Origin of the sequence: Pseudomonas sp. Irchel 3E20 (assembly GCF_900187645.1) — a bacterium.
GTDB lineage: Bacteria > Pseudomonadota > Gammaproteobacteria > Pseudomonadales > Pseudomonadaceae > Aquipseudomonas.
In genome coordinates this window covers 168,463-281,204 of sequence record NZ_FYEE01000006.1, presented here as the reverse complement: position 1 = coordinate 281,204, position 112,742 = coordinate 168,463, and the positions used below count along the sequence as shown (strand labels likewise).

100 protein-coding genes and 3 pseudogenes (2 of these 103 only partly in view) are annotated in these 112,742 nt (G+C 63.3%); 52 read left to right on the top strand and 51 right to left on the bottom strand.

Translation table 11 applies throughout. The annotated features are described in order from the left end of the window. The 3 genes from CKW13_RS14175 to CKW13_RS14165 form a co-directional block, all read left to right on the top strand. Window positions 1-253: the 3' portion of a cupin domain-containing protein gene (locus CKW13_RS14175; RefSeq protein ID WP_095109248.1), read on the top strand. The gene continues 296 nt to the left of window position 1, outside the view; the window shows 253 of its 549 coding nt (coding positions 297-549); the start codon falls outside the window, past its left edge; it ends in the stop codon at window positions 251-253. A gap of 183 nt (window positions 254-436) precedes the next feature. Beyond that, the gene (locus CKW13_RS14170) at window positions 437-847 is read left to right on the top strand and encodes a cytochrome c5 family protein (RefSeq protein ID WP_095109247.1); all 411 of its coding nucleotides are present in this window, start codon (window positions 437-439) and stop codon (window positions 845-847) included. Between the two features lie 138 nt (window positions 848-985). After that, window positions 986-2,923 (top strand): acetyl-CoA hydrolase/transferase C-terminal domain-containing protein, encoded by a 1,938-nt coding sequence (locus CKW13_RS14165; RefSeq protein ID WP_095109246.1) that lies wholly within the window; start codon window positions 986-988, stop codon window positions 2,921-2,923. Between the two features lie 133 nt (window positions 2,924-3,056). Here the strand turns inward: CKW13_RS14165 and CKW13_RS14160 are convergent, their stop codons facing one another. Further along, window positions 3,057-3,626, bottom strand: a complete 570-nt coding sequence (locus tag CKW13_RS14160; RefSeq protein ID WP_095109245.1) for a xanthine phosphoribosyltransferase — start codon at window positions 3,624-3,626, stop codon at window positions 3,057-3,059. Between the two features lie 57 nt (window positions 3,627-3,683). Further along, on the bottom strand, window positions 3,684-5,693 hold the full coding sequence (rep, locus tag CKW13_RS14155; protein ID WP_095109244.1) for a DNA helicase Rep: 2,010 nt from the start codon (window positions 5,691-5,693) through the stop codon (window positions 3,684-3,686). 268 nt (window positions 5,694-5,961) lie between these two features. Here rep and CKW13_RS14150 point away from each other — a divergent pair, with 268 nt between their 5' ends. After that, window positions 5,962-7,629 (top strand): bifunctional diguanylate cyclase/phosphodiesterase, encoded by a 1,668-nt coding sequence (locus tag CKW13_RS14150; protein ID WP_095109243.1) that lies wholly within the window; start codon window positions 5,962-5,964, stop codon window positions 7,627-7,629. Window positions 7,630-7,869: 240 nt separating this feature from the next. Here the strand turns inward: CKW13_RS14150 and CKW13_RS14145 are convergent, their stop codons facing one another. Next, on the bottom strand, window positions 7,870-9,258 hold the full coding sequence (locus CKW13_RS14145; RefSeq protein WP_176465103.1) for a NorM family multidrug efflux MATE transporter: 1,389 nt from the start codon (window positions 9,256-9,258) through the stop codon (window positions 7,870-7,872). A 157-nt stretch (window positions 9,259-9,415) separates the two neighbouring features. Here CKW13_RS14145 and CKW13_RS14140 point away from each other — a divergent pair, with 157 nt between their 5' ends. Then, window positions 9,416-10,336, top strand: coding sequence for a LysR substrate-binding domain-containing protein (locus tag CKW13_RS14140; protein ID WP_095109241.1), 921 nt, complete (start codon window positions 9,416-9,418; stop codon window positions 10,334-10,336). A gap of 5 nt (window positions 10,337-10,341) precedes the next feature. Here the strand turns inward: CKW13_RS14140 and CKW13_RS14135 are convergent, their stop codons facing one another. Beyond that, a complete protein-coding gene (locus CKW13_RS14135) occupies window positions 10,342-11,835 on the bottom strand; it encodes a YifB family Mg chelatase-like AAA ATPase (protein WP_095109240.1) in 1,494 nt (497 codons plus the stop codon). A 144-nt stretch (window positions 11,836-11,979) separates the two neighbouring features. After that, window positions 11,980-12,240 carry an accessory factor UbiK family protein gene (locus tag CKW13_RS14130; protein WP_095109239.1) on the bottom strand — a complete coding sequence of 87 codons (261 nt, stop codon included), beginning with the start codon at window positions 12,238-12,240 and terminating at the stop codon, window positions 11,980-11,982. 372 nt (window positions 12,241-12,612) lie between these two features. On the opposite strand from CKW13_RS14130, the gene glnK reads away from it, so the two are divergent. The 3 genes from glnK (at window position 12,613) to sutA (ending at window position 15,095) form a co-directional block, all read left to right on the top strand. After that, on the top strand, window positions 12,613-12,951 hold the full coding sequence (glnK, locus tag CKW13_RS14125; RefSeq protein ID WP_002555808.1) for a P-II family nitrogen regulator: 339 nt from the start codon (window positions 12,613-12,615) through the stop codon (window positions 12,949-12,951). Window positions 12,952-12,983: 32 nt separating this feature from the next. Continuing rightward, on the top strand, window positions 12,984-14,321 hold the full coding sequence (locus CKW13_RS14120; RefSeq protein ID WP_095109238.1) for an ammonium transporter: 1,338 nt from the start codon (window positions 12,984-12,986) through the stop codon (window positions 14,319-14,321). A gap of 450 nt (window positions 14,322-14,771) precedes the next feature. Further along, window positions 14,772-15,095 (top strand): transcriptional regulator SutA, encoded by a 324-nt coding sequence (gene sutA / locus CKW13_RS14115; protein WP_095109237.1) that lies wholly within the window; start codon window positions 14,772-14,774, stop codon window positions 15,093-15,095. A gap of 77 nt (window positions 15,096-15,172) precedes the next feature. Here the strand turns inward: sutA and CKW13_RS14110 are convergent, their stop codons facing one another. The 6 genes from CKW13_RS14110 to CKW13_RS14085 are packed head-to-tail and all read right to left on the bottom strand — an operon-like array spanning window position 15,173 to window position 19,765. After that, complete coding sequence (locus CKW13_RS14110) at window positions 15,173-15,877, bottom strand: HAD family hydrolase (protein WP_095109236.1); 705 nt, start codon at window positions 15,875-15,877, stop codon at window positions 15,173-15,175. Beyond that, window positions 15,874-16,773 carry a tyrosine recombinase XerC gene (gene xerC, locus CKW13_RS14105; RefSeq protein WP_095109235.1) on the bottom strand — a complete coding sequence of 300 codons (900 nt, stop codon included), beginning with the start codon at window positions 16,771-16,773 and terminating at the stop codon, window positions 15,874-15,876. Before xerC ends, CKW13_RS14110 begins: the two co-directional genes overlap by 4 nt. A gap of 2 nt (window positions 16,774-16,775) precedes the next feature. After that, window positions 16,776-17,501, bottom strand: a complete 726-nt coding sequence (locus tag CKW13_RS14100) for a DUF484 family protein (RefSeq protein WP_095109234.1) — start codon at window positions 17,499-17,501, stop codon at window positions 16,776-16,778. 13 nt (window positions 17,502-17,514) lie between these two features. Next, window positions 17,515-18,345, bottom strand: coding sequence for a diaminopimelate epimerase (dapF, locus tag CKW13_RS14095; RefSeq protein WP_095109233.1), 831 nt, complete (start codon window positions 18,343-18,345; stop codon window positions 17,515-17,517). A 4-nt stretch (window positions 18,346-18,349) separates the two neighbouring features. Next, complete coding sequence (gene lysA / locus CKW13_RS14090; protein ID WP_095109232.1) at window positions 18,350-19,597, bottom strand: diaminopimelate decarboxylase; 1,248 nt, start codon at window positions 19,595-19,597, stop codon at window positions 18,350-18,352. 9 nt (window positions 19,598-19,606) lie between these two features. Continuing rightward, on the bottom strand, window positions 19,607-19,765 hold the full coding sequence (locus CKW13_RS14085) for a lipoprotein (RefSeq protein ID WP_095109231.1): 159 nt from the start codon (window positions 19,763-19,765) through the stop codon (window positions 19,607-19,609). Window positions 19,766-20,004: 239 nt separating this feature from the next. Between CKW13_RS14085 and cyaY the strand changes: the two genes are divergently transcribed. From cyaY to rnk, 3 genes are all read left to right on the top strand, one after another. Continuing rightward, a complete protein-coding gene (gene cyaY, locus CKW13_RS14080) occupies window positions 20,005-20,337 on the top strand; it encodes an iron donor protein CyaY (protein ID WP_095109230.1) in 333 nt (110 codons plus the stop codon). 4 nt (window positions 20,338-20,341) lie between these two features. Further along, a complete protein-coding gene (locus tag CKW13_RS14075; protein ID WP_095109229.1) occupies window positions 20,342-20,572 on the top strand; it encodes a DUF1289 domain-containing protein in 231 nt (76 codons plus the stop codon). Between the two features lie 135 nt (window positions 20,573-20,707). Then, window positions 20,708-21,121 carry a nucleoside diphosphate kinase regulator gene (gene rnk, locus CKW13_RS14070; protein WP_095109228.1) on the top strand — a complete coding sequence of 138 codons (414 nt, stop codon included), beginning with the start codon at window positions 20,708-20,710 and terminating at the stop codon, window positions 21,119-21,121. A 6-nt stretch (window positions 21,122-21,127) separates the two neighbouring features. Here rnk and CKW13_RS14065 read toward each other — a convergent pair whose 3' ends face one another. From CKW13_RS14065 to CKW13_RS14055, 3 genes are all read right to left on the bottom strand, one after another. Next, the gene (locus CKW13_RS14065) at window positions 21,128-23,977 is read right to left on the bottom strand and encodes a class I adenylate cyclase (protein WP_095109227.1); all 2,850 of its coding nucleotides are present in this window, start codon (window positions 23,975-23,977) and stop codon (window positions 21,128-21,130) included. A 169-nt stretch (window positions 23,978-24,146) separates the two neighbouring features. Next, the gene (locus CKW13_RS14060) at window positions 24,147-24,395 is read right to left on the bottom strand and encodes a TIGR02647 family protein (RefSeq protein ID WP_095109226.1); all 249 of its coding nucleotides are present in this window, start codon (window positions 24,393-24,395) and stop codon (window positions 24,147-24,149) included. Window positions 24,396-24,575: 180 nt separating this feature from the next. After that, complete coding sequence (locus CKW13_RS14055) at window positions 24,576-24,863, bottom strand: hypothetical protein (protein WP_095109225.1); 288 nt, start codon at window positions 24,861-24,863, stop codon at window positions 24,576-24,578. Between the two features lie 125 nt (window positions 24,864-24,988). Here CKW13_RS14055 and CKW13_RS14050 point away from each other — a divergent pair, with 125 nt between their 5' ends. Further along, on the top strand, window positions 24,989-25,648 hold the full coding sequence (locus CKW13_RS14050) for a glutathione S-transferase family protein (protein ID WP_095109224.1): 660 nt from the start codon (window positions 24,989-24,991) through the stop codon (window positions 25,646-25,648). 55 nt (window positions 25,649-25,703) lie between these two features. Here CKW13_RS14050 and argH read toward each other — a convergent pair whose 3' ends face one another. Further along, on the bottom strand, window positions 25,704-27,098 hold the full coding sequence (gene argH, locus CKW13_RS14045; RefSeq protein ID WP_095109289.1) for an argininosuccinate lyase: 1,395 nt from the start codon (window positions 27,096-27,098) through the stop codon (window positions 25,704-25,706). A 607-nt stretch (window positions 27,099-27,705) separates the two neighbouring features. On the opposite strand from argH, the gene CKW13_RS14040 reads away from it, so the two are divergent. The 7 genes from CKW13_RS14040 (at window position 27,706) to rsd (ending at window position 34,087) form a co-directional block, all read left to right on the top strand. Further along, the gene (locus CKW13_RS14040; RefSeq protein ID WP_095109223.1) at window positions 27,706-28,452 is read left to right on the top strand and encodes a LytTR family DNA-binding domain-containing protein; all 747 of its coding nucleotides are present in this window, start codon (window positions 27,706-27,708) and stop codon (window positions 28,450-28,452) included. A gap of 137 nt (window positions 28,453-28,589) precedes the next feature. Continuing rightward, window positions 28,590-29,531, top strand: a complete 942-nt coding sequence (gene hemC / locus CKW13_RS14035) for a hydroxymethylbilane synthase (protein ID WP_095109222.1) — start codon at window positions 28,590-28,592, stop codon at window positions 29,529-29,531. After that, on the top strand, window positions 29,528-30,295 hold the full coding sequence (locus CKW13_RS14030; protein WP_095109221.1) for a uroporphyrinogen-III synthase: 768 nt from the start codon (window positions 29,528-29,530) through the stop codon (window positions 30,293-30,295). The genes hemC and CKW13_RS14030 overlap by 4 nt, the downstream gene beginning before the upstream one ends. A gap of 16 nt (window positions 30,296-30,311) precedes the next feature. Then, the gene (locus tag CKW13_RS14025) at window positions 30,312-31,436 is read left to right on the top strand and encodes a uroporphyrinogen-III C-methyltransferase (protein WP_095109220.1); all 1,125 of its coding nucleotides are present in this window, start codon (window positions 30,312-30,314) and stop codon (window positions 31,434-31,436) included. Continuing rightward, window positions 31,433-32,665: a heme biosynthesis protein HemY gene (locus CKW13_RS14020; protein WP_095109219.1), complete on the top strand. Its 1,233-nt coding sequence runs from the start codon at window positions 31,433-31,435 to the stop codon at window positions 32,663-32,665. The genes CKW13_RS14025 and CKW13_RS14020 overlap by 4 nt, the downstream gene beginning before the upstream one ends. Window positions 32,666-32,898: 233 nt before the next feature. Further along, window positions 32,899-33,417 (top strand): disulfide bond formation protein B, encoded by a 519-nt coding sequence (locus tag CKW13_RS14015; RefSeq protein WP_095109218.1) that lies wholly within the window; start codon window positions 32,899-32,901, stop codon window positions 33,415-33,417. A 211-nt stretch (window positions 33,418-33,628) separates the two neighbouring features. After that, entirely contained in the window at window positions 33,629-34,087 is a 459-nt protein-coding gene (gene rsd / locus CKW13_RS14010; RefSeq protein ID WP_095109288.1) for a sigma D regulator, read from the top strand. 67 nt (window positions 34,088-34,154) lie between these two features. Here rsd and CKW13_RS14005 read toward each other — a convergent pair whose 3' ends face one another. Then, entirely contained in the window at window positions 34,155-34,817 is a 663-nt protein-coding gene (locus tag CKW13_RS14005) for an FKBP-type peptidyl-prolyl cis-trans isomerase (protein ID WP_095109217.1), read from the bottom strand. A gap of 192 nt (window positions 34,818-35,009) precedes the next feature. Between CKW13_RS14005 and CKW13_RS14000 the strand changes: the two genes are divergently transcribed. Continuing rightward, complete coding sequence (locus CKW13_RS14000; RefSeq protein ID WP_095109216.1) at window positions 35,010-35,936, top strand: AlgP family protein; 927 nt, start codon at window positions 35,010-35,012, stop codon at window positions 35,934-35,936. Here CKW13_RS14000 and CKW13_RS13995 read toward each other — a convergent pair. After that, a complete protein-coding gene (locus tag CKW13_RS13995; protein ID WP_095109215.1) occupies window positions 35,933-36,397 on the bottom strand; it encodes a TIGR02444 family protein in 465 nt (154 codons plus the stop codon). The two genes, CKW13_RS14000 and CKW13_RS13995, sit on opposite strands and share 4 nt — an antisense overlap. 50 nt (window positions 36,398-36,447) lie before the next feature. On the opposite strand from CKW13_RS13995, the gene CKW13_RS13990 reads away from it, so the two are divergent. The 3 genes from CKW13_RS13990 to CKW13_RS13980 all read left to right on the top strand — a co-directional run bounded on the left by CKW13_RS13990 (window position 36,448) and on the right by CKW13_RS13980 (window position 39,664). Continuing rightward, complete coding sequence (locus tag CKW13_RS13990; protein ID WP_095109214.1) at window positions 36,448-38,358, top strand: ATP-binding cassette domain-containing protein; 1,911 nt, start codon at window positions 36,448-36,450, stop codon at window positions 38,356-38,358. Next, window positions 38,358-38,939 (top strand): mechanosensitive ion channel family protein, encoded by a 582-nt coding sequence (locus CKW13_RS13985; protein WP_095109213.1) that lies wholly within the window; start codon window positions 38,358-38,360, stop codon window positions 38,937-38,939. Before CKW13_RS13990 ends, CKW13_RS13985 begins: the two co-directional genes overlap by 1 nt. A 92-nt stretch (window positions 38,940-39,031) precedes the next feature. Continuing rightward, window positions 39,032-39,664, top strand: a complete 633-nt coding sequence (locus tag CKW13_RS13980; RefSeq protein WP_095109212.1) for a LysE family transporter — start codon at window positions 39,032-39,034, stop codon at window positions 39,662-39,664. Window positions 39,665-39,706: 42 nt separating this feature from the next. Here CKW13_RS13980 and CKW13_RS13975 read toward each other — a convergent pair whose 3' ends face one another. From CKW13_RS13975 to CKW13_RS13960, 4 genes are read right to left on the bottom strand one after another with little or no spacing between them, the layout of a single operon-like run. After that, entirely contained in the window at window positions 39,707-40,447 is a 741-nt protein-coding gene (locus tag CKW13_RS13975) for a penicillin-binding protein activator LpoB (RefSeq protein ID WP_095109211.1), read from the bottom strand. A gap of 3 nt (window positions 40,448-40,450) precedes the next feature. Further along, the gene (lpoB, locus tag CKW13_RS13970) at window positions 40,451-41,038 is read right to left on the bottom strand and encodes a penicillin-binding protein activator LpoB (RefSeq protein WP_095109210.1); all 588 of its coding nucleotides are present in this window, start codon (window positions 41,036-41,038) and stop codon (window positions 40,451-40,453) included. 34 nt (window positions 41,039-41,072) lie between these two features. Continuing rightward, the gene (locus CKW13_RS13965) at window positions 41,073-41,441 is read right to left on the bottom strand and encodes a YcfL family protein (protein ID WP_095109209.1); all 369 of its coding nucleotides are present in this window, start codon (window positions 41,439-41,441) and stop codon (window positions 41,073-41,075) included. Between the two features lie 13 nt (window positions 41,442-41,454). After that, complete coding sequence (locus CKW13_RS13960; RefSeq protein WP_095109208.1) at window positions 41,455-42,852, bottom strand: COG3014 family protein; 1,398 nt, start codon at window positions 42,850-42,852, stop codon at window positions 41,455-41,457. Between the two features lie 485 nt (window positions 42,853-43,337). Between CKW13_RS13960 and CKW13_RS13955 the strand changes: the two genes are divergently transcribed. From CKW13_RS13955 to CKW13_RS13930, 6 genes are all read left to right on the top strand, one after another. Beyond that, window positions 43,338-45,233 carry an FTR1 family protein gene (locus tag CKW13_RS13955; protein WP_095109207.1) on the top strand — a complete coding sequence of 632 codons (1,896 nt, stop codon included), beginning with the start codon at window positions 43,338-43,340 and terminating at the stop codon, window positions 45,231-45,233. Between the two features lie 282 nt (window positions 45,234-45,515). Beyond that, window positions 45,516-45,698, top strand: coding sequence for a sulfur starvation response protein OscA (gene oscA, locus CKW13_RS13950; protein ID WP_020293745.1), 183 nt, complete (start codon window positions 45,516-45,518; stop codon window positions 45,696-45,698). Window positions 45,699-45,833: 135 nt separating this feature from the next. Beyond that, window positions 45,834-46,844 (top strand): sulfate ABC transporter substrate-binding protein, encoded by a 1,011-nt coding sequence (locus CKW13_RS13945; RefSeq protein ID WP_095109206.1) that lies wholly within the window; start codon window positions 45,834-45,836, stop codon window positions 46,842-46,844. 101 nt (window positions 46,845-46,945) lie between these two features. After that, complete coding sequence (cysT, locus tag CKW13_RS13940) at window positions 46,946-47,764, top strand: sulfate ABC transporter permease subunit CysT (RefSeq protein ID WP_095109205.1); 819 nt, start codon at window positions 46,946-46,948, stop codon at window positions 47,762-47,764. Window positions 47,765-47,776: 12 nt separating this feature from the next. Next, window positions 47,777-48,643 (top strand): sulfate ABC transporter permease subunit CysW, encoded by an 867-nt coding sequence (gene cysW / locus CKW13_RS13935; RefSeq protein WP_095109204.1) that lies wholly within the window; start codon window positions 47,777-47,779, stop codon window positions 48,641-48,643. A gap of 3 nt (window positions 48,644-48,646) precedes the next feature. Beyond that, window positions 48,647-49,627, top strand: a complete 981-nt coding sequence (locus tag CKW13_RS13930) for a sulfate/molybdate ABC transporter ATP-binding protein (RefSeq protein WP_095109203.1) — start codon at window positions 48,647-48,649, stop codon at window positions 49,625-49,627. A gap of 210 nt (window positions 49,628-49,837) precedes the next feature. Here the strand turns inward: CKW13_RS13930 and CKW13_RS13925 are convergent, their stop codons facing one another. Beyond that, entirely contained in the window at window positions 49,838-50,338 is a 501-nt protein-coding gene (locus tag CKW13_RS13925) for a DUF962 domain-containing protein (protein ID WP_095109202.1), read from the bottom strand. An 86-nt stretch (window positions 50,339-50,424) separates the two neighbouring features. On the opposite strand from CKW13_RS13925, the gene CKW13_RS13920 reads away from it, so the two are divergent. Then, entirely contained in the window at window positions 50,425-51,117 is a 693-nt protein-coding gene (locus CKW13_RS13920; RefSeq protein ID WP_095109201.1) for a Crp/Fnr family transcriptional regulator, read from the top strand. 132 nt (window positions 51,118-51,249) lie between these two features. Here CKW13_RS13920 and CKW13_RS13915 read toward each other — a convergent pair whose 3' ends face one another. Then, complete coding sequence (locus CKW13_RS13915; protein ID WP_095109200.1) at window positions 51,250-52,254, bottom strand: AraC family transcriptional regulator; 1,005 nt, start codon at window positions 52,252-52,254, stop codon at window positions 51,250-51,252. Window positions 52,255-52,354: 100 nt separating this feature from the next. Between CKW13_RS13915 and CKW13_RS13910 the strand changes: the two genes are divergently transcribed. Then, the gene (locus CKW13_RS13910; RefSeq protein ID WP_095109199.1) at window positions 52,355-53,434 is read left to right on the top strand and encodes a fatty acid desaturase; all 1,080 of its coding nucleotides are present in this window, start codon (window positions 52,355-52,357) and stop codon (window positions 53,432-53,434) included. 303 nt (window positions 53,435-53,737) lie between these two features. On the opposite strand, the gene CKW13_RS13905 is transcribed toward CKW13_RS13910, so the two are convergent. Then, a complete protein-coding gene (locus CKW13_RS13905; RefSeq protein ID WP_095109198.1) occupies window positions 53,738-54,898 on the bottom strand; it encodes an AAA family ATPase in 1,161 nt (386 codons plus the stop codon). A 250-nt stretch (window positions 54,899-55,148) separates the two neighbouring features. On the opposite strand from CKW13_RS13905, the gene CKW13_RS13900 reads away from it, so the two are divergent. From CKW13_RS13900 to CKW13_RS13885, 4 genes are all read left to right on the top strand, one after another. Next, window positions 55,149-56,243 (top strand): efflux RND transporter periplasmic adaptor subunit, encoded by a 1,095-nt coding sequence (locus tag CKW13_RS13900; RefSeq protein ID WP_095109197.1) that lies wholly within the window; start codon window positions 55,149-55,151, stop codon window positions 56,241-56,243. After that, window positions 56,240-57,310, top strand: a complete 1,071-nt coding sequence (locus CKW13_RS13895) for an efflux RND transporter periplasmic adaptor subunit (protein WP_095109196.1) — start codon at window positions 56,240-56,242, stop codon at window positions 57,308-57,310. The genes CKW13_RS13900 and CKW13_RS13895 overlap by 4 nt, the downstream gene beginning before the upstream one ends. Then, on the top strand, window positions 57,307-60,360 hold the full coding sequence (locus tag CKW13_RS13890) for an efflux RND transporter permease subunit (protein WP_095109195.1): 3,054 nt from the start codon (window positions 57,307-57,309) through the stop codon (window positions 60,358-60,360). Before CKW13_RS13895 ends, CKW13_RS13890 begins: the two co-directional genes overlap by 4 nt. Before the next feature lie 122 nt (window positions 60,361-60,482). Beyond that, window positions 60,483-62,717, top strand: coding sequence for a glycoside hydrolase (locus tag CKW13_RS13885; RefSeq protein ID WP_095109194.1), 2,235 nt, complete (start codon window positions 60,483-60,485; stop codon window positions 62,715-62,717). A gap of 95 nt (window positions 62,718-62,812) precedes the next feature. Here the strand turns inward: CKW13_RS13885 and CKW13_RS13880 are convergent, their stop codons facing one another. Beyond that, window positions 62,813-63,439: a bifunctional 2-polyprenyl-6-hydroxyphenol methylase/3-demethylubiquinol 3-O-methyltransferase UbiG gene (locus CKW13_RS13880; RefSeq protein ID WP_095109193.1), complete on the bottom strand. Its 627-nt coding sequence runs from the start codon at window positions 63,437-63,439 to the stop codon at window positions 62,813-62,815. Between the two features lie 416 nt (window positions 63,440-63,855). Between CKW13_RS13880 and CKW13_RS13875 the strand changes: the two genes are divergently transcribed. Continuing rightward, entirely contained in the window at window positions 63,856-66,321 is a 2,466-nt protein-coding gene (locus CKW13_RS13875) for an RHS repeat domain-containing protein (protein ID WP_176465102.1), read from the top strand. A 48-nt stretch (window positions 66,322-66,369) separates the two neighbouring features. On the opposite strand, the gene CKW13_RS13870 is transcribed toward CKW13_RS13875, so the two are convergent. The 7 genes from CKW13_RS13870 to CKW13_RS13840 form a co-directional block, all read right to left on the bottom strand. Next, window positions 66,370-67,014: a methionine ABC transporter permease gene (locus tag CKW13_RS13870; protein ID WP_095109191.1), complete on the bottom strand. Its 645-nt coding sequence runs from the start codon at window positions 67,012-67,014 to the stop codon at window positions 66,370-66,372. Further along, on the bottom strand, window positions 67,004-68,125 hold the full coding sequence (locus tag CKW13_RS13865) for a methionine ABC transporter ATP-binding protein (protein ID WP_095109190.1): 1,122 nt from the start codon (window positions 68,123-68,125) through the stop codon (window positions 67,004-67,006). Before CKW13_RS13865 ends, CKW13_RS13870 begins: the two co-directional genes overlap by 11 nt. 2 nt (window positions 68,126-68,127) lie before the next feature. Then, window positions 68,128-68,937 (bottom strand): MetQ/NlpA family ABC transporter substrate-binding protein, encoded by an 810-nt coding sequence (locus CKW13_RS13860; RefSeq protein WP_095109189.1) that lies wholly within the window; start codon window positions 68,935-68,937, stop codon window positions 68,128-68,130. Window positions 68,938-69,017: 80 nt separating this feature from the next. Then, window positions 69,018-70,379: an LLM class flavin-dependent oxidoreductase gene (locus CKW13_RS13855; protein WP_095109188.1), complete on the bottom strand. Its 1,362-nt coding sequence runs from the start codon at window positions 70,377-70,379 to the stop codon at window positions 69,018-69,020. Next, window positions 70,379-71,572, bottom strand: coding sequence for an SfnB family sulfur acquisition oxidoreductase (locus CKW13_RS13850; RefSeq protein ID WP_095109187.1), 1,194 nt, complete (start codon window positions 71,570-71,572; stop codon window positions 70,379-70,381). Before CKW13_RS13850 ends, CKW13_RS13855 begins: the two co-directional genes overlap by 1 nt. Before the next feature lie 38 nt (window positions 71,573-71,610). Next, complete coding sequence (locus tag CKW13_RS13845) at window positions 71,611-72,852, bottom strand: SfnB family sulfur acquisition oxidoreductase (protein WP_095109186.1); 1,242 nt, start codon at window positions 72,850-72,852, stop codon at window positions 71,611-71,613. A gap of 268 nt (window positions 72,853-73,120) precedes the next feature. Then, complete coding sequence (locus CKW13_RS13840) at window positions 73,121-73,882, bottom strand: hypothetical protein (RefSeq protein WP_095109185.1); 762 nt, start codon at window positions 73,880-73,882, stop codon at window positions 73,121-73,123. Window positions 73,883-74,701: 819 nt separating this feature from the next. On the opposite strand from CKW13_RS13840, the gene epsC reads away from it, so the two are divergent. Together epsC and betT are read left to right on the top strand one after the other, a co-directional pair. Continuing rightward, window positions 74,702-75,628 (top strand): serine O-acetyltransferase EpsC, encoded by a 927-nt coding sequence (gene epsC, locus CKW13_RS13835; protein ID WP_095109184.1) that lies wholly within the window; start codon window positions 74,702-74,704, stop codon window positions 75,626-75,628. A 496-nt stretch (window positions 75,629-76,124) separates the two neighbouring features. Continuing rightward, window positions 76,125-78,086, top strand: coding sequence for a choline transporter BetT (gene betT, locus CKW13_RS13830; RefSeq protein ID WP_176465107.1), 1,962 nt, complete (start codon window positions 76,125-76,127; stop codon window positions 78,084-78,086). A gap of 121 nt (window positions 78,087-78,207) precedes the next feature. On the opposite strand, the pseudogene CKW13_RS13825 reads toward betT, so the two are convergent. The 9 genes and pseudogenes from CKW13_RS13825 to CKW13_RS13785 all read right to left on the bottom strand — a co-directional run. Then, a pseudogene (locus CKW13_RS13825) lies at window positions 78,208-78,433 on the bottom strand (PIN domain-containing protein); the annotation flags it as partial. Continuing rightward, window positions 78,430-78,675, bottom strand: coding sequence for a plasmid stabilization protein (locus CKW13_RS13820; RefSeq protein WP_095109181.1), 246 nt, complete (start codon window positions 78,673-78,675; stop codon window positions 78,430-78,432). The pseudogene CKW13_RS13825 and the gene CKW13_RS13820, both read right to left, overlap by 4 nt. Window positions 78,676-78,749: 74 nt before the next feature. Then, window positions 78,750-79,586 (bottom strand): taurine dioxygenase, encoded by an 837-nt coding sequence (gene tauD / locus CKW13_RS13815; protein ID WP_095109180.1) that lies wholly within the window; start codon window positions 79,584-79,586, stop codon window positions 78,750-78,752. A 42-nt stretch (window positions 79,587-79,628) separates the two neighbouring features. After that, complete coding sequence (gene tauC, locus CKW13_RS13810; protein ID WP_095109179.1) at window positions 79,629-80,471, bottom strand: taurine ABC transporter permease TauC; 843 nt, start codon at window positions 80,469-80,471, stop codon at window positions 79,629-79,631. After that, window positions 80,468-81,247, bottom strand: coding sequence for a taurine ABC transporter ATP-binding subunit (tauB, locus tag CKW13_RS13805; protein WP_095109178.1), 780 nt, complete (start codon window positions 81,245-81,247; stop codon window positions 80,468-80,470). Before tauB ends, tauC begins: the two co-directional genes overlap by 4 nt. A gap of 91 nt (window positions 81,248-81,338) precedes the next feature. Continuing rightward, a pseudogene (tauA, locus tag CKW13_RS13800) lies at window positions 81,339-81,503 on the bottom strand (taurine ABC transporter substrate-binding protein); the annotation flags it as partial. 244 nt (window positions 81,504-81,747) lie between these two features. After that, the gene (gene gshA, locus CKW13_RS13795) at window positions 81,748-83,331 is read right to left on the bottom strand and encodes a glutamate--cysteine ligase (protein WP_095109177.1); all 1,584 of its coding nucleotides are present in this window, start codon (window positions 83,329-83,331) and stop codon (window positions 81,748-81,750) included. A 215-nt stretch (window positions 83,332-83,546) separates the two neighbouring features. Beyond that, a complete protein-coding gene (locus CKW13_RS13790; RefSeq protein ID WP_095109176.1) occupies window positions 83,547-83,930 on the bottom strand; it encodes a PaaI family thioesterase in 384 nt (127 codons plus the stop codon). Continuing rightward, window positions 83,930-86,254, bottom strand: coding sequence for a Tex family protein (locus CKW13_RS13785; protein WP_095109175.1), 2,325 nt, complete (start codon window positions 86,252-86,254; stop codon window positions 83,930-83,932). Before CKW13_RS13785 ends, CKW13_RS13790 begins: the two co-directional genes overlap by 1 nt. 360 nt (window positions 86,255-86,614) lie before the next feature. Here CKW13_RS13785 and ompR point away from each other — a divergent pair, with 360 nt between their 5' ends. Then, window positions 86,615-87,355, top strand: coding sequence for a two-component system response regulator OmpR (gene ompR / locus CKW13_RS13780; protein WP_095109174.1), 741 nt, complete (start codon window positions 86,615-86,617; stop codon window positions 87,353-87,355). Between the two features lie 116 nt (window positions 87,356-87,471). Continuing rightward, on the top strand, window positions 87,472-88,785 hold the full coding sequence (locus tag CKW13_RS13775) for an ATP-binding protein (protein WP_095109173.1): 1,314 nt from the start codon (window positions 87,472-87,474) through the stop codon (window positions 88,783-88,785). An 86-nt stretch (window positions 88,786-88,871) separates the two neighbouring features. Here CKW13_RS13775 and rimK read toward each other — a convergent pair whose 3' ends face one another. Further along, window positions 88,872-89,777, bottom strand: a complete 906-nt coding sequence (rimK, locus tag CKW13_RS13770; RefSeq protein WP_095109172.1) for a 30S ribosomal protein S6--L-glutamate ligase — start codon at window positions 89,775-89,777, stop codon at window positions 88,872-88,874. After that, entirely contained in the window at window positions 89,774-90,238 is a 465-nt protein-coding gene (locus CKW13_RS13765) for an ATP-dependent zinc protease (RefSeq protein WP_176465106.1), read from the bottom strand. The genes rimK and CKW13_RS13765 overlap by 4 nt, the downstream gene beginning before the upstream one ends. A gap of 234 nt (window positions 90,239-90,472) precedes the next feature. On the opposite strand from CKW13_RS13765, the gene CKW13_RS13760 reads away from it, so the two are divergent. Further along, complete coding sequence (locus tag CKW13_RS13760) at window positions 90,473-90,880, top strand: RNA-binding S4 domain-containing protein (protein ID WP_095109170.1); 408 nt, start codon at window positions 90,473-90,475, stop codon at window positions 90,878-90,880. A 24-nt stretch (window positions 90,881-90,904) separates the two neighbouring features. Here the strand turns inward: CKW13_RS13760 and CKW13_RS13755 are convergent, their stop codons facing one another. Next, window positions 90,905-91,705 carry a phosphatase PAP2 family protein gene (locus tag CKW13_RS13755; protein ID WP_095109169.1) on the bottom strand — a complete coding sequence of 267 codons (801 nt, stop codon included), beginning with the start codon at window positions 91,703-91,705 and terminating at the stop codon, window positions 90,905-90,907. 101 nt (window positions 91,706-91,806) lie between these two features. On the opposite strand from CKW13_RS13755, the gene hslO reads away from it, so the two are divergent. Together hslO and CKW13_RS13745 are read left to right on the top strand one after the other, a co-directional pair. Further along, window positions 91,807-92,709 carry an Hsp33 family molecular chaperone HslO gene (gene hslO / locus CKW13_RS13750; RefSeq protein ID WP_095109168.1) on the top strand — a complete coding sequence of 301 codons (903 nt, stop codon included), beginning with the start codon at window positions 91,807-91,809 and terminating at the stop codon, window positions 92,707-92,709. Between the two features lie 179 nt (window positions 92,710-92,888). Beyond that, window positions 92,889-94,436 carry a phosphoenolpyruvate carboxykinase gene (locus tag CKW13_RS13745; protein WP_095109167.1) on the top strand — a complete coding sequence of 516 codons (1,548 nt, stop codon included), beginning with the start codon at window positions 92,889-92,891 and terminating at the stop codon, window positions 94,434-94,436. Between the two features lie 63 nt (window positions 94,437-94,499). Here CKW13_RS13745 and CKW13_RS13740 read toward each other — a convergent pair whose 3' ends face one another. Beyond that, complete coding sequence (locus CKW13_RS13740) at window positions 94,500-95,585, bottom strand: S8 family peptidase (RefSeq protein ID WP_095109166.1); 1,086 nt, start codon at window positions 95,583-95,585, stop codon at window positions 94,500-94,502. 161 nt (window positions 95,586-95,746) lie between these two features. Here CKW13_RS13740 and CKW13_RS13735 point away from each other — a divergent pair. Beyond that, window positions 95,747-97,678 (top strand): annotated as a pseudogene (locus CKW13_RS13735) (ATP-dependent DNA helicase RecQ). A gap of 40 nt (window positions 97,679-97,718) precedes the next feature. Here CKW13_RS13735 and CKW13_RS13730 read toward each other — a convergent pair. Beyond that, complete coding sequence (locus CKW13_RS13730) at window positions 97,719-100,109, bottom strand: penicillin acylase family protein (protein ID WP_095109165.1); 2,391 nt, start codon at window positions 100,107-100,109, stop codon at window positions 97,719-97,721. 104 nt (window positions 100,110-100,213) lie between these two features. Further along, window positions 100,214-100,795, bottom strand: coding sequence for a DUF6436 domain-containing protein (locus CKW13_RS13725; protein ID WP_095109164.1), 582 nt, complete (start codon window positions 100,793-100,795; stop codon window positions 100,214-100,216). 110 nt (window positions 100,796-100,905) lie between these two features. On the opposite strand from CKW13_RS13725, the gene CKW13_RS13720 reads away from it, so the two are divergent. Next, window positions 100,906-101,847, top strand: a complete 942-nt coding sequence (locus CKW13_RS13720; RefSeq protein WP_095109163.1) for an alpha/beta hydrolase — start codon at window positions 100,906-100,908, stop codon at window positions 101,845-101,847. Between the two features lie 16 nt (window positions 101,848-101,863). Here CKW13_RS13720 and CKW13_RS13715 read toward each other — a convergent pair whose 3' ends face one another. Beyond that, window positions 101,864-102,616, bottom strand: coding sequence for a DUF2059 domain-containing protein (locus CKW13_RS13715; RefSeq protein ID WP_095109162.1), 753 nt, complete (start codon window positions 102,614-102,616; stop codon window positions 101,864-101,866). A gap of 108 nt (window positions 102,617-102,724) precedes the next feature. Between CKW13_RS13715 and CKW13_RS13710 the strand changes: the two genes are divergently transcribed. Next, window positions 102,725-103,357 carry a 2OG-Fe(II) oxygenase gene (locus CKW13_RS13710; RefSeq protein WP_095109161.1) on the top strand — a complete coding sequence of 211 codons (633 nt, stop codon included), beginning with the start codon at window positions 102,725-102,727 and terminating at the stop codon, window positions 103,355-103,357. 2 nt (window positions 103,358-103,359) lie between these two features. After that, window positions 103,360-103,848, top strand: a complete 489-nt coding sequence (locus CKW13_RS13705) for a DUF523 domain-containing protein (protein WP_095109287.1) — start codon at window positions 103,360-103,362, stop codon at window positions 103,846-103,848. Window positions 103,849-103,857: 9 nt separating this feature from the next. Here the strand turns inward: CKW13_RS13705 and CKW13_RS13700 are convergent, their stop codons facing one another. Then, entirely contained in the window at window positions 103,858-104,631 is a 774-nt protein-coding gene (locus tag CKW13_RS13700; RefSeq protein ID WP_095109160.1) for a transporter substrate-binding domain-containing protein, read from the bottom strand. Window positions 104,632-104,764: 133 nt separating this feature from the next. Here CKW13_RS13700 and CKW13_RS13695 point away from each other — a divergent pair, with 133 nt between their 5' ends. Then, window positions 104,765-105,202, top strand: a complete 438-nt coding sequence (locus CKW13_RS13695) for a DUF4399 domain-containing protein (protein WP_095109159.1) — start codon at window positions 104,765-104,767, stop codon at window positions 105,200-105,202. A 105-nt stretch (window positions 105,203-105,307) separates the two neighbouring features. Here CKW13_RS13695 and serA read toward each other — a convergent pair whose 3' ends face one another. After that, window positions 105,308-106,537, bottom strand: a complete 1,230-nt coding sequence (gene serA / locus CKW13_RS13690; protein ID WP_095109158.1) for a phosphoglycerate dehydrogenase — start codon at window positions 106,535-106,537, stop codon at window positions 105,308-105,310. Between the two features lie 204 nt (window positions 106,538-106,741). Here serA and CKW13_RS13680 point away from each other — a divergent pair, with 204 nt between their 5' ends. The 4 genes from CKW13_RS13680 to CKW13_RS13665 all read left to right on the top strand — a co-directional run bounded on the left by CKW13_RS13680 (window position 106,742) and on the right by CKW13_RS13665 (window position 111,042). Next, window positions 106,742-108,136, top strand: coding sequence for an FAD-binding oxidoreductase (locus tag CKW13_RS13680; protein WP_095109157.1), 1,395 nt, complete (start codon window positions 106,742-106,744; stop codon window positions 108,134-108,136). Window positions 108,137-108,158: 22 nt separating this feature from the next. Next, window positions 108,159-108,824, top strand: a complete 666-nt coding sequence (locus tag CKW13_RS13675; protein ID WP_095109156.1) for a fumarylacetoacetate hydrolase family protein — start codon at window positions 108,159-108,161, stop codon at window positions 108,822-108,824. Window positions 108,825-109,081: 257 nt separating this feature from the next. Further along, a complete protein-coding gene (locus CKW13_RS13670) occupies window positions 109,082-110,008 on the top strand; it encodes an SdiA-regulated domain-containing protein (RefSeq protein ID WP_095109155.1) in 927 nt (308 codons plus the stop codon). Window positions 110,009-110,127: 119 nt separating this feature from the next. Beyond that, window positions 110,128-111,042, top strand: coding sequence for an SdiA-regulated domain-containing protein (locus tag CKW13_RS13665; RefSeq protein WP_095109154.1), 915 nt, complete (start codon window positions 110,128-110,130; stop codon window positions 111,040-111,042). Window positions 111,043-111,048: 6 nt separating this feature from the next. On the opposite strand, the gene CKW13_RS13660 is transcribed toward CKW13_RS13665, so the two are convergent. Beyond that, window positions 111,049-112,742, bottom strand: the 3' portion of a protein-coding gene (locus tag CKW13_RS13660) for an autotransporter domain-containing protein (protein ID WP_095109153.1). 259 nt of this gene lie beyond the right edge of the window; 1,694 of the gene's 1,953 nt are visible here — the last part of the coding sequence; the start codon falls outside the window, past its right edge; it ends in the stop codon at window positions 111,049-111,051.

Here is a 112,742-nt window from a genome sequence, read left to right as displayed (position 1 = left end):
GAGCCGTGCCATCGCGTTTCTCAGTGAGATTTACCCGCCGGGTGCCGATACGGGTGAAGAAATGCTCGTCCACGAAGGCGAGGAAACCGGGATTCTGCTCGAAGGACGGCTTGAACTGGTGGTGGGGCTTGAGACTTTTATCCTCGAAGCCGGCGACAGCTACTACTTTGAAAGCACCAAGCCCCATCGTTTTCGCAACCCGTTCGATGCGCCGGCGCGACTAATCAGCGCAGCCACGCCCGCGAACTTCTAAGAAAAGAGGCGTCCTGCAAGGCTTGCAGAGGTGCCCGAAGCTGTACATCGCTGCGCTTAATCTCCCCTTCGACTTTAGGGTTGTTTCAGTGTGGCGGGACAACCGTTATACTTTCGCCCGCCCGCGAAACCGTGGCCGTGGGCGTGACTAGCCACCATTGAGGGTGTACGTGTGAACCTAATTATGAAAATGCTGGCTGTACCAGCAACCGTATTGGCCCTTTGGGCAGTCAGCGCTCAAGCTGCGACCAATGACGATATTGCCAAGCGCCTTGAGCCGGTTGGCCAGGTCTGCGTCCAGGGCAAAGAGTGCAAAGGGATGGAAGTCGCAGCCTCGGCTGGCGGCGGTGGTGCAAGAACAGCCGATGACATCGTTGCCAAGCACTGCAACGCGTGCCACGGCACGGGCCTGCTGGGCGCACCGAAAGTGGGTGACACCGCAGCCTGGAAAGAACGTGCCGATCACCAGGGCGGCCTCGACGGCATCCTGGCCAAGGCCATCACCGGGATCAACGCGATGCCACCTAAAGGCACCTGCTCCGATTGCTCCGATGACGAGCTCAAGGGCGCCATCAAGAAGATGTCTGGCCTCTAACAGGCAGCCATCTACCGCGAAAAAGCCGCTTACGAGCGGCTTTTTTGTGCCTGCGATTTGGCCAGGAGGCTGGTCATCGGCGCCAAGACCCGGCAAGCTCGGGCTCACCTCAATTCATGGAATGGTCGGGAGGAGTAGATGGTGCAGTCCTGTTCAATCGAGCGCGGGGTCGACGATGTACTCGCCCGTTTGCCCGCGCATATCCACCTGGGCTTACCCCTCGGGTTGGGCAAGCCCAACGGGTTCGTCAACGCCCTGTACCGGCGCATCGCCCAGTTGCCTGAGCGCCGCTTGACGATCTACACCGCCCTGAGCCTCGGCCGCCCGGCCCTGGGCGATGGCTTGCAACGGCGGTTTCTGGAGCCGTTTGTGGAGCGGGTATTCGGCGATTACCCGGAGCTGGACTACCTTGCCGACCTGCGCCGCGACAGCCTGCCCGCCAATATCCGCGTGCAGCAATTTTTCATGCAGCCCGGCAGCCTGCTCCACAGCGCCCCGGCCCAGCGCGACTACGTCAGCAGCAACTACAGCCACGCCGCGCGGGATATCAACGCGGCCGGGCTCAACCTGGTGGCCCAAATGGTGGCCCGCGACCCGGGGCAGCCGGAGCGCTTGAGTTTGAGCTGCAACCCGGACATCACCCTCGACTTGCTGCCGATGATCGCCAAGCGCCGTGCCGCGGGGGAAACCATCCTCATGCTCGGCCAGGTTCACGCTGACCTGCCGTTCATGCCAGGGGACTCGGAAATCGACGCCCAGGCGTTCGATTTCCTGATCGACAGCGATGACCGCACCACGCTGTTTTCCACGCCGAATATGCCAGTGGTTTTGCAGGATCACTTCATTGGCCTGCACGCCAGCACCCTGGTGCGCGACGGCGGCACCTTGCAGATCGGCATTGGCTCCATGGGCGATGCGCTGACCGCCGCGTTGTTGGCGCGCCAGGCCGATAGCGAAGGCTATCGCGCCTTGTTGGCAGAGATGGACCTGGCGCCGTGGCAGGCGCTGATCGACCGCGAAGGCGGCGTCGAACCCTTCGCCAAGGGCCTTTACGGTTGCAGCGAAATGTTCGTCAACGGCTTGCTGGTGCTGGTGGACGCCGGCATCGTGCGGCGCAAGGTCTACCCGGACGAGGCCCGCCAAGCCCAGGCCAACGCCGGCACCCTGGACGAAGCGGCGCAGGCCGATGGCGTCTCGGTGCACGGCGGGTTCTTTCTCGGCCCGCGCACTTTCTACGAGCGCGTGCGCGAGTTGCCCCAGGCCAAGCGCGGCGAATTCAACATGACCGCCATCAGCTACATCAACGAGTTGTATGGCCAGGAGCCACTTAAGCGCTTGCAGCGCCTGGATGCGCGGTTTATCAACAGCGCGTTCACCGTGACCCTGCTGGGCGCCGGGGTGGCCGATCAGTTGGAGGACGGCCGGGTGCTCAGCGGCGTAGGCGGGCAATACAACTTCGTGGCCCAGGGCCATGCGCTGGAAGGCGCGCGCTCGATCTTGATCCTGCGCAGTTGGCGCGAGGCGGGCGGCGAGGTCAGTTCCAACATCCTCTGGGAGTACGGCCATTGCACCATTCCACGGCACTTGCGCGACGTGGTGGTGACCGAGTACGGCATCGCCGACCTGCGCGGCAAAACCGACGCCCAGGTGATCGAAGCGCTGCTCAACATCACCGATTCGCGGTTCCAGCAGGATTTGATCGAGCAGGCGCAACAGGCTGGCAAGCTGCAGAAGGGTTTTCGCCTCAACCCCAGGTTCACCGACAACAGCCCGCAACGCCTGGAAGCGATCGGCGCACGCCACGCACGGCTGTTTCCCGAGTACCCCTTGGGGACGGATTTCACTGGCGAGGAGCAGGATTTGCTGCGGGCGCTGAACTGGCTCAAGAGCAAGTTCAAGCTCAGCGAGATGCTGGAGTTGGGCAAGGCTGCCCTGGATGCACCGGAGCCGGAGCGTTTCCCGCGCCACTTGGAACGCATGGAACTGCTCAAGCCCCAGGGCTTCAAGGAAGAGCTGTACCAGCGCTTGCTGCTGGCGGGGTTGCAGGCGACGGCGCGGGGCACCGCGCAGCCCTGACCTCAAGCCTGTGGGAGCAAGCTTGCCCGCGAAGCGGTTTGTCAGCCGGCACATCGGGTGGCTGATACACCGCAATCGCGGGCGAGCCCCACAGGCGTCTTGTACACCGCAGCGACGTTGTTGCTACCGCTGCTTAGAGAAAGGTCACCACACCACCGGCCAGGGATTTGACCCGGGCCAGGGATTCCACGCGGTAGCCTTGGGCGTCCAGTTCGGCGCGGCCGCCCTGGAACGATTTTTCGATCACGATGCCCAGGCCGGCCACGGTGGCGCCGGCCTGTTTGATGATGGAAATCAGCGCCTGGGACGCCTTGCCGTTGGCCAGGAAGTCATCGATGACCAGCACGCGGTCGCTGCTGGTCAGGTGGCGCGGGGAGATCGCCACGGTGCTTTCCACTTGCTTGGTGAACGAGTACACGGTCGCCGACAGCAGGTTTTCGGTCAGGGTCAGGGACTGGTGCTTGCGGGCGAAAATCACCGGCACGCCCAGGTTCAGGCCGGTCATGATCGCCGGTGCGATGCCCGAGGCTTCGATGGTGACGATCTTGGTGATGCCTGAATCCTTGAACAACGCGGCGAATTCGTCGCCGATCATCTTCATCAGCGCCGGGTCGATCTGGTGGTTCAAAAAGGCATCCACCTTCAGGACCTGATCGGAAAGCACGATGCCTTCTTCGCGGATTTTCTTGTGCAGTGCTTCCATGAAGCTTTCCTCTAATGACGCCGTGTGCGTCCAGGGCTGGTGAAAAAGTGGGCGATTCTAGCGCTTTAACATCGCGCGTATATCCGCCAATGCGGTATTGCCGCGAACGGCTTTGACTTCGGTGGGGGTGTCGTCGTTGCCTTCCCAGGCCAGGTCGTCCGGCGGCAGTTCATCGAGGAAGCGGCTGGGCGCGCAATCGATGATCTCGCCGTACTGCTTACGCTTGGCGGCGAAGGTGAATGCCAGGGTCTGGCGCGCGCGGGTAATGCCCACGTAGGCCAGGCGGCGTTCCTCTTCGATGGTGTCGGCTTCGATGCTGGAGCGGTGGGGGAGGATTTCCTCCTCCATGCCCATGATGAAGACGTAGGGAAACTCCAGGCCTTTGGAGGCATGCAAGGTCATCATCTGCACGCCTTCGGCGTTTTCTTCTTCTTCCTGCTGACGTTCGAGCATATCGCGCAACACCAGTTTGCCGATGGCTTCTTCGATGGTCATTTCGCCATCTTCGTCTTTTTCCAGGGTGTTCTTCAGGGCTTCGATCAGGAACCAGACGTTGCTCATGCGGTAGTCCGCGGCTTTGTCGCTGGAGCTGTTGGTGCGTAGCCAGTTCTCGTAGTCGATGTCCATGACCATGCTGCGCAGGGCCGAGATGGGGTCTTCGCCGGCGCACTGCTCGCGCACCTTGTCCATAAAACGCTTGAAGCGTCCCAGGCGATCGGTGAAGCGCGAGTCCAGGTGCTCGCCCAGGCCGATTTCGTCGGTGGCGGCGTACATCGAGATTTTGCGTTCGGTGGCGTAGTTGCCGAGTTTTTCCAGGGTGGTCGAGCCGATTTCCCGGCGCGGCACGTTAATCACCCGCAAAAAGGCGTTGTCGTCGTCCGGATTGACCAATAGGCGGAAGTACGCCATCAGGTCTTTCACTTCCTGGCGTCCGAAAAAGCTGTTGCCCCCCGACAGACGATACGGGATCTGGTGGTGCTGCAACTTCAGCTCGATCAGCTTAGCCTGGTAGTTGCCGCGGTACAGGATGGCGAAATCGCTGTAGGGGCGGTCGGTGCGCAGGTGCAGGGTCAGCAGTTCGACGGCTACGCGCTCGGCTTCGGCGTCTTCGTTGCGGCAGCGGATCACGCGGATTTCGTCGCCGTGGCCCATGTCGCTCCACAGTTGTTTTTCAAACTCGTGGGGGTTGTTCGAGATCAGCACGTTGGCGCAGCGCAGGATGCGGCTGGTGGAGCGGTAGTTCTGCTCCAGCATCACCACTTTCAGGGACGGGTAGTCGTCCTTGAGCAACATCAGGTTTTCCGGGCGGGCGCCGCGCCAGGCGTAGATCGACTGGTCGTCGTCGCCGACCACGGTGAACTGGTTGCGCTTGCCGATCAGCAGTTTCACCAGCAGGTATTGGCTGGCGTTGGTGTCCTGGTACTCGTCCACCAGCAGGTAGCGCACCTTGTTCTGCCACTTTTCGAGGATGTCGGCGTGTTCCTGGAACAGCTTGACCGGCAGCAGGATCAGGTCGTCGAAGTCCACCGCGTTGAACGCCTTGAGCGTGCGCTGGTAGTGGGTGTAGACGATGGCGGCGGTCTGTTCCTTGGGGTTGCGCGCGTTTTCCAGGGCCTCGGGGGGCAGGATCAAGTCGTTTTTCCAGGAGCCGATCATGTTCTTGATCTCGTCGACGCCGTCGTCGCCCGAGTATTCCTTTTGCATGATGTCGGTCATCAGGGACTTGACGTCGGTTTCGTCGAAAATCGAGAAACCGGGTTTGTAGCCCAGCCGCGCGTGTTCCTTGCGGATGATGTTCAGGCCCAGGTTGTGGAAGGTGCACACGGTCAGGCCACGGCCCTCGCCGCCCTTGAGCAGGGTGCCGACCCGCTCTTTCATCTCCCGCGCGGCCTTGTTGGTGAAGGTCATGGCGACGATGTACTGGGCACGGATGCCGCAGTTCTGGATCAGGTGGGCGATTTTGCGCGTGATAACGCTGGTTTTGCCGGAGCCTGCGCCGGCGAGCACCAAAAGAGGGCCGCCGACGTAGTTCACGGCTTCTTGCTGCCGGGGATTGAGTCGGGACATGACGAAAAGGGGGGTCGCTTGCGAAATGGGCGGGCATTTTAACAGGCTGGAAAGATTCTGCGGCCTCTGTGCGACTTGTGACGTAGCACTCGATCTAAATTTGCCGCTTTTGCTACTTTGCCGCAGGATGCGCGCTGAATGTACGGCGACAACGTGCGAGTTAGAGCGGTACAAGATAGCGGTTGATAATCAATACCATTGGTCATTGTTTATCGGCGCGTCATAATGCCCCCCGCCACCATTTTTATGCAGAGTCTAGGGAGCCAGCTTGTCCACGCCTGTCGAACCCGTGCGTTTGCTGCTATTGGCCCCGGAGCCAACGTGGGCGGCGTTGTTGCGCGAGTGTCTGGTGCCTCTGGGGGACGCGGCGGTGCTTATCAGCGCGCCGGACTGGGAATCGGTCAGCCGCCTGTTCGAGGGTGATCGCACCGCGGTCTTACTGACCGTTCCCGCTCTGCAACCGGCGCCGGGCAGTTGCCATCTGCCCACCGTGCTGCTGCTGGAGCAAGAGCCCCTGACCATCCCCGATGGCGTCAGCGACTGGCTGACCCGCGTAGCGCTGGACGCCGAGACCCTGCGCCGCTGCCTGCGCCACGTGCGCGAGCGCGGCCTGCTGGAAAACACCCTGCAACGCCTGGCCGAACAAGACCCGTTGACCGGCATTGCCAACCGCCAGGGCTTCCACACCCTGCTGGCCGCGCGCCTGGCGGAAAACGAAGGCCGCGGCCTGGCCCTCGGGCACCTGGACCTGGACAACTTCCGCCACGCCAACGATGCCCTCGGCCACCAGGCCGGCGACCGCTTGATTCTGCAAGTGGTGGCGCGGCTCAAGAGCCAGCTGGAGGCGGGCGATCAAGTGGCGCGCCTGGGCAGCGACGAATTCGCCCTGCTGATCGACACCCGTCGCGCGCCGCAACGGGCCGAATGGATGGCCGAGCGCATTGTCGAGGCGATGTCCGAGCCCTATTGGGTCGATGGCGAAAGCCTGCTGATCGGGTGCAGCCTGGGCATGGCCCATGCCCGCGCCCAGGCTGGCGCCGACCCGCTGATGTGGCACGCCCATATCGCCATGCAGCAGGCCAAGAGCACCCAGGGTTGCACCTTTCATATCTTCAACGAGCGCATCAACCGCAACGCCCGCAGCCTCGCCGATCTGGAAAGCGAACTGCGCCGCGCCTTGCGCCGCGATGAGCTGGAGCTGCATTACCAGCCACGGATGAACCTGGCAGACGGGCAGATCGTCGGCCTCGAAGCCCTGGTGCGCTGGCGCCACAGTGAACGCGGGCTGCTGCCGCCCAGCGAGTTCGTGCCGCTGGCCGAGCAAAGCGGCTTGATCGTGCCCCTGGGTTACTGGGTGATCTCCCGCGCCCTGCGGGACATGCAGGACCTGCGCGAACGCGGCCTGGCGCCGCTGCACATGGCGATCAACCTGTCGTTCCGCCAGTTCCAGGACAGCCAGTTGCTGCCGACCCTCAGCCGCTTGATCGCCGAGCGGGGCGTGGACGCGCAATGGTTGGAGTTCGAGCTGACCGAGACGGCCGTGATGCGCCGCAGCGACCTGGTCAAGCAAACCATGGACGCCCTCGGGCGCCTGGGCGTGCGCTTTTCGCTGGATGATTTCGGTACCGGGTTTTCCTCGTTCGTACATCTCAACAGCCTGCCCATCGCCCTGCTCAAGATCGACAAGAGCTTTGTCGGCGGCATGGAAGAGCGCGAAGAAAACCGCAAACTGGTGCACGCCATGATTAACCTGGCCCACAACCTCCACCTGGAAGTGGTCGCCGAAGGCGTGGAAACCCCCCAGCAACTGGCACTGCTGCGCGGTTACGGCTGCGACCAGGTGCAGGGCTACCTGATAAGCAAACCCGTACCGCTGGCGCAATTGGTGGACTACCTCACCCTCGGCCATGACCGGCAAACGGTGTTGAGGGGTTAACCCCCCCGACAATTCACCTCTGCGGGGGCAACGGCCTTACTCCTACCAATTCGTCACCGCCACTCAGGGCCGCCCTCGCGAGCAGGCCCGCTCCCACAGCGGAGAAATGAACATCCCAACCCCACCACAGTTCCACTGTGGGAGCGGGCTTGCCCGCGATGAGGCCGGTACAGTCGTTAGATATTTATCGGCAGGAATACCGCTATCGCGGGCGAGCGGAGCGCCGCCCGGCCCGCTCCACTAGGTCGCTGGCAACCCCGCCCCTTCCTGCGACTCGCGGCGGATCATGCGTTTCATTTTCCATTCAAACGCCAGGGTCAGGCTCACCGCCGCGCACGCCAGCCCCAATGCCAGGCCCCACCAGACGCCGGTCGGGCCCCAGTCGAGGGTGAACGCCATCCACCACGCGGCCGGTGCGCCAATCAACCAATAGCAACCCAGGCCTACCAGGAAGGTGGTTTTGGCGTCCTTGAGCCCGCGAATGGCGCCCATGGCGATGGTTTGCGTGCCGTCGAACAGCTCGAACCACGCCGCCACCGCCAGCAGGCTCACGGCCAGTTGGATGACCTCGGCGAACGCCGGGTCGTTGTGGTCCAGGAACAACCCGACCAGTTGGTTAGGCAGCAGCCAGAACACCATGGCAAAGCCGAGCATCGCCGCGCCGCCGAACAAGATCCCCACGCGCCCGGCCAGCCGTGCGTCCAGCAATTGCCCGGCGCCGTAATGCTGGCCGATGCGCATGGTGATCGCGTACGACAGCCCCGCCGGCACCATGAACGCCACGGAGACGATCTGGATGGCGATCTGGTGAGCGCCCAGTTGCGTACTGCCCATGCTGCCCATGCACAGCGCGGCGAAGGCGAACAAACCGACTTCCACCGCGTAGGTGCCGCCAATCGGCAGGCCCAGGCGCCAGAGTTCGCGCAGGTACTGGCGGTTGGGTCGCGACAGGCCCCGGCGCAGCGGGTAGGCGTCATACGCTGGGTGGCGGCGAATGTGCCAGGCCAGCGCCAGGGCCATGCAGTTGGCGACGATCGCAGTCACCAGGCCGATGCCCATCAGGCCCAGTTTCGGCAGGCCGAACATGCCGGTGATGAGGGCGTAATTGAGCAGGAAGTTGGCCACGGTGCCGATCAAGCTGATGACCATTACCGGGGTGGCGCGGCCGATGGCGCTGGTAAAGCCGCGTAGGGCCATGAAGCTCAGGTAGCCGGGCAGGGCGAAGGGCAGGATCAGCAGAAATTGGCCGGCGGCCAGCACGTTGGTTTCGGTCTGGCCGAACAGCAGCAACAGCGGTTTGAGGTTCCATAGTGCCAGGCCGGCGACCAGCGCCATCAGCCACGCCAGCCACAGGCCGGCCTGGGTCAGGCGTGCGGCGCCTTCGATGTCCCCCGCGCCTTTGCGGATCGCCACCAGGGTGCCGACGGCAGCGATCACACCGATGCAGAAAATCGACACGAAGGAATAGGTGGCCGCCCCCAAACCACCGCCGGCCAATGCTTCGGGGCTGATCTTGGCCATCATCAGGGTGTCGGTGAGCACCATCAGCATGTGCGCCAACTGCGAGGCAATCAGCGGCCCGGCCAGCCGTAGGATGGCCCAGAGTTCGGTGCGTGCTGGATGCTGCATGGTCATCTGGCCCTTTTGCTCGCAATGACAGAAAACCAAGGATTCTCGGCGCTTACGGGCATTTGCACAAAGGGATAAAAACGATTGGTGGCATGATTAAAACTCATGCTGAGAGTTTGTTTGCTACTGTTGGCCGTTCATTACTTGGAGCCCCCCGATGCCCCGCCGCCTACCGCCCCTTTATGCCTTGCGCGCCTTTGAAGCGGCCGCGCGGCACAGTTCGTTCACCCGCGCCGCGCAGGAATTGTCCATTACCCAAAGTGCGGTCAGCCGCCATGTGCGCACCCTCGAAGAGCACTTCGCCTGCCGATTGTTTTTGCGCAACGGGCGCAACCTGCAACTGACCGAAGCGGCGCGCCTGCTCCTGCCCGGCGTGCGCGAAGGTTTCAGCGCCCTGGAGCGGGCGTGCAACGTGCTGCGCGCCGAGGACGACATCCTGCGCATGAAGGCGCCGTCCACACTGACCATGCGCTGGTTGCTGGCGCGTTTGAGCCGTTTTCGCCACTTGCAGGCCGGCAATGAAGTGCAGTTGACCAGCGCCTGGATGGACATCGACGCGGTGGACTTCAACCACGAACCGTTCGATTGCGCGGTGCTGCTGGGCAGCGGTAGCTTCCCCCCGGATTGGGAGGTGAGTTTTCTGTTCCCCGAAGAGCTGATCCCGGTGGGCGCGCCGAACTTGCTCAACGACCAGCCCTGGGATGTGCAGCGCCTGGCCAACACCGAGTTGCTTCACCCCACGCCCGACCGCCGCGACTGGCGCAACTGGCTGGAACGCATGGGGTTGGCGGGGCAGGTGTCGCTCAAGGGCGGGCAGGTGTTCGATACCCTGGAGTTGGGCATGATTGCCGCCGCCCGCGGTTATGGCGTGTCCATGGGCGACCTGCTGATGGTGGCCGAGGACGTGGCTCAGGGGCGCTTGAGCCTGCCGTGGCCCACCGCAGTCGCCAGCGGCGATGGCTATTACCTAGTGTGGCCCAAGACCCGCCCCGGCGGTGAGCGTTTGCGGCGCTTGAGCGACTTTCTACAGGGTGAAGCCCAGGCCATGGTGCTACCGGATGTCGAGCATTTGAGCTGACGCCTTCAGGCGTTGCTGGGGCGGTATTGCAGGGCCTCGGCCAGGTGTTCGCGGGTAATGCCAGGGGCTTGCTCCAGGTCGGCCAAGGTGCGGGCAACCTTGAGCAAACGGTGGGCGGCGCGCAGGGACAGGGTCAGGCGTTCGCACGCGGTTTCCAGCCAGGCTTCATCGGCCGGGGCCAAGCGGCAATGCTGGCGCAGCCCCGGCAGGTCGAGGAAGGCATTGGCGCAACCCTGGCGCTGTTGCTGGCGCTCGCGGGCTTGGGCGACAAGGCGTGCCGCGCTGGCGGTGTCGCCGCCGGGTTGGGCGGTGGGGTTGAGGGCGGTGGCTTCGCGGGCGACGGTCAGGTGCAGGTCGATACGGTCGAGCAGCGGCCCCGAGAGCTTGTTGCGGTAACGCTGGATCTGCTCCGGCGTGCAGCGGCACCGCCCGCTGGGTTCGCCTAGGTAGCCGCAAGGGCAAGGGTTCATCGCCGCCACCAGTTGGAACCGCGCCGGGAAACGCACCCGGTCGCGGGCCCGGGCGATCACGATATGGCCCGATTCCAGGGGCTCGCGTAGAACCTCCAGGACCTTGCGGTCAAACTCCGGCAACTCGTCGAGAAACAACACGCCGTGGTGGGCTAGGGTGATTTCCCCGGGCTGGGGTTTGGAACTGCCGCCCACCAGCGCCGGGCCGGAGGCCGAGTGGTGGGGCTGGCGGAATGGCCGCTGCGGCCAGTGGCGTAGCGGCATCAGGCTGGCCACCGATTGAATGGCTGCGACTTCCAGGGCTTCGGCCTCGCTCAATGGCGGCAGCAGGCCGGGTAAACGGCTGGCCAATAGGGTTTTGCCGGTGCCTGGCGGGCCACTTAAAAGTAGGTTGTGGGCCCCGGCCGCGGCGATCAGCAGGGCCCGCTTGGCGGCCACTTGGCCCTGCACTTCGCTCAAGTCGGGGTAGGGTTTGTTGGCCAGCAGCAGGCCGTTGGACGTGAACGGCTCCAGGGGCGTGTGGCCGTTGAAGTGGGCGACCACTTCGAGCAGGTGTTCTACCGCGATCACCTTCAAGCCCGAGGCCAGGCAGGCCTCTTCGGCATTGGCCCGGGGCACCACCAGCACGCGCCCGGCCTGGCGCGCCGCCAACGCTGCCGGGAGTACACCGCGCACGGGGCGCACGGCACCGGACAAGGCCAGTTCACCGAGGAACTCGACTTCTTCGATGGCCAGCATGGGCACCTGCACGCTGGCAGCGAGCAGGCCCAGGGCGATGGCCAGGTCGAAGCGCCCGCCGTCCTTGGGCAGGTCCGCAGGGGCGAGGTTCAAGGTGATGCGCCGTGCCGGAAACTGAAAACCCGAGTTGATGATGGCGCTGCGCACCCGGTCCTTGCTTTCCTTCACGGCGGCTTCCGGCAGGCCCACCAGGGTGAGCGCGGGCAGGCCGTTGGCGAGGTGTACTTCGACGGTGACGGCGGGGGCTTCAACGCCCACCTGGGCGCGGCTGTGGACGATGGCCAGCGACATGGAACCTTCCTTGATGGGCACAGAGAACCGCATCCTGCGGGTCCGGGAAGGGTAGTCGAGGTGTGAAGGCGAGGCGGGGGTGACAGGGTTGCAAGACGTATCGGGCGGCCACGCCCATCGGTGGCGACGGGCGTGGTGGCGAGGTTACTGCGGGGGCGGGTTGAGCTTGGCTTCCAACTCCGCGACTTTCGCCTCAAGGCTTTCCAGGCGTGCGCGGGTACGGGCCAGGACGACCATTTGGCTGTCGAATTCTTCCCGGCTGACCAGGTCCAGTTTGCTGAAGCCGCTTTGCAGCAGGGCCTTGAACTGGCTTTCGATTTCATTGCGCGGCAGCGCGGTGTCGCCGCTGAACAAACGGGAAGCGTGGCCGCTCAGGGCGTCGAGGAGGTCTTTGGGCGCGAGCATGGGAAAAGTCCTGGGAACAGATGGCCGGCAGTGTATCACGGGGTGTCTGCCCGCCAGGGCAGGGGCGGCCGCACGGTTATCGCGCATCGGTTGCGCCACGGCTGCACCGTTTTTGTGCGTAAGCCGGCGGGCGATGGCGGCAAAAGGCCAATGGCCGTTGACAAGCGATTGATATGGTGGGTTTTTCTAGAGATGGCAAGGTTTCTGCTTAGTGCCTGATGACCCATGCACTGATGCAGTCGCTGTGACGAACGCAGTGCGCCGGGATGGCTGAGTCGGGCCGACGATGCGTTACAAAGCCAGGCACTGCGCTTAGACTTGAGCCGGGTTTGTTTTCCTGGGGCAAGTCCACCAATTCGGGAGAGAGTTTTCATGAAGCTAGTCACTGCCATCATCAAGCCGTTCAAGTTGGACGACGTACGCGAGTCGCTGTCCGAGATCGGCGTGCAGGGCATTACCGTTACTGAGGTCAAAGGCTTCGGTCGGCAGAAAGGCCACACCGAGCTGTATCGCGGCGCGGAATACGTGGTCGATTTCCTGCCTAAGGTGAAGATTGATGTCGCCATTGACGACAAGGATCTTGATCGGGTTATCGAGGCGATAACCAAGGCAGCCAACACCGGCAAGATCGGTGACGGCAAGATCTTCGTGGTCAATCTGGAACAGGCTATTCGCATCCGTACCGGCGAAACCGATACCGACGCAATCTAAGCCGCCAAACCCAACGCCCCAGGAGAAACACTATGACTCTGCGCACATTCGCAGGGCTTGGAGCCCTGTTGTCCCTCGTAATGCCCAGCCTGGCTATGGCGGCAGACGAAGTGGCGGCTCCAGTCCTCAACTCCGGCGATACCGCCTGGATGCTGACCTCCACAGCCCTGGTGCTGTTCATGACCATTCCCGGCCTGGCGCTGTTCTACGGCGGTATGGTCCGCTCGAAAAACATCCTGTCTGTACTGATGCAGTGCTTCGCCATTACCGGCCTGATTAGCATCCTGTGGGTTGTCTACGGCTACAGCATTGCCTTCGACACCACCGGCATGGAAGCGGGCGTCGTCAACTTCAACTCCTTCTTCGGCGGCCTGGGCAAGGCGTTCCTGGCGGGCGTTACGCCAGCCAGTATCACTGGGCCGGCGGCCTTGTTCCCGGAAGCGGTGTTCATCACCTTCCAAATGACGTTCGCCATCATCACCCCGGCGCTGATTGTCGGTGCCTTCGCCGAGCGCATGAAGTTCTCTGCGATGCTGATCTTCATGGCCATCTGGTTCACCCTGGTGTACGCGCCGATTGCGCACATGGTCTGGTCCGGCAACGGCGGCCTGATGTGGGACTGGGGCGTGTTGGACTTCGCCGGCGGCACCGTGGTGCATATCAACGCCGGTGTGGCAGGGCTGGTGGCGTGCATCGTACTGGGCAAGCGCAAAGGCTTCCCGACCACACCCATGGCCCCGCACAACCTGGGCTACACCCTGATGGGCGCGGCGATGCTCTGGGTCGGTTGGTTCGGCTTCAATGCCGGCTCCGCCGCCGCCGCCAACGGCACGGCTGGCATGGCGATGCTGGTGACGCAAATCGCTACCGCCGCCGCTGCGCTGGGCTGGATGTTCGCCGAGTGGATCACCCACGGTAAGCCAAGCGCCCTGGGCATTGCCTCGGGTGTGGTGGCGGGCCTGGTGGCCATCACCCCGGCCGCGGGCACCGTAGGCCCGATGGGCGCCCTGGTGATCGGCCTGGTGGCCGGTGTGATCTGCTTCTTCTGCGCCACCAGTCTCAAGCGTAAGCTGGGCTACGACGACTCCCTGGACGCCTTTGGCGTGCACGGCATCGGCGGTATCGTCGGTGCGATCCTCACGGGCGTATTCGCTGCTCCGGCCCTGGGCGGCTTTGGTACGGTGACGGATATCGCGGCGCAAGTCTGGATCCAGTGCAAGGGCGTGGGCTTTACCGTGGTCTACACCGGTATTGTCACCTACGTGATCCTCAAGGTGCTGGATGCGGTGATGGGCCTGCGGGTGAGCGAAGAGGAAGAGGCTGTCGGCCTCGATCTGGCGCAACACAACGAGCGTGGCTACAACTTATAGGCAGCCTGTGTAAGGCGTAAAAAATGCCCGGCTTGCCCGGGCATTTTTTTGTCTGGGGTTTGTCGATTGCCAGGTGGGCCGAATATCCTTCAGACCGCATGCTTTCAGACGGCCGAAGGCTTACAGCTTTGCAGGAAGATTAGGCGCTTTGTTTTTTTCGTGGGCGCGCTAGAATGCGCGCCGAACCTGTGTGTAACGGTGGCGAGCGGTAACGTCTAGGCGGTCGGTCGTGGTGCCAGAGCAGGTTGACCGACAGGCGCTGGGCGGCTGGTACGGTGTTTCTCTTGAGCGGCATCGCCACGGTGGTGCGTGCAAAGCCTTCGTCGTGAAGCACGGTGACGAGGTGCAACCCCTGGCTACCAGTGGGTCTTGATTTTTTTCCGGCCGCCTTCGACAGATGGCCAGGCTGGGCTATAACTAATCTGCTTTTCGCAAGTCATGAGGTAGAACATGAGCGACGATGATCTGGAAAACGACGACCTCGAAGTAGGTGACGAAGACGAGGCCGAAGAAGGCCTCGAAGCGGCGGCTGAAGACGTTGCCGAGGACGATGGCGGTGATGCTCCGGTCCCGACCGCAAAAGGCAAGTCCAAGGCGGCCGTTTCCGTCGATGAGCTGCCCAGCGTCGAAGCCAAGAACAAAGAGCGTGATGCTCTGGCACGCGCCATGGAGGAGTTCCTTGCCAAAGGCGGCAAGGTGCAGGAAGTCGAAGCCAATGTGGTGGCAGACCCACCCAAGAAGCCTGATAACAAGTACGGCAGCCGACCTATCTAAGCGTTTGCTGCGTACTTGCTGAAAAAGCCCGCCGTCGCTGCGGGCTTTTTCATGGGCGCTCGTCGGGGCGGGCGGTTTTAGCGCACGGCGTTCCAGCGAGCCAGCAGGGCCGGCAATTCGGTCAGGCTACGCACTTGGGCATCGGGCAGTTGCTCGGCCTCCCAGGCTTTGCCCGCCGGGTTGTACCAAATGGCCCGCAACCCAGCCTGCTGCGCCCCGGCGATGTCGTCACCCGGGTGATCGCCGATGTGCACGGCGTGTTCGGCGCGGGTTTCGCCACGCTCCAGGGCTTCGTGAAACAAGCGCACGTCGGGCTTGGCGATGCCGATGTCCTCGGCGCACAGGGCGAACTTGAAGTAGTCCGCCAGGCCCAGGCGTCGCACGTCGGCGTTGCCGTTAGTGACCACACCCAGGGCGAAGTGGTTGGCCAGCCGCTCCAGGGTCGGTTGCACCTCGGGGAACACCTGCAACTGATGGCGCGCGTGGAGGAACACCTCGAACGCCGCCTCGGCCAGTTGCGCCGCCTGAGCTTCGGCGTAGCCCACCTCATGCAACGCGTGGAACAGCACCTTGCGGCGCAGTGCGCTGATGCGGTGCTTGAGCCCGGGCTCGGCGTTCAGCACGCGCTCGCGAATTGCCCACAGATGCTCCACCGGCACGCCGCCCAAGTGCGGCGCATGCTCGCTCAGCCACTGACGCAGTGCCGCCTCGGCGTTGACGATCACGGGTGCGGTTTCCCAGAGGGTGTCGTCCAGGTCGAACGTGATGAGTTGAATGGTCATGGCTCTTCACTCTTGTTGCGTTTGGCTCGGGGGTGGGCGCTGTCATAGACCGCTGACAGGTGTTGGAAGTCCAGGTGGGTGTAGATCTGCGTGGTCTTGATGTCCGAGTGGCCGAGCAGCTCCTGCACCGCACGCAGGTCTTGGGACGACTCCAGCAAGTGGCTGGCGAAGGAGTGGCGCAGCATGTGCGGGTGCAGGTTCTGCCCCAGCTCCCGCTCGCCCGCGGCCTTGACCCGCAACTGAATGGCTCGTGGTCCCAGGCGCCGGCCCTTCTGGCTGACGAACACGGCATCGTCCACCGGGTTGCTCAGGGCCCGCAGCGCCAGCCACAGTTGCAAGGCTTCCCGGGCCTTGCGCCCTACCGGCAGCACGCGGGTTTTACTGCCCTTGCCGAGCACTTGCACCAGGCCATCGGCGAGGTCGAGCTGGGCCAGGTTGAGCCCGGTCAGTTCACTCAGGCGCAGGCCCGAGCTGTAGAACAGCTCCAGGATGGCCTGGTCGCGATGGGCCAGGAAGTCATCCTCCACCGCCCCTTCCAGCAGTTGCAGGGTGCGGTCGGTGTCGAGTGTCTTGGGCAGGCGTCGTTCGCCCTTGGGTGGCGTCAGGCCCGTGGCGGGGTCGTGGTCACACAGGCCTTCGCGGTTGAGGTAGCGATAGAGCCCGCGCACCGCTGACAGCAGGCGCGCCAGGCTGCGCGAAGACTGGCCCTGGGCATGCAGGCGGGCGATCACGCCCCGCAGGCGCTGGATGTCCAGTGCCGCCCAACTGCCGATGCCTTGCTTTTGGCAGTGGGCCAGGACTTTATCGAGATCGCGCCGGTAGGCCTCAAGCGTGTGGGGTGACACCTGGCGCTCACTGCGCAGGTGCGCGCAGTAGGCGTCCAGTTGTCGTTCCATGTTTAGCGTACCGAGCGCAAGGCGTTGTTCAGACGGGGCACGATGCGGCCCAGGACTTCGGCGATGTAGCTGAGGAACAACGTGCCCACTGAGCTTTTATAGTGCTGCGGATCGCGGCTGGCGATGGCCAGCACGCCGTGCAGGCCCAAGTGGCTGAGGGCGACCACGGCGGTGGAGCCGATCTGCTTGCGCTGCTCTTCGCCGAACAGGAAGTCCAGCTCATGCTCGCGCAGGCTGCCGCTGACGGTCTTGCCTTCGGCCAACAGGCCGCCGATGGCTGCCTGGGCGTCGGCGGTTGGCACCCAGCGGCCCACCGGCAAGGAGTTGTCGCTGAACAGGATCAGGCTGACGAAGGGCACCTGGAAATCCTGGCGCAGGCTGTCTTCGACGCTGATGACCACCTCTTCCAGGCTGGCAGCGTCCATCAGCGCGAGGATCAGGCGCCGGGTTTTCTCGAACAGCCGATCATTGTCCCGGGCCACGTCCATCAACTGCGAGAGGCGATGGCGCATCTCGATGTTGCGTTCGCGCAGGATCTTCATCTGCCGTTCCACCAGAGACACGGTGTCGCCGCGTTGGTGGGGCAGGCGCAAGGTGGCCAGCAGGTCTTCGTGTTCGACGAAGAAATCCGGGTGGGCTTCCAGATACGCGGCAATCGCTGCCGTTTCGAGGCTGTCGCCCGGCGTTGGGCCGGGCTGCGGGGCTGGAACCTGAGGTCGGTCGGTCATGGGTTTGGCTCGTTCAAAGACGCACTTGTCCTTCGTATACCCGTACCGCCGGGCCAGTCATCAGCACCGGCTCGCCGGGGCCCGCCCAGGCAATGGACAGGCGCCCGCCGGGCAAGTCGATCAACAGCGGCGAATCCATCCACCCCTGGCTGATGGCAGCTACCGCAGCCGCGCAGGCGCCGGTGCCGCAGGCTTGGGTTTCCCCGGCGCCGCGTTCCCATACGCGCAGTTGCGCGCGTTGGCGGTCGATAACCTGGAGGAAGCCGACATTGGCCCGCGCCGGGAAGCGCGGGTGATGTTCGATCTTCGGCCCCAGTTCATGCACCGGCGCGTTGTTAATGTCATTGACCCGCAGTACCGCATGGGGGTTGCCCATGGACACGGCGGCGATGTCCAGCGTTTGGCCGTCTACTTCCAGCGGGTAGCTCAGGGCCTGCTCCGGGGCCTGGAACGGGATGTCGGCCGGCACCAGGCGCGGCGGGCCCATATCAACGCTGATCTGGCCGTCGCTGCGGATGTCGAGCTCGATGATGCCGCTTTTGGTTTCGACGCGGATCTGGCGCTTGGTGGTCAGGCGCTTGTCCAGCACGAAACGGGCGAAGCAGCGCGCGCCGTTGCCGCACTGCTCCACTTCCGAGCCGTCGGAGTTGAAGATCCGGTAGCGGAAATCCACCTCGGGGTTGCTCGGTGCTTCGACCAGTAGCAGTTGATCGAAGCCCACGCCGGTGTGGCGGTCGCCCCATTGCTTGGCGTGCTTGGGCAGGATGTGCGCGTGCTGGCTGACCAGGTCGAGGACCATGAAGTCGTTGCCCAGGCCGTGCATCTTGGTAAAACGCAGCAGCATGGTTTTACTCCGGTAGCAGGCTTTCGCCGGCGAACAACTCGGCTACCGTCTCGCGGCGACGCACTTCAAACGCAGTGTCACCATCGACCAGCACCTCGGCGCAACGGCCGCGTGTGTTGTAGTTCGAGCTCATGACGAAGCCATAGGCACCGGCCGAATGCACGGCCAACAGGTCGCCTTCTTCCAGGGCTAGTTCACGTTCCTTGGCCAAGAAGTCGCCGGTCTCGCAGATCGGCCCGACGATGTCGTAGGCGCGGGCGGCCGTGGCGCGAGGTTGCACGGCGGTGACGTCCATCCAGGCCTGGTACAGGGCCGGGCGGATCAGGTCGTTCATGGCTGCATCGACGATGGCGAAGTCTTTGTGCTCGGTGTGCTTGAGGTACTCGACCCGCGTCAGCAGCACGCCGGCATTGGCCACGATGAAGCGGCCGGGCTCGAACACCAGGGCCAGGTCGCGGCCATCGAGGCGTTCGCGCACGGCTTTGATGTAGGACTCGGCCAGCGGCGGCTCTTCGTCGCGATAGCGCACGCCGAGGCCGCCACCCAGGTCGATGTGGCGCAGGTAGATGCCGCAGTCGCCGAGGCGATCGACCAGGCCCAGCAGGCGGTCGAGGGCGTCGATGAACGGTGCCAGGGTGGTCAGTTGCGAACCGATGTGGCAATCGACCCCGACCACGTCCAGGTTGGGCAATTGCGCGGCACGTACGTAGACGTCTTCGGCGTCGGCAATGGCGATGCCGAATTTGTTCTCTTTGAGACCGGTGGAAATGTACGGGTGGGTGCCGGCGTCGACGTCCGGGTTGACCCGCAGGGAGATCGGCGCGCGAACACCCAGCTCGGCAGCGACCACTTGCAGGCGTTCGAGCTCATCGGTGGATTCGACGTTGAAGCAGTGCACGCCCACTTCCAGGGCGCGGCGCATGTCTTCGCGGGTCTTGCCGACGCCGGAAAACACGATCTTGTCGGGCTGGCCACCCGCGGCGAGAACACGCTCCAGCTCACCGCGCGAGACGATGTCGAAACCGGCGCCCAGGCGCGCCAGGACATTGAGCACGCCCAGGTTGGAGTTGGCCTTGACCGCGAAGCACACCAAGTGCGGCATGCCGCTCAGGGCGTTGGCGTAGGCCAGGTATTGGGCCTCGATGTGGGCTCGGGAGTACACGTAGGTCGGCGTGCCAAAGCGGTCGGCGATGGCGGACAGGGCTACGCCTTCCGCGAACAGTTGCCCGTCGCGGTAGTTAAAAGCGTCCATGGCGTTCCCTTAGTAGGTGTCGTGCTTGTGTGACTGCGATTGCGACTTGGCCTGTTCTTCAGGGGTCTTGCTGTCATCGGGCAGATACAGCGGGCCTTTCTGGCCGCAGGCAGAAACAAGGCAGGCAACCGCGACAAGCGCAGCAAGGGAAGAGATCAGGCGCTTCATGGCGAAATCCTTGAAAATGCGTTAATTGCGCCGGAGTATACCGGCCACCCGGCGCCTTGCCTATGCAGTGGGGCACCCGTCTGGCGGGCCTTTGCCGAGGTTCTGGAAATTGATCGCACGCAGCCTGTGGATAATTCATACGCTTGCCGGGCGCCTGGTCGGTATCCTTTGCAATCGCCGGGGCGCGCCCGTATCTTGCGGCGCTTGAGCGTGAGTAGACACTTTTTGAGGTTGCCGCAATGAGTTTGACCGAAGCCCGTTTCCACGATCTGGTCGATGCGACCCAGCAGACGCTGGAAGATATTTTCGACGAGAGTGGCCTGGATGTAGATCTGGAAAGTTCGGCCGGTGTGCTGACCGTCAAGTTCGAGGGCGGCAGCCAGTTGATCTTCAGCCGCCAGGAACCCTTGCGCCAGCTCTGGCTCGCGGCGGTTTGCGGTGGTTTCCACTTCGATTACGACGAAGAGAGCGAGCGCTGGATGTGCGACAAGAGCGAAGAGCAATTGGGCGAAATGCTCGAGCGCATCGTGTTTGCGCAGGCCGGGGCCAAGCTCGATTTCGAAGGGCTGTGAAACCGTGACCCAGCCTGCCCCCGCCCGCCCCGCCAAGCCGTTGTTCAGCAACGTCAGCCCGGCGGTGCCGTCGCCTTGTATCAGCACTTGCCGTCTGGATGAGCAGAAAGTCTGCATCGGCTGCTTTCGCCATGTCGAAGACATCCGCGAATGGCGCTCGGCGGACGACGCGCGGCGCCGGGCGATCTGCGGCCAGGCGGCAACCCGCCGCAGCGCCGCCGGTCCGTGCGGCTGACGCCCACGGCTTGTTTATTTATTGAGCTGTGGTAGTGTCCGGGTACGCCTCAACCCACCGAGGTCAGTGAAAACCCCGCCTATTCCTGGCGGGGTTTTGCTTTTGTTGTGCAGAAAAAAGGAGTCTGCCTGAATCATGACCACCGCACCTTCCATCATTCTCACCCGCCTCGACGTGCAACGTCTGGAGCGCCTGATTGACAGCCTGGACGAATCGACTCCAGGCGTCGCGGCGTTGCAGGATGAACTCGACCGCGCCGACACCGTGGTTGGTCACGAGGAAGTGCCGGCCGGCGTCGTCACCATGAACTCGCGTGTGCACTGCCGTGAGCAAGGCAGCGGTAAGGACTATCACTTGACCCTGGTGTATCCAAAGGACGCCAACGCCGACGAAGGCAAGATTTCCATCCTGGCCCCGGTCGGCAGCGCGCTGCTGGGCTTGCAGGCAGGCCAGCACATAGACTGGCCGGCACCGGGTGGCAAGACCCTGAAGCTGGAATTGATCGAAGTTGAGTACCAGCCTGAAGCCGCTGGCGATTTCGAGCTCTGATATGCCTCAGGCCTGGTCCAGCGCATCGTTGAGTGCGCGTTCCAGGTCGGCCTTGTAGCGCAGATACAGATTGCTCGGGCTTGGCCCGTCACCGAGCAGGCCCGAGAGGTCCAGGTCAGTGATATAGCAGCGGTAGCGCTCCACCTCCCGGCGCTGCCCGATGATCTGCCGGGCGACCACGCTGAACAGCTGGTCGCCGTACTCCAACTCGCCAAACTCCTGTTGATCGCAAAACAAGGTGACCTGCACCTGCCCGGGCGCACCCTTGCCGATGATCGCCTGCACGTCATAAAACGCCGTGTTGATCGGTGTTTGCGGCGCTGGTCGTGCTTCGACGCGCCGTGCCCGGCCGTTGCCCGAGGGCAGGAGCTGGTAGTAGTGCAGGTCCAGGTCCGCCAGGGGCGGGGGGGCGTCCAGCGGCAGCAACGCCTCGCGGCGAAACACCACGGAATTCAGGAAGCGTTGCAGCGGCACCAGCAGGCTCTGTTCGTCGTGATAGGGCAGTTGCTGTTGCCACAGGGCGTTGTGTTCGTCGAGCACATACAACTCGGCCCGGGCCTCGTCGATGCGGTAGAACACCTGGATGCAATCGGGCAGGCCCATGGGCAGGATCAGCGCCAGGTCGTGCTCTTGCAGGGCCATCGGGTCCAGGTGCAGCGGGCTGTAGCGCGGTTGTTCTTCCCCCAGGTAATCGAGCAGCGCTGCCAGGCTGGGCAGGGCGACGTGGCTGACCTGGCCGGGGATCAGCTCCAGCACGTGGTAGTGCTGCTGAACCTGGATCAAATAGCGGTGGTTGAGCTGGCTGAGCAGCAGGTTTTGCGCGGTGTCGAACAACTCTTCTACACGCCGGGCAATGAACTGGGCGCGGTTGTGGCAGAAGCAGCGCACCCGCAGGCGCGGTTGCGGCGAGCCTTGGGGCAGGTTGTTGAGGTAGTCGCCCAGGCAGTCGAGCAGCGCGTGGGCGCCGTCGTAGCGGTTGACCAGCACTTCGTTCCAGCTGTTGAGGGTGACTTGGTCGAGGGTCAGCACCAGGTTTTCCCGCACCCCGGCGTAGCTCAGCGAGTCGGTGCGCTCGGTGGTCATCAGGATGTTCAGGTCGCGGTGTTGCTTGAGCGGGTCGATGCCGACGTTTACCAGGATCAGCACTTCGCTGGGCTTGCTGGCGTGCAGCAAGGCCTCTTCGCTGACGCCGATCAGTGGCAAGGCAATGGTTTGCTGGAGGCTGCCGAGCAGGTTGAACAGCTCGAACTCGCTCAAGTCGCTGCTGCCGGGGTGCAGGGCGAGGCGGGTGCTGCTGTCGATCACGCCGTTGCGGTGGCACCAGGTCAGCAGTTCCAGCAAGCCGCGGCTGCGCTTGATCGGGGCAAAATGTTCCCATTCGTGGGCGCTGAGGCTGCCGTTGAACAAGCTCCAGTGGAGTTGCCCCATGTCTTTGCGAGGGGCTGCTTGCACCAGCGTGAGGGTGTCTTCGGCCAGGTCCGGGGCGATGCCGGGGTTGATGAACTCGATCTTGTCGGCCTTGCGCTCGAACGCCGCGTAGAGCCTGCGCCCGAGGATGTTCAGTTCGCGTTTGTTGACCTGGCTGACGGTCTGCTCGGTGCGGGCGAACTGGGTCAGGAAGCGATAGCTGTAGTTGAGCTCGTTGACCAGCGCCCGGCGCTCGCTACTGACCTGGCGCACCTTCCATTGGCTGCGGCTGTCGAGCATTGCCAGTTGCCGCGAATCCCAGCCCCATTCCGCGGCCAGGCGCTCGAGCAGGTCGCGTTGCCAACTGCTGGCGCGCTGGCCGGGGCTGGCGCTGAGCTTACGGTTGACCTTCAGGTACAGGCTGCGGCGCACCAGCTCCAGGCGCTGCGGTTCGCCGCGGGCGGTGAGGTATTCCTCGATGCGCCGGTAGACGACGATGTAGGGGTCCAGTTCATCGAGGTCCAGGCGATTGGCGAACACGGCCTGCTTGAAGCGTAGGCTCAGGCATTCGACCTTAGGGTGTTCGCTGGCGTAAACCTCGATCAGCAGCAGCTTGAGCACCGACTTGTAGGGCGACTCGATGCCTTTATAGAGTTGCCAGAGCCCGGCGCCGACGAACTCGCCCGGCGGGATTCGCGCCAAATGCCCCAGGTCCAGGGTCTCGTCGGCGCGGATAAAACGCTTGGACAGCAGCGTGTGGCCGTACTGGTCGTAGCGCGCTTCTTCGTACACCGGGACCAGCCACCACAGTGGCGTGCGCCCAGCGAGCCAGATCGCGGTGCGGTAGAACTCGTCGAGCAGCAGGTAATGCTGAGTGGTGCCGCAGTCGTCGGAACTCAGGGGCGCATCCCGCTCGCCGCGCACGAAGCGGTTGGGCTCGATCAGGAAGAAATGCGCCTCGGCGCCCTGGCTGGCGGCCCAGGCTTCCAGGAGCTGGCATTTTTTGCGCAACTCGTTCAGTTCGCTTTCGCTCAAGTCCGGGGCGTGGCAGACCCACACGTCCATGTCGCTCTGGTCGGCCTGGGCGAGGGTGCCCAGGCTGCCCATCAGGAACAGGCCATGGATGGGCCGCGGCGGGTTGCCGTGGCGCGGTTTATAGGAAAAGGAGCGCGTCAGGCGTTGGGCTTCGGCCAGGGCTTGCGAGTCGGGCTCGAAATTGGACAGGCCCGCCGGCGTGCTGCCGGACACGTAACCGGGTAGCAGCGGGTGGTTGACGTGGAAAAACAGCGGCAGCAGGTTGAGTACCAATTGCTGGCGCGGCGTCAGCCCTTCCATGGCGCGGGCCAGGCGACCTGAATTGAGCGTGAGAAAGCGCGCGCGCAGTTGGCTCAGAACCTTACGGTCGATTCCCTCGTCCAGATCTGGGCGGATTTCATGGGTGCGGGGCATGGCTCACCGGGCGCGGACGTGAAAGGTGTCGGGCGGGGGCCAGTCTACAGCGTGGGGGTGGGGAGCTTTAAGCGGAATTTTTATTTCTGGCGCCAGATTTACAGCGCGGCGGGTGGATGTTCCCGCGGAACGCCCGTGGCGGGCGATTCCGTGGGCGTCAGGTGGTGGGTTATGCGGCTTCTTCGACGGGTGACAGGATGGTCAGCAGGCCTTGGGCGTGCTCGGCGGCGTCGCGCCCCAGGCTGGTCAGGTAACCGCCATCGGGCTGGGTGGTCAGTTCTTTTTCGTACAGGCGTTTTGCGGCGGCGATGGCGGTTGGGGCGGCGGTCTGATGAATTTTCAGGCCTTCCTGGGAACTGTCCAGGTTGAAGAGTGCAAGGATTTCCAGTTCGGCAACCAGCTCAGGGGTATACGACATAAGGACTCCAGACTTTCTAGGAATAGATGACAGCGGCTCCTAAGGTGAACGCACTTGCCCGTGCTGTCCAGTACTGACCGGCGCTGCCTGGTGAATGACAGGAGGCAGTGTAGGTGGCAAGTGCGCAGGCTGCGTTGACCTGGGGCAGCCTGGCCCGTGCGCGGGGGCCAGGTGCTGCATTCATCCGTTCTTTTCTGGCGGCAACTCAGGCAGAGCACGCAGGGCCGCTTCGTACCATTGGGTATCGAAAGCACGGTCTTCTTCCAGGATTGCGTCGATCTCAACGGCCAGCACGTGGGCCATCAGGTTGAGGATCTCGTCGCGTTCGTAGCCCACCAGGGTCAGCTTGTTGAACGTGGCTTTGGCGGCGGGCGGGTTGTCGCTTTCGATCTGGTTTTCGATGGCCTGGATCAGGGTATCTTCGGCGAACGCTTCTTCGTCGTTGTCGATATCGGTTGGCTCGCTCATGGCAGGCTCCTCAAGGAAAAGTGGGCAGTCTAACTGCATTCAAGGCCGTGATGCTGCTGGCAACAACCGCCGCCAGGTTCTATAAACAACCCCGGCCCACCCCTGTACGGCCCGGAGGCTCTGCGATGCTCAAGCTTTATGGATTCTGCGTCAGTAACTACTACAACATGGTCAAGCTGGCGCTGCTGGAGAAAGGCTTGCCCTTCGAGGAAGTACAGTTCTTTTCCGGCCAATCACCCCAGGTCCTGGCCATCAGCCCACGGGGCAAGATCCCGGTGCTGGGGGTGGAGCAAGGCTTCATCAACGAAACCAGCGTGATTCTCGAATACCTCGAACACGCCCACCCAGGCACCGCGCTGCTGCCCGCCGAGCCGTTCCAGCGCGCCCAGGTGCTGGCCCTGGCCCGGGAAATCGAGCTGTACATCGAACTGCCCGCCCGCGCCTGCTACACCGAGGCTTTTTTAGGCATGACGGTGCCGCAGGCGATCAAGGACAAAACCAGGGAGGATTTGCTGCTGGGCATCGCGACGCTGGCGCGGCACGGCCGCTTTGCGCCCTACGTGGCGGGGGATGGCTTGAGTGTGGCGGACCTGTATTTTCTCTACAGCGTGCCGCTGGCCTGTGGGGTGGCCAAGAAGTTGTTCGGGTTGGACCTGCTGGCCGAATTGCCGGCGGCCCAGGCCTTGCTGGAGCGCCTGGAGCAGAACCCGAATGTGCAGCGCATTGCTGCTGACAAAGAGGCCTGCATGCCGGCCTTTCTGGAGATGGTCAACAGCAAGAAGTAAGGCGGGGTTTGTGCTTGCGAGGGCGATTTTCGGGTCGCCCTCGCGAGCACGGGGCTTAGCGGCTGGCCAGCAGCGCCTGGCCGCGAACCACGGCAGCCTTGACCTGGGCGGGCGCGGTGCCGCCGATATGGTTGCGCGCGTTGACCGAGCCTTCCAGAGTTAGCACTGCAAACACGTCCTGCTCGATCTGGTCGCTAAACTGGCGCAGTTCTTCCAGGCTCATTTCCGCCAGGTCCTTGCCGGTGTCCACGCCGTACTTCACCGCGTGGCCGACGATTTCGTGGCAGTCGCGGAACGGCAGGCCACGGCGCACCAGGTAGTCCGCGAGGTCCGTGGCGGTGGAGAAACCGCGCAGGGCCGCTTCGCGCATGATGGCGTGCTTGGGCTTGATCGCCGGGATCATGTCGGCGAAGGCGCGCAGCGAATCGCGCAGGGTGTCGGCCGCGTCGAACAGCGGTTCCTTGTCTTCCTGGTTGTCCTTGTTGTAGGCCAGCGGCTGGCCTTTCATCAGGGTCAACAGGCCCATCAGCGCACCGAATACGCGGCCAGTCTTGCCGCGCACCAGCTCCGGTACGTCGGGGTTTTTCTTTTGCGGCATGATCGAGCTGCCGGTGCAGAAGCGGTCTGGCAGGTCGATGAACTGGAACTGCGCGCTGGTCCACAGCACCAGCTCTTCGGAGAACCGCGACAGGTGCATCATCGCGATGCTGGCGGCGGAGCAGAATTCGATGGCGAAGTCACGGTCCGACACGCCGTCCAGGGAGTTACCGCCCACGGCCTCGAAACCCAGCAACTGGCAGGTCAGCTCGCGGTCGATCGGGTAGGTGGTGCCGGCCAGCGCGGCGCTGCCCAGGGGCATGCGGTTGGCGCGCTTGCGGCAGTCCACCAGGCGTTCGTAGTCGCGGCTGAGCATTTCGAACCAGGCCAGCAGGTGATGGCCGAAGGTCACCGGCTGCGCGGTCTGCAGGTGGGTGAAGCCGGGCATGATGGTGCCCGACTCACGCTCGGCCTGTTCCAGCAGGCCTTTTTGCAGGCGGGTGATTTCGCCCAGGATCAGGTCGATTTCGTCGCGCAGCCACAGACGGATATCGGTGGCGACCTGGTCGTTGCGGCTACGGCCGGTGTGCAGTTTTTTGCCGGTGATGCCGATGCGGTCGGTCAGACGCGCCTCGATATTCATATGCACGTCTTCGAGGTCCACACGCCAGTCGAATTGGCCGGCCTCGATTTCGCCCTGGATGGTCTTCAGGCCATCGACGATGGTGTCGCGTTCGGCGTCGGTGAGCACGCCGACCTTGGCCAGCATGGTGGCGTGGGCGATGGAGCCCATGATGTCGTGGCGATACAGGCGCTGGTCGAACGTGACGGAGGCGGTGAAACGCGCAACAAAGGCGTCGACGGGTTCACTGAAGCGGCCGCCCCAGGACTGATTGGTCTTGTCAGTGCTCATGAATTCGCTCGTGATGTGCTGAAGAAAGATGGCGTGAAAGTTGCCGCGGATAATAACAGGGTTGCCCAGGCTATCGTTGACACTGGTGGCCCGGTTCATTTATTTGCCCCGCCAGGTGTTTGTCGCCTTGCGGCCTAATGACGGCGGGCAGAGACTGGGCCTACTGGCGCTGGATGTTTGTGGTGATATTAAGGCTTGGATCAAAGGATATTTTTCAAATGAGCCATATCGTCTTGGCGAACGTCTACAGTTGCACTAATAGATCGGTGTAATACGGCATGTGTTATCCGGTAACTAACGGCTCTTGCCACCGTCGCCCGAAAGCGCTCTGATCGACTTGCCTGCCCGTAAGTAGTGGGCAGTGCGCCCGGAGTAGAAGCTGACTATAAGAAGAGGGGGTGTTCATATTGTTTATCGGCAATCCCTACGACGACACCGCGCCAGGCCGGTCCTGGGGCGGTGCTGCTCAGACACCGTTAAATATTGGTGCCTGTCTCGCGGCACTTTTTGGCTCTCGCGCTAGTCTTAGCGTGGGTTGCCGTGACGGACGTCACTTCACCTGTCTACGCTATCCTTGTGCGAGACTCACGCAGGAATCCAGCGCAATATGAATGTCCTGATCGTTGATGACGAACCCCTAGCCCGCGAGCGCCTGAGCCGTATGGTCAGTGAGCTTGAGGGATATACAGTCCTGGAACCCAGCGCCACCAATGGCGAAGAGGCGTTGGCACTGATCGACAGCCTCAGGCCGGACGTGGTGTTGCTCGATATCCGCATGCCTGGCTTGGATGGCTTGCAGGTCGCTGCCCGGTTGTGCGAGCGCGAAGCGCCCCCCGCGGTGGTGTTCTGCTCGGCCTATGACGAATTCGCCCTGGACGTGCTGCAGGGCAGCCCGGTGGGGTATCTGGTCAAGCCCGTACGCGCCGAATTACTGCTCGAGGCGTTGAGGAAGGCTGAGCGGCCCAATCGCGTGCAACTGGCCGCCCTGACCCGCCCCGCCGCCGAGACGGGCAGCGGCCCACGCAGCCACATCAGTGCCCGCACCCGCAAAGGCATCGAGCTGATTCCCCTGGACCAGGTGATCTATTTCATTGCCGACCACAAATACGTGACCTTGCGCCACGAGGGCGGCGAAGTTTTGCTGGACGAACCGCTCAAGGCGCTGGAAGACGAGTTTGGCGATCGCTTCGTGCGCATTCACCGCAACGCGTTGGTGGCCCGCGACCGCATCGAGCGCTTGCAGCGCACACCGCTGGGGCATTTCCAGCTGTTCCTCAAGGGCTTGAATGGCGACGCGCTGATCGTCAGCCGCCGCCATGTGGCGGGCGTGCGCAAGATGATGCAACAGCTTTAGTTCGCGGCCTGCGGTGCATATTTCACTTCATCGCCAGGCGAGTGGGGCCAGGGAGGCCGCGCAGTTCCTGATTCAAATCAAAGCGCCATTGCCCGAGCTGTTATTATCTGCCGTATCTTTTCAGTACGGATTGATCCATGTCCTCTCGCGAAATCCGCATCGCTACCCGTAAAAGCGCCCTGGCCTTATGGCAGGCCGAATACGTCAAGGCTCGTCTGGAGCAGGCACACCCAGGCCTGATCGTGACGCTGGTGCCCATGGTCAGCCGTGGTGACAAGCTGCTTGACTCACCCCTGTCGAAAATCGGTGGCAAGGGCTTGTTCGTCAAGGAGCTGGAAACCGCGCTGCTCGAAAATGAAGCCGACATTGCCGTGCATTCGATGAAAGACGTGCCGATGGACTTCCCCGAAGGCCTGGGCCTGTACTGCATCTGCGAGCGCGAAGACCCGCGCGATGCGTTCGTCTCCAACACTTACGCCAGCCTCGATGCGCTGCCCCAGGGCAGCGTGGTCGGTACCTCCAGCCTGCGCCGCCAGGCCCAGTTGCTGACCCGTCGCCCGGACCTGCAGATCCGCTTCCTGCGGGGCAACGTCAATACGCGCCTGGCCAAGCTTGACGCAGGCGAATACGACGCCATCATTCTCGCGGCGGCCGGGCTGATCCGCCTAGGCTTCGAGGACCGTATCAGCTCTTCCATCAGTGTCGATGACAGCCTGCCGGCCGGCGGCCAGGGTGCGGTGGGCATCGAATGCCGCAGCGCTGATAGCGCGATTCATGCGTTGCTTGCGCCGCTGCATCACCACGACACCGCCACGCGGGTCACCGCCGAACGTGCGCTGAATAAACACCTCAACGGCGGTTGCCAGGTACCCATCGCCTGCTACGCAGTGCTCGAAGGCGAGCAGGTGTGGTTGCGTGGCCTGGTGGGCGACCCCAATGGTGGCCTGCTATTGACGGCGGATGTACGCGGGCCGCGAAGCGCCGCCGCCCAGTTGGGTGTGCAGGTCGCCGAAGACCTGTTGGCACAGGGCGCCGATGCCATCTTGCAAGCGGTCTACGGTGAGGCGGGCCACGAGTGAAGGGTTGGCGTTTGCTGCTGACCCGCCCTGAGCTGGAGTCGGCGACATTGGCCGCCACGCTGGCCGAGGCCGGTGTGTTCAGCAGCAGCCTGCCGCTTCTGGAAACCGAGGCGCTGCCGCTTTCGGTGCAACAACGCGAGCAGATGATCGGCCTCGACCGCTATTGTGCGGTGATCGTCGTCAGCAAACCCGCCGCCCGGCTGGGCATTGCGCTGCTTGACCAGACCTGGCCCACGCCACCTGCAGCAACACGCTGGTTCAGTGTGGGCGCCGCCACCGCGCAGCTTCTCGCCGACCGCGGCCTCGATGTGAGCTTCCCCGCGCAAGGCGATGACAGCGAAGCACTGTTGGCGTTGCCTGCATTTGCCGAGGCGGTTTCGCGACCCGGCGCCCGGGTGTTGATCCTCAAGGGTGAGGGCGGGCGCGAACTGCTGACTGAGCGTTTACGCGAGCAAGGTGCTAGTGTCGAGGGTCTGGAGCTGTATCGCCGCTACCTGCCGCACTACGAACCCGCGACATTGCCCCGGATAATTCAAGCGGAACGCCTGAACGGCCTGGTGGTCAGCAGTGGACAGGGTTTTTTGCATCTGCGCCAAATGGCGGATGCGGCCTGGCCGGAACTGGCGCAACTGCCACTGTTCGTGCCTAGCCCCCGGGTCGCCGAGTTGGCGCGAGCTGCCGGGGCCCGACAAGTGGTGGACTGCAGTGGTGCCAGTGCCACGGCTCTGCTAACGGCGTTGCGGGAGACCGGTGCCGTTCTCTAACACAAAGGATGGATACGTGAGCGAAACAACCTTGCCCAAAGATGACGTCCAGCCACAGCTTCAGGCGCCTGCCGAACCTGTGACCGAAACCGCCCCACGCCGAGGCAATGGCTTGGCGGTTCTGGCCTTGCTGCTGGGAGCCGCGGGGGCCGCCGCCGGTGGCTGGGGTGTCTGGCAGGTGCGCAGCCTGCAAGCGAGCAACCAGCAGCAGTTGGGGCAACTTCAGGCTTTGGGCGACCAGGCGCAAAACCTCAAACTCAGTGAGCAGCGCCTGCGCGAGCAGCTCGAACAGTTGCCCGGCGCGCAGGAACTGGAAGAACGCCGGCGCCTGGTGGCGCAGTTGCAAGGCGACCAGCAGCGTTTGAACCAGCGCCTGGAAACTGTCCTGGGGGCGAGTCGCAAGGACTGGCGTCTGGCTGAGGCCGAGCACCTCCTGCGCCTGGCCAGCCTGCGTCTTTCCGCGCTACAGGACATCAGCAGTGCTCAGGCGCTGGTCCAGGGCGCCGATGAGATCCTGCGCGAACAAAACGATCCCGGCTCATTCGCCGCCCGCGAACAGTTGGCCAAAACCCTGGCGGCCCTGCGTAGCACCGAGCAACCGGACCGCACCGGGTTGTTCTTGCAATTGGGCGCCTTGCGCGATCAAGTCATCGAGCTCAGCGCGCTGGCGCCTGAGTACCACGACCGTGGCGAGGCTCTGCTGGGGTTGACCGCCGACGGTGACGGCGCGAGCCGCTGGGCCCAATGGTGGGCGGAGATCTCACGCTACGTGCGTATCGATTTCAACGCCGACAAAAATATCCGGCCGCTGCTGGCGGGCCAGGGCCTGGCACAAGTACGCCTGGCCCTCAGCCTCGCGCTGGAGCAAGCCCAGTGGGCGGCCCTCAACGGCCAAGCTGCGGTGTACACCCAAGCGCTGGATGAGGCGCGGGACGTACTGAAAAACAACTTCAACCAAGACAACCCACAAAGCAAAGTCATGCTTGAACGCGTGGCGGAACTGGCCAAGCAACCGGTCACGGTGGTCACACCAGACCTGGCCGGTACTCTCGGTGCAGTCCAGGCCTATCTGGAGCGGCGTAATGTCAGCGCCGAAGAGTCGGTCAAACCCGCCGCTGCCTTGCCGGAGCCGACGCCATGAAGCGCCTGTATGTGGTGATGTTCCTGGTCATCGCCGCCGCCGCGTTGCTGGGCCTGGCCATCGCCGAGCACCCGGGGTATGTGCTGATCGCCTACCGGAACTTCCGCTTCGAGTCGTCACTGTGGGCGACACTGGCACTGGTCGCGGTGCTATGGCTGGTGATCTGGGGAATCAAGGTGCTGATCGAACTGCTGACCACCTCCGGCGGTGTGGTGAATCCATGGTCGCGGCGCAACCGCAGTCGGCGTGTGCAGATTGCCATCGAGCAAGGCCAAATGGACCTCGCCGAAGGTCGCTGGGCCAGTGCCCAGAAGCACCTGCACCGGGCCGCCGAGGCCGAACGCCAGCCTTTGTTGTATTACCTTGGCGCCGCACGCGCGGCGAACGAGCAAGGTCTCTACGAAGAAAGCGATCGACTGCTTGAGCGCGCACTGGAGCGCCAGCCTCAGGCCGAGTTGGCGATCGCCTTGAGTCATGCCCAGTTGCAGACCGATCGCAACGATACAGAGGGGGCTCTGGCGACCCTGCAAGCCATGCGTGAGCGCCATCCGCACAGCATACAGGTGCTGCGACAGTTGCAGCGCCTGCATCAGCAGCGCGGCGATTGGTCGGCATTGATTCGCCTGCTGCCGGAGTTGCGCAAGAACAAGATCCTACCGGCGGCCGAGTTGGCAGATCTGGAACGTCGGGCCTGGGGCGAGAATCTGTCGCTGGCAGCCCATCGCGATGAAGATGGTTCTGTGGGCCTGCAGTCGCTGACGCGGGCCTGGCAGCAGCTGACATCCGCTCAACGCCAAGAACCGCAGTTGGTGCTCGCTTACGCCGAGCAGTTACGGCAATTGGGGGCGCAGGCCGAGGCCGAGGAAGTCCTGCGTATCGCGCTCAAGCGCCAATACGACAGCCATCTGGTGCGGTTGTATGGCTTGTTGCGTGGCGCTGACCCGGATCGCCAGCTCAAGCTTGCCGAAGGCTGGCTCAAGGAGCATCCCCAAGACCCGAGCCTGCTGCTGACATTGGGCCGCCTGTGTTTGCAAAACAGTCTCTGGGGCAAGGCGCGGGATTATCTGGAGAGCAGCCTGCGGGTTCAGCGCAATCCAGAAGCTTGTGCTGAACTTGCCCGGCTATTGGCTCGGCTGGGTGATACTGAACAGAGCAACCAGCTCTTCCAGGAAGGCCTGGGCCTGCTGGATGAACGTTTACTGGCTTTTTCTCTGCCGGTTCCGGTGTAGTCCGTGGGCGGGGCTGATTTGTCGTCAAGTTGACTTCTGCCCCTTCGCGGCGACAGAGCTTTCTACGCAATATGAACTGTTGTGGTGAAATCCTACAAAGGCCTACTCGTAGGCCTTCTGTATCTGTCGGCGATTCCTTACATCATTGAGGATTTGTCCGCGGGGAGCCTCCTTGAAAGGGTCAAGTCCTTTCCTCTACCGTAACTGCCTGTCTCTTTTGTTACGGATAAGCCATGTTCTTGGCCTGCTCACGACCCCTGTTTCTCATGACTTTCCTCGCAGGAACTCTGGCGTTGGGTGCTTCGTATTATCTGGAATATGTCGTCGGACTTGAGCCTTGCCTGCTGTGCATGATGCAGCGTTTCTTCCTGATCGTGTTCACGCTCACCAGTCTGGTTGCCACACTGCATGGAGCAAAAATCAGAGGCTGCTACGGGTACTGGTTGCTGAACCTGTTCAGTAGCCTGGCGGGGATGGTCATTGCCTGGCGTCATGTCTTGCTGCAAAGCGTCGACTCGGCACAAGGCTTCACGTGCTCGAACATCCTGAACTCCGGGGTGTGGAAGGCACCCTGGATGTGCGTGTTCAGGCAGTTCTTCCAGGGCGATGCCGAATGCGCGCAACTGACTTGGAGCCTGTTCGACCTGAGCGTGCCGGAGTGGAGCCTGCTGTTTTTTGTGGCGATGGTGCTGCTGAGTGTTTTCCAGCTTTTTCACCTGGTGCGGCTCACCTGCCTGAAAGCGGCGAGCTGATTTGTGTCATTGCACGGCGCTGTTGAAGATTAAACGCTTGTATGAACATTATCTGCTGCGTACCTTGAAGCAGTAGTCGTGCGGGCATAATCTGGCCCGCACGTGTTAACGCAATTAGGTTGTTCGATGGCGTTCTGCCTGGTCGCTTATAGGGTTTCAAACCTAGCGACGGGCATAGAGCGACATGGCCCTTAAGGGAAGAGAGATCACCATGCTCGAAAGTTGTCAGAATGCTCAGGAACGCTGGGGTGGAGTGCACCTGCTGATCGACCGCTGGTTGCAGGAGCGTCACGAACTGGTTCGGGCCTATGATGCTCTCGGCGCCAAGCCCGAAGTGTTGGGTGAGAACCGCGAGTTGCTGCAGGAGTTCTGCGGGGTGCTGGTCGACTACGTGTCAGCGGGGCATTTCGAGATATACGAACAGCTCACCAGCGAGGCCAAGGCCTTTGACGATAAACGTGGGCTGGAGCTTGCAGAGACGCTCTACCCGCGTATCGATGTGATTACCGAGAAGCTCTTGGCGTTCAATGACCTGTGCGATGCCGGTAATTGCGTCGCGGAAAAATTCAAGGAGTTGGGTGGACTGCTACATGAGCGTTTCGAGTTGGAAGACTGCCTGATCGAAGTGTTGCACACCGCTCACAAGGAGGAAGTCCCGGTTCAGGTCTGAGTTTTTTCTCTACCTCTTTCCATCAAAACGGTGCGCTTGGCGTGCCGTTTTTCATTTGTGCCGCCGTTCAGCGCACGTTCACCAATTCGATTTCGAACACCAGGGGTGTAAAGGGAGCGATCAAGTCGCCGGCACCTTCCGCGCCATAGGCCTGGTCGGCTGGAATCACCAAGCGCCAAGTCGCGCCCACCTGCATCTGGGGCAAGGCGCTGCGCCAGCCGCTGATAACACTGTCGAGTCGGAACCACTGCGGTTGAGCGTTCTGGTCGAAGACGGAGCCATCGGGAAGTCGCCCCACATAGCGAACCTGCACGCTGCCTTCGGCGCTCGGCTGGGGGCCGTTACCAGCCTTGAGTTCGGTCAGCAGAATGCCGCCCGCCAATTCGCGAACGTCCGGCTTGGCGCGTTCTTGGGCAAGAAAGCGTTGCTGTGCCTGGAGCGCGATTTCACTTTGCGGCCTGGCCGACTGTTCGTTGGTGCGGGCTTCGTGCTCGGCGAGTATCTGCTCGATACGTTCGTCCTTGAGTGCCAGCGGCTTACCTTGGTAGGCCTGTTGCAAACCGTCCAACAGCGCCTTGAGTTCAAGGCCCGGGACTTCCTGGCGCAGACGTTCGCCGAGGCTGGCGCCCAGGCTGTAGGCCAGGTCGTGACGGTCATTGGCCGGCGTTTTTTCGCCCGCATGGGCCAACCCCAAACACAGGCATAACGATAGAAAAAAAACACGCGACATGACTGTGCTCCGACCGGATAGGGGGCCGATTATGCCAGCCTGAAACGGTGAGTGTCGGGGCAACTTGCGCCAGGGCGAAGAACATTTTCCATCGGTTGCAACGCAGCGCTTTGGATACTGTCAACATGCCCTAGCGGCGGTAGCAGCAGAGGTCTAGTATGAGCCGCACCCACGTCAGCCAGGAGGTAAACCATGTCGGCCAAGAAGAAGCCTGTAAATACTCCGTTGCATTTGCTCCAACAGCTTTCGGGCAGCCTGCTCGAACATTTGGAAAACGCTTGTTCGCAAGCCTTGGCTGATGCTGAAAAACTGCTCGCCAAGCTGGAAAAGCAACGGGGCAAGGCTCAGGAAAAACTGCACAAATCGCGCATCAAATTGCAGGACGCTGCGGCGACCGGCAAGGCCAAGGCGCAAGCCAAAGCCAAAGGCGCGGTGAAAGAACTCGAAGACCTGCTCGATGCCCTCAAGGATCGCCAGGCCGAAACCCGCACCTACATTCTTCAGCTCAAGCGCGATGCCCAGGAAAGCCTGAAATTGGCCCAGGGTGTTGGCCGCGTGAAAGAGGCCGTGGGCAAGGCACTGACCTTGCGTTCGGCGAAGCCTGCTGCTGTCGCTTCTGCGGCAAAGAAACCCGCCGCGAAGCCGACTGTATCGAAAGCCGCCGCCAAGCCAGCGACCAAAGCCACGGCCAAGCCTGCGGTTAAAGCCGCCAGCAAACCTGCGGTGAAAAAGCCCGCCGCTGGTGCTGCCAAACCCGCCGCTAAAACCATCGCGGCCAAACCCGCCGCAAAACCTGCTGCCAGAACGGTAGCTGCCAAGCCCGCGACCAAGGCGGCAGCGGCTAAACCTGTGGCCAAGTCTGCTGCGGTAAAACCTGGAGCCGCCAAGCCTGTGGCCAAACCGGCCGCTAAGCCCGCTGCTTCCAGAGCCGCCAAACCGGCTGCCAAGCCTGTGGCAAAACCTGCTGCCAAACCTGCGGTGAAAAAACCGGCAGCCACCAAGCCTGCGGCCAAACCGGCAACGCCTGCTGCCGCCAAGCCTGTCACTGCAGCGCCAGCCGCCACCGCTCCAACCACTCCCGCTACGCCAGCCGCCACCACGCCGACCAGCGCTTCCTAAGCGCCGGTCACCGCGACGCGCAATTGATTGAGCGCGTCGCGGTTCAGGTTGGCGGCACCCGCCGCCAAACCTTCCAGCCACTGCGTCGAGTCACTGCTTTGAGCGTGTGGCCAACCCTGCGCAGCATTTTCCAGCCGTATCAATAATTGCCGTTCGGCTTCCAGTTCCAGGTTTTTGACCTGCTCGCGCAACGCCGATAGGTGTGCGTCTGTGTGCGCCGGTTCGCGCCATTGCGTGCGCAATTGTCGTAGCGGCTGGATGACCTTTTCGTGCCAGGGGTCAGCCAACTCCTTTAACAGGCGCAGGCGTTGCGCGGTGTAGGCGGTGCCTCGTTGCTCCAGCCAGCAAGCGCACAGCAGCAAGCAGACGTTGCCACCCGCGGCTTGCAGTTGCAGGCAGGCGCTTTCGACTCCGGGCCGGGCGTAGAGGGCCAGGGCCGTATTCCATAGATCAGAGGGCATATTCAGACTCGCGCCAGTTGCGAGCGAAGCTGGTAGACTCCGCCGCCATTATGATTCGACTTCAAAGCCTAACATTACAGCGCGGCCCGCAACGTCTGCTAGAAGACGCCGAGCTGACCCTGCACGCCGGTCACAAAGCCGGCTTGATCGGTGCCAACGGCGCCGGTAAATCCACGTTGTTTGCCCTGTTGCTGGGCGAATTGGCCCCTGATTCCGGCGATTGCCTGATGCCCGCCGACTGGCGCATTGCGCACATGCGCCAGGAGATCGACACCCTCGACCGCATTGCGATCGACTACGTGCTCGATGGCGACCTGCGTCTGCGCCAGGTGCAACGCGAGTTGGCCGAAGCCGAACTGGCCCAGGACGGCGCCGCCCAGGCGCGCCTGCACTCGGAGCTCGACAGCGCCGACGGCTACACCGCCGACGCCCGCGCCCGCAAGATGCTCGCCGGCCTGGGCTTCACCAACGAGCAGATGGACCGCCCGGTGGCGGCGTTCTCCGGGGGCTGGCGCATGCGCCTGAACCTGGCCCAGGCGCTGATGTGCCCCTCGGACCTGCTGTTGCTCGATGAGCCCACCAACCACTTGGACCTCGATGCGATCCTGTGGCTGGAAGACTTCCTCAAAAGCTACCCCGGCACCTTGCTGCTGATTTCCCATGACCGCGACTTCCTCGATGCCGTGGTCGATAACATCGCCCACGTCGAACAGCGCAAGATCACCCTGTATCGCGGTGGCTACAGCGCCTTCGAGCGGGCCCGTGCCGAACGCTTGGCCCAGCAACAGCAGGCCTTTGAGAAGCAGCAGGCGCAACGGGCGCACATGGAAAGCTACATCGCCCGCTTCAAGGCCCAGGCCACCAAGGCCCGCCAGGCCCAGAGCCGGATCAAGGCGCTGGAGCGGATGGAAGAACTGTCCGCCGCCCACGTGGACTCGCCGTTCGATTTCGTCTTCCGCGAGTCGCTGAAAATCTCCAGCCCTTTGCTGGACCTGTCCGACGCTCGCCTGGGCTACGGCGACAAAACCGTGCTGGAAAAGGTCAAGTTGCAACTGACCCCGGGCGCGCGCATCGGTTTGCTCGGCCCCAACGGCGCGGGTAAATCGACCCTGATTAAAAATCTTTGCGGTGAACTCGAGCCGCTGGCCGGTCGCCTGGTCCGCGGTGAGAACCTGGTGGTGGGCTATTTCGCCCAGCATCAGTTGGACTCGCTGGACGCCAAAGCCAGCCCGCTTTTGCATTTGCAGCGCCTGGCGCCGACCGAGCGTGAGCAGACCCTGCGCGATTTCCTCGGCGGTTTTGACTTCCGTGGCGCACGCATCGACGAGCCGGTGTTGAACTTCTCCGGCGGCGAAAAGGCGCGCCTGGCATTGGCCCTGATCGCCTGGGGCCGGCCGAACCTGTTGTTGCTCGACGAACCGACCAACCACTTGGACCTGGAAATGCGCCTGGCGCTGACGATGGCCCTGCAGGAATTCAGCGGCGCGGTACTGGTGGTTTCCCACGATCGGCACTTGCTCAAAAGCACTACCGACGAATTCCTGCTGGTGGCCGATGGCAAGGTCCAGGCGTTCGACGGCGACCTGGAAGACTACGCGCGTTGGCTCAACGACTATCGCTTGCGCAATGCGCCGGTCAGCACCAGCCCGGTCAACCCGGACAAAACCGACAAGAAGGCCCAGCGCCAGGCCGCCGCCGCGTTGCGCCAGCAGTTGGCGCCGCACAAGCGCGAAGCCGACAAGCTCGAAGCTGAGTTGGGCAAGGTCCACGAAAAACTCGCCAAGATCGAAACCAGCCTCGGCGACAGCGCGGTGTACGAAGCGGCGCGCAAGGACGAGTTGCGTGACCTGCTGGCCGAACAGGCCAAGCTCAAGGTGCGCGAAGCCGAGCTGGAGGAAACCTGGATGGAGGCGCTGGAGCTGCTGGAAAGCCTGCAAGCGGAGCTGGAGGCGCTGTCCTGATGGAAGCGTTCAAGTGGCCGTTGTCGTCGGTATGGACCGAGCCGCTGTGGCTTGGGCTGCAAATCCTTCTGATCCTGTTGGCCGGCTACCTGGCCCAGCGGTTCGTCGCCAAGGGCCTGACGCGCTTGGGTGAGCGCTACCCGTTTCCGCCGCAATTGCTCTTGCCCCTGCGTGGCGGCTTGCGCTGGCTGATTATGGGCAGCGCGCTGATTTTCGTGCTTGAACGCCTCGGGGTATCGGCGACGGTGCTCTGGACGGCGTTGTCCGGCTTCGTGGCCGTGGCGGCGGTGGCGTTCTTCGCCATGTGGAGCGTGCTCTCCAACCTGCTCTGCGCGATTTTGATCTTCACCGTCGGGCCGTTTCGCCTGGGCGATGTGGTGGAGTTGGTGGACACCACCGACAAACCTGGGGTCAAGGGCCGGGTGGTGGCCATTAACCTGCTCTACACCACGCTGATCGAAGCCGAAGAGCTCGGCACCGGTAGCGCCATGGTGCAAGTGCCCAACAGCCTGTTCTTCCAGCGCTCGGTGCGCCGCTGGCGCGGCAGCGATGGCCTGCCTTTGGGCCTGGGCGACCGCTAGCCCTTCCTTGTTGCACGCAAAAATATCGATAGTCATTCGCCCAGCGGCGCATTAGCTTAGACGGCTGTAACAAGTCTTAGCCGAGGTGTGTGATGGTGCTTGAAACATGGCTGGCGTTCTTCGCCGCGTGCTGGGTGATTAGCCTTTCCCCTGGCGCGGGTGCCATTGCGTCGATGTCCTGCGGGTTGCAGTACGGTTTTTGGCGCGGCTATTGGAATGCCCTGGGCCTGCAACTGGGCCTGGCGTTGCAGATCGCGATTGTCGCCGCCGGAGTGGGCGCGGTGCTCGCCGCTTCTTCGACGGCGTTCTATGCCATCAAGTGGTTCGGCGTGGCTTACCTGGTATTCCTGGCCGTCAAGCAATGGCGCGCGCTACCCAGCGAGATAAGCGACGACGCCAGCATCCGCCCCATCGGCAAACCCCTGGCCCTGGTGTTCCGTGGCTTTTTGGTGAACATCAGCAACCCCAAGGCTCTGGTGTTCATGCTTGCGGTGCTGCCGCAGTTCATCAACCCGCACGCACCGTTGGTGGCGCAGTACCTGACCCTGGGCGTGACCATGGTGGTGGTCGATTTGATCGTGATGGCCGGTTACACCGGGTTGGCTTCCAAGGTGCTGCGCCTGTTGCGCACACCCAAGCAGCAAAAGCGCATGAACCGCACCTTCGCCGGCTTGTTCATCGGCGCGGCAGCCTTCATGGCCACCTTGCGCCGGGCTCCGGTCTAGCCCCCCAAAATCCTTTGTGGGAGCGGGCTGGCCAAGAGCGGTTCAGCGCAAAATCACCGGCGCCGTGTCACGGGGCAGGTTGTTGCGCGGGGCTTGCTCAGGTTGGCCGTAGTCGGCGCCGATCAGCTGTTCCTTCAACTGATTCGCCACGTCCTCGCCCAGGGCCTTGGACACGTCGCGCACCACCCGTGGGCGGTTCAGCGAGACCCGAACGTCGCGGCTCTTCACCAGTTTGGTGTCCTGGCCTTCACCCATGGCGGTAAAGGCCGAGGTGATTTCGTAGGTCTTGGTGTTTATCAGGCTGAAATCCGCCACCAGGCTCAGGCCCAGGATCGCCGAGTAGCTGTCGGTGTTGTCCAGGGCGGTGATATCGCGGGTGAAGTCGATGTCCGACAGGGTGCCGAACAGCACGTAGTCCGCGCCCTTGAAGTTGCCGGCCTTGATCCGCTTGATGACGTCGTACACGTCCTCGCGCGACTTGGCGGTGTACGGCGTGCCCTGGATCAACTGGAACATGCCGGACTTGAGGATCTCGCCCTTGATGTCACCGCTGAATTTGCGCAACTCGGTTTGCTCGATGTAGCTGGTGCTGCTCTCGAACTCGTTGTAGCTCGACGAACCGCTGGCGTTGTACAGGCCAGCCTGGGACTGGCTGGCAGCAGAAACGATGTGGATGTATTGCTCCACCCGTTCCTGGTAGGCCAGGTCGGTCACGGCGACTTTCGGTGCGGCCTGGGCGGCAAAGGCGCACGCCAGGCTGATGATGCCAATCCATGCACGCATTGCTTAGCGCTCCGTGGTCTTGCGGATCTCTTTTTCGTCCATCCATTCAGCCAGGCCGCTTTCGACGTCGATCAATTGCAGGCTGAATTTGTAGAACACGTCTTTGTAGTCGCTGCTGCGCTTGACGATCGAGCTGATCGAGCCTTCAAGACGGTATTTGGCGGCGATCATGTTGCCGGTCTTGGCCACGGTGTTTTTCTTGTACAGGCCGCTCTGGTTTTGCAGCTTGAGCTGGTCGACCTGGTTCTGCATCGCGGTGTTGTCGCTGGCGAAGCGGGCGGTGCCGGACTTCATCAGTTGGGTTTTGATCGAGGTGGTGATCTCGCGGGTATCGATGTACTCGCTGGTCTTGTTCTTCACATCGTAGACCTGCACCACCGGGCGACCTTGCAGGATGCCGGACTGCGCCAGGGAACGGGTCATGGTTTCGGCGATCATTTGCAGGTCGGTGGAACCGAACTCGTTGGTCACCAGCTCCACAGCCTTGGTGTCGCCGTAGCCGATGTTCTTGCCGCCCAGTACGGGCGAATTATTGGCGCAGCCGCTGGCCAGCAGGGCGACGACGGCGAGAAACGAAATGCGTGCAAACATGGGAGAGCTCTCTAGAAACGGGTCGTTGGGGGGCTTAAGGCGTTTTGATTTCCAGGCGGAAATCCACGGCTTTGGGTGTCGGCGCAATGGCCGGCAGGAAACTGGTCTGGGTGCCGTACAGGGTCAGGCTTTTCCAGGTTTCCTCTTCGCCCACCGGGAAGCCTTCGGGGCCGAGCCAGGCGAAGCGGTAGTACATGGTTTTGTTGTTGTAGCTGGTGTTACTCAACTGCACGTTGACTGTGAGGAAGCCGTTTTCACGGGCCACGCGCATAGCGCCGACCACGATGTTTTTCAGCTTGCCCATGGACACGACTTTGCTGGCCGCGCTACCGGGTTCCGGCGGCGGGGTGGCGCACCCGGCCAGCAAGGCCAGGGCGACGACGGCGAGGACTTTCAAACGCATGGCGACTCTCTGCTTAAGGTTGTTTGAGGCTGGCGACGGCTGCGGCGCTGCTGTTGGGCACTACCTGAGCATCGACGCCACTGGCGAAGGCCTGGTTGCCGACCACGCGCACGGCGATCACTTGGTAGGGTTGCTCGACCTTCACCTTGACCACCGCCCCGCCCAGGGCGTTGGGCAGGGTCAGGTGGTGCTCGCCCTTGGCCATGCGCAGGCGCACGACCTGGGTGTTGTCCGGCAGGGTGCGCCAGGTGCGGGTGTCGGCGCCTTCCATCACGGCCGAGGCAATACCCATCGCCAGGCCGGCCAACGGGCTGCTGTCGTTCAGCTGCTTTTGCGCCACGCCACGGCTGATGGCCCGCACGCTGGTACGCAGGATGATCCCCGGCATGTCATCGCGCAGGGCGCGGCGCGACATGGCGGTGGTGCTGTTGAGCGCGGTCAGGTCGTGTTGCTGGTTGTCGATGCCGATCTGGCTGAACGCGGCGGTCGAGGTGTCGGGCTTGATGATCGGGAACGACAGCGGGGTAATCACCAGGTTGCCGCTGATGGGCAGGGGCAGGGGAATGCGGATCGAGTCGCGGGCCGGCGCCAGGCCGCTTTGCACCACGATCAGGATGTCGCTGTCCTGGGCCTTGCTGGCCGGTTTGTCGAGGTTCAGCAGGGCTTTTTCCAGCAGCGGCGTGTTGGGGCGTAGCTCGGCGGCCTTGCGGTAGCCCGGTGCGGCGAGGTCACGCTCGCCCAGGGCTTCGTAGACGAAACCGGCCAGGTAATGGCTGAAGGCACTCTGGTAGCTGTTTTTCAGGCTGACCACGTCCGGCGCGTCGAGGCTGGTCACCGGGTAGCCTTGCAAATCCTTGTACTCGGTCTTGATTCCTTGCTGCTCGGCCTCGTCTTCGCGCTTGAGGTATTCCTTGTCGCGCAGCTCGGCGATCACCGCTTCGCGTTCGTGGGTTTTCTTGATCTCGGTGCGCGCGCCGTCGAAGTCGTTGACGGCCAGCAGGTTCAGGGCCATCTGCGTGGTCAGCATGACTTTTTCGTAGTCGTAGCCTTCGTAGCGACGCACCTTGTCGTTGACCAGGAAACTGCCGAATTGGGCCACGTACTTCTCGGTGTCGAACTTGACCGCATCTTCCCAGGCGCCGACCACTTTATCGGCGCTGCCCCAAGCGGCCTGGCTACCGCTCAGGTCGCCCTTGGCGCGCAGCAGTTCGCCCTTCTCGAAGTAATACAGCAGGTCTTTGTTTTCGCCGCTGTTGTTCTTCTCCAGCAGGGTCAACGCCGCCTCGACATTGCCGCGGGTCAAGTGCTGGTTGGTTTCCTGGAGTTCGGAGTCGTAGCTGCGAAAGGCCGAACAACCGGCCAGCAGGGTCGCTGCGCTGAGCGCGAGCACGGTAAGGGCGCGGGATGCCATCGAGTTACTTCTTCCCTGAACGTAGACAGCCGAGTGTGCTGGTCGGGCTGGAGGAACCAATTGGCGTAAGGCCAATTCCTCATAAAAAGAGGAGCTTAAATGCCCGGTCGCGATAACGAGGGCGGCGCATTATAAGGGCCGAAGATGGCCATGTAATGGCTTTTTAATTCCGTTTTGAGACGTGGTGCCATCATTCATGTTTGGCGCCACTCGCCCGATTTCCTCCCGGTTCATGCCCTTAGCGCCATGAACCCCTTGAGCAAACCCTTATCGAAGTCTCCCGCCGGTCGCCACTTGCCTGATTCCTCACTGGTTTAGGTCCTTGGTCCCACGAACCTCTTGAGCAAACCCTTATCGAAGTCTTCCGCCGGTCGCCACTTGCCTGATTCCTCACGGGTTTAGGTCCCTGGTCCCACGAACCCCTTGAGCAAACCCTTATCGAAGTGAACAATATGTTACTTATTGTTTCCAGGTGAGAATCATTCATGACTGCCTTTTCCCGCGCCCTGGGCTGGCTGGTGCTGCCGATCCTGATCGCCAGCAGCCCGCACCTGCTGGCCGATACCGTCGAAGGTGCGCCCCAGGCGCTGCATTTGCTCGACTACATCGGCGCCGATTACCCAGCCACGGTGGAGGCGGGCCAGGTGATCGACGAGTCTGAGTACCGCGAGCAAGTGGAATTCCTCGGCGTGCTGCAAGGCGCGGTCGCCGAGCTGCCGGCCAAGGCGCAAAAAACCGAGCTGGAACAAGGCATCGCCCGCCTCAAGGCCGCCGTGGTTGCCCGCGAGGACGGCAGCGCCGTGGCCCGCCAGGCACGGCAACTGGGCGCGCAACTGGCGGCGGCCTATGAAGTCAGCCAGGCGCCGATCATCACCCCCGACCCCACGCGTGGCGCGCCGCTCTACGCCCAGCATTGCTCGGTGTGCCACGGCGCCAGCGGCGTCGGCGATGGCCCGGCGGGCGTGGGCCTGACCCCGCCGCCCGCCAACCTGCGGGACGCGGCGCGGCTTGATCGCCTGAGCCTCTACGGCATCTTCAGCACCCTTGGCCTGGGCGTGGAGGGCACCGACATGCCGTCCTTCGCCGACCAATTGGATGAGCGCCAACGTTGGGACCTGGCCACCTACATCGCCGGTTTCAGCAGCGACCCGGCCCAGGCCAAAAGCGCCGAGGCCTTCAACCTCGCCGACCTGGCGCGCCAGACTCCCGCTGAAGTGCTGGCCGCCCAAGGCCCGGCCGCGGCCGCCACCTTCCGTGCCCAGCGCGCGCAGCCGCCGCAGGTCAAGCGCGGCCCCGGGCAGTTGCTCGACTACACCGCCGCGACCCTGGACAAAAGCCTGACGGCCTACCGCGCCGGCGACCACGAGCAGGCCTACGACCTTTCGGTGGCGGCGTACCTGGAAGGGTTCGAGCTGGTGGAAAGCTCCCTGGATAACGTCAACGCTAACGTGCGCAAAGACACCGAGAAATCCCTGATGGCCTACCGGCAGGCGTTGCAGGACGGCTTGCCGCTGGAGCAGGTCGAACAGCGCCTGGGCGCGGCCAAGGCCAAGCTCACCGAGTCGGCCGGGTTGCTGGGCAGCGACGGCTTGAGCTGGTCGCTGAGCTACATCTCCGGGTTGCTGATCCTGCTGCGCGAAGGCCTCGAAGCGATTCTGGTACTGGCGGCGATCCTCGCCTTCCTGCGCAACACCGGCCAGCAATCGGCGGTGCGCAGCGTCAACATCGGCTGGGGCTTGGCCTTGCTGGCGGGCCTGGCGACCTGGGCGCTGGCCGCCTATGTGATCGACGTCAGCGGCGCCCAACGCGAATTGCTCGAAGGCTGCACGGCGCTGTTTGCCAGCGTCATGGTGCTGTGGCTCGGCGTGTGGATGCACGACCGCCGCCACGCAGCGGCCTGGCAGGACTACATCAAAAGCAGCCTGGTGGGCGGAGGCGGGCGTTTCGGCTTTGCGATCCTGGCGTTCTTCTCGGTGTACCGCGAACTGTTCGAGGTGATCCTGTTCTACGAAACCCTGTGGCTGCAGGCCGGCCCCGCGGGCCATGACGCAGTCATCGCCGGCGGCGCCACGGCCCTGGTGCTGTTGATCGGCCTGGCCTGGGTGATCCTGCGCGGTTCGGCGAAACTGCCGCTGGCGCTGTTCTTCGGCATCAACGCGGCGCTGTTGTGTGCGTTGTCGGTGGTGTTCGCCGGCCATGGCGTCAAAGCCCTGCAAGAAGCGGGGATCTTCGGCACCCGCCCGGTGGCGTTCTTTGACTTCGACTGGCTGGGCATCCACGCCGACGCTTACTCCCTGAGCGCACAGGCCGTGGCCATCATCGCCATCGTCGTGCTCTACAGCCGCAGCCGCGTGGCGGACAAACGGCGGGTGCAGGTGTAGGCCACCCTAACCCCTTGTGGGAGCGAGCCTGCTCGCGATGGCGGCAGGTGTTCCAGCCTCATCGCGGGCAAGCCCATACACAGGCTTGCTCCCACAAGAAGGGATTTCGCAGCCAGATCGCCCTCATTCCCGGCGCAAAGCCTTGTGCCATCAGGTAATGCGTTCCAGTTATATAAAAATTCTTAAATAGTATTTTTAAGAATATCTGCGGCTCACTACTATCTGCTCCAAGCCACACGCAGTGCCGCCACTGCCGGGCACATCTCATTCAGGAGCAGCACCATGAGCGCATCTCTACGTAGCGTTGACGGCCAGGACGAAGCAGCCATTTTGCGCGAGATCCAAAGCGCCCTGCGCGACCTGCGCTTTGGCGCAGTGGAAATCACCGTGCACAACGCGCAAGTGGTCCAGATCGAACGCAAAGAGAAATTCCGTTTGCAGAACCCCGGCACCAAGCCGAGCTGAACTGCCGCACGCCAACCGGACCACCGCAGGGCACGCCCATGACCCCAGCCAGCAGCTACACCAGCGTTCAAGCACGAATGCGGGCCTGAAGCGCCATAAGAACAGCCAACACTAAAAAATTTCAGGAGCTTCACTATGTCGTCGATTCGCCGTTACGCGTTGGCCGCCCTGGCCAGTGCCGTTTTTGCTGGTTCTGCAGTGGCCAAGGATTACGAGCTGCTCAACGTCTCCTACGACCCGACCCGCGAGCTGTATCAGGAATACAACGCCGAGTTCATCAAGTTCTGGCAGCAGGACCACGCCGGCGACAACGTGAAAATCCAGCAGTCCCACGGTGGCTCGGGCAAGCAGGGCCGCGCCGTGATCGATGGCCTGCGCGCCGACGTGGTGACCCTGGCCCTGGCCGGTGACATCGACGAAGTCGCCAAATTGGGCAAGAGCCTGCCGCTGGACTGGCAAAAACGCCTGCCCGAAGCGAGCACGCCGTACACCTCGACCATCGTGTTCCTGGTGCGCAAGGGCAACCCCAAAGGCATCAAGGACTGGGGCGATTTGGTCAAGAACGGCGTGGAAGTCATCACCCCGAACCCGAAAACCAGCGGCGGTGCGCGCTGGAACTTCCTCGCGGCCTGGGCCTATGGCCTGAAGGCCGGCGGTAGCGAAGCCAAGGCGCAGGAATACGTCAAGGAGCTGTTCAAGCACGTGCCGGTGCTGGACACCGGCGCTCGCGGCTCGACCATCACCTTCGTCAACAACGGCCAGGGCGACGTACTGCTGGCCTGGGAAAACGAAGCCTTCCTGGCCCTCAAGGAAGACGGCGGCGCCGACAAGTTCGACATCGTCGTGCCGTCGCTGTCGATCCTCGCCGAGCCGCCCGTGGCGGTGGTGGACAAGAACGCCGAGAAAAAGGGCAACGCGCAAATCGCCGAGGCCTACCTCAAGCACCTGTACAGCCCGGCCGGCCAGGAAATCGCGGCGAAGAACTTCTACCGCCCGCGTGACGCCGCAGTGGCCGCCAAGTACGCCCAGCAATTCCCGAAACTGGACCTGGTGACTATCGACAAAGACTTCGGCGGCTGGAAGACTGCCCAACCGAAATTCTTCAACGACGGTGGTGTGTTCGACCAGATCTACACCGCGCAGTAAGCCAGGCAACCGCTAGGAGCGGGGCTATGCGGGGGCTGATATCCGAGCCTGCGCATAGCCCCGCTCCTAGCGTTGCATCTACCCGCTAACCAAGGACTTTTATGTCGCGTCGTATCTCCCCCGTCATACCCGGCTTCGGGCTGACGCTGGGCTACACCTTGGTGTACCTCAGCCTGATTGTGCTTATTCCGCTGGCGGCGATGTTCGTCCATGCCGCCCAACTCACCTGGGATCAGTTCTGGGCCATCATTTCTGCGCCGCGGGTCATTGCGGCGCTCAAGCTGAGTTTCGGTACGGCGCTGTACGCCGCGATCATCAACGGCATCATCGGTACGCTGCTGGCCTGGGTGCTGGTGCGCTACACCTTCCCCGGGCGCAAGGTCATCGACGCGATGATCGACCTGCCGTTCGCCCTGCCCACCGCCGTTGCCGGCATCGCCCTGACCGCGCTCTACGCGCCCAGCGGCCTGGTGGGGCAGTTCGCCACTGACCTGGGTTTTAAAATCGCCTACACGCCCCTGGGCATCACCCTGGCGCTGACCTTCGTCACCCTGCCGTTCGTGGTGCGCACGGTGCAACCGGTGCTGGCCGACATCCCCCGCGAAGTCGAAGAAGCCGCTGCGTGCCTGGGCGCCAAGCCGTGGCAGGTGTTCCGCCACATCCTCGTGCCCGCGCTGTTACCGGCCTGGCTGACCGGGTTCGCCCTGGCGTTTGCCCGTGGCGTGGGCGAGTACGGCTCGGTGATTTTCATCGCCGGCAACATGCCGATGAAAACCGAGATTTTGCCGCTGCTCATCATGGTCAAGCTCGACCAATACGACTACACCGGCGCCACCTCCATCGGCGTGCTGATGCTGGTGGTTTCCTTCGTCCTGCTGCTGCTCATCAACTTGCTGCAGCGGCGCATCGAACGACCTTAAGGAGGCGCACACATGTCCCAATCGTCTATTGCTGCCTCCACCAACGCCGCCCGCCGGGGCAGCGCCGGTTCGCGCCGGGTGCTGATCGGCCTCGGCTGGCTGATTTTTGCCCTGTTCCTGCTGCTGCCGCTGTTTATCGTGGTGTCCCAGGGCCTGAAACTGGGCCTGGGGGCGTTCTTTGCCGCGATCTTTGAGCCGGATGCCTTGTCGGCCCTCAAGCTGACGGTGATCGCGGTGCTGATCTCGGTGCCGCTGAACCTGGTGTTCGGCGTCAGCGCCGCGTGGTGCGTGAGCAAATACTCGTTCCGTGGCAAGAGCATGCTGGTGACCCTGATCGACCTGCCGTTCTCGGTGTCGCCGGTGATCGCGGGCCTGGTCTACGTGCTGATGTTCGGCGCCCAGGGCTTTTTCGGCCCGTGGCTGTCGGACCACGACATCCAGATCGTCTTCGCGCTGCCGGGCATCGTGCTGGCAACCATCTTCGTTACCGTGCCGTTCGTGGCCCGTGAACTGATCCCGCTGATGCAGGAGCAGGGCACCCAGGAAGAAGAGGCGGCGCGCCTGTTGGGCGCCAACGGCTGGCAGATGTTCTGGCATGTCACCGTGCCGAACATCAAATGGGGCCTGATCTACGGCGTGGTGCTGTGTACCGCGCGGGCCATGGGCGAGTTCGGCGCGGTGTCGGTGGTGTCCGGGCACATCCGCGGCGTGACCAACACCCTGCCGCTGCATGTCGAGATTCTCTACAACGAATACAACCACGTCGCCGCGTTTGCGGTGGCGAGTCTGCTGCTGATCCTGGCGCTCTTCATCCTGCTGCTCAAGCAGTGGAGCGAGAACCGTATTAACCGCCTGCGCGCCGGTGCGGCTGAGGAATAACCCATGTCGATCGAAGTCCGTAACGTCAGCAAGAACTTCAACGCCTTCAAGGCGCTCAACAGCATCAACCTGGATATCAACAGCGGCGAACTGGTGGCCTTGCTCGGCCCCTCCGGCTGCGGCAAAACCACCTTGCTGCGCATCATCGCGGGCCTCGAAACCCCGGACGAGGGCAGCATCGTGTTCCACGGTGAAGACGTCTCGGGCCATGACGTGCGCGATCGCAACGTCGGCTTCGTGTTCCAGCATTACGCCTTGTTCCGCCACATGACCGTGTTCGACAACGTCGCCTTCGGCCTGCGCATGAAACCGAAAAACCAGCGCCCGAGCGAAAGCCAGATCGCGGTCAAGGTCCATGAGCTGCTGAACATGGTGCAACTGGATTGGCTCAGCGACCGCTACCCCGAGCAGCTTTCCGGTGGCCAGCGCCAGCGGATCGCCCTGGCCCGCGCCCTGGCGGTGGAGCCCAAGGTGCTGCTGCTGGACGAGCCCTTCGGCGCCCTCGACGCCAAGGTGCGCAAGGAGCTGCGCCGCTGGCTGGCGCGCCTGCACGAAGACATCAACCTGACTTCGGTGTTCGTCACCCACGACCAGGAAGAAGCCATGGAAGTGGCCGACCGCATCGTGGTGATGAACAAGGGCGTGATCGAGCAGATCGGCTCGCCGGGCGAGGTCTACGAAAACCCGGCCAGCGACTTCGTCTACCACTTCCTCGGCGACTCCAACCGCTTGCACCTGGGCGAAGACCAACACCTGCTGTTCCGCCCCCACGAAGTGTCGCTGTCGCGCCATGAACTGGAAGACCACCACGCCGCGCAAGTGCGCGACATCCGCCCCCTCGGCGCCACCACCCGGGTGACCCTCAAGGTCGAAGGCCAGAGCGAGCTGATCGAAGCCGAAGTGGTCAAGGACCACGACAGCCTCACCGGTTTGACGCGGGGCGAGACGCTGTTCTTCAAGCCCAAGGTCTGGCAAAAGGCCTAGGCCGTTGGGCGCGGGCTTGCCCGCAAGGCGCTGCCTCAGGCAGCGAAGAGGTGGGATGTACCGCCGCCATCGCGGGCAAGGCCCGCTTCCACAGTTGAACTGTGGTGTGGGTGGGGTTTTGATTTTCCCTCTGTGGGAGCGAGCCTGCTCGCGATGGCGGCCTGAGTGGCAGGGGTAAGACAGTTGCTCCCCCAGCGCTTGTGTCCGCGCCTACTTGACCGGCCCGGCGCGTTCTTCGATGGCGCGCTGGAGGTCGTGGCGCAGGCCCAGCAGGAAGGCCAGCTCCGCCACCACGAACAGCGGGCCGACAATCAGCCCAGTGACGTCATCGACGAACGCCGGTTTGCGGCCTTCGTAGTAATGGCCGACAAACTGGATCGCCCAGCCGATCACAAATAACCCCACGCCACTGCCCAGCCATACCCCGGTGCTCTGTTGCGCCATGGCGTGGCCTAGCCAAACGGATAGGCCCAAGAGCAGGCTCATCAGTACGCCAAGCCGTATTTCCAGGCGCAGGTAGAACCCCGCCGACGCCAGGGCCAGCAGTACCGCTGGTGACAGCCAGAGCCCGGCCAGCGGCCATTGCGGGCGTGACAGCAGGACCGCCACGGCGACCACGATCAGCGGGATGCCGATGAAGTGGCTGGCGATATTGCGCCGGTCGCGGTGGTAGGCGGCGTATTGACTGAGGTGGTCGACGAGGCTTTTCATTGTTGTTTCCTCCTGTAGGGCGCTGGATCATGCCCTGCGGCTCATCCTGGCTCTGTCGGCCAGGCGACAATCAAGACGGGGTTTTCATGGATATGCGGGCGTGGAGTCAATGTCTGTCTCAGGGGCAGTGGTTCAGTCGAGTGCCTGCGCCTTTTCAGGATAGCCTGCTGACCCGCGCCCGGGTGCGGCGCCTGGCGCCGGGGCAGCGGCTGTTCCAGCGCGGCGACCCGCCGTGCGGGCTGTACGCGGTGCTCGAAGGCGCGGTGCGCGTGGGCGGAGTCAGTGAGGAGGGCAAGGAGGCGCTGCTGGCCCTGGTGGAAGCGCCGCAGTGGTTCGGCGAGATCGGTGTGTTCGATGGCCGCCCGCGCACCCACGACGCCTACGGCGTGGGCCACTGCATCCTGCTGCATGTGCCCCAGGCGACCCTGCATGCCCTGCTGGAGGAACAGCCCCAGCACTGGCGGGCGCTGGCCTTGTTGATGAGCCAGAAGCTGCGCCTGACCTTCATCAGCCTTGAACAGCGCAGCCTGATGCCCGCCGCCGCCCGGGTCGCCCACCGTTTGCTGTTGATCGCCGAAGGCTACGGCCAGACCGAACCACCGCTGCGCGCCTTGCAACTGCCCCAGGAGCAGTTGGCGCTGATGCTGTCGCTGTCGCGCCAGACCACCAACCAGTTGCTCAACGACTTGCAGAGCCAGGGCATCGTGCGGCTCAACTACGGCGCAATCGAAGTGCTGGACCTCGCCCGCCTGCGCGCCGCGGCAAGCCCCGCCGTGTAGCAAGCGGGCCCACAGAAGGAAAATGAAAATCCCACCCACATCACTGTTCAACTGTGGGAGCGGGCTCTGCCCCCGATTGCAATCTGTCAGGCACTGAAGGGGTGCTGATGTACCGCTATCGCGCGCAGGTGCTCAGCGCAACCCATCGCGAAACTGCCCCGGGGTCATGCCGGTCCAGCGTTTGAAGGCGCGGCTGAAGCTGCTGGTGTCGGCAAACCCGAGCAGGTAGCTGATTTCGCTCAGCGAGCACTGCGGGTCGCGCAGGTGCAGCAGGGCGGCATTTTCCCGGCATTCGTTGAGTAGGTTGTCGAAGCGGCAGCCCTCGTCCGCCAGGTGGCGTTGCAGGCTGCGCAGGCTCAGGTGCATGGCCTGGGCGATGCTTTCGGCCGAGGGTTCGCCTTCGGGCAGGCGTGCTTCGATGGCGGCGCGCACTTTGCGCTCCCAGGTCAGCGGGCGCAGTTGGGCGAGGGTGCGCTTGAGCACGGTTTCGTTGTGTTCGGCCAGTTCCGGGTTGGCGTCGTCCAGGTGGCTGTCGAAATCCTGGTGGGCGAACTCCAGGCGATCTTCCTCGGCGCCAAAGAACACCGGGGCGCGGAACACCCGGTGCCAGGGCTCGGGGTCGGCTGGGGCGGCGCGGCGCAGGTACACCGCCAGGGGCGCGTAGTCGCGGCCCAGGCGATTACGGCAGGTGCGCACGTAGATCGCGGCAAAGGCGTCGATGGCTTCTGGTGCCGGCGCGGTACGGTCGCTGGGTTGGCGCAAGTGAAAGCAATAGCGGTCGGGGGTGCGGCTCAGCTCCAGCTCCAGGGCATCGCTGACCACTGTGTGATAACGCACGATGCGCTCGAACACTTCCCGCAGGCTGCCGCTGGCCACCAGCGCATAGCCCAGGGCATGGAAGGTGGTCGGGCTGACGAACCGCGATACCCGCAGGCCCAGGGCCGGGTCGCCGCTGGCTTGCACCGCCAACGCCCACAGGCGCGTGGTGCCGGTAACCGGGTAGCGGGCGTTGGGGTCGTCCATCCATTGCGGGTCCAGGCCCGCCTCGCGGCACAGGGCCGTGCTGTCCAGGTCAAGGGCGTCGAGCTGCTTGCGCAGGGCGCGGGTCCAACTGGCGAGGATGGTGGGTTCGATCATGATGGTTGGCGCCTGGGGTCAACAGGTTGGCGTTCACGGCTACTCTGCCTGGCGCGGCGCCGGGGCAGGATGGGAGCGTCAATGACCAGAGGATGGAAGCATGCACGCCAATAGCGCAAGCCCCGAGCGCCAGAATGCACAACAACGAGCAGCGCACATACGCGAAGTGGTGCTGGCCAAAGGCATGGAACTGCGCCAACGCTACCCGGTTCTCAACCACCAGGACGCCTTGGGCGCGGCCATCCTGGCCTTTGCCCTGGCCGGGATGATCGGCTCGGCGGCGCTCTACATCACGGGCCACATGGCGTGGTGGGTGTGCCTGCTGCTCAACGCCTTTTTCGCCTCCTTGACCCATGAGCTGGAACACGACCTGATCCACAGCATGTACTTTCGCAAGCAACGCGTGCCCCACAACCTGATGCTGGCGCTGGTCTGGCTGGCGCGCCCGAGCACCATCAACCCGTGGATCCGCCGCCACCTGCACCTCAACCACCACAAGGTCTCGGGCAGCGAGGCCGACATGGAGGAGCGCGCCATCACCAACGGCGAACCCTGGGGCCTGGCGCGGCTGCTGATGGTTGGCGACAACATGATGTCCTCGCTGATCCGCATGCTGCGGGCCAAGACCTGGGCGCAAAAGCGCAGCATCTTCATGCGCACGCTCAAGGTCTACGCGCCGCTGGCGCTGCTGAACTGGGGCACTTGGTACGTGTTCCTCGGCTTTCACGGCGCCAATGGCGTGGCCGCGTTGCTGGGTGCGCCTATCGAATGGTCGGCGACCACCCTGGCGGTGATGCAGGGGGTGGATATCGCCGTGGTGGTGCTGGTCGGCCCCAACGTGCTGCGCACCTTTTGCCTGCACTTTGTCAGCTCCAACATGCACTACTACGGCGACGTGGAGCCGGGCAACGTGATCCAGCAGACCCAAGTCCTCAACCCCTGGTGGCTGTGGCCGTTGCAGGCGTTCTGCTTCAACTTCGGCAGCAGCCACGGCATTCACCATTTCGTGGTCAAGGAACCCTTCTACATCCGCCAGTTGACGGTGCCCGTGGCCCACAAGGTGATGGCCGAGATGGGCGTGCGTTTCAATGACCTGGGCACGTTCGCACGGGCCAACCGCTTGCAGGCCCCTCCGGTAGCCAGCGGGCTCGCCCGCGCGGGGTTGCGCAGCAACCCTTAGGAAGGCGGACGGCTTTGCCGCCGAGCGCGGGCGAGCCCGCTGACTACAGGGGGGGCATCGCGCAAGCTCAATTGCAGGGCCGCGAGCCATTTCACCAGGTCTTGCGGGTGGTGCCGGGGTGGAGGGGTTGCGCTTGCCATTGGCGGTGCCGTCCGTGGAGGGTGTGGGATGTGATTCTGAGCAAAAGCCGTAGTTCCTTGGAGGGCCCTGGCAAAAACCAGAGCCCTCCTACGCCCGCCAGAAAAATAGCCGTCAGATCCCATCCCGGCCAATGCCCGGGTCATTCTTTTAGCCCCCGCCCTTTCAGTGCGGCCAATGCCAGGCCGGTTGATCCAGCGCTTTTTGGCCGACGATTTCGGTCTGGCCGAAGTTTTTTTCCAGCACGATGCAGTTGCACTCAGGGTCCTGCTGTAAGGCCGAGATCAAGCGCCGGGCATGGGATACCACCCACACCTGGCAATGCTGCGAGACGCGGATAATCAGGCGCGCCAGGGCCGGCAGCAGGTCCGGGTGCAGGCTGGTTTCCGGCTCGTTGAGCACCATCAGGCTGGGCGGGCGCGGGGTCAGCAGCGCAGCGATCAGCAGCAGGTAGCGCAAGGTGCCGTCCGACAGCTCGGCGGCGGACAGCGGGCGCAGCAACCCTTGCTGATGGAACTCGATGGCGAAACGCGCCCCCGGCAGCGGGTCGATATTGACCCGCGCACCGGGGAACGCATCGCTGATGGCCGCGTGCAGGGCCTGGGCATCGCCGATCTCGATGATGGTTTGCAGCGCCGCCGCCAGGTCGCGGCCATCGTGGTGCAGCACCGGCGTGCGCGTGCCCAGTTGGGGCTGGCGCACGGGGGCCTCGGCGTCGCTGCGAAAGTGATCGTAAAAACGCCAACGGCGGATGAACTCACGCATATGCAGCACCTCGGGCGAGGCGCGCAGGCTGCCGACCTGGTCGAACAGGCTGTCGAACTCCGGCGTGTGCTGGGCCAGCACGTCCCAGGCGCGGCCCTCGCGGGCGCGAACCATCGGGCCGTTGCGTTCCACCAACAGGCTGGCGGGGCGGTACACCGGGCCAGACCAGATGGCTTCGTGCTTGATCTGCGGGTCGAGGGCAAACTGCGACCGGCTCGGCGTCGGCAAGCCCAGGGCAATGGCGTAGCCGAAATCCTCTGCGGTGAACCCCAGGTGCAAACGCACCGGGCCGCTGCGCACGCTGGCCTCGATGGGCACCTCGCCGTTGCGCATGCGCCGGCTGACGGACGCCGGCCCGGCCCAAAAGGTCGATTCCAGCCCACCCTCGCGGGCCAGGGCGTTGACCACCCCGCCCTGGGCCGTTTCGGCCAACAGGCGCAAGGCCCGGTACAGGTTGGACTTGCCGCTGCCGTTGGGGCCGGTAATCAGGTTCAACCGCCCCAAGGGGATCACCAGATTGTTGATAGAGCGGTAATTGGCCACCGCGAGGGTTTGGAGCATGGCAAGGTCCTATGGCTGTGTTGCCCTCACCCCTGTGGGAGCGGGCTCTCCCGCGATGAGGCCGGTACATTCACCGCAGGGCGAGGCGCCGATAGACCGCCCTGGCGCGCCAGCCCGCTCTTACAGGGGAAGGGAGATTTCGTGGCCGCTGAACATAGCATGGGCCTGCCGTCATGCAGAGACGGAACCCTGATCTAAGCTCACAGTCGCATAGTCACTTGCTCGCTTGTATCGCCGCCAAGGAGTCTGCATGGCCGGTTGTGTATCTAAAGGATTATTGGCTCTGGTTGTGCTGTTGTCCCTCGCTGCCTGCGGGGACAAGCCGGCCGTCGAGAAGGCGCGGCCGCGGGTGTATGTGCAGGAGGTGCGGCCCACCGACTTTGCCGCGTCCGTGACCCTCACCGGCGATGTGCAGGCGCGGGTGCAGACCGAGTTGTCGTTTCGCGTGGGCGGCAAGATCATCCAGCGCTTCGTGAATGTCAGCGACCGGGTGACGGCCCGGCAAGTGCTGGCGCGCCTGGACCCCAAGGACTTGCAGATCAATGTCGATTCGGCCCGCGCCCAGGTCGCCGCCGAGCAGGCGCGGGTGGCCCAGGCCAGCGCGGCGTTCGTGCGCCAGCAAAAACTCCTGCCCAAGGGCTACACCAGCCAGAGCGAATACGACGCCGCGCAAGCCGCCCTGCGCAGCAGCCAGAGCGCCCTGGTGGCCGCCCAGGCGCAACTGGCCAACGCCCGTGAGCAACTGAGCTACACCGAGCTGGTGGCTGACGCGCCGGGGGTGATTACCGCGCGCCAGGCTGAAGTGGGCCAAGTGGTGCAGGCCACGGTGCCGATTTTCAGCCTGGCCCGCGATGGCGAACGGGACGCGGTGTTCAACGTTTACGAGTCGCTGTTGATGGCGCCGCCAAGCGACCAGACGCTGGTGGTCAGCCTGCTGGACAACCCGGCGGTCAAGACCACCGGCAAAGTGCGCGAAGTCACCCCGGCGGTGTCGGCGCAGACCGGCACCGTGCAGGTCAAGGTCAGCCTCGGCGAGTTGCCGGCGGGCATGGACCTGGGCTCGGTGGTCAGCGTCACGGCCCGGGCGCCGAGCCTGGCCAGCGTCGAACTGCCCTGGTCAGCCCTGACCAAGTACGAAAGCGCACCCGCCGTGTGGTGGGTCGATGACGACGGCAAGGCGCAGTTGCGCCCGGTCACCGTGGCGCGCTACCTCACCGGCAAGGTCATCATCAGCGCGGGGCTTGAGGCAGGGGAAAAAGTCGTCACTGCCGGTGGCCAGTTATTGCACCCGGGCATGCGCGTCGAGATCGCCACGCCCCCCACCTCCCAGGGAGACGCGCCATGAAGCCCATCCCCTGGCTGTTGGCCGCCAGCCTGTCGCTGGCCGCGTGTTCCAAAGAGGCGCCGGCGCCCGAGCCGGTGCGCCCGGTGTTGTGGGTGCAGGTGCAACCCTTGGCCGAAGAAAGCCTGGGGCGTTTCGCCGGCAGCATCCAGGCGCGCTACGAAAGCAACATAGGCTTTCGCGTGCCGGGGCGCATCGCCAGCCGTAATGTCGATGTGGGCAGCGAAGTGGCCGATGGCGCGCTGCTCGCCACCCTCGACCCCACCGACCAACAGAACCAATTGCGTGCCGCCCAGGGCGACCTGGCGCGCATCGAGGCGCAGTGGATCAACGCCCAGGCCAATGCGCGTCGCCAGCAGCAGTTGTTCGACCGTGGCGTGGGCGCCCAGGCCCAACTGGACATCGCCCATACCGACCTGAAAACCACCGCCGCCGCCCTGGCCCAGGCGCGGGCGTCGGTCAACCAGGCCCGCGATCAATTGGCCTACAGCGAACTGCGCGCCGACCACGCGGCCATTGTCACCGCGTGGAATGCCGAGGCCGGGCAAGTGGTCGCGGCGGGCCAGCAAGTGGTCACCCTGGCGCGCCCCGACATCAAGGAAGCGGTGATCGACCTGCCCGATGTGCTCGTCGACCGTTTGCCCGCAGACGTCGTCTTCACCGTCGCCGCCCAACTGGACCCGAGCATCAACAGCCTGGCCACCGTGCGCGAGATCGAACCCCAGGCGCAAAGCGCCACCCGCACCCGCCGCGCACGCCTGACCCTGGCCCAGGCGCCACAAGGCTTTCGCCTGGGCACGGCCATCAGCGTCACCCTCAGCTCCGCCATTGCACCCCGCATCGAGTTGCCCGCCAGCGCCGTGCAAACGCGCGACGGCAAAACCCGGATCTGGGTGATCGACGACGCGACCCAAACCGTCGCCCCCCGTGACGTCAGCCTGCTCAGCCGCGACAGCGCCAGCGTGGTGCTGGCCGGCGGCGTGGTGGCGGGTGAGCGGGTGGTCAGTGCCGGTGTGAACAGCCTCAAACCGGGGCAAAAAGTCAAAGTCGATAAGGACAGCCCACGATGAAAGGCAGCTTCAACCTCTCCGAATGGGCCCTCAAGCACCAGTCGTTTGTTTGGTATTTGATGTTCGTCGCGTTGCTGATGGGGGTGTTCTCCTACCTCAACCTGGGCCGCGAGGAAGACCCGTCCTTCACCATCAAAACCATGGTGATCCAGACCCGCTGGCCCGGTGCGACCCAGGAGGAAACCCTTAAGCAGGTCACCGACCGCATCGAGAAAAAGCTCGAAGAACTCGATTCCCTCGACTACGTGAAAAGCTACACCCGCCCCGGCGAGTCGACGGTGTTCGTGTTCCTGCGCGACACCACCAGTGCCAAGGACATCCCCGAAATCTGGTACCAGGTGCGCAAGAAGATCGACGACATTCGCGGCGACTTCCCCCGGGGCCTGCAGGGGCCGGGGTTCAACGATGAATTCGGCGATGTGTACGGCTCGGTCTACGCCTTCACCGCCGATGGCCTGTCGATGCGCCAGTTGCGCGACTACGTCGAGCAGGTGCGCGCCGAAATCCGCGAAGTGCCGAACCTGGGCAAGGTAGAGATGATCGGCGAGCAGGACGAAGTGCTCTACCTCAACTTCTCCACGCGCAAACTGGCGGCCCTGGGCATCGACCAGCGCCAAGTGGTGCAAAGCCTGCAAAGCCAGAACGCGGTGACCCCGGCCGGGGTGATCGACGCCGGGCCGGAGCGCATCTCGGTGCGCACCTCGGGGCAGTTCGCCTCGGAAAAAGACCTGGCCAACGTCAACCTGCGGCTCAACGACCGTTTCTATCGCCTGGCCGACATTGCTGAAATCAGCCGCGGCTACGTCGACCCGGCCACGCCCATGTTCCGCTTCAACGGCCAACCGGCCATTGGCTTGGCCATCGCCATGAAAAAGGGCGGCAATATCCAGGATTTCGGCAAGGCCCTGCATGCGCGCATGGACAGCCTCACCGCCGACCTGCCGGTGGGTGTGGGCGTGCACAAAGTTTCGGACCAGGCTGAAGTGGTGGAAGAAGCGGTGGGCGGCTTTACCAGTGCGCTGTTCGAGGCGGTGGTGATCGTGCTGATCGTCAGCTTCATCAGCCTGGGCGTGCGCGCCGGGCTGGTGGTGGCGTGCTCGATCCCGTTGGTGCTGGCCATGGTGTTCGTGTTCATGGAGTACAGCGGCATCACCATGCAGCGCATCTCCCTCGGCGCACTGATTATCGCCCTGGGCCTGTTGGTGGACGACGCGATGATTACCGTGGAAATGATGGTCACGCGCCTGGAAATGGGCGAAACCAAGGAGCAGGCCGCCACCTTCGCCTACACCTCCACGGCGTTTCCCATGCTTACCGGCACCCTGGTGACCGTGGCCGGTTTCGTGCCCATCGGCCTCAACGCCAGCTCCGCCGGGGAATACACCTTCACCCTGTTCGCGGTGATCGCGGTGGCCATGCTGGTGTCCTGGGTCGTCGCCGTGCTCTTCGCCCCGGTACTGGGCGTGCACATCCTCAGCGCCAAGGTCAAAGCCCACAACGCCGAGCCGGGCCGGGTCGGGCGCGCCTTCAACGGCGGGCTGCTGTGGTGCATGCGCAACCGCTGGTGGGCGATCGGCATCACCGTGCTGCTGTTTGTGCTGTCGGTGTTCTGCATGCGTTTTGTGCAGAACCAGTTCTTCCCCTCGTCCGACCGCCCGGAAATCCTGGTGGACCTGAACCTGCCGCAAAACGCCTCGCTGGATGAAACCCGCAAAGCCGTGGACCGCCTCGAAGCGACCCTCAAGGACGACCCCGACGTGCTGCGCTGGAGCACCTACATCGGCGAAGGTGCGATCCGTTTCTACCTGCCCCTGGACCAACAACTGCAAAACCCCTACTACGCCCAACTGGTGATCGTCAGCAAAGGCCTGGAATCGCGCACCGCCCTTACCGCACGCCTGAACCAGCGCCTGCGCGAAGACTTCGTCGGCATCGGTAGCTACGTCCAGGCCCTGGAAATGGGCCCGCCCGTGGGGCGGCCGATCCAGTACCGGGTCAGCGGCAAGGACATCGACCAGGTGCGCAAGCACGCCATCGCCCTGGCCACCGAGTTGGACAAAAACAGCCACATCGGCGAGATCATTTACGACTGGAACGAGCCGGGCAAAGTCCTGCGCATCGACATCGCCCAGGACAAGGCGCGGCAATTGGGGCTGTCCTCCGAAGACGTGGCCAAGCTGATGAATGGCATCGTCAGCGGCGCGCCCGTGACCCAGGTGGACGACGACATCTACCTCATCAACGTGGTCGGGCGCGCCATCGATGCCGAACGTGGCTCGCCGCAAACCCTGCAGAACCTGCAAATCGTCACCCCCAGTGGCATCTCCATCCCGTTGCTGGCCTTCGCCACAGTGCGCTATGAGCTGGAACAGCCGCTGGTCTGGCGCCGCGATCGCAAGCCGACCATCACCATCAAGGCCGCCGTGCGCGATGAAATCCAACCCACCGACCTGGTGGCGCAACTCAAACCCACCATCGCCCAATTCGCCGCCAGCCTGCCGCCCGGCTACTCGGTGGCCACCGGCGGCACGGTGGAAGAAAGCGCCAAGGCCCAAGGCCCGATCGCCAAAGTCGTGCCGCTGATGCTGTTTTTGATGGCGACCTTCCTGATGATCCAGTTGCACAGCGTGCAGAAGCTGTTCCTGGTGGCCAGCGTTGCGCCGCTGGGGCTGATTGGCGTGGTGCTGGCGCTGGTGCCCACGGGCACGCCCATGGGCTTCGTGGCGATCCTCGGCATCCTGGCGCTGATCGGCATCATCATCCGCAACTCGGTGATCCTGGTGACCCAGATCGAGGCCTTCGAGCGCGACGGCTACACGCCGTGGGACGCGGTGATGCAAGCCACCGAGCACCGCCGCCGGCCGATCCTGCTGACGGCGGCAGCGGCCAGCCTGGGCATGATCCCCATCGCCCGGGAGGTGTTCTGGGGGCCGATGGCCTACGCGATGATCGGCGGGATCATCGTCGCCACCCTGCTGACTTTGCTGTTCCTGCCCGCGCTCTATGTGGCCTGGTACAAGATCAAGGAACCGACGCCCCAGGATGCCTAGCTGTCAGGCCCTTCCCGCGCCCGCGCGGGAAGGGCCTGACGCATAAATCGGAAGCCTCGCCAGTGCGCCGCCAAGGCCACCTGGCGTAGCCTCGCCCCCCTTGATTGCAAAGGGGGCTGACCATGTTGCCGCGTTACGTCCTGCTGGCCTGTGCCGTGCTGTTCATGCCTTGGGCACAGGCCCGCATCGAGCTGCAGAACCCGTTGTGGCGCATCGAACTGGAGCCTGCGACCCTGGCGATCCGCGTGACCCCCCGCGACGGCGACGCGGTGCAAGCCTCCGCCGGGGGCCAGGCACGGCGCGTCGGGGCATTGTCGAGCAGCGCCGAGGGCGCCGACTGGCAATGGGACGACGGCGCCTTCACCGTCAATGCCCGCCTCCAGCAACGGGAACTGCTGCTGAGCATCAGCGCCCGCGAGGCCGGCAGCCTGACCTTCCTGGAGCAACCGGGCAGCGCCATGGGCCGGGGCCTGCTCTGGCCGCTGACCGAGGGCCGCTATGTGCCACGTGGCGACCGGCGCTGGCAGGCGTACCTGCTCGACTACGGCGCGATCAACACCACCCAGGACCTGAGCCTGCCGCTGTGGGGCAGCGACCACGGCAACTTCAGCCTGCATTGGCTGCTGACCAACCCATTCAACAATCGCCTGCATTTTCGCGCCGAGGGCGAGGCCCTGGGCCTGAGCGCCAGCCACGAATTCACCGCCCTCAAACCCGATGAACCCTTGACCCTGCGCCTGTACCTGGGCGACGCCGACCCATTGGCCGGGGCCAAGCGCTATCGCCAGTGGCTGATGGAAACCGGGCGCTACGAAAGCCTGGGCAGCAAACTGCTCGCCAGCCCCCAGGCCCGGCAATTGCTGGGCGCCAGCCATATCTACCTGTGGGGTAACGACCTGCTGGGCGCCGAGGATGTGCGTGATTGGGGGCAGTTGTTGCAGGCCCTGGCCTCGGGCCCGCAGGGTTCGCTGGCCGCTCAATTGCGCGAGCGCCTCGACGCTGAGGCGGCGCAGGTCCTCGCCAGCGCCAGCCTGCCCCTGACGCCTTACCAGCGCGACGCTTTGCTGGGCGGCGTGAACCGCGCCCTCAATCAGCAGGCGCGGCAGCTGTGGCGTGCCACCGACGAGCCTGACCTTTCAGCCCTCGGCCGCGCCTACGGGCAGGTGCGCGCGCGGGTGGCCGGGGAGTTTGCCGTTTTTCTGGCCCCCGACCCGCAGGGCTGGGGCGCGGGGTTGTCGCTGCGCACCCTGGAACAGCTCAAAAGTACCGGCCTGCCACGCTTGTGGCTGGGCCTGGGCGACGGCTGGGAAGGGGGCCTGTGGCACCCAGAAACCGTGCGGGCCATGGTCGCGGCTGGCTATTTGGTGGCGCCCTACGATTCCTACCAGACCGCCCTGGCCACTGCTGAAAACCCGGACTGGGTCACCGCCCACCTCGGCACCCAGGCCAACCGCGACTGCGCCATCGTGCTGCGCGATGGCCAGCCCAAGCGCGGCTTCCAGCAAGCGGGGCACTACACCGACCCGCGCTGCGTGCGGCCCCTGCTGCAAGCGCGGACCCGCGCCGTGCAGGAGAGTGTGGGGTTCAACAGTTGGTTTCTCGACGCCTACGCTACCGGCATGCTGTTCGACAGCTACCGCCGCGAGGCGCCCATGACCCAGGCGCAGCAGGCCCAAGGCAATATCGCCGCCGCCCGTTGGGTGGGCGAAACCCTGCAATTGCCGGTGGGTTCCGAGGACGGCAATGCCGTCACCGCCCAGGGCATTCTGTTCGCCCATGGCATGCAGACCCCGGTGATCGGCTGGGGCGATGCAGACTTCAAGGACAAGCAATCGCCCTATTACCTGGGCAACTGGTATCCGCCGCAGCAACCCAGCGTGTTTTTTCGCCCCGCGCCCCTCAAGGAACCCTACCGCAGCCTGCACTTCGCCCCGGCCACGCGGCTGCCGCTGTACCAAGCGGTGTTCCATGGCTCGGTCATCACCAGCCACCACTGGCTGTTCGATAACCTCAAGTTGAGCAACGTGCGGGTGGAAAACGAACTCACCCAACTGCTCTACAACGTGCCGCCGCTGTACCACCTCAGCGCCGCCACCCTCAAACAGCGCCTGGCGCTGATCCAGCGCCACGACCGCTTCTTCCGCCCGCTGCACCAACGCCTGGCCACCCAGGTGCTCACGGATTTCCGTTGGCTCAGCGCCGACCGCCAGGTCCAGCAAACCACCTTCGCCGACGGCACCCGGCTGGTGGCTAACTTCACCCGTCAACGGCGCAAAATTGACGGCCGCGACCTCCCCGGCCATAGCATCACCGCCTTCGTCGCGGACGGGCGGGTGATGGTCTACCGCGCCGACTGAACGGCGTGCGCCGTCACCCCGCCGGCGCCATCGCGGGCGGGCCCGCTCCCACACATGGGCGGGCCAGGCGCGGGAAATGTTTGCTCTGGGGCGCTCTAGCCCTTGCGCCACACACTCGCCAACCAAGGCTGTTGCTCGCGGGGTAGGCCGGCGGGGCGGTAGTAGTGCTCCAGCTCGATGAGCCCTGCGTCGGTCAGCAGCAAGCGCCAGTTTTCCAGGTCGTGGTAGGCGCCGTAGCGCGGGCCGTTCCAGCCTTCCTGGTTGTCGCCCCGGGGGTTGGAGCAAAACAGCACGCCGCCCGGTTTCAGGCAGGCCTGCAATTGGCGCAACACCCGCGGCAGTTCCTGGCTGGGGATGTGGAACAGCACGGCATTGGCGAAGATCCCATCAAAGTGCCCGGGCGGCAGTTGCAGGCTGAGGAAGTCTTGCTGCCACACCTCGCAGCCGCTGTCTTCGCGGGCCATTTGCGCGAAGCGCTCGCAACCGTCCAGGCCCACCGCCACATGGCCCAGGCCAGTGAACGTCTGCAAATCGCGCCCCGGGCCGCAGCCAAAATCCAGCAGGGTGAACGGCGCCACCCCGTGGATATGGCGCAACAGCGCATCGATGTTCTGGCTCACATCGTGGTCGCGGGTGCCGTGGCGGAACTCCTCGGCGACCTGCTGGTAATGGCCCAGGGTGGTGGCAGTGATGTGCTGGAGATCGTCGGCGGTCTGTTTCATGGCGGCTGCGCAGAAGGTGAGAGGCCTCGACTATAAGCGCTTTTGCCGCGCCGGGTGCGCCAGCCTACCTGTAACTTCTGACAGTATCAGGCTGCAAAAAAACCTCGCATGCTATGGCCTGCCTGCTGAGTGGAGCCGCGACCATGCCCAACCACGACACCGCCACCCCGACGCTGAGGGGCATCGACCCCCGCGGCCTACCGGTTCGCCACGTGGCTTATTGCCGGGAAACCGCCGCCCAGGCCAGCGAACCGCGCATCACCCGGCAAGTGTTCGATGCAGCGTGGCGCCAGGTGGCCGCGTGGGATCCGCGTTTGTGGGGCCATGCGCAACGGCCCAACCTCACGACGCGCTACAGCCTCTCGGCGCAGGTGCTGCTGACAGACAGCGTGGATGGCGGCTGGCAGTTGCATCTGTTGAGCGTCGCCCAAGCGCCCCTGTCGAGTTGGGACGCTCGCGGCACTGGCCACCACACCCAGTTCGATCCACAGCTGCGCCCCATCGCCATGACCGAACAACTGGCCGGCCAGGCGCCCCGGGTGGTGGAGCGCTGGGGCTACGGCGCGGTGAACGCCGGCCATAACCAATGCGCACGCTTGGTGCGCCACGACCACCGCGCTGGCACCCGGCAGCTCGTCGAATACAACCTGGCCGGCCAACCGCTGCTGGACCATAACCGCTTTCTCGACAGCCTGGCGCTGCCCGATTGGCCGGTCAGCGTAGCCGCCCGCGACGCCTTGCTGGAGGCGGGAACGTTCGCCAACCAACAGGCCTACACCGCCTGCGGTGAACTGCGCGAGCAGACCGACGCCATGGGCAACCTCCGGCGATTTACCCACGGCCGCGGCGGGCAAGTGAGCGCGGCGTGGCTCACCCTGGCGGGCGCCGGGCAAACGCCGACGCGGCTGGTGAGCGCTATCGACTACAACGCCACAGGCCAGCCCGAGCGGGAAACCGCTGGCAACGGTGTGCAGCTATCCGCCGAGTACGCCGCCGAGGACGGGCGCCTGCACCGCTTGCGGGCTACGGCGACGGGCGGCAAGACCGTGCAGGATTTGCGCTATGGCTACGACCCGGTGGGCAACATCCTGAGCATCGAGGATGCGTCCCAGCCCACCCGTTTTGCCCGCAACCGGCGCATCGAACCGCTCAATCGCTACCACTACGACAGCCTCTACCAAGTGGTTCAAGCCACGGGCCGCGAAGTCGCCCAGCCTAGCCATGGGCCGCAATTGCCCCCATGGCAGTCGCCTGCCGTTGATCCCAATCAGCTACGCCCCTACACCCAGACCTTCACCTACGACGCCGCCGGCAACCTGCGCACGCGCCAACACAGCGCCAGCGCCACCTTCCAGATGTTCACCGCCGCCGACAGCAACCGCAGCAGCGCCCGCGAAGAAGACCTGGCCGGGGGCTTTGACGCCAACGGCAACCAATTGGAGTTGCAGCGCGGGCAACTGATGAGCTGGGACGGGCAGAACCAGTTGAGCCGCGTCACCCAGGTGCAACGCGAGGACGGCCTCGACGACAGCGAACAGTACCTCTACCAACAGCCCGGCCAACGGCTGCGCAAGGTACGCCTGAGCCAAACCCGCAGCCGCACCCTGCGCAGCGAAGTGCGCTACCTGCCGGGGCTGGAGGTGCACCGCGACAGTGCCAGTGGCGAAGAACGCCATGTGCTCAGGGTCGAGGCCGGGCGCAGCCAAGTGTGCGTGCTGCACTGGGCCCAGGCGTTACCCGGCGGCACCCGCAACGACCAGGTTCGCTACACCCTGGGCGACCATTTAGGCTCCTGCACCCTGGAGCTGGACGAGCAAGGCGCGTTATTGAGCCAGGAAGGTTATTACCCCTTCGGCGGTACGGCGTGGTGGGCCGGGCCGAGTGCAATTGAAGCCAACTACAAGAGCTTTCGTTATTCGGGCAAAGAGCGCGATGCGACAGGGCTTTATTACTATGGCTATCGCTATTACGCGCCTTGGTTACAGCGGTGGGTGAGTGCGGATCCGGGTGGGGATATCGGCGGTATTAACTGGTTCTGTTTTGTAAGTAATAATCCAGTGCGCTTTCGCGATTTTCACGGGCTGGTTAAATACAAGGGGAAATATGATGGGTCGGAAATTCAATTAAAGATGAGTGGTGGGAGTTTTGTTGCGCGGGGTTATTCGGAAATAAAAAAACATGATGAGGTCGCCGCACGAAATCTCGACGAGGGCCTTGAGTACGCAAAAGTTGCAGCAGGTGCAGCGTTGAACGTTTTGTCTATGGAGAAAATTCCAAGGAAGTACCGCGAGGTTATTAGTCGTGTTTATGGCAAGTCAGCAGAGCCGAAAGTGTTCATGGAACGACTGCGGTCTGAAGTTCAGATCATGGTTGACGCTCTTGACTTCAGAGCCCAGGAGCAAGGCAAGGAGCAACTCGTTTGGGTGAAAATGAAGGATGGAACCAATGCCTTTACTTATCGTAAAGACCCGCATGAACGAATTTTCATGACTGAGGCTGCCTTGAAGACATCTCCAAAGTACACAGGCATGGTGCTGGTCCATGAGTTGAGCCATATAAAACTTGGGAAATCAGACAGTATTTACTACCCGTCCGGCCACACGCTGAATCCTGCGGACCCAAGTCAGCAGGCACTTGAGGCTGATAGGGTTTCCATGGGGCATAAAGATAATGTGTTGTCCCAATACATAGAGAAGAATTTTTCCAAAGAAGATCGGGTGAAATTGTTTGGAGCGAGCCGAGCGGAAGATATAGAGAAAGCGCTTAAAGATACGCCTGGGTTGCGCACGAACACACTGTTTAATAACGCCGATTCATTTAGCTTGCTGGTATTTTCTTTAGGGCATGAGGCGGTTTGGAAAAAACAGTTGGCAGGGGCGTGACGCCTTGATCGCGCAATCGTGCCGTCACGATTGCGCTTGGCTACTGTCTCAACGCTTATTCAACCCCCGCGCCAGGCGATCCCCGCCCAGTTGGATCGCCGCCACCAGCAGTACCAGCAGCACGATCACGGTGAGCATGATCTGGCTGTCGAAGCGCTGGTAGCCGTAGCGGTAGGCGATGTCGCCCAGGCCGCCGGCGCCGATGGCACCGGCCATGGCCGAGGAGTTAATCATGGTCACCAGGGTGATGGTGAAGCCGCCGACGATGCCGGGTAGGGCTTCGGGCAGCAGCACGTGCCAGACGATATGCCAGCGCCGGCAGCCCATGGCCTGGGCCGCTTCGATCAGGCCGTGGTCCACCTCGCGCAGGCTGACTTCGGCGATGCGCGCGAAGAACGGTGTGGCGGCGATGGTCAGCGGCACCACGGCGGCCCACACGCCGTAGGTGGTGCCGACGATCAGGCGGGTGAAGGGGATCAGCGCCACCATCAGGATCAGGAACGGGATGGAGCGGAACAGGTTGACGAACGCTCCCAGCACCCGGTTCAGCGCGGGCGCCTGGAAGATCCCGCCGGGGCTGCTGGTGACCAGAATCACTGCCAGTGGAATACCCGCCAGCAAGGCGATCAGCGACGACACGCCGACCATCAAAAAGGTGTCGATAAAACCTTGTAGCAACCGATCAAACCACATAACCCAGTACCTCCGTGCGGGGCGCCCACTGGCGGGCGCGTTGGCGCAGTTCTGCGGCGCCCAGGGACGAGCCGCTGACCGCCAGCAGCAGTTGGCCCAGGGCGTGGCCCTGGATACGTTCGACGCCGCCCTGCAACAGGCGCACCCGCCCGCCAAGGGCGCTGAACAACGCCGCCAGGTCGGGTTCGTCGCTGGCGCCGGTGAACTGCAAACGCAGCACCACGGCCGCGTCCGAGGATGGCGGCGCCGTGTGCAGGCGGGTTTGCAGCTCGGCCGGCAAGGCATGTTGCAGCGGCGCCAGCAGGGTTTGGCTGACCTCGTGTTGCGGGTCGCCGAACACTTCCCACACCGGCCCTTGCTCGACGATGCGGCCGTGTTCGAGCACCACCACGCGGTCGCAAACCTCGCGGATCACCGCCATCTCGTGGGTAATCAGCACGATGGTCAGGCCCAGGCGCTGGTTGATCTGGCGCAGCAGGCCGAGGATCGACTGGGTGGTTTCCGGGTCCAGGGCCGAGGTCGCTTCGTCGCACAGGAGAATCTCGGGGTCGTGGACCAGCGCGCGGGCGATGCCCACCCGTTGCTTTTGCCCGCCGGACAACTGCGCCGGGTAGGCCTGGTGTTTGTCGTGCAGGCCCACCAGCTCCAGCAACTCGCGCACCTTGTGCTGGCGCTGGGCCTTGGCCACGCCTGCGACTTTGAGCGCCAGCTCGACGTTCTGCCACACGGTCTTGGCCGACATCAGGTTGAAGTGCTGGAAGATCATGCCGATGCGCCGGCGCAGGGCCACGAGTTGGTCTTCGTCGAACTCGCCGATGTCCACCTGGTCGATCAGCACCCGGCCGCTGCTGGGTTGTTCCAGGCGATTGATGGTGCGGATCAGCGACGACTTGCCCGCGCCGCTGCGGCCGATGATGCCGAACACTTCGCCGCGCTGGATCGCCAGGTCGATACCGTGCAGGGCCGCCACCGGGCCGTGCTGGCCGGGGTAAGTCTTGCCCAGGCCGACAAAGCGCACATGGGCGTGGTTGAGTTGCGGGTGCAGCTCGCTGGGGCTGGCGGTGTGGGGCGTGGCCGGGGCCGTGCGCCGCAGGGCGGTGGTGGCACCCATGGTCAGCCTTCCCAGCCGGCTTGGTAGAGCGTGCCGTGGGCTTTATCCAGGGCGGCGCGCACTGCCGGCGAGTGCTGGTAGATGTCGACGAACTTAATCAGGCGCGGGTCGTCTTTTTTCTCGGGCTGGATGACGAACTGGATCACGTATTCCTTGTGGTCGAGGCCGTCGAACAGCAGGGCGGAGCCGGCATCGAAGGTGTTCGCCAGGCGGATATAGGCCGGGTAGCCCTGCACCAGGTCGGCGTCGTCATAGGCGCGCACCAGTTGTACCGCTTCGACTTGCAGGAGCTTGATGCCCTTGGGGTTGGCGATGATGTCGTCTTCGGTGGCCTTGTAGCCCACGCCCGGTTTGAGGCTGATAAGCCCGGCCTTGGCCAGCAATTGCAGGCCGCGGCCGCTGTTGATCGGGTCGTTGGCGATGGCCACGCTGGCGCCCTGGGGCAGTTCGGCGAAGCTTTTGTACTTTTTCGAGTACAGGCCAACGTTGTTGATGATCCCGGGCTTGAACGGCACCAGGTCGAAACCGGCGGCGGCTTTGGCGTTTTCCAGAAAGGGGATGTGCTGGAAGTAGTTCACGTCGATATCCCCCGCCGCGAGGCTGACGTTGGGCGCGATCCAGTCGCTGAACTCCACCAGTTCGACCTTCAGGCCCTGCTTGCCGGCCTCTTGCACGGCGGCCTCCAGGGGGATGGCGAACGCCGCGGTGGTGCCGACCTTGAGCGGCGCCTCGGCGGCGAAAACGGTCGAACTCAAGAGCCCGAAGGCGAGGGCCAGTGCTTTGACTGGGTGGCTGAGGCGTTGGTTATTCATGGTCGGTTTCCAGTCAATAAAGGTGGGTGGTATCTGGCATCCATCTCCCTGTGGGAGGGGGTGTTCACTGGCATAAAAAATCAGTGGCGGTACTGGGCGCCGGTGTGCCGCTGGGGCAGGCGCGGGTGTTCGTGGAACAGTTTTTCCCGCAGGGTGCCGCTGTCGTAGGCGGTTTTGTACGAGCCGCGCCGTTGCAGTTCGGGGATCACCAGGTCGATGAAATCGACATAGCTTTGCGGGGTGACGATGCGGGTCAGGTTGAAGCCGTCCAGGCCGGTTTCGCCGATCCAGGATTCCAGTTCATCGGCCACTTGCTCGGCGCTGCCCACCAGGGTGATGTAGCGCCCGCCCAAGGCGTGCTGGTCGAGCAATTTGCGCCGGGTCCAGTCGTTGTTTTGCAGGATCTTGGTCGCCGATTGGATGGCGTTGCCCTTGACGTGCTGGATCGGTTCGTCCAGTGCGTATTGGGCAAAGTCGATGCCGGTGGAGCTGGAAAAATGCGCCACCCCCGCCTCGGCGCTGGCGTAGTGGCGGTACTCGGCCTGCTTGGCCAGGGCCTCTTGTTCGGTGGCGCCGACAATCACGTTCAGGCCCATGAACACCTTGATGTCGTTCGGGTTACGCCCGGCCGCGACGGCGCTGGCGCGTACCTTGTCCACCTGGGCCCGGGTCGCGGCCTTGTTCTGGCCGCTGATGAACACGCATTCGGCGTGCTGCCCGGCGAACTGCAAACCGCGCTCGGAACTGCCGGCCTGGAACAGCACCGGTGTGCGCTGCGGCGACGGCTCGCAGAGGTGATAGCCCTCGACCTGGTAGAACTCGCCGTGGTGCTCAACCTTGTGCACCTTGTCCGGGCGGGCGTAGATGCGCTGCACCGAATCGTTGATGACCGCGTCGTCCTCCCAACTGCCTTCCCAGAGTTTGTAGAGCACTTGCAGGTACTCGTCGGCCTGGTCGTAGCGCCGGTCATGTTCGACCTGCTCGCTCAGGCCCATGGCTTTGGCGGCGCTGTCGAGGTAGCCGGTGACGATGTTCCAGCCCACCCGGCCACGGCTCAGGTGGTCGAGGCTGGACATGCGCCGGGCGAACAGATACGGCGGCTCATAGGTGAGGTTGGCGGTCAGGCCGAACCCCAGGTGTCGGGTTACGGCGGCCATGGCCGAGACCAGCAGCAACGGGTCGTTGACCGGCAACTGGATGGCCTCCTTGAGGGGCACGGCCACCGAGTGCTGGTAGACGTCGTACACCCCGACGATGTCGGCGAGGAACAAACCATCGAACAGGCCGCGCTCCAGCAATTGGGCCAGTTCGGTCCAATACTCGAGTGTGTTGTAGTGGGTCGAGGTGTCTTGCGGGTGGGTCCACAAGCCGTGGTTGATGTGCCCGATGCAGTTCATGTTGAAGGCATTGAGGAGGATTTTTTTCTTCGCGCCCTGGCTCATCAGATCGTCCCCCGCAGTGGCGGGTTTGCGTCGTTGAGGTAGTAGTTGCCCACGGCGTGGTACTTCCAGCGCACCGGGTCATGCAGGGTATGCACGCGGGCGTTGCGCCAGTGGCGGTCCAGGCCATGTTCGGCCAGGGTGGCTTGGCTGCCGGCCAGCTCGAACAAGGTGCTGCCCGCCGCCAGGGACACTTCGGTGCTGATGGCCCGGGCCTCGGCGACGGCGATGGACGCGGCGGCCACGGTTTGCGTGTCGGCTTGGGCGTGGGCGCGGTCGAGGAATTCCCCGGCGCGCTCCAGCAGGGCTTCGGCGGCGTGCAGGCGGGCGCTGAGGTGGCCGAAGCTTTTCAGGGTCAGGGGGTCGTCGCTGGCCTTGTCGCTGAGGGCGTCGATCCACGGCCGGGTCTTGGTGCGCACAAAATGCAGGGCATCTTCAAACGCGGCGCGGGCGATGCCGGTGTCGATGGCGGCGTGCAGAAGCTGCGCCAGCGGGCCCACCGGCGTGGGGCGCTCGAAGGCACTCTGGAACGGGATCACGTCCTCGGCGGCGACGTAGACGTTGTCGAACACCACCGAACCGCTGCCGGTGGTGCGCTGGCCGAAGCCGCTCCAGTCGTCGATGACGGTGAGCCCGCGGCTGTCAGCGGGGACGAAGGCCAATTGCTGCACGCCGTGTTCGTCCACCACCGAGGTGGGGATGCGCTGGGCATAGATGGCCCCGGTGGCGTAGAACTTACGGCCATCGATGCGATAACCGGCGCCGTCGCGGCGCAGTTGGGTGGTGCGTTCGTGGGCGTTCTTGGTGCCCAGTTCGGCCAAGGCATTGCCAAAGCGCCGCCCGGCCAGCACCTCGGTGTAGAGGCGTTGTTGCTGGGCGGGGGTGCCGTTCACCCGCAGCACTTCGAGGGCGTAGAAGTGGTTCTGCGGGATCTGCCCCAGGGAGCCATCGGCCTGGGCGATCAGCGCGATGACCTTGGCCAGGGTGACGTGGGACACGTCTGCGCCGCCGTAAGCCTTGGGCACCGTGATGCCCCACAGCCCGGAGCGGGAAAACACTTCCAGCTCGGCGTGGGGCAAGCGGCGCTCGCGGTCGCGCAGGGCGCTGTCGCGTTTGAAGTCTTCGGCCAGGTCGCTGGCGACGATCAGGGCTTGCTCGTCGCTGGTAATCGCCGCGACGTGGGGGGAATAGGTCATGTGTTTCTCCAGAGATCTGGTCAAAAGTCTGCGGGGCGTCAGATCCAGGAATGCCTGGCCGGCACGCTGCCATTGAGGCGATAGGCGCCGATGGCGTGGTACTTCCAGCGCACCGGGTCGTGCAGGGTGTGCACCCGGGCGTTGCGCCAGTGGCGGTCGAGGTTGAATTCGGCGAGGGTGGCGCGGCTGCCCGACAGCTCGAAGAGCTTTTCACTGGCCAGTAGCGCCAGTTCGGTGGTCAGCACCTTGGCTTCGGCCACCGCGATGGACGCGCGGGCGGCCGACGCGACGGTTACCGGCGCCGCGTTGACTTCGTCTAGCACCTGGCCGGCCTTGCGCAGCAGCGCCTCGGCGGCGTGCAATTCGATTTTCAGTTTGCCGATGTCGGCAATCACGTAGAGGTCGTCGCTGGCGCGCTCGACGTTGGCGTCGATCCATGGCCGCGCCTTTTCCCGCACGAAGCGGATGCTGTCGTCGATGGCTTCGCGGGCGATGCCCAGGTCGATGGCGGCTTGGATCAATTGCGAGACCGCGCCCTGGGTCGTGGGGGTTTCGCTCAGGCGCCAGTTATCGATGACCAACTCGGCATCCACCGGCACGTTGTTGAGCAGCACGGTGCCGCTGGCGGTGGTGCGCTGGCCAAAGCCTGACCAGTCATCGACGATACGCAGCCCCGGCGTGCCCCGGCGTACGAACGCCATGACCTGCTTGCCGTCATCGTTGAGCGCCTTGACCGCCACCCAATGGGCGAAGAGGGCGCCGGTGGAGTAGAACTTCTGGCCGTTGAGCAGCAGGCTATCGCCCTGGGCGGTGAGGCGGGCCTTGAGGGTCAGGGTGTTTTGGGTGCCGCGTTCGGGGCCCGCGTTGCCGATGCGCCAGCCGTCGAGGATGCTTTTGAACAGCTGTTTTTTCTGCGCCTCGGTGGCGCTGTCGATCAGCACGTGGAGGATGCCGAAGTGGTTCTGCGGGATCTGCCCCAGCGCCGGGTCGGCCGCCGAGATAATCGCGAACACCTCGGCCACGGTCGCGAACGACACCTGCGGGCCGCCGTACTGGCGCGGCACCGAGATGCTGCCCAGGCCGCTGCGGGTGAACTGTTCGATTTCCGACCACGGCAAGCGCCGCTGCTGGTCGCGCCGGGCAGCGTGTTGGCGTGCGGTTTGCGCCAGCTCGCGGGCCGCCAGCAGGGCTTGGGCGTCGTTGCGCAGCACTTGGGCGGGCAGCAGCAGCGGGGCGATGTCCAGGTCGCTGGACAGGGGTGCATCGGCCAGTGTGGACATCAGCGCCGCTCCTTGGCTGCACGCAATGCCCTGGCGTTATGCACTGGGGAAATTGTGTTCCGGACCATACCTACCTCACATCTCATGGAACGCCGCCGATGGGCGGCGAAAACGAAAACAAGAATGTCCGGTGGTCCGGTGCATATACCCTAAGCGCGTATAAATAATTAATAAACTAACTTTTAGGAATATGCATAGAAGGTCAGAACGAGGCTTCGGGGCAAGGCAGGCCCGCCCCTGTAGCCATTGGCGGCTACAGGGGCGAGGGTCAGCCGCGCCGGGTTTCGGCGGCTTGCAGCGCGGGCCTGGCGGGGATCTGGTAGGGGGTGGCACAGCCGATGCGCAGCTTGCGCGGCGGCGCCCAGCGTGAGTTGTTGCCGGCGCGGTCGAGGATGCAATAGGTGATTTCCAACTGGTTGTCTTCGCCGGCCTCCAGGATCACGGCCGGCGGCACCCAGATGTTGATCGGCTTGCCCACCTCGTCGGCGCGCACCTTGGGCAGGTCCAGGCGCACGTCGCCCCAGCGCAGGGTGATTTCATCCTCGGCGGCCATGTTCAGGTACGGCGCGATGGTCAGTGGCACGCCGCGTTTGACCTGGTTGGCGTTCACCCCCTGGCGGCGAATGGCGCCAGGGATGGCCAAGGGTTCCAGGCTCTGATTCTCGTCGCCGCACAGGGGCGATGGCTGGCCCCCGGGGCAGTCGAGCTTGACCTGCACCCGCCGCGCCGCCGAGAGCAGCGGGCCGTGGCCCACGTGCATGAGGCGGTAGTGGACGCACGATGTGCCGTTGCGGATAAAGCTTTCGGGGACCCGCAGGCTGATGGTTTGGCCGATGTCGGCGGCTGCCAGCACGGTGGAGGTGACATAGCAGTCGTCCCAGAACAGCTCGATCAGGTCACCCTCATCCATGCCAGGGTAGGGCGCGATATCGATGAGCAGGTGGGCGGCGTTGGTCGCATTGACGTTGTGCTTGTGGGAACAGGACAGGCTGGGAGCAGCCAGCTCGGGTTGGGGGGCGGTACGGGTCATGGTGTTCTCCTTGAAACAGTGCAGCGAAGTCCGTTTCTGAACGGCCCTGGATGTTGAAAAGGAACATCCGTGGGGCGTCATAAGTTGCGCGTTCAATATGGGTGCGGTTGGAGTTTAAGTTGTTGTGGGGTGATCGGTATTAAACAGATAAGTGCTTACTTGTTACAGTGTCAAGGGCGCGCGGGAGTGAACTTGTAAATAGAGATTTGTTCAGAAAACTCCTACTTAGAATTGGCATTAAGCGCTGGCCCTTAGCGAACTTTATGCCGATATAGCCGCGTTGAAATGGAGGTTGTAAGCGCTGCTGTAGACGGGGATAAGGGCGTGTTGTTACAAGCGCTGGGTGAATTTAATGTTGCTCGATATAGATATGTAGTGCCTGCGAAGTTCTAGAGTGTGAACTTCGATAAGTTATACCGATTTAATAAGGGTGCGAGCGCCGATGAGTGGAGTATGCCGGTAAGGAAGAGAAATAAAAATTCATTGAGTTGAAATGAAACTTTAGGGTGCGACAGAGTTCGGTAACTTGCTCGAAAACTCTCGGGTGCGCCCATGTTGGGGGCGGCAAACAATGCCTTGTTCAGCACTCACGCCTTTATCGAAAAACCCTGGCAGGGGCTGTGGCTACCTCACCTGGCTTGTTGTTGAGCGCCGGCCAGCACCACGGCGGCGGAGTTCAGGCCGCCGCTGCCAGGAGTGACTGCCAACGGCTTATGCCCGAATGTGCTGGCCACCATACAAACGGTTCTTAAACGGCGCTGGGCGGCGTGCCGTAAAGTGGAGGCCATTTTTGCCGCCGTCAGTGTGAGGAGTTCTACCGTGAGTGCGCGATCCAGCCATTGGCAATTGCAGACCATCGTCGGCCAACTGCGGGCCGCCCGCGATCAGTGGCGTTCGCAAAATGGCCGCATCAGCGGCGAGCAGGGCGGGCGGGAATTACCGTCCCGGGCGGCGATGGCCGAGATCCTCGAAGCCTTGTGCGGAGCGTTGTTCCCCATGCGCCTGGGGCCGGTTGACCTGCGTGAAGAGAGCGAGGACTTTTACGTCGGCCACACCCTGGACGTGGCGCTGAACGCGTTGCTCTGCCAGGCGCGCCTGGAGTTGCGCTACGTGGCGCGCCAGAGCGCCCGGGTCGATGAAGAGGTGGAGGCCCGCGCCATCGCGTTGATCCAGGACTTCGCCCTGGCCCTGCCGGGCCTGCGCAGCCTGCTGGATACCGACGTGCTGGCCGCCTACCATGGCGACCCGGCCGCCCGCAGCGTGGATGAAGTGCTGCTGTGCTACCCCGGCATTCTGGCGGTGATCCACCATCGCCTGGCCCACCACCTGTACCGCGCCGGGTTGCCGTTACTGGCGCGCATCAGTTCGGAAATAGCCCACTCGGCCACCGGCATCGACATCCACCCCGGCGCGCAGATCGGCCCTAGCTTCTTTATCGACCACGGTACGGGCGTAGTGATTGGCGAAACGGCGATCATCGGCGAGCGGGTGCGCATCTACCAAGCCGTGACCCTGGGCGCCAAGCGCTTCCCGGCGGACGAGGACGGCCAACTGCAAAAAGGCCACCCGCGCCACCCGATTGTCGAGGACGACGTGGTGATCTACGCCGGCGCCACCATCCTGGGGCGTATCACCATCGGCCAGGGCTCGACCATCGGCGGCAACGTCTGGCTGACCCGCAGCGTTCCGCCCGGCTGCAACCTGACCCAGGCCAACCTGCAACATGATGATGGGACGCAGAAGTAGGGGCTGGGCAATAGAGATCGCCGGTGGGAGCAACTGTCTTACCCCTGCCATTCGTCACCGCCACTTAGGCTGCCATCGCGAGCAGGCTCGCTCCCACAGAGGAAAAATGAAAATCCCACCCACACCACAGTAGGGCTGTGGTGTGGGTTGGTTTTCGGTTCAGGCAACGTGCTCTGTGGGAGCGGGCCCAGCCCGCGATGGTGTTTGGCTAGCCATCGCCTCGCTGCCGACGGTTTTAACGCTGAACGAAACTGTTTACCCCACGTCATACCCTTCCTTGAGCTAGCGTACGAAAGTACTGGCGAGCCTTACGATTAGTCCTCGAACCCTATCCATGTTTAACTTGAACGCTCGTTCAAGTTAAACCGGTGGTTCGCTGCCCGTACACAACAGGAGGCTTGCCTTTGCTGAGTCCGTTTTTTTCGGCCCCCTTTTCCATCCCTGAGGTGCATCGTCCATGAGTGCATCGTCTACTCCTACCTCCGGCCAGATGCGCATGAATGCGCCGGTGTTCTATTTCGCAGCCAGTTTCATCCTGGTGTTCGGCCTGGTGGTGATCGCATTCCCGCAGGAGGCCGGCGCCTGGTTGCTGGCGGCGCAGGACTGGGCGGCCAATACGGTCGGCTGGTATTACATGCTGGCGATGACCCTGTATCTGGTCTTCGTGGTGGTCACCGCGCTGTCTGGCTACGGCAAGATCAAGCTCGGTGCCGACCACGACGAGCCCGAGTTCAGTTACCTGTCATGGGCCGGGATGTTGTTCGCGGCGGGGATCAGCATCACGCTGTTTTTCTTCTGCGTTTCCGAACCCCTGACGCACCTGCTGCAACCGCCCCAGGGCGAGGCTGGCACCGCCGATGCGGCGCGCCAGGCCATGCAGGTGCTGTTTTTGCACTGGGGCCTGCACGGCTGGGGTGTGTTTGCCTTTGTCGGCATGGCCCTGGCGTACTTCGCCTACCGGCATAACCTGCCGCTGGCCCTGCGTTCGGCCCTGTACCCGTTGATCGGCAAGCGCATCAACGGCCCCATCGGCTATGCGGTGGATGGCTTCGGCATCATCGCCACGGTGTTTGGCCTGGGCGCGGACATGGGGTTTGGCGTGCTGCACCTCAATTCCGGCCTGGATTACCTGTTCGGCATCGCCCACACCCAATGGATTCAGGTCGGCCTGATAACCCTGATGATGGGCGCGGCGATCATCGTCGCCGTCGCTGGCGTCGATAAAGGCGTGCGGGTGATGTCCGACATCAACATGCTGCTGGCCTGCGCGTTGCTGTTGTTCGTGCTGTTCGCCGGGCCCACCCAGCACTTGCTCAACACCCTGATCCAGAACCTGGGCGACTACCTCGGCGCCTTGCCGGCCAAGAGTTTCGACGTGTACGCCTACGACAAGCCCAGCGACTGGCTGGGCGGTTGGACGGTGTTCTATTGGGCCTGGTGGATCGCGTGGTCGCCCTTTGTCGGGCTGTTTATCGCGCGTATCTCCCGGGGCCGCACGATCCGCGAATTCGTCTTCGGCGTGCTGCTGATCCCTCTGGGGTTCACCCTGGCCTGGATGTCGATTTTCGGCAACAGCGCCATCGATCTGGTGCTCAACCACGGCATGAGTGCCTTGGGCATGTCGGCCCTGGAAAACCCGTCGATGACCCTGTACCTACTGCTGGAAACCTACCCCTGGGGCAAAACCGTGATCGCGGTCACGGTGTTCATCAGCTTTGTATTCTTCGTCACCTCGGCGGATTCCGGCACCGTGGTGCTGTCCACGCTCTCGGCCCGGGGCGGCAACGCCGATGAAGACGGGCCCAAGTGGCTGCGGGTGTTCTGGGGCGCGATGACGGCCCTGGTGACCAGCGCGCTGCTGTTCGCCGGCAGTATCGATTCGCTGAAGTCGGCGGTGGTGCTGACCTCGTTGCCGTTCTCGATGATCTTGCTGCTGATGATGTGGGGCTTGCACAAGGCGTTTTACCTCGAATCCCAGAAGCAGATCGCCCAGTTGCACTCCCTGGCACCGGTTTCGGCCTCGCGCCGGGGCAAGGGTGGTTGGCGCCAGCGCCTGAGCCAGGCGGTGCATTTCCCTTCGCGCGATGAGGTTTACCGCTTCCTCGACACCACGGTGCGCCCGGCCATCGAGGAAGTGACGGCGGTGTTCGTCGAGAAAGGCCTGAACGTCGTCGCCCAGCCCGACCCGGCCAACGACAGCGTCAGCCTGGAGATCGGCCATGGTGACGAGCACCCGTTCGTGTACCAGGTGCAGATGCGCGGTTACTTCACGCCGTCCTTCGCCCGCGGCGGCATGGGCCCCAAGGAACTGCGTAACCGCCGCTACTACCGGGCCGAAGTGCACCTGGCCGAAGGCAGCCAGGACTACGACCTGATGGGCTACACCAAAGAGCAGATCATCAACGACATCCTCGACCAGTACGAACGGCACATGCAGTTTTTGCATTTGGTCAGGTGAGGTTGGGGAGGCTCATCACGAGCGCGCCTATGCCCACAGGGCATTACGTAACCCCTGTGTGGTGATGGCGGTCTAAAGGCTTGCCAGGAAGCTGACCGCGGGCTGTCCAGACGTTCCGGCGGATACGATCAGCGAAATCCTCCTCGAACATGCCCCCGTGCGGCGTCCAGCAGGCTGCTGCGGCGTTTGCCGGGCGGCAGACGCTCGATGCCGTGGAGAATCTGCGCCATGGTGATGGCGCTGATGTACAGATCACTGGCTACTTGCTGCTCTACCCAAAGCGAAACGACGAGCGCGGGTGGTGGCCGCATCAGCTCGGAAAGTAGGTTGGTGTCGAGCACAATCATTGTCCCAGGTCCACCACGCGGGGCGCGTCGCTGCGCGCGGGCAGATCAAGTTCCACGCCACCCACCTCGGCGAACCGCGCGCGAATGCGGCTGCCCAAGCCATCGCCGCTGGCCGCCTTGTTCAGTGCCTTGTGCAAAATCAAGCGGGCCTCTTCTTCCATGGAATGACCGCTGTGCGCTGCCTCGACCCGCAGTTGCTCTTTCACGCGGTCGTCTAGGTTGCGAATAGTCAGACTCGCCATGGTGCCTCCCGCTGCAATCAATGAAGTCATTGCGCTGTCAGCGGGCCGGCGGCTTGCCGTTGGTCATTTGCCGGCTAAAACGGCACATCCCCCAAAATCGTCGCTCGCTGCATCACCCGACGCTGCGGGCGGTAGTCGTCCACGGCGTAGTGCTGGGTGACGCGGTTGTCCCAAAAGGCGATGTCGTTGGCCTGCCAGCGCCAGCGCACGATGAATTCGGGGCGGGTGGCGTGGGCGAAAAGGAATTTGAGGAGGGTTTCGCTTTCGCTGCCGCTCAGTTCGTTGATGCGGCTGGTGAAGCCCTCGCTGACGAACAGGGACTTGCGCCCGCTGACCGGGTGGGTGCGTACCACGGGGTGGGACACGGGCGGGTTTTTCTGGCGTGCTTCTTCCCAACGCGCCAGGTCGGCGGGGGTGGTGCCGTAGCGCTCCACCGGGAAGGAGCGGGTGAAATCGTGGGTTGCCGTCAGCCCGGTGAGCAGGTTTTGCAAGGGTTTGGACAGTGCCTCGAATGCCGCGATGCCGCTGGCCCACAAGGTATCGCCGCCCACGGCGGGCAGCAGTTTGGCGCTGAGCACCGCGCCCATGGCCGGGTTGGGCAGGAAGGTCACGTCGGTGTGCCAGATGGCGTTGTCGCCCACGTCGGTGACGGCGGTGTCGAGGATCAGCACTTCGGGCTGTTCCGGCACGTTGGGGTAGATCGGGTGAATGTGCAGATCGCCGAAGTTCGCCGCAAATCGCGCTTGCTGCTGAGGTGTGATCGGCTGATCGCGGAAAAACAACACCTGGTGCTTGAGCAGCGCCTGCTCAATGGCGTCCCGTTGTTCCAGGTTCAGCGGTGCGCTGACGTCGACGCCGCTGATCTGCGCGCCGAGGGCCAGGCTTATAGGGGTGATGGTCAGGCTGCTCATGGGGTTCCCTTTGAGTGTGTGGCGCCGAGCGCTCGGCGGTGATTAATGGGCCTGGCCGTGCCACGGCACCAGTTTGCGTTGCAGGGCGCGCAGGCCCATTTCCATGGCGAAGGCAATCAGGGCGATGACCAGAATCCCCAGCACCACCACATCGGTGACCAGAAATTGCGCCGCCGACTGCACCATGAAACCCAGGCCACTGGTGGCGGCGATGAGTTCGGCGGCCACCAGGGTGGACCAGCCCACACCCAGGCCGATGCGCACGCCGGTGAGGATGTCGGGCAGGGCGCTGGGCAGGATCACATGGCGAATCAGTTGTGTGCGGGTGGCACCCAGCGATTGCGCGGCGCGCAGTTTCGCCGGGTCCACGGTGCGCACGCCGGTGGCGGTGGCGATGGCGATCGGGGCGAAGATCGCCAGGTAAATCAGCAGCACCTTGGACAACTCGCCAATGCCGCACCAGATGACGATCAACGGCAGGTAGGCCAGGGGCGGAATCGGCCGGTAGAACTCGATCAGCGGGTCGAGGATGCCGCGGGCGATACGGTTGTGGCCGATGGCGATGCCCACCGGCACGGCGGTGAGCACGGCAAAGCCCAGGCCCAGGCCGATGCGCCCCAGGCTCGCGGCCAGGTGCTGCCACAGGGTGGAATCCATGTAGCCGCTGGTGGCCAGCAACCAGCCCTTTTGCAGAACGGCCGAGGGCGGCGGCAAAAACAAAGGCTCGATCAGGCCGCTGGCGGTCACCGCCCACCACAGGGCGAGCAGCGCCAACAGCGTCAGCACGCTGATGGTGCGGGTGCCGAGGCTGCGGCGCGGGGCGCCGGCGGGTGCCGCGTGGCCGGCAGGTTTGGCGACGGTGGCGGGGAGTTCGTAGCTGCTCATGCGCGCTCCTGGCGTTGGGAGAACACGCGGCTTAGCACATGCTCACGGGTTTCGATAAAGCGCGGGTCGGACTTGATCGCCCGCGCCGATTCGCCGGCGGCGTAGCGCTGGCCGAAATCCAGGCTCAGGCGCTCGACAATCTGCCCGGGGTTGGGCGCCAGCAAAATCAGGTCGGTGGCCAGGAACACCGCTTCTTCGATGTCGTGGGTAATCAGGAACACCGGTTTGGCGGTGCGCCGCCAGACTTGCAGGAGCAACTCCTGCATCTGTTCGCGGGTGAAGGCATCGAGGGCACCGAACGGCTCATCCATCAGCAGCACACGCGGGTCGGCGGCCAGGGCGCGAGCTAGGCCGACGCGCTGTTTCTGCCCGCCGGAGAGCTGCCAGATACGCCGTTGGTCGAACCCGGCCAGGTCCACCAGGGCCAGCATCTCGCGGGCGCGGCTGTCCCGTTGTACGCGGGGCACGCCGGCCAGTTCCAGGCCGAAACCGACGTTGGCAAGCACGTCCTGCCAGGGCAGCAGAGCATCGTCCTGGAACACCACGCCGCGCTCGGCACTGGGGCCTTGCACGGGCACGCCGTCGAGGGTGATGCGCCCGGCGCTGGGGGTGACGAAACCGGCAATCAGGTTCAACAGCGAGGTTTTGCCACTGCCGGATGGGCCCAGGGCCACCAGCAGTTGCCGGGGCCCCAGGTTGAGGGTGATGTCGGCCAGCACCGGCTCGGGGCTGCCCGGGTACTGTGCGCTGATGCGCTCCAGTTCTAACAAGGCCATCGCGGTGTACTCCGGGTCAGTTGGGGATGAACAGGGCGCTGACGTAGGGCGCGTAGTCCGGCAGCACGGCTTGCACCTTGCCCTGCGCCTTGAGGGGCGCGTGGGTGGCTTTTGCATAGCTGCCGTCGGCCCGGGCGACTGTGGCTGGGGCCACGGTGGTGTGGTACGCGACGGTGAGGTCCGCCGCGTGGGCGAACAGGCTGGCCGCCGCCAGGGTTAGGGCCGCCAGGAGGCGAAGGGGGGCGTGCAGTTTCATCGTGAAGCTCCTCATCAGGCGGCCGAGGTTTCGGCTGATGAGGAGACTAAATGATCTAAGAATTCAAAAATAAATAACTTTTTAGAATTAGCTTATGAGCAAGGCGCGCGGCGGTGGGGGTTTTGTGCCAGCGCTTAACCTGTGGGAGCGAGCCTGCTCGCGATAAGGCTGGGGCAGGCGCTGCATATGTACTGGCAAGGAGGCCGCGAGCGCGAGCGGAGCGCCGCCCGGCCAGCTCCCACCGTCAGTTACTGATGGCCAGAATGCTCGCCTGGTAGGAACCGACAAATACGTCGAAATCGCCCACCTCGGTTTGCTCCAGTTCGGTTTGCTGGGCCAGGGAGCTGCGGGCCAGTTCTTCAAAGCGGGCCTGGTCCTCGGTGCTCAACGGCTCGCGGCGGAAGAATTCGGCGTGGGCCTGGCTCTGGCGCATGGAGAACTGGGTGAAGCTTTCCTGGTGCTCGGCCATGGCGGCCAGGACCTGGGCCGAGGGGGTCAGCGACGGGTCGCGGACCTTCGCCATTTGCGCATCCAGGGCCTTACTGTGGGCGTTGCCGCCGTGGCTCTGGTCGAGCAGGGCGGCCAGCGGGGCGATGTTCTCCAGCAACTCGGCGGCCCATTCCTTGAGGTCCACGGCCTGGCCATTGCGCTGCAATTGCAGGCCCGGGCGGCGGCCTTCCTTGACCACGCTGAGGAAGTTGGAGGTGCAGTTGCCGCATTCGTTGTTCTGGAACAGCGGGCTCTCGTTCAGGGCGCAATACAGCAAAAACGCATCGAGGAAGCGCGACTGCGGCAGGTCGATGCCCATCGGCAGGAACGGGTTGATGTCCAGGCAACGTACTTCGACGTACTGGATGCCGCGCGCCATGAGGGCCTGGATCGGCCGCTCGCCGGTGTAGGTGACGCGCTTGGGGCGGATGTTGGAGTAGTACTCGTTTTCGATCTGCAGGATGTTGGTGTTTAGCTGCACCCACTCACCGTCCTGATGGGTGCCGATTTCGACGTAGGGCGCGTAGGGCGTGGCCACGGCCTTGCGTAGGCTGTCGGTGTAGCTTTCCAGGTCGTTGTAGCAGGGCGTGAGGCCAGCCTGGGCGTTGCTCTGGTAACCCAGGTCGCTCATGCGCAGGCTGGTGGCATGGGGCAGGTAGAGGGTGTCGGCGTCCCACTGTTCGAGCTGGTGGGCGCGGCCCCGCAGGAAACCGGCGTCCAGCGCCGGCGAGGCACCGAACAGGTACATCAGCAGCCAGCTATAACGGCGGAAATTGCGGATCACGGCGATATAGGCGGCCGACTGATAGTCGCGGTCGGTGCCGACAAAACCTTCGGCCTGCTTGAGCAGCGGCCAGATTTTTTCCGCCAGGGAAAAGTTGTAGTGGATCCCGGCGATGCACTGCATGGTCTTGCCGTAGCGCAGCGCCAGGCCCTTGCGGTAGACGTACTTGAGCTGGCCGATGTTGGAGGTGCCGTAATAGGCGATCGGGATATCTTCCTCGGCCGGCAACGGGCACGGCATCGATGGACTCCACAGGTACTCGTCGCCGAGCTTGCTGTAGGCGAAACGGTGGATCTTGTCGAGGCTGGCCAGGGTGTCTGCCGGGTCGGGCAGGGCCGGGGTGATGAATTCCAGCAGCGACTCGGAATAGTCGGTGGTAATCAGTTCGTTGGTCAGCGCGGCGCCCAGGGCTTCGGGGTGCGGCGTCTGGGCCAGGCGGCCGGCCTCGGTGACGCGCAGGCATTCGCGTTCGATACCGTGCAGGCACTGTTGGAGCACCGAAAGGTTGGCGTGCTCGCTGAGCAGGGCCAGGCGGCGGTTGAGAAGTTCGCTCAAGTTGGATTCCTTCACGCGTCAGTCGCCCCAATATGGGGGTGGGCAGGACGGTCTACAAGGGTGAAGTAGAAACTGGCGTTTTCGCCTGGTTTTAGAGCCGGATCGGCCCGCATTGAAAATGCCGACTTCCATTCGTGAAATTGGCTACTGCGGATGAAGAAAATTCCGACGCCGCATTTGCAGCGCCGAAATTAACCCAAATCCATGACCGGCAGCTATAGCGTTGCGAAGGTGCCTTGCGCCTTAGCGACCAGTTTGTCGCCCTGCATCACCTCGGCTTCGACCACCAGCGTGCGCCGGCCCGGGTGGATGACCCGCGCGATGCACTGCACCTCGCCGCTGTCCACGGCGCGGATGTAGTTGATCTTGCACTCGATAGTGGCGCTCTGCTGGTCAAAGCCGTGGCTGCTGGAACACGCCAGGCCCATGGCGATATCCACCAGGCTGAACAGCGCCCCGCCATGCAACTTGCCACCGCGGTTGCGCAGTTCTGGCGCCAGCGCCAGGGCGACTTCGGCCACACCGCCCTCCAGGCGCAGCAAGCGGCAGCCCAGCAGTTGGCTGAATGCGCTTTGCACCACCTCGGCGGGGGCGGCCATCAACGCTTCTTCAACTGCTTGGCGTTGGCGAACAGCGATGCCATGGCGTTGTTGCTCGCCGCCGGCGCTGGTGCTTCCTTGCGTGGCGCGCTGCCTTGGGACTGGCGCGGTGCAGAGCCTGGGCGCGAGCCACGGGCGCCGTCGATTTTCTCGCCCGGAGTGTCGCCCATGCGCATCGACAGGCCCACGCGTTTGCGCGGGATATCGACCTCCATGACCTTGACCTTGACCACGTCGCCAGCCTTTACCGCTTCGCGCGGATCTTTGATGAACTTCTCCGATAATGCAGAGATATGCACCAGACCGTCCTGATGAACGCCGATATCCACGAACGCACCGAAGTTGGTGACGTTAGTGACGACGCCTTCGAGGATCATGCCCAGTTGCAGGTCCTTGAGGTCCTCGACGCCGTCCTGGAATTCGGCGGTCTTGAACTCGGGCCGGGGGTCGCGCCCTGGTTTTTCAAGCTCTTGCAGGATGTCGGTGATGGTCGGCACGCCGAAGGTTTCGTCGGTGTACTTTTTTGGGTCCAAGCGCTTGAGGAACGCGGCATCGCCGATCAGCGAGCGGATATCGCGCTCGGTTTCGGCGGCGATGCGCTGTACCAGCGGATAAGCCTCGGGGTGGACCGCCGAGGCGTCCAGCGGGTTGTCACCATTCATCACGCGCAGGAAGCCTGCCGCTTGCTCGAAGGTTTTTTCCCCAAGGCGCGAGACTTTTTTCAGTGCGGCGCGGGTCTTGAAGGCGCCGTTCTCATCGCGGTGGGTGACGATGTTCTGCGCCAGGGTGGCGTTGAGGCCGGAGATGCGCGCCAGCAGCGCCACGGAGGCGGTATTGACGTCCACGCCCACGGCGTTCACGCAGTCTTCGACCACGGCATCCAGGCCGCGGGCCAGTTTCAACTGCGACACGTCGTGCTGGTACTGGCCGACACCAATGGATTTCGGGTCGATTTTCACCAATTCCGCCAACGGGTCTTGTAGGCGCCGGGCAATGGACACCGCACCACGGATCGACACGTCGAGATCCGGGAATTCCTTGGAGGCCAGCTCCGAGGCCGAGTACACCGAAGCGCCCGCCTCGGACACCATGACCTTGGTCATTTTCATCGCCGGGTACTTCTTGATGAGCTCGGCGGCCAACTTGTCGGTTTCGCGGCTGGCGGTGCCGTTGCCGATGGCGATCAGGTCCACTGCGTGCTTGGCGCACAGAGCGGCGAGGATGGCCAGGGTCTGGTCCCATTTGTTGTGCGGCACGTGGGGGTAGACGGTGGCGTGGTCCAGCAGTTTGCCGGTGGCATCGACCACCGCCACCTTGCAGCCGGTGCGCAGGCCCGGGTCCAGGCCCAGGGTGGCGCGCGGCCCGGCGGGGGCGGCCAGCAGCAGGTCGTGCAGGTTGTGGGCGAAGACGTTGATCGCCTCGGTTTCGGCGCCGTCGCGCAACTCGCCCAGCAGGTCGGTTTCCAGGTGGGTGTAGAGCTTGACCTTCCAGGTCCAGCGCACCACTTCACCCAACCATTTGTCGGCAGGACGGTTCTGGTTCTGGATGCCGAACTGCTGGCCGATCATGCCTTCGCACGGGTGCATGGTGCCCGGCAATTCGTCGCCGACCTTGAGCGCGGAGCTGAGGATGCCCTCGTTGCGGCCCCGGAAAATCGCCAGGGCGCGGTGCGATGGCATGCTCTTGAGCGGTTCGTCGTGCTCGAAATAGTCGCGGAACTTGGCGCCTTCCTCTTCCTTGCCAACGATCACGCGGGCACTGAGGGTGGCTTCCTGCTTGAGGTAGTTGCGCAGTTTTTCCAGGAGGTTGGCGTTTTCGGCGAAGCGCTCCATGAGGATGTACTTGGCGCCTTCGAGGGCGGCCTTGACATCGGCTACACCTTTTTCCGCGTTGACGAAGCGTGCGGCCTCGGTTTCCGGGGTTTGCGTCGGGTCGTTGAACAGGCCGTCGGCCAAATCGCCCAGGCCCGCTTCCAGGGCGATCTGGCCCTTGGTGCGGCGCTTTTGCTTGAACGGCAGGTAAAGGTCTTCGAGGCGGGTCTTGGTGTCGGCGAGTTTGATATCGCGGGCCAGTTCCGGGGTCAGCTTGCCCTGCTCCTCGATGCTGGCGAGGATACTGACGCGCCGTTCGTCGAGTTCTCGCAGGTAACGCAGGCGCTCTTCCAGGTGCCGCAATTGGATGTCATCGAGGCTGCCGGTCACTTCTTTACGGTAACGGGCGATAAAGGGCACCGTGGAGCCCTCATCCAGTAGGGCGACGGCCGCTTCGACCTGTTGCGGGCGGACACCGAGTTCCTCGGCGATGCGGCTGTTGATGCTGTCCATAAAACCACCTGAAAAATTGTGAAAGCAGGCCCGCACCACCGGCTTAAGGGGGGCGCGCGCCTGGTTGAGCGGCCTGGCCGGCACCGCTGCCTGGATCGACAGGCAGCCTGTGGACCCGTGAAATCGAACGTTTACTGCGCGACCCGTGAAAATGGATAACGGCCACCGACAGTAACGATCAGACATTGCCCTACACAAAAGGCGGCGCATTATAACCAGCGATCTGTGCTTCGGGGGCATTGCACCGCGTAGGCACAATGGCTGGATTGCTGGCGCCAGAGGAAAAATCTGCTAACAATGCACACGGTGCGTATAACGGCAGCTACGCCATAATGCGCGCCGAGATCACAGGAGCATCCAATGAGCAGCACTGCACACACTGCTGAAGGCGAAAAAATTCTCATCGTTGACGACGATCCGGGGCTGAGCAGCCTGCTGGAGCGTTTTTTCGTCAGCAAGGGCTATCGCGCACGCGCGGTGCCGAACACCGAGCAAATGGATCGTCTGCTGGCCCGCGAGGTGTTCAACCTGGTGGTACTCGACTTGATGATGCCCGGCGAAGATGGCCTCAGCGCCCTCAAACGCATGCGCAGCCTCAAGAACCAAATTCCGATCATCATGCTGACCGCCAAGGGCGATGAGCTGAGCCGGATCAATGGCCTTGAAAAAGGCGCCGACGATTACCTGGCCAAGCCGTTCAACCCGGATGAGTTGATGGCTCGCGTCAAAGCGGTGTTGCGCCGTCAGTCGGCACCGGTACCTGGCGCGCCGGGTAGCGAAGACGAGAGTGTGACCTTCGGCGATTACGAACTCTCCCTGGCAACCCGCGAACTCAAGCGTGGCGACGAAGTACATATGCTCACCACGGGTGAGTTCGCCGTGCTCAAGGCTCTGGTGATGAACGCCCGCCAGCCGCTGACCCGCGACAAACTGATGAACCTGGCCCGCGGTCGCGAATGGGATGCCTTGGAGCGTTCTATCGATGTACAGATTTCCCGTCTGCGCCGGATGATCGAGCCTGACCCGTCCAAGCCACGCTACATCCAGACTGTCTGGGGTGTCGGCTACGTGTTTGTCCCGGATGGCACTGCGACCAAGTGACCGGTGATTTGTAGGAGTGAGCTTTTCGGGCCCTGTCGGATACCGGTAGCCCCGCAGGTCGCCCTCCGCAATTTTGCGAGCGCTGCTCGCTCCTGCAAAGTGTGTAGCTGTCGTCTATGAAGACCCCACTGTGGTTCCCCCAAAGTTTTTTCTCGCGCACCCTTTGGCTGGTGCTCATTGTCGTCCTGTTCTCCAAGGCACTCACCTTGGTTTATCTGTTGATGAACGAGGACGTGCTGGTAGACCGACAGTACAGCCACGGGGTTGCCTTGACCTTGCGTGCTTACTGGGCTGCTGACGAAGCCAACCGCGAAAAAATCGCCGATGTCGCTGGGCTGATCCGCGTGGTAGGCGCCGGTGTGCCGGAAGGCGAGCAGCATTGGCCCTACAGCGAGGCCTATCAGCGCCAAATGCAGTCTGAGCTGGGCGCTGACACCGAGGTGCGCTTGCGCATGCAGGCACCCCCAGCGCTGTGGGTACGGGCGCCGAGCCTGGGGGATGGCTGGCTGAAGGTGCCGCTTTATCCGCACCCATTGCGTGGTCAGAAAATCTGGAACGTCTTGGGCTGGTTCCTGGCCATCGGCCTGTTGTCCACTGCGTCTGCCTGGATCTTCGTCAGCCAACTCAACCAACCCCTCAGGAGGCTGGTATATGCCGCCCGCCAACTCGGCCAGGGCCGCAGCGTGCGCTTGCCCATCAGCGACACCCCGAGCGAGATGGCCGAGGTGTACCGTGCGTTCAATCAGATGGCCGAGGATGTCGAACAGGCTGGGCGTGAGCGTGAGCTGATGCTCGCTGGCGTGTCTCACGACCTGCGCACGCCCTTGACGCGCCTGCGTTTGTCCCTGGAACTGATGGGCGACCACAGCGACTTGAGCGACGAAATGGTGCGCGATATCGAGGACATGGACGCAATTCTTGACCAGTTTCTGGCATTTATTCGCGACGGTCGTGACGAGTCGGTAGAGGAAGTCGACCTCAGTGATCTGGTGCGCGAGGTTGCGGCCCCCTACAACCAGAATGAAGAGCGCGTACGTCTGTGCCTGGAGCCGATCCAGCCGTTTCCGCTGCGCCGTGTGTCCATGAAGCGGCTATTGAACAATCTGATCGGCAATGCCTTGCACCACGCCGGTACGGGAGTTGAAGTCGCGGCTTATGTTTCGGGCGACACCAATGCACCGTATGTGGTGCTCAGTGTCATGGACCGCGGTGCGGGTATCGATCAGTCGGAGTTGGAAGCCATCTTCAATCCCTTCACCCGTGGCGACCGCGCCCGGGGCGGTAAAGGCACAGGTTTGGGGCTGGCCATCGTCAAGCGCATCGCGTCGATGCACGGCGGTAATGTCGAACTGCGCAACCGCACCGGTGGTGGCCTGGAAGCACGGGTGCGCTTGCCGTTGGGGCTCATGCTGCCGCGAGATGCAGTTTGACGGCAGCTGCAAGCGGCGAGCGATGAGCTGCAAGAGAGGTGCCATGCCTTGCTTTCCTCTTGCAGCTTGCAGCTAAAACCTTGCCGTTATCCTTTTCCTTTGGTTCGGGTCATGTTCGGCCCGCCATTCTTTTCCAAGTGCTGAATGATGATTCCCGCCACGTCCTTGTTGGTGGTGGTCTCGATGCCTTCCAGGCCGGGTGAGGAGTTCACCTCCATCACCAGGGGCCCGTGGTTGGAGCGCAGGATATCGACGCCTGCCACGCTCAAGCCCATGACCTTGGCTGCCCGCAGGGCGGTCATGCGTTCTTCCGGAGTGATTTTGATAAGGCTGGCGCTGCCGCCACGGTGCAGGTTGGAACGGAACTCGCCGGGCTTGGCCTGACGCTTCATTGCTGCGATCACCTTGTCGCCCACCACGAAGCAGCGGATGTCCGCGCCGCCCGCTTCCTTGATGTATTCCTGCACCATGATGTTCTGCTTGAGGCCCATGAACGCCTCAATCACCGACTCCGCCGCCGTCGCCGTTTCGCACATCACCACGCCGATACCCTGGGTGCCTTCGAGCACCTTGATGACCAGCGGCGCGCCGTTGACCATTTCGATCAGGTCGGGAATGTCGTCTGGCGAGTGGGCAAACCCGGTCACCGGCAGGCCAATGCCACGCCGCGACAGCAGTTGCAGCGAGCGCAGTTTGTCCCGCGAGCGGGCGATGGCCACGGACTCATTGAGGGGGAATACGCCCATCATTTCAAACTGACGCAACACCGCGCAGCCGTAGAACGTCACCGAGGCGCCGATCCGTGGGATCACCGCGTCGAAGCCTTCCAGCGGTTTGCCACGGTAATGGATCTGTGGCTTGTGGCTGGCGATGTTCATATAAGCACGCAGGGTATCGATCACCACCATCTCATGGCCGCGCTCGGTCCCCGCTTCAACCAAGCGACGGGTGGAATACAGACGCGGGTTACGCGACAGCACAGCGATCTTCATGCAACACCTGTGGCAGAGGTAGTGGAGGCCGGAAATACCGGTTTGTCTTGAACGTACTTGAGGCCCGGATTAACCACCAATTGGCCGGCGATCAGGGCTTTGGAACCGAGTAGTAAGCGGTAGCGCATGGACTTGCGGCAGGCGAGGGTGAATTCCACCTGCCAGACGCGATCGCCCAGGGCCAGGGGGGTGCGGATGACATACCGCACTTGCGCATGGCCGTTGGAGCTTTTTATCGTCTTGATCGCCACCAGCGGCGCTTCACAGTGGCGATGGCGCAGCTGCACCACGGTGCCCAAGTGGGCGTTGAAGCGCACCCATTTTTCGCCGCCGCGCTCGAAGGGTTCGATTTCGGTGGCGTGTAGGCTGGAAGTGCTGGCGCCGGTGTCGATCTTCGCCCGCAGGCCTGCCACTCCCAGGTCGGGTAGGGCGACCCACTCGCGTAGGCCGACAACGGTCAAATGGTCAAAAGTCTTCAAATAGGCTCAACCCGTAAAAAACCGTTCGCGCCGCAAGCGGCCGAATTTGCGGTATTCACGCAGAATAATGGGTAAAAGGCGACAGATATCTACGGCCCGCAGTGCCCGCCCTCAAGCGTCGGGCTGGGGCGCGGCATTCTAAACCGAGCGGGTGTCAGTCATGGCACAACAGAAACGGTAGTACAGTTCGGAAATATTTCAGAATGAGGAATTCCGATGGCACAAAAAAGCGAAGAGGATGACAAGGTTCGTCTGGATAAGTGGTTGTGGGCGGCGCGTTTTTTCAAAACCCGCGCCCTGGCCAAGGCGGCCATCGAGAGCGGCAAAGTGCATTGGCGCGGCGAGCGCTGCAAGCCCGGCAAAGAGCCTCGGGTGGGCGATGAGTTCCAGATCCGCGCCGGGCTCGATGAGCGCACGGTGGTGGTTTTGGCGTTGTCGATCGTGCGCCGAGGCGCGCCCGAGGCCCAGGCGCTATACGCCGAGACCGAGGCGAGCATCGCCAAGCGCGAAGCTGCCGCGGCCATGCGCAAGGCCGGTGCCCTGGGGGTGAGCACCGATGGCAAGCCGAGCAAGAAGCAGCGCCGCGACCTGTTCAAGTTCCGTGGCGCCAGTCACGCCGATTGACCGGCCAGCCACAGGGGGCCTAACTCACGCGGTGCGTACCACACTCAGGCGCGAGACCATGGGGATATGCCCCAGCAGCCGGAACAGCGGCTCGCTGACCCGCAACAGCGCCCCCGAGACCTTGGCCGCGAAGGGCGTGTAGTAACCCCAGCCGAGGGCCAGCACCGCCAGCAGGACACCGCCTATATAGTCGTCCTGGCCCCAATGGGCGCCAGCTACCAGGCGCGGCAGCATGAACAGGATCGCCAGGCCCCAGACCACCAGGCGTTGCCCCAGCGTGCGGCTGAACAGGCCCATGAACAGCGCCCAGATAATCAGCACTGAGGCGTGGTCACCGGGGAAGCTCTGGCTGGAACGGTCCTTGAGCTCCCAGGTTTTTTCCAGGCCCGGGAAATAGTCGCTCATGCGCACCGCGCCTTCGATCACCATGGACGGGCTGTGGTGCTGCCAGCCCATCTGGGCGGCTAGTTTGGAAAACAGCATGCGCACAAACAGCAACAGCAGCAGGATGGCGAGGAAGCCAAAGAACGCCTGGCGCACATGGATGGCCTTGAACACCCAGTCACCGCGAATCAGCAGCGCCAGTAGGATCACCCCCACTACCGCGTCGAACGGGCGCAGGCTGGCGACGGCCCAGGTGTGCAACCAGGCCGGATGGGTCGCCAATGGCGCATTGAGCAGGCCGAACAGCCACTCGTCGAAAATGACACAGAGCATCTGGCCCGTAGGCCACAACCAAAAACACAGCAGTGCAAGAGGTAGTAAGTTACACAACGCCAAGCGACCGAGGTTCCACCTTGCTTGGAACAAACCCGGATTGTTCATAAAATGCCTCCCGTGGCCGAACATTCATGCACCAAAATGGTGCTAGTCCGTGATTTTCGCCTCTCGTACACATTTTGTCATTACTTCAGATACCCAAACCTATGACCGATCTACCAGATACCGACTTCACCCAACGCTTCATCTTTGATGACAGCGACACTCGCGGCGAGCTGGTTGCGTTGGAACGTAGCTATGCCGAAGTTCTCGCCAAACACCCTTACCCGGAGCCTGTCGCGCAACTGCTCGGTGAGTTGATGGCGGCGGCGTCGCTGCTGGTTGGCACCTTGAAGTTCGACGGTTTGCTGATCCTCCAGGCCCGCTCCGAAGGGCCGGTGCCGATGCTGATGATCGAGTGCTCCAGCGAGCGCGAAATCCGTGGCCTGGCCCGTTACGAAGCGGACCGCATCGCTCCGGACGCGACCCTGGCCGACCTGATGCCCGGCGGCGTCCTTGCGCTGACGGTCGACCCGACCCAGGGCCAGCGCTACCAGGGCATCGTCGACCTCGATGGCGCGACCCTGTCCGAGTGCTTCACCAATTACTTCGTCATGTCCCAGCAGGTGGGCACGCGTTTCTGGCTGTATGCCGACGGGCGCCGCGCGCGCGGCCTGCTGTTGCAGCAACTGCCGGCCGACCGGATCAAGGACGAAGACGACCGCGCCGCCAGTTGGCAACACATCACCACCCTGGGCGGCACCCTGACCGCCGACGAGTTGCTGGGTCTGGACAACGAAACCGTGCTGCACCGCCTCTACCACGAAGAGCAGGTGCGCTTGTTCGATCCACAGCACCTGCACTTTCATTGCAGTTGCTCGCGGGACCGTTCCGGCACTGCGCTGGTTAGCCTGGGCCTGGAAGATGCACAGCAATTGGTGGTCGAACACGGCGGCCACATCGAGATCGACTGTCAGTTCTGCAACGAGCGCTACCTGTTCGATGCCGCCGATGTCGCTCAATTATTCGCTGGAGCAGGCGTAGACACACCCTCGGATACTCGCCACTAAAACGTTTCAGCGCAGGTGATTTACCTGACATTTGTTCAAATGAGGCCGTACTGACGGGAGGACCCTACTTTTTTTGGGTGTTTCTGGCATAATCCGGCCCACTTTTTTCGCGGTAGTAGTGCACAACTTTCTACTACAAAACGTTTGGAGCACTCGGCCACTGGCCGACGGGGAACCTCATGACGCAAGCCAACAACGCCGTGTACACCGATCTGAGTGTCGACGATCTGGTTAAAGAAGCCTTGAACCGCGGTGAAGGCGAGCTGTCCGACACCGGCGCCCTGGTTGTCCGCACCGGCCACCGCACTGGCCGCTCGCCAGTCGACCGTTTCATCGTTGAAGAACCTTCCACCCAGGACGCCATCGCCTGGGGCCCGATCAACCGCAAGTTCCCGGCTGACAAGTTCGATGCCCTGTGGGACCGCGTTGAAGCCTTCATCGGCGAACGCGAGCGCTTTGTTTCCCACGTCCATGTAGGTTCCGATCCTGCGCACTACCTGCCGGTCAAGATGACCACCGGTACTGCCTGGCACAACCTTTTCGGCCGCTGCCTGTTCATCAACCCCGAAGCCGGCCAGTACAACGCCGGTGGCAAGGCTGAGTGGCAGATCCTCAACGTGCCCGAGTTCGAATGCGTTCCGGAACGTGACGGCACCAATTCCGACGGCACCGTGATTCTCAACTTCGCCGCTCGCAAAGTGCTTATCGCTGGTATGCGTTACGCCGGCGAAATGAAAAAAGCCCTGTTCTCGGTACAGAACTTCCTGCTGCCAGCGGTCGACGTGCTGCCGATGCACTGCGCCGCCAACATGGGCGAGGCGGGCGACGTGACCCTGTTCTTCGGCCTGTCTGGCACCGGCAAAACCACCCTGTCGGCCGACGAAAGCCGTTACCTGATCGGTGACGACGAACACGGCTGGGGCGTTGGCGTGGTGTTCAACATCGAAGGCGGTTGCTATGCCAAGTGCATCGACTTGTCCGAGAAGAACGAGCCGGTCATCTGGAAAGCCATCCAGCACGGCGCCGTGCTCGAAAACGTCGTACTCGATGCGAACAAGAAGGCCGACTACGCCGACGACAGCCTGACCCAGAACAGCCGTGCGGCCTACCCACGTGAACTGATCGAAAAACGCGCCCCGCTGAACCTGGGCGGCGAGCCCAACGCGGTGATCTTCCTGACCTGCGACCTGACTGGCGTACTGCCGCCAGTGTCGATCCTCAGCGAAGAACAGGCGGCCTACCACTTCCTGTCCGGCTACACCGCCTTGGTGGGTTCGACTGAAATGGGTTCGGGCAGTGGCATCAAGTCCACCTTCTCCACCTGCTTCGGCGCGCCGTTCTTCCCGCGTCCGGCCGGCGAATACGCTGAGCTGCTGATTAAGCGCATCCGTGGCTTCGGCTCCAAGGTGTACCTGGTCAACACCGGTTGGACCGGCGGTGGCTACGGTGTGGGCAAGCGTTTCAACATCCCGACCACCCGTGGTGTTATCGCCGCCATCCAGAGCGGTGCTCTGGTGGGTGCCGAGACTGAGCACCTGGACACCATCAACCTCGACGTGCCGCTGGCCGTACCGGGCGTTGAAACTGGCCTGTTGAACCCACGCAACACCTGGGCCGACAAGGCTGCCTACGACGAAGCCGCCAAGGCATTGGCCGCCCTGTTCGTCGAGAACTTCAAGAAGTTCGACGTCAGCGACGCCATCAAGGCCGCCGGCCCGAAGTTGTAATGACTTCGCGCTAGCGCAACGAAAAAACCGCCCTTCGGGGCGGTTTTTTTCGGTCATTGAAAACTACGGCAGTTCGCCGCGCGAGGCCGCTTCCAGGTCCATTAAGCCCCGGCCATAGGCCTCGCTGTTGGCGTAGATGCCGGTGCGATTGGCGGTGCTGAGCAGCCGATCGCGGATCTGCTGCGGGCTGAGGTGCGGGTAGCGGCTTTGCAGCGCGGCCAGTGCGCCACTAACGATGGCCGTGGCCGGAGAGGTGCCGGCGGTCTGGGTATAGCCACCGTCCTTGGCGGTGGTGGTCAGGCCCATGTCATTGCCGGAATCGCCACCGGGGACGGCGATGCACCAGGCCGCGGCCACGCCGCAGTAGTTGGATTTGGCATTGACCACGGTGCCGTCGCGTTTGAGGGCGATGACCGCTATCCAGCCTTTTTCCAGCTCCGGGATGGCCAGCGGCAAGCCGGGTTCGGCCAGGGGTTCGCGTTTGAGTTCATTGCCGGTGGGGAAGACAAACACCGCGCCCTCGGCCACCAGTTTGCGCGCCATCTCCAGGGATTGCGGCATCACCTGCTTGTAGCGGGCTTCGGTGATTTCCGTGGCCGGGATCGCATTGGCCCAGGCGTTGCTGAAGATCCGCGCGCCTTGGTCGAAGCCGAACTGCCAGGATTGAGCGATCTCGCTGTCGAAGAAAAACGGCTCGTTGTCGTCACCGAAGCGCAGCGGGATCAGTTGCGCGTTGAACGCTACGCCGTGCATGCCGGCACCGTCCTTGTTGGCCGCCAGGATGCCGGCCATCTGCGTGCCGTGGCCCAGCCTGTCGATGGTGCCGGGGCGGTCTTCGACATAGTCGTAGCCCGGGTGGCCGATGCGGCCCTTGAATTCCGGCAGGTCGGCATTGAGGCCCGAATCGACAAGGGCCACCTTCACGCCCTGGCCGGTGCCGCCGCGGGCGTACAAGGCGGAGGCCTTGATGACGGTCAGGGCTTTTTGCTCGATGTATTCAGGGGTTTCGAAGTTGGGAGCCTCAGGCTCGATGACAGGTTGTTGGGGCACGGTCAGGCATCCGGTCAGGGTCAGCGACAAGCCCGCCAGGCTTATCCATGGTAAAAAGCCGGGCTTGTACGGTCGGGCACTCAAGAGGGGGGTGTGCATGGTTCATTCCTTTAGGTTGATGTGCTTCGGGCTTCCAGCCGCGATGTGGGCGAATCTTAGCCCCGGTTGCCAGGGGTGGTGCAGTGGTTATGTCGTTGGTTTTGTTTCAGCGTGTGGAGCCGTATTCCGCCCTTTTTTCGACTTTTTGGAGCCGCGACCTTATGTACAGCACCCTCGAGCGGGTTTTCGGTTATCCACAGTTTCGCCCTGGCCAGGAGGCGGCGGTCAGTGCGGTATTGGCCGGGCGTTCGGTGGCGGCGATATTTCCTACGGGCTCCGGTAAATCTCTGTGCTACCAGTTACCGGCGTTGCTGCTGCCGCATCTGACACTGGTGGTGTCGCCGCTCTTGGCATTGATGCAGGACCAGTTGGCGTTCTTGCAACGCCACGGCATTGCGGCGGCGAGTATCGATTCGGTGCAGAGCCGTGAAGACGCCAGTGCGGTGATGGCGCGGGCGCGGTCCGGTGAGTTAAAGATCCTGATGATCTCCGTGGAGCGCCTGAAGAACGAACGCTTTCGTAACTTCCTACAACAGGTGCAGATTTCTCTGTTGGTGATCGATGAGGCGCACTGTATTTCGGAGTGGGGCCACAACTTCCGCCCGGATTACCTGAAGCTGCCGGACTACCAACGCCAGTTCGCTATCCCCCAGGCCTTGCTGCTCACCGCCACCGCGACGCCGCAGGTAATTGCCGACATGCAGGCCAAGTTCGCTATCGCCCCCGCCGACGTGGTGACCACCGGTTTCTACCGGCCCAACCTCAACCTGCTGGTGGAGCCGGTAAGCGGCCAGGACAAGCGTCGGCGGCTGGTGCAGTGGATGAGCGCGCGAGCAGGGCAGGCGAGCATCGTCTACGTCACGCTGCAATAAACCGCCGAGCAGATTGCCGAACACCTGAGCCAGCACGGTATCGCCGCCCAGGCTTATCACGCCGGGTTGCCCCATGAGCGGCGCGAGGCCATCCAGCGCCAGTTCATGGCGGGCCAGGCCGGTTGCATCGTCGCCACCATCGCGTTCGGCATGGGCATCGACAAAAGCGATATCCGCAACGTGGTGCATTTTGACCTGCCCAAATCCATCGAGAACTACAGCCAGGAAATCGGCCGCGCCGGCCGCGATGGCCAGCCCTGCGATTGCCTGGTGCTGGCCAACCGCGACAGCCTCAATGTGCTGGAAAACTTCGTCTACGGCGACACTCCGGAGTTGAGCGGCATCCGCTGTGTGCTGGAAGAACTGCAAGGCGCCGCACCGGACGGCCAGTGGGAATTTTTGCTGGGGCCGCTGGCAGACCAGAGCAACATCCGCCAACTGCCCCTCAAGACCTTGCTGGTGCAGTTGGAATTACGGGGGTTGATCGCCCCGCGTTACGCCTATTTCGCCGAATATCGCTTCAAATTACTCCTTGAACCAGAGGCATTGCTGACGCGTTTCGAGGGCGAGCGACGCGACTTCGTGGCGGCGATCATCCACACCTCTAGCCGCGCCCGGACCTGGGCCACGGTGAATTTCGACGCGCTCTACGAGCAGTACGGCGCCGAGCGCAACCGGGTGGTCAAGGCGCTGGATTACTTCCAGGAAAAGGGCTGGGTGGAGCTGGAAAGCAAGCAGATGACCGAGGTTTACAGCGTGCTGGCGGATTTCGATGCGCCAGCCCTGAGCGCCGAACTGCACGCCTACTTTACCCGCCACGAACGCGGGGAAATTGCACGCATCCACGCCATGCTCGACCTGTTCGCCACTGAGCAGTGCCTGGGCCATCGCCTGGCCCGCTACTTTGGCGACGAGCAGGCGCCGCAACGCTGCGGCCACTGCTCGGTGTGCCATGGCCAGGTCGCGCATTTGCCGGCGCCGCCCGAGTTGCCCGCGCTTGTGGATAAAAACTTCGCGGTGCTGTGCGGCACATTTATCCACAGGCACCAGCAGCACACGGGGCTTGAGCCCAGCAGCGAATTGCTGACGCGCTTCCTGGGCGGCATCAGCGCGCCGCTGTTCACCAAGCTCAAGGCCCGCGCGATCCCCGGGTTCGCGGCGCTGGAGGATTACCCTTACGCGCAGGTGCGTGCGTGGGTCGAAGGCCAGTTGCCGGGCTGAGGCCTGTCACCCGCCGCCGCTGTTGTCGTAGCCAGCGGGGCTACAACTTCGCAGGCAGCAGGCGCAGGGTGCTGCGGGTGTTGGCGCTGACTTCTTCTTCGCTGAAATGGGCCTGTTGATAGAGGCCCTCGATGTACGCCTCGGCCTGGTCGCCGTAGTGCTTGTCGAACGGTACGCCACTCTGGCCGACCGGGTTGATGGTCAAGCTGTGGGCCGGGTCGGCGAAGTCGATCAGGCGCCGGGTCGAGGGGCCGTAGGTGACCGGCCATGGCGCGGGGCCGATTTTGGCCGAGAGATTGTTCGGCACTTCGTGGCTGCCCGGCGCGGCGAACGGGCCGACATTGAACAGCCGATCTAGCGGTTTTTGCGTGCCCAGTGGATGGCTGTGGGTCAGGGTGTGGGCCTTGCCCCACTGCCATTGGCCGGGGTCGTCGCCCAGGGTGGCGCTCAGGTGGGCGATGCTGTTCTGCCAGGCCAGCAGCACGATCTGGGCGCGGGTTTCCTTGGCTGGCGTGTGGCGGTTGTCCCACCAGGGCGAGTCGACGGTGGCGGCCAGGCGCGGCAATGCGGCGTCGATCACCCGGGTCGAGAGCAGGGTGTCGAAAAAGCTGTCGCCCAACTCATCGCGAAACACGGCATCGCTGAGGTTGTAGAGAAACTGGTTGAACAGCGTCGCGCTGGTGGATGCCAGCGGATAGTCGCCCGGCCACTGCGCCAGTTGCTCCAGTAGCTTGCGTTGGGCCGGGTCTTTGACCTCGGCGCGCAGGTCCGCCAGCAAAGGCGCCAACAGGCGCGGGCCGTAGGCGGTGGTGGTGCCCAGTTGCAGTTTCTGGCTGTTTTCCAAGTCCCAACTGATGCTGGCGTCGCTCAGTTGCCGGTTCAGGTGTTGGCCGCGATCGGCGAGGTTGTAGTAGCCAGGGATCTCCATGCCGGTGGGTGAAGCCGGTTGGTAGTTGGCCGAGAGGATATAGCCGCGCGGCGGGTTTTCTTCCTGCGGATTGGCGCTGAACGGGTAGAAGCCTTCCTTGTCGGCCTGGGCCGTAGTGCCGTCGAGGATGAACGCCGGGTTGGCCCCCGCTGCGCGTTTGGGCAACTGCGCCGCGGCCCACCAGGCGATGTCGCCGCGGGCATTGGCCCACACCAGGTTCAGCCCCGGCGCATGGACCTTGGCCGCCGCGCTGCGGGCCTTGGCCAGGGTGTCGGCGCGGTTGAGCTGGTAGAAGCCTTCAAGGATCGGGTTCTGGGTTTCCAGGAAGGCCCACCACATGGCGATGGGGGTCTTGCCTGCCGTGGCACCCAGCACGTCGTTGATGATCGGGCCATGGGGTGATTGGCGCAGCTCCAGGGTGACTGGGGCCTGGCCCTTGACCGCGATCTGTTGTTGGCTGCGGATCAGGTCTACCCATTGCTCGCGGTACCAGACCTGGTTGGGGTTGTCCGGGTTGACCTTCTCGGCGATCAAGTCGAGGTCGTCGTTCTGGAACATCGTCAGGCTCCAGCCGAAATCCCGGTTGTGGCCCAGGAACGCGAAGGGCACCAGGGCCTGGTGATGGCCGTATAGCTCAAAATCCGGCGTGGACAACTGCGCCTCGTACCACACCGCCGGCACCGAGAAGCGGATGTGAGGGTCGCCGGCCAGCAGCGGTTTGCCGCTTTTGCTGCGGGTGCCGTCCACCACCCAGGCGTTGCTGCCTTCCATCTGCGGCAAGCCATTGTCGGCCAGGGCTTGTTCGCTGAGACGGGCGATGGCGTTCAGGTCCTGCCAGTCCCCGGCGCTCAGGCCCGGAGCCTGGGCCAGCATGCCTTTGGGCTGCCAGCTCAGGTCGAAGACGTCCAGGTAGTCGGGGCCCACCTGGTCGCGGATGTAGGTGAGCAAGGGCTCGGTACGAAACGCGGCAGCGAAGCTGTAGGCCATGTACCCGGCGACGCTGATGGTGTCTTCCACGGTGAAGGGCCGCGGGGTGATGCCTAGCACATCGAACTCCAGCGGGTGCGGTCGGGCATCCTGATATTGGTTGATGCCGTCCAGATAAGCCTGCAAGGCCTGCGACGCGGCAGATTGGCGATCCAGGCTGGCGGCATAGCTAGCGGCGCGCTCGCGGATGCGCAGGCTGCGGAACAGTTTGTCGGTGTCTACCAGTTTGGGTCCCAGCACCTCGGCCAGTTCGCCCCGGGCCAGGCGCCGCATGATTTCCATCTGGAACAGGCGATCCTGGGCGTGCACATAGCCCAGGGCGCGGTAGAGGTCGAGGTCATTGCTGGCGCGGATGTGGGGCACGCCACGTTCGTCGTAGCGCACGGTGACCGCATCCTTGAGGCCGTTGACCGCCACCAGGCCCTGGCGCGACGGCTGCTTGCCATACAGGTACCAGCCACCGCCCAGGGCGAGTACGAGCAGTAGCAGGGCCAAGAGGGTCAGGATGCGTTTCATTGAAGCTCCTTGTTGTTTCTTATGGGGGTGCCACCCGCGAACCGCGAACATTTAGCACAACCACCCCGGTGGCGCAGGCTTGTCCGTGAAAAGTCGCAATTGCCTTACTCGGCCGGCACCGCCGTCCACGGGCAGTAGCAGCCCACCGCCAGGGTATGCGTGGCGTTGACCGGGCGGTTCTCGCTCAAGGCCTGGAGGATGGGCTCGATGAAGCTGTTGCTGGAGTTGCAGGTCAGGCCTTCGCTGTACGGGCCGAAGTAGGCCAGTTTGCCATCGCGGTTCCAGATCGCCACGGCGGGGCTGGCGGGGATCTGCTCGGCGCCGGGCAGGCTGTCGAGGTAGGTCATTTGGCTCAGGTCGGCCGGTAATTTGCCTTGGCTGCCAGGTTTTTGCACGGCGTAGAACGCCACACCCTGGGGCGCGAAATGCGCGATCAGTTCGCTCAAGTGCTGCTGGTTGCCGACGTTGCAGGGGCAGGCCGGGTCCCAGAAATGCACGAGGCGGATCGGCCCCGGGCCATCGATGGCGGCGGGCAGGCGCAGGGCATCGCCGGAAAACACCGCCGTGTGTTCGCTGAAGGTGCGCACATAGCGCTCCTGGAACCATTGGTAGGCGGCCCAGAGCGTCGCCGCGCACACCAGGGCGAGCAGGCTGGCAATCAGGGTTGTGCGGTAGGGCAGGCGCATGCGGATCAATCCTCGAAGGTCGCGTAGCTTGCCATGCCGGGCGCGACAGATGAATATCGCAGGCCCATAAAGTCTGTTGCGCAGCCTGGCGCATTTGTCTGGAACCTCTTATGCCTGCGACCTTCGACCCCGATTCCCTACGTGCCAGCCTGCGACCATTGGCCGCCGCGCAGCCGTTGTCGGTACAGGCCCGGGCCTACCAGCACTTCTACGGGTTGGACCTGGCCGACTGCGAAGCGGGCCTGGGGTGTTTTGCGGCAGGTGGCTACGAGGTGGTGAGCCAGGTGTGGCGACCCCGGCAGGCGCGGGGCACGCTGTTTTTGCTGCACGGTTTTTACGACCACATGGGCTTGTATCGCCACGTCATCCAGTGGGCGCTGGCGCAGCAGCTCGTGGTGATTGCCTGCGACTTGCCGGGCCATGGGCTGTCCAGCGGCGAGCGTGCCAGCATCGCCGATTTCGCTGAGTACCAGGCGACGCTGCAAGGCCTGTTCGCCGAGGCGCAGTCCCTCGACCTGCCGCAGCCCTGGCACCTGTGCGGGCAGAGCACGGGCGGGGCGATTGTGGTGGACCATGTGCTCAGCGAGGGTGCCCGCAGCCCGGCCCAGGGCCAGGTAATCCTGCTCTCGCCCCTGGTGCGGCCGCGGGCCTGGGGCTGGTCGCAGCTCAGCTATTACCTGCTCAAACCTTTCGTCAACGGTATCGCCCGGCGGTTCAGCGAAAACTCCAACGACCCGGCGTTCCTGGCGTTCCTGCAGGCCGATCCGCTGCAACCCTTGCGCCTGCCGACCGCGTGGGTCGGCGCGTTGGCGCGCTGGATCAAACGCATCGAGGCGCTGCCGGGCAGCCCGCGGCGGCCGCTGATCGTCCAGGGGCAAGCGGACATGACGGTGGACTGGCAACACAACCTGGAGGTGCTCAAGCACAAATTCGACCGCCCGCAGGTGTTGATGCTGCCCACGGCGCGGCATCACCTGGCCAATGAAACCCAGGCCCTGCGCGACGAGTATTTTGCGTTCTTGAGCAAGCGGCTCAAGGGCCGCGGCCTTTGACTTGGGGCGCCCCGGTTTACGGGTTGAGGCTGGAGCTGCTCTGGCCCACGGCGAGCCCGGCGCGGATCGCCGCCAGCGCAGCCTGGTAGTAGGTCTTGCCCTCGGCCGACTCGGCGAAGGTGGCGAATTCTTCCAGCTCGGCGTCGGACAAATCGCGATAGACGTAGAGCAGGGTGTTGTTCAGGTCGGCACCGATCTGTTCCATCAGCCGCTGGCGCTGGCCGTTGAGCATGCCTTGGGCCTGGCCGCCGCCCAACAGCCCGGGAATCATCTGGCTCAGGCTGTCGGCCGCCACGCCGGCGATGGCCAGGCTGACTTCGGCCCCCGCCTCGCGCGCCGGTAGGGCTTGGGCCAGGTGGCCGATGATGAGCAGACGGTTGTCGCTGGCTTCGATTTTCGGCAAGCCCTGGGCGTTTTTCGCCAATTGGTCGCGGCGCGTGGCCAGCAGTTCGGCGGCGATGACCTTGCGTCCCAGGGGCGACTGGAAAAACGCCAGCGCCGGCGCCGGGTCGGCAAGCTTCTGGCGCAACTGGGCCAGGGCACGCTGGTCCATGGCTTGGGGCGCGAAACGTTGGTTGCTGTTGTCCACTAACGCCTGGTACACCGCCGGCGGCAGGCTGCTGCGGTAGCGTTGCTGGGCGGCGGTCAAGGCATCGGTGAAATGCGCACGTTGCTGCGGCCAGCCGGCGACCGTGTAGAGCTGGTCGAGGCCGTCTGCCCAGGTGGGCAACGCGCAGAACATCAACAATGAAAAAAGCAAACGGCGCATAGGGACTCCTGTCAGCAGGCCACCATTGTCCGTGGCACTTTGGGACTTGTCGAGAATTCGTATCAGTCCGCTATGCGGCTCTGTCGGATATTGGGCCGTATCGATACTATGCGCGCCATGCAAATACCCTCTGAACACCCGCTGTTGTTACGCATCGTTGACGACCTGGCTACGCGGGGGTGGTCACAGCAGAATATTTTCCTGCCGGAGGCTCTGACTCTGGAACTGGCGGCTGAGTGCCATAAACGTGCCGCCGAAGGTGAGCTCGCCCCGGCCGCCGTGGGGCGAGGGCCGTTCCAGGAGATTCGCGAGGGGATTCGCGGCGACCATATTCAGTGGCTCGAACCCGGCCAGGCCCTGCCTTGCGATACCTACCTGGGCTTGATGGACAGCCTGCGCGTGGCCATGAACCGTGGCCTGTACCTGGGGCTTGAGGATTTCGAGTGCCATTTCGCCCTGTACCCACCGGGGGCGTTTTACCTCAAGCATGTGGATCGCTTTCGCGACGATGACCGGCGCATGGTCTCGGCGGTGATCTACCTCAACCAAGGCTGGCTGCCGGAGCATGGCGGCCAATTGCGCATGTACCTGGACGATGGCGTTGAATACGACGTGACCCCCACGGGCGGCTGCCTGGTGGTGTTTCTGTCGGGAGAGGTGCCCCATGAAGTGCTGCCCGCCACCCGCGAACGCCTGTCGTTGACGGGCTGGTTTCGCCGTCGCGGCAACGAGCCGTTTTGACCCTGCACAAGGTGCTGGTGAGCCGCTGCCTGCTGGGGCATCGGGTGCGTTACGACGCCGGCGCCAGCGGGCCGTTCGATCAACTGGAACAGTGGCTCGCGCAAGGGCGGGTGGTGGCACTGTGCCCGGAGGTCGCCGGCGGCTTGCCCACGCCCAGGCCCGCGGCGGAGATTCCCGGTGGCCAGGGTGTCGAGGTGTTGGCGGGCGATGCGCGGGTGCTGACCGCTGCCGGTGAGGACTTCACCGCAGCGTTTTTATCCGGGGCCCAGCAGGCGTTGGCGTTGGTGCAGCGTTTCGACATCCGCGTCGCCGTGCTCAAGGCCAACAGCCCTTCATGCGGCAACCTTTTGACCTATGACGGCACGTTCAGCGGGGTCAAGGTGGGAGGCGAGGGCGTCACTGCGGCGCTGCTCAAGCGCCATGGCGTGCAGGTGTTCAACGAGCTTGAATTACCTGCTGCCGCCCAGGCCCTTGCGGCGCTCGGCCGGTAGCGGCGGGCTTCAGTTCTTGGGCGGTGTGCTGGCGTCCATGCCGAACCATTTCTCCGACAGCGCCATTAGCCGGCCATCTGCTTTGATCCGTTGCAACGCCTTGTCCAGGCTGGCCTGGAACGCCGGGTTGCCCTTCTGGAAAGGGATCACCAGGCTCAATGTCGGGCCGACCTTGGCCCCTTCCTTAACCGGCAGTTGGCTATCGCGGATCGCGAAAGGCACCAGCAGGCGATCGCTGATGGCGGCGTCGATCTGCTTGGCGGCCACGTCCTTGAGCGGTTGCTTGGCGTCGGGGTAGCTGCGCAGGTCGATCCCCTCGACGGTGCGCGCCTGCTCCACAAACTGGCTGCCCTGCGCCACGCCCAGGGCCTGGCCCTTGAGGGCGTCGAGAGTGGAGAGTGGGCGCTGCTCTTCCTCACGCACGATCAATTGCGCGTTGGAATAGCTGTAGGGCTCGCTGAAATCGAAACGATCCTTGAGTTGCGGGGTCAGTGCTATGTGGTTCAGGGCGATGTCGTATTTACCGCTCTCGACACCCGGCAGCAGGTCATTGGCGTCGGTGACGACGAAGTCCGCGCGAACATCGAGTTCGTTGGCGAGCAATTGCCCCAGTTCCACTTCAAAACCGGTCAATTTGCCGTCGTCCTTGAAGTTGAACGGCGGGTTGTCGGCTTGCAGTGCGATGCGCAGTTCACCGCGGTCATTCACATCGTCGATCAATTCGGCTTGAGCACAAACGCTCACAAGGGGGAGCAGCATTAATAGGCCAGGCAAAAAGCGCATGGTTACTCCTTTGATTTCTAATGTGCCGCGCAGGGTGCTGATGCGCTTTGCTATGGTGTTGAGTGCCTTCGACAACGAATAGCCACGAAGTTGTCATAAACCTACAAAATTTGCGAAAGAACTGGAGAAGTTAATGAAAACCTTTATGTCGCGTGCAGCGTTTGCAGGTTTGTTATTGAGCGCCTCGATGCTCGCCATGGCTGCCGAGGTTCCGCGTACAGCGGCACCGGCGGGTGCCAAAGTGTTCATCGTGTCGCCGGCCGATGGCGCTACGGTGGCGAAAACCTTCAAGGTCAAGTTTGGCGTCGAGGGCATGGCCCTGGCCCCTGCCGGTGACCAGACGAAAAACACCGGCCATCACCATTTGCTGATCGATGTCGACAAGTTGCCGGCAGAAAATATGCCAATCCCCGCCGATGCCAACCATATCCACTTCGGTAAGGCGCAGACCGAAACCGAAGTCACTCTGGCCCCGGGCAAGCACACCTTGCAACTGGAATTGGCGGACAAGAACCATGTGCCGTTCAAGCCGGTGCTGGTCTCGGAAAAAATCACGGTCACCGTGGAATAAAAAAGGAAGCCCCCGGCAAATCGCATTTGGGTGCGATCTGCCGGGGGCTCCTTTTTAGCTGCAAGCTATAAGCGGGCAAACATCAACTTGCCGCTGGCCCGGTTCTTAGAAAAGAACCCGGCTACGGATAGTGCCGTTAATGTGCTGCAACTTCTCTTGCGCCAGGTCCGAGTACTCGGCGTCAACGTCGATCACAACGTAGCCGACTTTCTCGTTGGTTTGCAGGAACTGACCGGAAATGTTGATGCCGTTTTCGGCGAAAACCTTGTTGATCTCGCTCATCACGCCCGGGATGTTCTCGTGGATGTGCAGCAAACGGTGCTTGCCAGGGTGAGCCGGCAGGGCCACTTCAGGGAAGTTAACCGACGACACGGACGTGCCGTTGTCGCTGTACTTGACCAGTTTTTCCGCCACTTCCAGGCCAATGTTAGCTTGGGCTTCTGCAGTCGAACCGCCGATGTGCGGGGTCAGGATGACATTGTCCAGGCCACGCAGCGGGCTCTCGAACTCTTCATCGTTGGAGCGCGGCTCCACCGGGAATACGTCGATGGCGGCGCCAATCAAGTGTTTGTCCTTGATCGCGTCGGCCAGTGCGTCGAGCTCGACCACCGTACCGCGTGCCGCGTTGATGAGGATGCCGCCCTTCTTGATGGCGCGGATTTCCTTCTCGCCGATCATCCACTGGGTGGCTGCGGTTTCCGGCACGTGCAGGGTGACGATGTCGGACATGCCCAGCAGGTCGTGCAGGCTGCCGACCTGGGTCGCGTTGCCCAGTGGCAGTTTGGTCACGGTGTCGTAGAAGAACACCTGCATGCCCAGGCCTTCGGCCAGCACGGACAGCTGCGTGCCGATCGAGCCATAACCGACGATACCCAGCTTTTTGCCGCGGATTTCAAAGGAGTTGGCCGCACTTTTGATCCAGCCGCCACGGTGGCAGGAAGCGTTTTTCTCAGGGATGCCACGCAGCAGCAGGATCGCTTCGGCCAGCACCAATTCAGCCACTGAGCGGGTGTTGGAGTAAGGCGCGTTGAACACCGCGATGCCACGCGCGCGGGCCGCGCTGAGATCCACCTGATTGGTGCCGATGCAGAAACAGCCGACTGCCACCAGCTTCTTGGCGTGATCGAAGATTTCTTCAGTCAGCTGGGTGCGGGAGCGAATGCCGATAAAGTGCGCGTCGGCGATCTTTTCCTTGAGCTGGGACTCCGGCAGAGAACTGGTGATGTACTCAATGCTGGTGTACCCGGCGGCCTTTAGGACGTCGACGGCCGATTGGTGGACGCCTTCCAGAAGAAGGAACTTGATCTTGCTCTTATCGAGAGAAGTCTTGCTCATCTGCGTAAACCTGTATCCCGGAGAAAAATGGCAGGGAATCGAGCAGCGCAAGCTGACCCGGACGGCAGGAAAGCCGTCACCGCAGGAGGCCCTTGGGCACTCTCCTGCGGGGGCGGTATGCTAGCATACGCGCCCCGCTAAACACTCATTCCTGCGACGTGAAGCGTTCTCAGGATGACCATGAATTGTTCGAGAGTTCTATCCATGACCAATCCTGCCCTGATTGATGAGCTGAAGACCCTGGTCGAGCCCGGCAAAGTTCTCACCGATGCCGACTCCCTCGCTGCCTACGGCAAGGATTGGACCAAGCATTTTGCTCCGGCGCCCTGTGCCATCGTCTTCCCGAAAACCACCGAACACGTCCAGGCCATCGTGCGCTGGGCCAACGCCCATCACGTGGCGCTGGTGCCTTCGGGTGGCCGCACGGGCCTGTCGGCGGCGGCCGTGGCGGCCAATGGTGAAGTGGTGGTGTCTTTCGACTACATGAACCAGATTCTCGACGTGAACCTCACCGACCGCACTGCCGTGTGCCAACCGGGCGTGGTCACCAAGCAGTTGCAGAACGCTGCCGAAGCACAGGGGCTGTACTACCCGGTGGATTTCGCGTCTTCGGGTTCCAGCCAGATTGGCGGCAATATCGGCACCAATGCCGGCGGGATCAAGGTCATTCGCTACGGCATGACCCGCAACTGGGTCGCGGGCATGAAAGTGGTCACCGGCAAGGGCGACGTGCTGGAACTGAACAAAGACCTCATCAAGAACGCCACCGGTTATGACATGCGCCAGTTGTTCATCGGCGCCGAAGGTACCCTGGGCTTTGTGGTCGAAGCCACTATGCGCCTGGACCGGGCGCCGAAAAACCTCACAGCGATGGTGCTGGGCACCGCGGATTTCGATTCGATCATGCCGGTGCTGCACGCCTTCCAGAGCAAGCTGGACCTGACGGCATTCGAGTTCTTTTCCGACAAGGCGCTGGCCAAGGTCATGGCCCGAGGCGATGTGCCGCCGGCGTTCGAGACCGACTGCCCGTTCTACGCCCTGCTGGAATTCGAAGCCACCACCGAAGAAGTGGCCAACCACGCCCTGGAAACCTTCGAGCACTGCGTCGAGCAGGGCTGGGTGCTGGACGGCGTGATGAGCCAGAGCGAAACCCAATTGCACAACCTGTGGAAACTGCGCGAGTACATCTCCGAGACCATTTCCCACTGGACGCCGTACAAAAACGACATTTCGGTCACTGTGTCGAAAGTGCCGGCCTTCTTGAAGGAAATCGACGCCATCGTCGGCGAACACTATCCAGACTTCGAAATCGTCTGGTTCGGCCACATCGGCGACGGCAACCTGCACTTGAACATCCTCAAGCCCGATAACCTGAGCAAGGATGAGTTCTTCGCCAAGTGCGCCACCGTCAACAAGTGGGTGTTCGAAACCGTCGAGAAGTACAACGGTTCGATCTCCGCCGAGCACGGCGTGGGCATGACCAAGCGCGATTACCTGACTTACAGCCGTTCCCCGGTTGAAATCGAGTACATGAAAGCGGTCAAAGCGGTGTTCGACCCGAACGGCATCATGAACCCGGGCAAGATTTTCGCGGTTTGAAACCCCCTCCAGGAGTCGGTCAATGAGCTACCAGCACCAGTACGTCGATGGCACGCGCATTCATTTCCCGGTCGGGAAAGTGGTCTGCATCGGGCGCAACTACGCCGAGCACGCCAAGGAACTGGACAACCCGGTGCCTAGCGAACCGTTGTTGTTCATCAAGCCCGGCAGTTGCGTGGTGCCGCTGGAGGGTGGCTTTGCCATCCCCGCCGAGCGCGGTTCGGTGCACTACGAAGCGGAAATCGCGGTGCTGATCGGCAAGCCGCTGTCCGCCAAGCCCAGCCGCGAAGAAGTGCTGGATGCCATCTCTGGGTTCGCCCCGGCGCTGGACCTGACCCTGCGCGACAAGCAGGCCGAGCTCAAGGCCAAGGGCCTGCCGTGGGAAATCGCCAAGTCGTTCGACGGCGCGGCGGTGATTGCGCCGTTCGTAGTCAGCAGCAGCTTCAGCGACCTGACCGATATCGGCATTCGCCTGACCATCAACGGTGAAGTGCGCCAGGATGGCAACAGCGCCATCATGCTCAACCCCATCGTGCCGATGATCCAGTACATGGCCGGGTGCTTCTCACTGCAGGCCGGCGACGTGATCCTGACCGGCACCCCAGTGGGCGTCGGCCCGCTGAGTGTTGGTGATGAGCTGGTGCTGGAACTGCCAGGCGTGAGCCGCTTCGAAAGCCGCGTGCGCTAAGCACGATATGTGTGGGCGCGCGGGCGAGCCTGCGATGAGGCCGGTACATCCGCTACCGCTTTAGCGGCTGGGCGGTTGCCATCGCGGGCGAGCGGAGCGCCGCCCGGCCCGTTCCCACACACGGCTGTACCGACCGTTATCGCTTCGCTTTTCCTTTGCATTTTTTTCACATCCAGTCTGGATAATTCGGCCCGCCGGGCATCCGAGCCTGTCTTCTTGTGCTATTACCCTTGGCTCACTTTCCGGAACGCCCCGTCATGGCCATTCTCCCAGCCTCAAAACCCGCTGCCGCTCGTCGTTCCCGCTTTGTCATGCGCTGGTATTCCTGGCTGTTGCTGGCGGGTGTGGTGATTTATGGCCTGTCGGCGGCCATGCACTGGGACGATCGCGGGGTGTTGTGGGTGCTGGAGCGGTTTGAAACGCCACTGGAGCGCAAAGAAAGCATCTGGCTGCCGGATTATCACGCCGTCATCGACGCCAAACCCCTGGTGGGCATGGAAGACGACGAAGCCTCGGACGTGGCCTATAACCCGCTGACCAAGACGCTGTTCGCGGTGATGGGCAAAAAGCCATTTTTGAGTGAGCTGACCCTGCAAGGCGACCTGCTGCGCAAGATCCCGCTGGTGGGCTGGGCCAACCCGGAAGGGGTGGCGGTGCTGGAGAACGGCCTGATCGGGATTGTCGATGAGCGCCGCCACACGCTTTCCATGGTCACGGTGGATGCCGCGACCCAACAGTTGAACTACGGCGACTTCCCCAAATACGACCTGGGCCCCTCCGCCGACCAGAACAAGGCGTTTGAAGCCGTTGCCTGGGACCCGCGCAAGCAGCAGCTATGGCTGGGGGAAGAGCGCCCGCCGGCGTTGTTCTCCTGGAAAAGCGATGGCAGCGCCACCCTGCGGGGTGACAAGCACAAACTCGACAGCGATGAGCTGGACCTGCGTAACCTTTCGGCCTTGTCCATCGACCCGCGTACCGGGCACATGCTGGTGCTGTCGGCCGACTCCAACCTGCTGTTGGAGTTGGATGAAACCGGCGAGCAAGTCAGTTTCATGACCCTGCTGGGCGGCTTCAATGGCCTGAAAAAAACCATCCCCCGTGCCGAAGGCGTGGCGATGGACGAGGCCGGTACTCTGTACATCGTCAGCGAGCCAAACCTGTTCTATCGCTTCGAGCGTAAGTAAGTTCTTCAAGCCGACATCGGTTGATAAATATTCCTTGCCAGACAGGCAAGGTAATTAAGTTTAAATTCAGGCCGTGGTGATATTTCATCCCGATGCCTGAATACTGAGCTTGCCAACCGATGCGCAAATTCCTACGTCCAAAACCTCTTCTTCTTATTGCTGGCCTTATTGCCCTGGTGTTGGCCGGGTTTGCCGGGCAGCACTACCGTCTCTTCGAGCGCGCCTGGTTCAACTGGCAGGTGTGGCTGCATCCGCTCGATAGCCGCTCCATCGGCTTGGGGGATTATCGGGTGGCGGTTGAGGCGCGGGTCATCGAGGGCCTGGACGACGATGTCTCGGCGCTCACCTTCGACCCGGTGCGCAAGAGCCTGTTTACCGTGACCAACAAGAATGCCGAGCTGATCGAGTTGTCCCTCGACGGCAAGATTCTGCGGCGGGTGGCGTTGGTGGGTTTTGGCGACGCCGAAGCGGTGGAATTCATCAGTGCCAACACCTATGTGGTCACCGATGAGCGCCAGCAACGCCTTATCAAGATTCACTTGGACGACGACACGGCGTTCCTCGATGCCGCAGACGCCGAGCAGATCAGCATTGGCGTGCACATGAGCAGCAACAAGGGTTTCGAGGGGTTGGCCTATGACTCGGTGGGCAAGCGCCTGTTCGTCGCCAAGGAGCGCGACCCGATGCTGATCTACGAGGTCCATGGCTTTCCCCATTACAACCCGGACAAAGCCTATTCGGTGCATGTGGTGAACAACCCCAAGCGTGACGCCGGGTTGTTTGTGAGGGATCTGTCCAGCCTGCAATACGACGAGCGCAGCGGCCATTTGCTGGCGCTGTCGGATGAGTCGTTTCTGGTGTTGGAATTGGGCATCGACGGTCGGCCCATCAGCAGCCTGTCGCTGCTCAAGGGTCGCCATGGCCTGAGTAAAAGCGTGCCCCAGGCCGAGGGCATCGCCATGGACGATGAGGGCACGCTGTATCTGGTCAGCGAGCCGAATCTGTTTTATGTGTTCAAACAGCCGGCTCGCTGAGGTCGGTCAGAACTGCCACTGCACCCCGAGGGAATAGCCGGTCTGGCTGCCCTCGTCATGGCCTAAGCGGCCATTGACCTCCGCGTAGAGCCCCAGTTGCGGGGTGATCGCCAATTGGCTGCCCAGTTGCGCGCGGCCGAAGCTCTTGTCCACTGTGCCCAGGCGTGCGCCGCGGGCCTGGTTGTCGGCGTGGCTGGTCAGCAGGATGTCGTCCAGGCGCCCGTCGCCCAACTCCTTGACCCAGGCGATATCGCCGTACGGCATCAGGCTCAGGCCATAGGGTAGGCCGACGGTGCCGCGCGCGCGCCAGCCGAGGCTGGCTTCCAGGGAGTCGAAACTCTGCTCTTCATAGCCCAGGGCAGTGCGTAGGTCTTGTTTCTCGTGGAACTTGTCGATGCGGTAGTGGCTGTAGTCGAGGCCGGCGAACGGCCCGCTTTTGATGGCGCCGAAGTCGAAGTCGTAGCCGCCCAGCACGCGGGCGCCCAGGCTCAGGGCGTCGGTTTCGCCAGTGAGTTTCTGGTTAAGCAGCACCGGGCCACCATTGGCCTGGATCACCAGGTTGCGTTTGGAGTCGAAGCTGCTGTGGCCCACGCTCAGGTCGCCGGCCAGCCACTGCGGGCCGCCGTCGTTGAGCAAGGCGTAGATCGCCGCTTGCCAGCTATCGCTGTCGAGTTTGCCGCCGTGCTCCAGTTTGTCGCGGCCGTTGAGGTAGCTGAGGCTGGCGCCGATGGCCAGGCTCGGGCTCAACTGGTAGTCGCCCAACGCGTGTAGGCCCAGGCGCCGGGCCTCGGGGTTGGGGGCGCTGTCGAAGCCGCTGTCGGGGCTGTATTCGCCGTCGAGGCCGATCTCACCGTCGAAGCTGCCGACTTCACGGGTGGCTGATTGCAGGGTTAGCCAGCGCCGGTCGTGCAGGCGCACCAGGGCTTGGTGCTGGCGTTGCAGGTTGTCTTGCATGTTGCGTGCAACCGCGCCGCCGGACGCGGTAGAGGCCATCAGGTCGGCGTTGGTCAGCTCCAGCACTAAACGGCTAAGCAGGCGCGAGTAGTCGCGCAGGCGCTGGTCGATGCGCTCCTGGCCGAAGGCGTTGGTCAGCACCGCTTCGTTGTCTTCTTTGGGGTCGTGCCAGGTCGAGCCGCCGGGGATGGCCGGGTTGTCGGTCTGGGTGTAGCCGTCCAGGTCGCCCAGTTCCCAGTTGGTGGCTTCGATATAGAGGATGGGAATGTTCAAACCCTCGAACGCTTCGCCATCGCTGCAGCAACCGGTGCCGGCGGGGTAGGCCGGGTCGAGGCCGGGGTTGGTGAACAGGTTGATATTCAGCTCTTTGGCGATCTTGAAGGTCTGGTCGCGCAGGGCGGTGAGGGCCGGATTATCGACGCTGTTCTGGCCGGCGTGGGCGTACATCATGTCGCCAGTAATCAGGCTGTCGAGGTTAATCATGGCCAGCATGTTCTGCCGCTCGCTGGCGCTCAGGGACGCGACAAAAGCCTTGGAGCCGCGCAGGCCTTCTTCTTCGGCGCCGAAGCCGACCACTTGCAAGCCGTTCTCCAGCTTCAGCCCGCCCAGGTTGCGGGCGATTTCTGTCAGCACGCTGGCGCCCGAGCCGTTATCGTCCAGGCCTTGCAGGGTGGGGCGGCCGAAGTAGGTGTCAAAGTGCGCGCCCACCACCACGTACTGCGGTTTGGTGCCGGCGGCGTAGGCCA

Coding starts and splice junctions, on each gene's coding strand:
- CKW13_RS13860 (WP_095109189.1), bottom strand. CDS start 68,937: ATGAATAACCAACGCCTCAGCCACCCAGTCAAAGCACTGGCCCTCGCC.
- CKW13_RS13990 (WP_095109214.1), top strand. CDS start 36,448: ATGATTCGACTTCAAAGCCTAACATTACAGCGCGGCCCGCAACGTCTG.
- CKW13_RS13840 (WP_095109185.1), bottom strand. CDS start 73,882: ATGACCCGTACCGCCCCCCAACCCGAGCTGGCTGCTCCCAGCCTGTCC.
- CKW13_RS14135 (WP_095109240.1), bottom strand. CDS start 11,835: ATGTCGCTGGCCATCGTCCACAGCCGCGCCCAGGTGGGCGTTGAAGCC.
- CKW13_RS14065 (WP_095109227.1), bottom strand. CDS start 23,977: ATGCCCCGCACCCATGAAATCCGCCCAGATCTGGACGAGGGAATCGAC.
- CKW13_RS14040 (WP_095109223.1), top strand. CDS start 27,706: ATGAATGTCCTGATCGTTGATGACGAACCCCTAGCCCGCGAGCGCCTG.
- CKW13_RS13675 (WP_095109156.1), top strand. CDS start 108,159: ATGAGCTACCAGCACCAGTACGTCGATGGCACGCGCATTCATTTCCCG.
- CKW13_RS13900 (WP_095109197.1), top strand. CDS start 55,149: ATGGCCGGTTGTGTATCTAAAGGATTATTGGCTCTGGTTGTGCTGTTG.
- CKW13_RS14050 (WP_095109224.1), top strand. CDS start 24,989: ATGCTCAAGCTTTATGGATTCTGCGTCAGTAACTACTACAACATGGTC.
- CKW13_RS13910 (WP_095109199.1), top strand. CDS start 52,355: ATGCACGCCAATAGCGCAAGCCCCGAGCGCCAGAATGCACAACAACGA.
- CKW13_RS13760 (WP_095109170.1), top strand. CDS start 90,473: ATGGCACAAAAAAGCGAAGAGGATGACAAGGTTCGTCTGGATAAGTGG.
- CKW13_RS13845 (WP_095109186.1), bottom strand. CDS start 72,852: ATGTCCACACTGGCCGATGCACCCCTGTCCAGCGACCTGGACATCGCC.
- rimK (WP_095109172.1), bottom strand. CDS start 89,777: ATGAAGATCGCTGTGCTGTCGCGTAACCCGCGTCTGTATTCCACCCGT.
- CKW13_RS13740 (WP_095109166.1), bottom strand. CDS start 95,585: ATGCACACCCCCCTCTTGAGTGCCCGACCGTACAAGCCCGGCTTTTTA.
- CKW13_RS14130 (WP_095109239.1), bottom strand. CDS start 12,240: ATGCTCGCGCCCAAAGACCTCCTCGACGCCCTGAGCGGCCACGCTTCC.
- betT (WP_176465107.1), top strand. CDS start 76,125: ATGAATGCGCCGGTGTTCTATTTCGCAGCCAGTTTCATCCTGGTGTTC.
- tauC (WP_095109179.1), bottom strand. CDS start 80,471: ATGAGCAGCTACGAACTCCCCGCCACCGTCGCCAAACCTGCCGGCCAC.
- CKW13_RS13905 (WP_095109198.1), bottom strand. CDS start 54,898: ATGCTCCAAACCCTCGCGGTGGCCAATTACCGCTCTATCAACAATCTG.
- tauB (WP_095109178.1), bottom strand. CDS start 81,247: ATGGCCTTGTTAGAACTGGAGCGCATCAGCGCACAGTACCCGGGCAGC.
- CKW13_RS13775 (WP_095109173.1), top strand. CDS start 87,472: ATGAAGACCCCACTGTGGTTCCCCCAAAGTTTTTTCTCGCGCACCCTT.
- CKW13_RS14015 (WP_095109218.1), top strand. CDS start 32,899: ATGTTCTTGGCCTGCTCACGACCCCTGTTTCTCATGACTTTCCTCGCA.
- CKW13_RS13820 (WP_095109181.1), bottom strand. CDS start 78,675: ATGGCGAGTCTGACTATTCGCAACCTAGACGACCGCGTGAAAGAGCAA.
- rnk (WP_095109228.1), top strand. CDS start 20,708: ATGACCACCGCACCTTCCATCATTCTCACCCGCCTCGACGTGCAACGT.
- CKW13_RS14170 (WP_095109247.1), top strand. CDS start 437: ATGAAAATGCTGGCTGTACCAGCAACCGTATTGGCCCTTTGGGCAGTC.
- CKW13_RS13995 (WP_095109215.1), bottom strand. CDS start 36,397: ATGCCCTCTGATCTATGGAATACGGCCCTGGCCCTCTACGCCCGGCCC.
- CKW13_RS13850 (WP_095109187.1), bottom strand. CDS start 71,572: ATGACCTATTCCCCCCACGTCGCGGCGATTACCAGCGACGAGCAAGCC.
- cysW (WP_095109204.1), top strand. CDS start 47,777: ATGTCCCAATCGTCTATTGCTGCCTCCACCAACGCCGCCCGCCGGGGC.
- CKW13_RS13680 (WP_095109157.1), top strand. CDS start 106,742: ATGACCAATCCTGCCCTGATTGATGAGCTGAAGACCCTGGTCGAGCCC.
- CKW13_RS14085 (WP_095109231.1), bottom strand. CDS start 19,765: ATGAAGCGCCTGATCTCTTCCCTTGCTGCGCTTGTCGCGGTTGCCTGC.
- CKW13_RS13890 (WP_095109195.1), top strand. CDS start 57,307: ATGAAAGGCAGCTTCAACCTCTCCGAATGGGCCCTCAAGCACCAGTCG.
- CKW13_RS13785 (WP_095109175.1), bottom strand. CDS start 86,254: ATGGACAGCATCAACAGCCGCATCGCCGAGGAACTCGGTGTCCGCCCG.
- CKW13_RS13885 (WP_095109194.1), top strand. CDS start 60,483: ATGTTGCCGCGTTACGTCCTGCTGGCCTGTGCCGTGCTGTTCATGCCT.
- CKW13_RS13710 (WP_095109161.1), top strand. CDS start 102,725: ATGCGCGCCATGCAAATACCCTCTGAACACCCGCTGTTGTTACGCATC.
- CKW13_RS13915 (WP_095109200.1), bottom strand. CDS start 52,254: ATGATCGAACCCACCATCCTCGCCAGTTGGACCCGCGCCCTGCGCAAG.
- CKW13_RS14140 (WP_095109241.1), top strand. CDS start 9,416: ATGCCCCGCCGCCTACCGCCCCTTTATGCCTTGCGCGCCTTTGAAGCG.
- CKW13_RS14120 (WP_095109238.1), top strand. CDS start 12,984: ATGACTCTGCGCACATTCGCAGGGCTTGGAGCCCTGTTGTCCCTCGTA.
- CKW13_RS13870 (WP_095109191.1), bottom strand. CDS start 67,014: ATGTGGTTTGATCGGTTGCTACAAGGTTTTATCGACACCTTTTTGATG.
- glnK (WP_002555808.1), top strand. CDS start 12,613: ATGAAGCTAGTCACTGCCATCATCAAGCCGTTCAAGTTGGACGACGTA.
- argH (WP_095109289.1), bottom strand. CDS start 27,098: ATGAGCACTGACAAGACCAATCAGTCCTGGGGCGGCCGCTTCAGTGAA.
- lpoB (WP_095109210.1), bottom strand. CDS start 41,038: ATGTTTGCACGCATTTCGTTTCTCGCCGTCGTCGCCCTGCTGGCCAGC.
- CKW13_RS14060 (WP_095109226.1), bottom strand. CDS start 24,395: ATGTCGTATACCCCTGAGCTGGTTGCCGAACTGGAAATCCTTGCACTC.
- CKW13_RS13790 (WP_095109176.1), bottom strand. CDS start 83,930: ATGGCCGCCCCCGCCGAGGTGGTGCAAAGCGCATTCAGCCAACTGCTG.
- xerC (WP_095109235.1), bottom strand. CDS start 16,773: ATGGAACGACAACTGGACGCCTACTGCGCGCACCTGCGCAGTGAGCGC.
- sutA (WP_095109237.1), top strand. CDS start 14,772: ATGAGCGACGATGATCTGGAAAACGACGACCTCGAAGTAGGTGACGAA.
- cyaY (WP_095109230.1), top strand. CDS start 20,005: ATGAGTTTGACCGAAGCCCGTTTCCACGATCTGGTCGATGCGACCCAG.
- ompR (WP_095109174.1), top strand. CDS start 86,615: ATGAGCAGCACTGCACACACTGCTGAAGGCGAAAAAATTCTCATCGTT.
- CKW13_RS13960 (WP_095109208.1), bottom strand. CDS start 42,852: ATGGCATCCCGCGCCCTTACCGTGCTCGCGCTCAGCGCAGCGACCCTG.
- CKW13_RS14020 (WP_095109219.1), top strand. CDS start 31,433: ATGAAGCGCCTGTATGTGGTGATGTTCCTGGTCATCGCCGCCGCCGCG.
- CKW13_RS13865 (WP_095109190.1), bottom strand. CDS start 68,125: ATGGGTGCCACCACCGCCCTGCGGCGCACGGCCCCGGCCACGCCCCAC.
- CKW13_RS14145 (WP_176465103.1), bottom strand. CDS start 9,258: ATGCAGCATCCAGCACGCACCGAACTCTGGGCCATCCTACGGCTGGCC.
- CKW13_RS13985 (WP_095109213.1), top strand. CDS start 38,358: ATGGAAGCGTTCAAGTGGCCGTTGTCGTCGGTATGGACCGAGCCGCTG.
- CKW13_RS13730 (WP_095109165.1), bottom strand. CDS start 100,109: ATGAAACGCATCCTGACCCTCTTGGCCCTGCTACTGCTCGTACTCGCC.
- CKW13_RS13755 (WP_095109169.1), bottom strand. CDS start 91,705: ATGAACAATCCGGGTTTGTTCCAAGCAAGGTGGAACCTCGGTCGCTTG.
- CKW13_RS14000 (WP_095109216.1), top strand. CDS start 35,010: ATGTCGGCCAAGAAGAAGCCTGTAAATACTCCGTTGCATTTGCTCCAA.
- CKW13_RS13855 (WP_095109188.1), bottom strand. CDS start 70,379: ATGAGCCAGGGCGCGAAGAAAAAAATCCTCCTCAATGCCTTCAACATG.
- cysT (WP_095109205.1), top strand. CDS start 46,946: ATGTCGCGTCGTATCTCCCCCGTCATACCCGGCTTCGGGCTGACGCTG.
- CKW13_RS13965 (WP_095109209.1), bottom strand. CDS start 41,441: ATGCGTTTGAAAGTCCTCGCCGTCGTCGCCCTGGCCTTGCTGGCCGGG.
- CKW13_RS13925 (WP_095109202.1), bottom strand. CDS start 50,338: ATGAAAAGCCTCGTCGACCACCTCAGTCAATACGCCGCCTACCACCGC.
- CKW13_RS13695 (WP_095109159.1), top strand. CDS start 104,765: ATGAAAACCTTTATGTCGCGTGCAGCGTTTGCAGGTTTGTTATTGAGC.
- CKW13_RS13945 (WP_095109206.1), top strand. CDS start 45,834: ATGTCGTCGATTCGCCGTTACGCGTTGGCCGCCCTGGCCAGTGCCGTT.
- CKW13_RS13920 (WP_095109201.1), top strand. CDS start 50,425: ATGGATATGCGGGCGTGGAGTCAATGTCTGTCTCAGGGGCAGTGGTTC.
- lysA (WP_095109232.1), bottom strand. CDS start 19,597: ATGGACGCTTTTAACTACCGCGACGGGCAACTGTTCGCGGAAGGCGTA.
- CKW13_RS13670 (WP_095109155.1), top strand. CDS start 109,082: ATGGCCATTCTCCCAGCCTCAAAACCCGCTGCCGCTCGTCGTTCCCGC.
- CKW13_RS13665 (WP_095109154.1), top strand. CDS start 110,128: ATGCGCAAATTCCTACGTCCAAAACCTCTTCTTCTTATTGCTGGCCTT.
- CKW13_RS14160 (WP_095109245.1), bottom strand. CDS start 3,626: ATGGAAGCACTGCACAAGAAAATCCGCGAAGAAGGCATCGTGCTTTCC.
- CKW13_RS13720 (WP_095109163.1), top strand. CDS start 100,906: ATGCCTGCGACCTTCGACCCCGATTCCCTACGTGCCAGCCTGCGACCA.
- tauD (WP_095109180.1), bottom strand. CDS start 79,586: ATGAGCAGCCTGACCATCACCCCTATAAGCCTGGCCCTCGGCGCGCAG.
- serA (WP_095109158.1), bottom strand. CDS start 106,537: ATGAGCAAGACTTCTCTCGATAAGAGCAAGATCAAGTTCCTTCTTCTG.
- CKW13_RS13745 (WP_095109167.1), top strand. CDS start 92,889: ATGACGCAAGCCAACAACGCCGTGTACACCGATCTGAGTGTCGACGAT.
- CKW13_RS13715 (WP_095109162.1), bottom strand. CDS start 102,616: ATGCGCCGTTTGCTTTTTTCATTGTTGATGTTCTGCGCGTTGCCCACC.
- hemC (WP_095109222.1), top strand. CDS start 28,590: ATGTCCTCTCGCGAAATCCGCATCGCTACCCGTAAAAGCGCCCTGGCC.
- CKW13_RS14100 (WP_095109234.1), bottom strand. CDS start 17,501: ATGACCGACCGACCTCAGGTTCCAGCCCCGCAGCCCGGCCCAACGCCG.
- CKW13_RS14005 (WP_095109217.1), bottom strand. CDS start 34,817: ATGTCGCGTGTTTTTTTTCTATCGTTATGCCTGTGTTTGGGGTTGGCC.
- CKW13_RS13895 (WP_095109196.1), top strand. CDS start 56,240: ATGAAGCCCATCCCCTGGCTGTTGGCCGCCAGCCTGTCGCTGGCCGCG.
- CKW13_RS13725 (WP_095109164.1), bottom strand. CDS start 100,795: ATGCGCCTGCCCTACCGCACAACCCTGATTGCCAGCCTGCTCGCCCTG.
- CKW13_RS13930 (WP_095109203.1), top strand. CDS start 48,647: ATGTCGATCGAAGTCCGTAACGTCAGCAAGAACTTCAACGCCTTCAAG.
- CKW13_RS14055 (WP_095109225.1), bottom strand. CDS start 24,863: ATGAGCGAGCCAACCGATATCGACAACGACGAAGAAGCGTTCGCCGAA.
- dapF (WP_095109233.1), bottom strand. CDS start 18,345: ATGCTGCTGCGTTTTACCAAGATGCACGGCCTGGGCAACGACTTCATG.
- hslO (WP_095109168.1), top strand. CDS start 91,807: ATGACCGATCTACCAGATACCGACTTCACCCAACGCTTCATCTTTGAT.
- CKW13_RS13980 (WP_095109212.1), top strand. CDS start 39,032: ATGGTGCTTGAAACATGGCTGGCGTTCTTCGCCGCGTGCTGGGTGATT.
- CKW13_RS14165 (WP_095109246.1), top strand. CDS start 986: ATGGTGCAGTCCTGTTCAATCGAGCGCGGGGTCGACGATGTACTCGCC.
- CKW13_RS13700 (WP_095109160.1), bottom strand. CDS start 104,631: ATGCGCTTTTTGCCTGGCCTATTAATGCTGCTCCCCCTTGTGAGCGTT.
- CKW13_RS13975 (WP_095109211.1), bottom strand. CDS start 40,447: ATGCGTGCATGGATTGGCATCATCAGCCTGGCGTGCGCCTTTGCCGCC.
- rsd (WP_095109288.1), top strand. CDS start 33,629: ATGCTCGAAAGTTGTCAGAATGCTCAGGAACGCTGGGGTGGAGTGCAC.
- CKW13_RS13955 (WP_095109207.1), top strand. CDS start 43,338: ATGACTGCCTTTTCCCGCGCCCTGGGCTGGCTGGTGCTGCCGATCCTG.
- CKW13_RS13880 (WP_095109193.1), bottom strand. CDS start 63,439: ATGAAACAGACCGCCGACGATCTCCAGCACATCACTGCCACCACCCTG.
- CKW13_RS14110 (WP_095109236.1), bottom strand. CDS start 15,877: ATGACCATTCAACTCATCACGTTCGACCTGGACGACACCCTCTGGGAA.
- oscA (WP_020293745.1), top strand. CDS start 45,516: ATGAGCGCATCTCTACGTAGCGTTGACGGCCAGGACGAAGCAGCCATT.
- rep (WP_095109244.1), bottom strand. CDS start 5,693: ATGTCCCGACTCAATCCCCGGCAGCAAGAAGCCGTGAACTACGTCGGC.